We start from the raw sequence: 115,343 nt of genomic DNA on the forward strand, positions 1-115,343 counted from the left end.
GTATTGAATCGCTGATTTATCAGCGAACTATTTTTTATATAGCCGTTAATTAGGGAGGCCCCATGAACAGGAGGGGCTAATTGCGTTAAAAACAAGACTTTAGACGCGCTCTTCATTTTACCTTTCGGCTTTATTCGTATAGGCTAAGACGATACAAAGTGTCTTGCTGGCTCAGATTGTAAAAAATTAAGTAGTTGTTCGCTAAGGTTCGTCGTAGGCGGAATAAATACAGGATTTTATCAAGCAACTCTTAACTGCAGACTGCTTAATCGGGTTGTCAGGCGTATGAATGAGCAGCCATTACGGCATCATAAATTTTCAGGGTATTTTGTAAAATCTGTTTAGCATCATGCCGCTGCAGAGCAACCAAACGGGCCATATCCGCTATTGAACGGGCCAGCGCCGGATTATTCCATAAGGTCAGAACAGCATCGGCAATTGACTTAACATCGAGCGAGGTTAACAGGCCTGTACTGCCAGAGGTAATCAGCGAACTGACGCCACCGACGTCTGAGGCAACCACTGGCAAACCGGCAAGCTGAGCTTCGCAGATGCTGTTCGGACTATTGTCAATGTAGGAAGGATGAACCAGACAGAAGGCCTCTTCGTAAGTGGCTCTTAAGTCACTGCTGTTCAGTTGGCCCCGATGTTCCACTCGATCCAGGTTAATATTCGTTAAGCTATATGAGCGAATCAATGCGCTTAGCTGAATTTTATTCCCGGCACCGGTAATAATCAGCCGGAAATTACCCTGCTGGCTCAGCCGGTCAAACACCTGCAGCAGTTCACGAATACCTTTAATTGGGTTAAGGCCGCCCACGAACAGCAGGGCAGTAGCCTGATTGGGTCTGGGGTTTAACGGCTCGTAGAATTCATGACGAATCGGCTCCCAGTTCTGGTGAACAACAGCACCCGGGCATAACCGTAACGTATGTTCAGTATCCCAGTGCGTTCGGCAGATAAAGTGATTGATATGGGGGAGAAACTTCTTTTCGTAATAAGCCGCCACCCGCCAGGAGGCATGCCGATAGTCAATTTTCCGGGGAAGATAGTTGAGGTATTCTGTCACAATTCCCTGAACCGACAATACCGTCGGGAGTTTGGTATAAGCGCCCATAACCTGGTACTGCTGTTCAGAACCATGAATATGAAGCACATCAAAACCGTCTTCAACTTCTGCCAGATACGCCCGCATTCGCTTAATACGCTGACTGTAGCCCATCAGTAAGTCTACTTTATCGTCTGGCACTTTCAGATAGACAAACGTGACACCATTCAGCCTTATGGTTTCATCCTGGCTAATATCCGAATGGTAACTAACAACGGTCAGGCTAATATCCGGTAGGGAAGCCAGTTGGTTTGCCAGCATGGTCATCCAGGGTACCGGATGCCCCTGAAGAAATTTATAATGAGGATAAGCTCCTATCCAGAGAACGTTCATACTGTGAAATAAACAGACAACCTTGCCTTAAGATGAGTAACTCTACTATACTGACGTATCGAAATAGCTTCAGTTACAGTTTATTATTTAGTTTTTAGAACGATCACCCGCGAATGACACGTGTAACGTGGGCGTTTGCACACGAACCTTACCTGTAATTTCGGAGATTTAACCCGAATCATTTTCTTGATACATAAGAGGTAAGGTTACTTAAATAAACGACTTACCTAACTATCATACTAATCAAATATGTAATTAGAAAATGTTCTGCCAGAGTATCAATACATGATGCTCTATTCTTATAAATAATTGTAGCTAATAAACTACCCCTTAGTATATTTCATTAATCATCGAGAGAAAAAAGGGGGTACGATATGTGATTATTATTATATAAAATTAGATTATGTATTTAGTGGTATTAAGATTAAATTTTTTTAATATAAGATTAAACAATATTCAGTAATTGAGCTATATAAAAATAAGTCAACTTAATATAAATTAAAGGCAACATGCTGATTCTTTATATGTTATCATCAATATTTACGTTAATGATATTAAACTAATAACTCGTTTATTAAATGTTACTTACACTTTCATTATATATAGTTTATTTATATTTATATATTTTTGCAATCGTGACAGTTATTAGGCCTGTATTCTCCAGAGTGACGAGCTAATTCTGAAGCCCTACTTTTTTTAAGGTTGTTTCTAATTCCTGCAGTCGAATTTGTAGATTAGTAATGATCGTCTGTTCACCAATACCATAATTGTCTGTAGCTTTCAGATTGATATCAGAAGTCAGAGGAGCTGGCTTTTGGATTGGTGCAGCCCCAAAAAAGCTAAGCTGTTGTGTAAGTGCTCCCTGCTGCGCTTTAATTTTTATGCCCGCCAGGTCAACCGTAAGGTCTGAGGAGACCGGATCAATGAAAAAATTGATTGTCGAAACATACTGCGAGTTATCAACCAGATTCCAGCCGACTGGTGCGTAAAATCGATTGAGGTGCACCTGTGATCGGGTGCCTGTATTACTCTGAAGGGTATTATGTACTTTCACCAGGCCGTTACCATTTACTGGAGCGGCAGCGCCTGTCAGGTCAAATACGTTATTGGAAATGTCCCAGTCAAAGCCATAGATAATAATACCGCTGTCATATCTTAAGTCGCTCAGTTGAAACACATTGTTCCGGATCTGCGCTTTTCGGATGGGCGTTACCAGCGCGCAGACTGCGGCTCCGGTCAGACCAAAAAAACTGTTATCACTGATATCTGGGTAGGACGCATAATCAGTGAATACAGTAGGAGGAAATTCACCATGCTTACCAACTATTTCGACCCCCCGGATGAGTTTGGGAGCGAGCGTTCCATTAGCTCTACGGGCCTCTACGTAACCCAGATTTCCGGTGAACTTAACCGCGTTATTATACAATTGAGCCAGTGCCAGGGCTTCGCCCGAATCATCAAACGTATCGGACCCAATCTCTTCTGACGTTTTCTTTAGTGAAATGACCAACCGGTTGTTCGAAACGGTTCCCCGGTTCATGCCTAGTTCCAGAGGAATGCGTTCGATCGTAGCGACCAGGTTTCCCGAGACATCCGTAAAATCGCCGGTAACTGAAATGCCGAAGCCGTAATTGCGATTCGGATACAAGACAATGTTATCACTAATCTGACTTTTATTGTTGGCGCCGAAACTCATCATTTCGATTCCCATCCAGGTGCGGGCAATAAAATTGTCTTTTATCTGATAAGCAGACGCTTCCTGATCGGCCGGATTATTAAACTGCCAGGCAAAAATGCCATCTCCTGAACAATCGGTAATAAAATTTCCCTGAATGAGTAATTTTTTAGTGGTCTGGTTCAAGTGTATACCGTGGAAAAGCTCATCCGAATCTTTTTTGATGACCAGAGCGCCTGGTTGCCCAATCCGATGAATACGACAGTTAGTTATAGTGACTTCCTCGTTGAAATGGGTCTCCTTTGGGCCGCTGCCGCCCAGCATAATACCGTGTCCCCAGAAATCAATAATTTTCAGCCGATTGAGGGTGATAGCCGTAGCGTGATTCGGGAACGAATTCAGTCGAATTCCTGCCTCCAGTTCTTTGGCAATCCCGGTGATGCTAAAGTCTTCCAAAGTTAAATTGCTGCATCCAACCCCTTCAAATAGCGATTTTCCCGAAAAATCATTGCCGAACGTAAATATAGTCTTGTCCATACCCGCTCCCTTCAGGGTCAATCCACTGGCAAGCGTCGCGGTTGTTTTGAACAAAAACTGGCCGGCCGGTATAATAAGCGGGAGTTTGTAAAGCACCGCAGCCTGTTTCGCAGTCGTAAAGGCTGCGGTATTATCGGTCTTGCCATCGCCCTTAAGTCCGAACCAGCTGGCATCCATACCGCGTAAACCGGCCATCTGGCGTTTATAACGTTTGTTGGTAATCGTTACGATCGTCATTACACCGTCATGGGGAGTTGTCAGATCCGACGGGTCGTACGTAAAGATTCCTTGTTTGTTGCTATCCGTAATATAGACAGCTGGTAACGACGTAGCAGACAACCGCAGGCGCCCGGCCGAAAACAGGGTCATGGGCGGATTACTCACTTCAATAGTAGTGTCCGTCGACACTTTATTGCTAACCGTCTGTGTAACACGCCTGGAGGCAGCGGCTTTTTGCGGTTCTGAAGATTGTTGCCTGAAAAAGATATTCTCAGGCGTAAAGCGAGAGCCTGATTGTTCCGGCTTGTTATAGAAAAAAACCTGGATGCTCAAGTTGAGACTCTGCAGCTTTGTTTCCTGAAGAAGAAAAAGGCCAGGGAGATTTATGAGCAGGAAGGCAAAAACAGGCAGCGCTTTCATAGAGGGTCAGGCAAGTCGGATTATACCCAAATATAATCACCATACCTGACCAATTCATAGAGCGGTCAGTCTTCAGCTGCTTCTGAAAATCTTGAGAGCTTCTGGCTCGCTTGCTGCAATTTTCTTAAACAAGGATAGGGTGATAATCTGGCAGACCGGGTTATTTTGCCTGAAGCAAACGATTCTCAAGAGCCGCCTGTCGTTGTTTGAGTTGCTTCAGATCGCGCTGTTGCTGGCTGGTAATGGCTGATAACTGCTTATTCCGTTGGTTCAGCAGTTTATTGGCTTTTTCCAGCTGAATTAGGTAAAGCGTTATTTCTTCAATCTTTTTCAGAAGTAATGCATTCATTTGTGCTATGTCGATACCGTCTTGCACAACTTTTCCAGCCGTTGGTACGTCAGGCAGGTGCTTATGAGTTTTTACATATCGTTCAACTTCGCCCAGGGTCTTAAGTCGAAACCCTTCCTCAAAGACATAGTCCGACCAATCTGCCGTGCTTTTAATGGCTACTTTCAGCTTTTCGGTCATAATTCCATCCTGCACAAATAACCGATAGCCGGGGGGCGTTCTGGTTATGTTATTGCCAAGAATCAGGCCTTGTGAACGTATATTCCGAAGATAGTTGTTGGAAAGCATCCAGTACTGCGACACCGAATCGGGTTGCTTTGTTTTCTCCAGGCTTCCCAGTACAATATCGCCCGAGGCATTAACCGTCAGAAATCGGTCAGTTACTACAACGGGACTACTGGCAGCCGTAAGGTTGCTGACCCGTATGCCAGCGGTATTAGGCAGGCCGCCAAGGATATGCAGGCGGTTCTGTGGATTGCTCGATCCAATACCAACATTAACAGAACCGTTGCCCAGCACCATTGCGTTACTGGCACTAACAACGGCATGAGCGCCGATTGCGGTTGCATTCTCGATACCCACAAAGTTGGCATCGGCGTGATAGCCCAGGAACGTGTTCGTTGAGCCGGCTGCGTTTCCTCTGCCGGACTCAAAGCCAATGGCGGTATTGTTGGAGCCGTTTACACTTACGCCATTCCCGGCGTTATTGCCGATATAGACATTATTTTCTCCTGTCCTGGTTTGATTGCCCGCATTACGTCCCCGAAAAAAATTGCTAGAGGTGCCTGACTGCGATGATTCGCGGGGGTGGTCCGTCATCGATACTGGTGCGGTTTGGAAATCATTTGCCGACCGTTGCTTGCGAGACGCTGGCTTTTTACTGACTGCTTTGACGTTTGGGGAGGCAGGCTTACTTTTTTTCGGACCAGGCTGTTTAGTGCCTGATGGCTTATTGTTGTAAGATGTAGATGATAACTGGGAGGAAGGCTGTTTGGGTAAAGTTAACCCATCTGGTTGGGCTGTCAGCGCCTGAGCCAAAAGCAGCAGTGGCAGGATTAAGTAAATAAAGTAGTATTGTGAATAGCAATACATAATTGTTAAAGTATTAACCAGGTTTTGGCGGCATACCAGCTGGCAAATAGCTAAGCCCTTATAGGGATAAATATAATATCGGATTACATACGATATCTCTACTGCCTGAGAATAGTAGAATGAACTTTTGGTAAAGGGCTTTACCTATTCATTTCGGCGGGGCATTAGTTGCTCTGCCAGGGCCAGGGCTGCGGTTAAGTGATCAATCACCTGCTGTTTATAGGCGCTTTGAACATTAGCCACGGTAAAATCTTTCTTGTGTAGTTTAATAAACCAATGGCTTTCGGGCAAATACTGGATGATTGGGGGAGCCAGATGAACCGTTACAAATTTGTCAAGGCTGCTACTGGCAACGTGAGTTACAAAGGGAAGCCTCTGAACGGCCGCTATTTCGCGTAGAAGTTGGGGCGCTGCCATAAAAAGTTATACGTAGAGCACGCAATCTACCTGAAGAAATGAATCTGGATAATGGAAATAATTAAGCGGTTCCAGAGAAGAATAAAGGACTTATAATAAGTGAGTATGAAACCAGAGAGAACGTACCACGTATAATGGTAATCTAGTTATAAACAACCGGAGGGCTGGGAAGGCTCTGATTATTTTAGAAACTCATTCTAAACAGGGAGACCCCATCATGTTGCAAGCCTTTTGTTAGGTAGACAGCTTCGGTTAAAAAATTGACAATCAAACTTTTATAGGCTTCGAGAACATTCTGAACAGAGAAATCATTTTCAATGAAGTTGATTGCTCTCCGCTCTTCGGGTAAGTAATTACACAGTTCAGGTACCAGGCTAACAGCAACTAAGTTCTCTTTCTGATACCAACTGACGCTGTACACAAACGAGAGGTTTGTTACAGTATCAATTTCTTGTTCAAGCCGTAAATCATCCATGGCAAAACTGAGGCTAAAATTTCATATATCACAATTATTATGCCATACTGTAGGGTTTACAATATCGTGAATTGGTTTTGCATATACCAATAAATTGTTACGAAAATAAAATTAAATATACTTAGCGAAAGGATAAGGAAGCCATACGTTTAGATATAGACTATAAAAACTAAGTAACTATGTATTGGTAAAACGAAGTAGTGGAGGTAAACGTATAAAACTGTTGGAGCGCCGTTTAACCAGAGCTAAATAAAAAGGCTAACCTATAGATGGTTAGCCTTCATTTAATCTGTGTGCTCCCGAAGGGATTCGAACCCCTATCGATGGTACCGGAAACCATAATTCTATCCATTGAACTACGGGAGCCTTTCCGTTTGGGAGTGCAAATATAGTGGCTTTTGACGCTATACCGCAACCCCTTTTGAAAATTTAGCTTATAATAACCTCAGTGTTTCATAATCACCGACCAGCTGTAAGTACAGCAGATGCGCCATTATACCGTGAATATTGTGAACCAGACGGTGTGCTTCGGGTAGCGTGGCAACGTAAAGCTTAGTGTGCTCATTTTCGTCGTCAGCGCCCGTTTTGCGCCCGTTAAGTGTCTGAATCTCGGCTAGCGGCATCCGTCGTTCCAGATAGAAGAAGTGCAGCGCTTCGTCGCTTGTGGCTGTAGCTGAAAACAAAGGTCTGTCGAACAGCGGCTTTAATTCATCTGGCTTTACGTCTAACTGCGTTTCCTCATTTAACTCGCGGGCCGCTACGTCAATCGGCTGATCGTCGTCATCGTCGATCATACCGGCCGGATGTTCGTGCAGTTCTGAGCCGTCGCAGATGCGTCGCTGCCTGACTAGCAAGATGTGCCGGTCGTCTGTTTCGTCATCAATCAGGACAACCAGAACCGAAACCGCGTCGCCTTTGAGGAAACAGATCGGATTTAGTTTGGTGCCTTCGGGTGCCTCGGCGTCTATGTTCAGCAGGGCATACAAAACGCCACCATCCTTGTGCCGTCGCTGAACGTGCAGCTCTTCGATCTTATTGACCGTAATTCCGTTTTGGGTTAATGCTTTGCGCCAGGCTTTGTATTTGCCTGCGTCATCCAGTGATACCTGTTTTTTCATTAGGGTTGAGTCGCTTCGGCTGTTCAACTCATGGGCATACGGTAGAGTTTAGCAATCTGAGGCAATGCCGTGGGCCGAAGTGTTCGACTAAAGCAGCTTCATCGTTTCGTAATCACCAACGTGCTGCAGATACAGAAAATGAATCAGGAGTCCGTTTACGTTATTAACCAGCTTATGCGCTTCGGGCAGCGACGTTACGACCGTTGTGATGCGTTCAAACTCCGACTGGTTGCCCATGTCTTTGTGATGAAACGCCAGGATGTCGGTCCGGGGCAGTTCTCGTTCGATAAAGTAAAAATGCATGGCCTCGTCGCTGGTGCCGGTACTTGGAAACCACAGGCGGGGGTTCAGTTTAGTTAGCTCATTTGCCCGGGCATCCAAACCAATTTCTTCGCCCAGTTCACGGGCTGCTACCTCATCGGGGGCATCATCAGCATCGACCATGCCCGCCGGATGCTCGTACGTATGCGAGCCATCCGAAATACGGCGTTGGCGGACCAGCACTACAAACTTTTCCTTTGTGTCTTTGTCGATTAAGCATACCAGTACCGAAACCGCATGGCCTTTCAGAAAAAGGGCGGGTGGAATTTTGTCACCCTCAGGCGTATCGGCATCCACTTCGAGCATGGCAAACAGCACTTCGCCATTGTGCCGCCGACGGATATAAAAATCGGTGACCTTGTTGATTTTCAGTCCGTTCATTTCGGCCTGGGTTTTCCAGAAACGAAACTTTGGGGCATCTTCCAGAGATTCTTTGTACTTGCTCATGTTGGTAGTTAGAGTTATGAACGGCTACTTCTGCGACAGACCCTGCGCGTCGGGGCCAACGTAGCGCTCAAAAAACTCGTAAATACGCAGCAGCCGGTCGATGCGCTGGCGAACGTTGCCTGTTCGGCTCAATTCGTGCGTAGCGCCGGGCATCCGGACGTATTCAACCGGTCGGCCAAGAATCTTCAGACTTTTATAGAGCATTTCGCTTTGAATGATACCCGTTCGTAGGTCATTCTCGCCATGTTTGATGAGCAGTGGTGTCCGGATGTTCTGCACAAACGTATAGGGTGAGTTGGCATCCAGTACCTTAGCATCAGCCTCCCAGGGATAGGCAAAATAATTAGGAATAAGCCGCCAGGCATTGCCTTCGCCCAAGAAAGTCGTCAGATCATAAACGCCCCGTTGCGCAAAAGCTGCTTTGAATCGGTTATCATGGCCAACAATCCAGGCCGTCAGATAACCGGCATAGGAGCCGCCCGTGATGACCTGCCGGGCGGTATCAACCCAGGATTCTCTGGCAGCGTCGGTAGCTGCGGCCAGAACATCTTCGGCGGGGCCGGTACCCCAATCCTTGATGTTAGCCCGCTGGAAATTGAGACCGTAACCGCCCGATCCGCGCGGGTTGGCATAGACGACGCCGTAGCCCTGCGCACACATGTACTGAAACTCGTGCCACATGGAGGCTTCACCCGGTCCCCACATGGCCGTCGGGCCGCCGTGCATATTGAGCAGAAGAGGATATTTTTTGCCCGCTTCTACTACGGCTGGTTTCATGATCCAGTAGTCGACGGTCTGGCCGAGCGAGTTCGTATAGGTGCGCTTCTGGGGGAAACTAAGCTGCTTCTGCACTACCCAGTCGTTGTGATTGCTCAGTTTGGTCTGCGCCTTAGCGGTCGCATCGGCCAGATAAAGCTCGGAAGGATTCGCTACTTCGGTTTTAGCCAGAACCAGGCGATTACCTGCTACATCGAAATACGTAATGCCGCTTTCGAAATCGGTTAACTGCGTAACCTGCCGCGTAATTGGATCGAGCCGATAGAGAGGAGTACCGCCGTTCGCAGAAGCGGTAAAGTAGAGCGTATTACCCGAAACGGGTTTTTTCCCCTTAGTGGGTAACGCCGAAGTGGCCCAGGCCAGACTGCCGGCTGCCCGGTCGAACGTAACGAGTTCAACGCCGGATGCTTTAGCACCGGTTAACGTTGCTATGCCAAGCTGCGGAAAATTAACACCTACCGAGGGCGTTACCAGGAACGCCAGTTGTTTGCCATCGGGCGAGATTTCGGGCGACGAGTAGCTTTTTCCCGCTTCGGCCAGAACCGTCGTCCGTATACCTGAGCCATCAGCCGAGATGAACACAATCGCGTTGTCCTGCTCCCGATCGGGGTGGCGGAGCGAATCCCGGTCCGTAACGGCCAGTAAACCCTGTCCGTTTGGAAGCCAGTTGCCCCCTTGTACAGAAGCAAAGCCACGGGTGAGGGGTTTGGCTATAGCACCATCGCGCACTTCGATCAGAAACAAATGCGTAAAGGACAGGTCGGGCTCGGTTGTGGCTTCGCTCTGAAAGTTGAGCCGGTTGATGACCTTAGCTTTCTTGTCTTCTACGTCTTTAGTCAGATACGCCCTGATTTCTGCCAATGTGCCATCAGGGTTGGATTTCACCCGGGCATCCGCTTTTATAAAATTATTATTGGCAAAGCCTGGCTTTTCGAGCGACCATACCGGCGTCTTCCTGCCTGGGTTCAGGAGTGTATCGTTCAGCATTTCGGTCATGGAAACCGTAGCTGTAAACGCAATACGCTTGCCATCGGGCGACCATTGCGGGGCTGAAGCGCCATACGGGCTGTTCGTTAATTGGTAGGCCTCTCCGCCGTCCAGGGGCATCACGAAAATCTGACTCTTACCTTTTACCGACCTCGTAAAGGCCAGAGTCTGGCCATCGGGAGACCAGACGGCCTGCCGGGCCGACTCGCTGCCGTGGGTGAGCGCTTTGCTGTCGCCGGGTTTCAGGCTCGTGAGATAGATGTGGGTTTTATAGTCGTACTCGTCGGATTTCTGATCAGTATTTGGCTCGATGGTCGTCAGCATATAGACGGCTCGCTGCCCATCGGGCGACAGTTCAATGCCGCTAATCTGTTTGATACGCGTCAGGTCCGTTACCAGAACCTTCGATTTGGTCTGTGCACAGACAACCTGCGCCGTAACGGCAATCAGCAGAAAGACTCGTTTTAGCATAATTGATTAAGATAACAGGGGTAGATACCGCTCCCGAATGATGTTGACGTGATGAATAGGATGCCCAACCAGCACAAAGCCGAGCGCCAGGACGGAAATTGTCCGGTTGTAACAGGTGCCGCTGCGTAGCAGCATTTCCCGGTCAAAGCTTTTGAATAAGGCGATGCTCGACTGCCTGACAAGGGCGTACTCTGCGTATAGATCCGCGAGAGTTCGCCGGGTGGCCTGAGCGTTCGCACCCAGCAGTTCTTCGTCATAACCGGGCAGGGTGGTTTGGTCGTTGCGGGCGAAACGTAAGGCCCGGTAGGTCATGATTCGCTCATTATCAATGATGTGCTGTAGAATGTCCCTAACTGTCCACTTGCCGGGGGCGTAACGGAGATCGCCCAGAGCCTCCAGTGTTTCAGCGGGCATTAACTGGTCAAATGAAGCGGTCTGGTTGAGCGCATCAACGACATTCAGGTCTTCGGCCAGATTAATGTATCGGTCAAAGAACTCCGGCATTACAGGGATTTCCGACTTCTTCATAAGGGGGTTCATTCAACCTGTAATATTAACCACAGCGGTCCCAACAATCCAGTATCCGTATCGATTTATCCGAATTGTTAAAGCCTTTGCTGGCAGATGTCATTTTCTTCGACTCGTTGCGCGGGCCGGATTACCAGATACGGCGCCTGTCAGCTCGGTAACAAGCCGGTCGGCTTTGTAGATATAGCGCATGGCAGCAATTATCCCGGCCGTGTGAACCGAAATACTGCGGTTGGCTTCCGGTACGAAGATAAACTCGCCAGGCAGGCTTTCAATGTTACCATCGAAGATCAGCCCGACCGCTTCCCGATTCTGATTAATGATTGGACTTCCTGAATTGCCGCCGATAATGTCATTGGTTGAAATAAAGCACATGGGCTGTTTGAGCAGCGCCAACGGCGGGTTTTTCCAGCGAGCCGGTAGATTCCAGGGGGCCTTGTCGTTGAAGGAGTAGTTGCGGTCATACAAACCGGCAAAGGTTGTGAAGATAGGCGCTTTCGTGCCGTTATAATCGTAGCTTTTCACAATGCCGTCGTTGATACGTAACGAAAAGGTCGCATCGGGTGGAACGGCTGTGCCATACACCTGATAGAGCATTCGGCCCAACTGCCCGTGCAGCACTTCCTGCCGCTGACTTAGCTGCTGAGCCTGTTGGGCGGCCGCGCGGTAACGGGGCAAACCAATAAGCGCCAGAGTCAGCAGCGGGTCGCCTGATGAACTGATCGAGCCCGGCCTAGTTGCCAGATCGCTCACAAAAGCGGGATCGGTGAGTTTAGTGTTTTTAATAAGAAAGGCCGCTGCTTCCTGCGGAGTTCGGGTAGTCCCATTGGGGCCGCTCAGGGCCGCTTTTACATAGGGATCATTACTGCCAAGACCGGCCTGGGCTTCGGCTAAATGCGCAGCTAAAAAACTTTCCTCCAGCGTGCTATTGGCCAGATTAGGCGTTATCAGCAGCGACCGCGCCCGTTCGGCATCCTGCGGGCGCGAAACGGCAAGTTCGCTATACTGCATTAAAACATTGGCAAACGTCAGTAACTCGCCCACTGTGCGTTCGCCCGGAGCGAGGTAACTGGCATCCCGGAAGAGGTTGCGTAACTGGCCTATATTAGCCGCCAGTTCGTCCCAGGTCCGGAGTTGTTCGGCCGGTAACTTACTGGTAGCCGCACTGGCTCTAAACTGCCGCTCGAAGGCTGCCTTACGTGCCATCAGATACGGATCACGCAAGCCGGCCAACTGACCGTCGTAAGCTTTCAGGCTGTTTTCCAGACTAAGAATTTCGTTCAGAACGCTGTCATTCTTTGCCGTAGCATTATAGGCCCGTAACGCATCGGCCCGGTTGCGCAGTAACTGAATGGTGGTGGGTATCTGCAGATCACGGTCAAATTCGAGTTCAGCAACCGTTTTGAGCCGTTCGGTCTTGCCCGGATTGCCGATTACAAAAACCGGTTCGCCACTGCGTACCTCGCTGGTGTTGAATTTGAAATAATGGGTAGTTTGCAGGGGTTTCCCATTGTCGTACACCCGAAAAAACGAACAGTCCAGAGCGTAACGCGGATACGTAAAGTTATCGTAATCACCCCCGAAGAAACCCAGTTGCAGTTCGGGCATAAACACTAGCCGCACGTCGGTATACCGCTTAAACCCGTAGAGCGCATACCGACCGCCGTTATAGAACGTAATAGTTTGCAGCTCCAGCCCCTGCCAGCCGGTTTTGGCGCTGTAGTCCTGCTTTATGGCCGAAAACTCGGACTCACGGGCTTCGAGCTGATTTGCTTCTGATCCGGCCCGGTTCATGGCATCCTGTACCCGTTTCGTGATGTCCTCCAGCTTAATCAACTGATCCACGAATAGGCCGTCAACCTTACGTTCGTCGGCTAGTGTTCTGGCGAAAAAGCCGTTCGCATACAAATCCTCTCCTTTTCGGGCAACCGCCGTTCCGGATTCGCGGGCGCAGTGGTGGTTGGTCATGACCAACCCATTCGCCGACACAAAGGAGGCCGAACAGTAATCCGCAAAGCGTAACGACGCCAGCCGGGCCTCGTCAAACCACTTATCGTCGGGTGTAAACTGATAGGTCTTTTGAAAATAGGCTTTGGGTGGATTATCAAATGTCCACATCTTGCCCATATCAAACGGGCCGGCTTTTACCGTGTCGGGATTAAACGTCAGTGATAGCTGAGTTGACTGAGCCAGCATTGGTCCGGACAGGCTGGCAGCCAAAAGGCCCGTCAGAATTGCTGGACGAATAATCTTAATAGACATGCAGAAATATAACTAAACCGGAATAGAAGCGTGTTGCCAGAGGCAGATTGGTTGAAAACGGAGCGGCCCGCAATTGGCCTGTCAACAACCAATTGCGAGCCGCTGTAAACATAGTGAATCAGGCGACTTCGTTTTTGAGCATAATTTCATTCGCGACCTTATCATCTTTTCGGATGAAGGGCCGGATGATGAGTCGCGTACCACGCTGATAGGTAAACAACCGGTACATCCAGTTGCTAAAGACGATCAGCTTGCTCCGGAAGCCGACCAGATACCAGATGTGAACGAATAGCCATGCCATCCAGGCAATAAAGCCGCCCAGGTGAATGTTGCCCGGCAGATCAGCCACGGCCCGGCTTCGGCCAACAATGGCCAGCGAGCCTTTATCGAAATACTCGAACGGTTCGGTCGGCTCGTTTTTCAACATCCGGCGCAGGTTCTTAGCCAGGTGATTGCCCTGCTGGATGGCGGGCTGCGCCACGCCGGGGTGACCTTTGGGCCACTTCTCTGTTTTCATGAAGGCAATATCGCCAATGGCGAAGACGTCCGTCAGGCCCTGCACGCGGTTGATGGGGTCCACCAGAATCCGGCCCCGCTCAAGGGATTCGGCCGGGATACCGTCAATGAGGGCACCCGTTACGCCCGCGCCCCATACGAGCGTCTGCGTTTTGATCTGTTCCCCGCCTTTAAACGTCACTGTTTCGCCATCGTAGGAGTCAACCAGCGTATTGAGTTTAACAATAACCCCCAGGTCTTCCAGATACCGCTGGGCTTTCTGGCCGGCTTCGTCCGACATGGGTGGGAGGACCTTGCTCAAGCCTTCGACCACGTAAATGTTCATCTGGCTAAAATCGAGCCCAGGATAGTCGGCCGGGAGAACGTGCTTGCGCATCTCAGCCAGCGAACCGGCCATCTCAACGCCCGTCGGTCCGGCTCCCGCAATAACAAAGTTAAGCAGGCTCTGGCGCTCGGCGGGGTCGCGGGTAATGCTGGCCTGCTCAAAGCACTGCAGAAGCTGGCTCCGGATGTTTAAGGCCTCGGGTATGGTCTTGAGGGGGAACGCATATTTCTGAATCTGCTCATTGCCAAAAAAGTTGGATTTCGAGCCGCTGGCAATGACCAGATAATCGTAGCGCAGATCACCGATCAGCGTCGTGACAGTTTTGGTAGCCGGATCGATTTTGTTGACCCGCACCATCCGGAAATGAAAATCCTTGTGGTCATCGAACATTTTCCGGAACGGCTCGGCAATTGAATCGGCTTCCAGGCCAGCCGTGGCTACCTGATACAGTAGCGGCCAAAATCCGTTGTAGTTCTGCCGGTCGAACAGGACAACCTGTACGTCGGTATCGCGCAGACTCTTGGCCAGGTTCATGCCACCGAAGCCACCGCCGATAATGACAACGCGCGGCTTGGTTGTATCGGGTATATTCAGGGAAAGTTTGTCGTATTGCAGCATGTTGATCGGACGTTTGTGGCGTAGCGCTATCCTGTTTGTATTACCTTGTAATCAGCGCTTTTGTTTGGCAGGGCTGCCAAAAATGAGCAAGCCGTAGGGCCTGACGCATCTCTGTATACGAATCTTTCATTAAAGGATGTTAATGAATTAACGGATGGTTAATTCCGTTCCAACCCTTGCGGCAGTATTACGCTCTCCTTAAGCAACAGCAACGTAGCTCATGCGATTACTTCTATGTAGTTTTTTCTGTAACCTATTATTCGCGAGTAGTGTATGGGCGCAGGTTGCACCCAGCCGAACTGCCCGGCCGCGTACTGGTGAAGGCCAGGCTAATCAATCGGCTGCAACCGTGAGTGGATACGTACGCGAAACGGGCAGTCTGGAGGCTCTTATCGGTGTCAATGTGTATCTGCCCGGTACGTCAACGGGAACCACCACCAACACCTACGGATTTTATTCCATTACGTTACCCGCGCAGGATAGCCTGCGGCTGGCCTTTTCGTTCGTTGGCTACGAAACTGTTACGCAGACAGTGGCTTTACAGAGAAACGCGACGCTGGACATCTCACTAACGCCGGGTCGGGTACTGTCGGAAGTAGAGGTCAAAGCCGGTCGAACAGACGAGAAAGTGAGCGAAAGTCCGCAGATGAGCCAGATTGACGTTCCCGTGGCTCAAATTAAAAAAATTCCCGCTTTTCTGGGCGAAAAAGACGTACTGAAGGTGCTGCAGCTGATGCCGGGCGTGCAGAAAGGCTCGGAAGGGCAGACGGGTATTTACGTTCGGGGGGGCGGCCCCGATCAGAATCTGATCATTCTGGACGACGCCATTGTGTATAATGCTAACCATTTGTTCGGGTTCTTTTCAACTTTCAACGGCGATGCGCTCAAGAGCGTCGAGCTGACCAAAGGCGGTTTTCCGGCGCGATTTGGTGGGCGGCTGTCATCGGTGATTGAGCTGAATATGAAGGATGGTAACCGGGAAAAGCTGCACGGCGAGGGCGGTATCGGTCTCATCGCGTCGCGGCTGATGCTCGAAGGGCCGCTGGCCAAAAACAAGAAAGGGTCGTTTCTGGTATCGGGCCGCCGGACGTATCTGGACGTGATTGCGGCTCCGCTTATTCGCGCCAGTACGGATGGCGAAACAAATGCAGGCTATTATTTCTATGATCTGAACGCCAAGGCGAACTATGACTTCGGCCCTAAAAACAAGATATATTTAAGTGGATACTTCGGACGTGATCGCTTTTACGCCCGCGACGCCGGTGAGGGCACGGACGTAGGACTTAGCTGGGGTAACGCTACTGCCACCCTGCGTTGGAATCACCTCTTTAACCAGAAACTTTTCTCAAACCTGTCCTTAATCTTCAGCGACTACAAGTTTCAGATTTCCTCCGACGAGAAGAACAGCCAGGGGCAGGACAGTTTCTCACTGCGTTATAACTCCGGCATCCGCGATTTCTCGCTTAAGTTTGATCTGGATTTTTACCCCAGCCCACAACATTCCCTGCGGTTGGGCGTCCAGAGTCTCTACCACCGGTTTACGCCCAGCGCTGTTGTCCTGAAGAACGCGACTATCAATCAGTTTAACCTGCAGGTAGAAAACATCGACGTCGTTGAATCGGGTGTCTACGTTGAAGATACCTGGCGACCGTCCGAGCGCTGGCGCATTAATGGTGGGCTGCGGCTGAGTTATTTTCAGCAGAAAGCTATTGGGTATCTGCGGCCCGAGCCACGGCTATCGGCGGCTTTTACGCTCAGACCCGACCTGTCCGTAAAGGCTTCGTATGCGCTCATGAATCAGTACGTGCATCTGCTCTCGAATACCGGCATTGGTCTGCCCACCGATCTGTGGGTGCCGACTACCGACCGCATTCGACCTCAGCAGTCGCAGCAGATTGCCGTTGGGATTGCCAAAGATTTTCCGGATCAGGGACTGTCGCTGACGGTTGAGGGGTACTATAAAACCATGGCCAACATCATTAATTACAAAGAAGGCGCTAGTTTTCTACTCATTGGTGATCCAACCTCCGCGCAGGGTGTTCGCTGGGAAGATAACGTAACCTCGGGTCGGGGCTGGTCGTACGGGGTGGAGTTTCTGCTGCAGAAAAAAGTAGGTCGGTTTTCGGGCTGGACGGGCTATACCCTATCCTGGACGCAGTGGCAGCTCCCGGAACTCAACGGTGGCCGACCGTTTTATCCCCGCTACGATCGTCGGCACGACATCTCGGTCGTTGGTATTTATGAACTAAGCAAGCGGATTACGTTGTCGGCAACCTGGGTTTACGGCACCGGCCAGGCCCTGACGGTTCCGGTTGGCCGTTACGACGCTTATCAGCCGGGAAGTGGGTTCGTGTATGGTTCTAACAGTTCCCTCATTCAAAGCCTGTTTCAGAACAGTCGAACCGTGGAGGATTATGGTCTGCAAAAGAATAGTTTCCGGGCTGAGGCTTACTACCGATTCGATGTAGGAGTTCAATTCCATAAACAGAAGAAACGTCATGAGCGAACCTGGGAGTTCAGTCTGTACAATGCCTATAATCGCCGGAACCCGTTCTTCTACCAGCTTGAGTCGGTTAGCCAGGGAGCAAACTTACCGCAGCGAACCGGCTTGTTTCGTTACTCGGTCTTTCCTGTCGTTCCAGCGTTGAGCTATAACTTTAAATTCTGATGCGACACCTTCTGACAAACTGTTTTCCTGTACTCGTGCTGCTCAGTCTGCCTGCCTGGCTAGCTGGCTGCGACAGTCTACGTCAGGAAGTCGACCCGAGCCGGCTGAATCGGGAAGCGTCCAGGCTGGTTGTAACAAGTTTTCTGTCTCCGCAGGATACGGTGCTGGCGGTGAAAATTAGCCGTTCACAGCCCGTTCTGGGCGAAGAAGCCAGTTATGGAACCAGCGGGAATAGTGTGCCCGATGCTACGGTAACCCTGTCGGATGGAACCAAGGTTGTAGCCCTGACCTATAACGCCAGGCAGGCGTATTATCGCGCTGATATAGGTCAGTTACCGATTCGGGCCGGGCGGACGTATACGCTCCTTGTTCAAACGCCCGATGGCGAACGTGCAGAGAGTAGCTGCACCATACCCGGCCCGGTGGCCCTGATGAGTATCGTCTATGATTCACTAACCGAGAATCGGTTTGGCCAGCAGTCCAGGCGGTACTTTGCCCGCGGCCTCTGGGTGGATCCGGCTGGTCAGGCTAATTATTATCAGGTAACGGGCAAGTATGAATTTCTGGTTAAAGGGCCCAATCTGCTAATTCCCCGACAGATGGGTTTGCTTTCGTTTAACGATGAAGGAAACAGCTTAAAAACTGATCAGTCTGTAGATGGAAAGGAGATGGTATCTAACCGGGCTTTCATGCGGGGCGTGTATTACAGCAATACCGGGCAGGTTGCGAATAGTAACAATCAGTTTCAGATTACGAGCATCACCATGAACCTGCTTAGCACGGACCAGGCTTATTACCGGTATCAGGATGCCGTTAGCCGACAGGCAGAAGTATCGGGCAATCCGTTTGCCGAACCAGTTCCTGTCCCTAGTAATATCCGGGGTGGGTTAGGCTGTTTTGCTGGCTATAACCGGTCTACGCTTATTCTACAGTTGAAGTAATCCCTATAAATGAGCAGAGAGGAGCCTGACCAGGCTCCTCTCTGTACTCTGTACGTCCTTACAGGTTTTGTTAAACCGTCTGACTATTCATTATCTCAGTTTGTTTCCGAATGGATTCCATGTGAACGATCTTGTAGATCTCTTCCACCAGTTCGGGGTACAGACCCAGACGCTGACCCATTTCGGTGCGTGTCTTCAGGATCTCTTTCCAGCGATCAGGCTGGAATAGCGTTACGTTGTTGTCCCGCTTGTACTCCGCCAGCCGCTCCACGAGCGCCATGCGGGCCGCGAGCATTTCAACAATCTGCCGGTCAACGTTATCAATGTTGCGCCGAGTCTGGTCCATCACGCTCTGAAACTCCAGATTCTGCGATTCAACCTGCCGGATCTGCAGGTGATCGAGCATGTCGCCAAAGGCTGCGGGCGTCAGCTGCTGCGCGGCATCGCTCCAGGCCTTATCCGGATCAATGTGCGACTCAACGATCAAACCGTCGTAGTTCAGGTTCATCGCCATCTGCGCCAGTTCATTCAGGTACGCACGCTTGCCTGCCATGTGGCTGGGGTCGCCAATGATGGGTAATTGCGGGAAGATCGACTTGAGTTCGATCGCCATCTGCCACATCGGAACGTTCCGATACTTACTGGCTTCGCCTGTGGCAAAGCCCCGGTGAATAGCACCCAGCTTCTTGATACCGGCTCCGGCGATCCGCTCGAACGCACCTACCCACAGCGCCAGATCCGGGTTAACCGGATTCTTGACGAGTACGGGTACGTCAACACCCCGTAGGGCGTCGGCAATTTCCTGCACATTAAACGGGTTAACCGTCGTGCGGGCACCTACCCACAGGATGTCAACACCATATTTAAGAGCCAGTTCAATGTGTTCCGGGGTGGCAACTTCAACCGCAAATGGCAAACCCGTTTCGGCTTTGGCGCGCTGTAGCCACGGCAGGGCGGCTTCGCCCATACCCTCAAAACTACCCGGCCGGGTACGGGGCTTCCAAACCCCAGCCCGGATAACATGAACGGCCCCCAGAGCTTTCAGCTGGCGGGCGGTTTCGACTAACTGATCTTCGGTCTCGGCGCTGCACGGACCAGCGATGATCAGGGGCTTGCCGTTGGTCTCAATCCACGATCCAAGCGGCTCTACGGCTAATTCTACCTTCATAACAAACGCGTAATACGACTACTCTATGGGGAACTTTTCAATGCTATTTTTGGTATATTTGCAGAGGGAATCGGCTGTCTGTCAAGCTGGTTCCTTCATCTGTCTAACGACAGTTTTCAGTTTATCGAACAAGTCGCGCCGGTGAGTTTAACCGATTGACCGAAATTTCGTTATATATTTCGGTCGTGTTAACCGACACGCACCTAACGCTATGGAAGTAGCACCGTCAGAACGGAGCACTGATATGTCGAACCGAAGTAATGTAATGCCGGAGACCGTTGAACGGTTCGATGGCTCATTCCAGGCAGGACCGCGAACGGCCAATTCTAAGCCTGTCTCTTTCGAGGACACTTCGATTGCTTTTTCGGCCCAGTCGGATTTCAAACTCAGAAAAACTTACTGGTTGTTTGCGTTGATGAATCGGGGATGGCTGGTAAATTTAGGGACTTTTTTTATAAAGATTGCCCTACGCCTGCATCTTCCAATTAAATTCCTCATCAAAAACACGATTTTCGAGCAATTTTGCGGGGGCGAGAGCATCCGGGACTCCGAAAATACAATCCAGTTTCTGCATAACGCCCACGTCGGAACCATCCTTGATTATTCAGTTGAAGGCGAGGAGAACGAAAAAAGTTTCGATGAAACGACGCTTGAAATTCTTCGCACCATAGAGCGGGCCAGCGAATCAGCCGATATTCCTTTTTCTGTATTTAAAGTTACGGGTTTAGCTTCAACTGAACTGCTTGAAGCTGTGCAGGTTGGTGACTCGCTGAATAAAGAGCAGAAGGCGCAGTTTGACCGGGTGCTGAAGCGCGTTGATACGCTTTGTCGCCGGGCGCACGAACGGAATGTACGCATCTTTATTGATGCCGAAGAAAGCTGGATTCAGGATACAATCGATACACTGGCCTATGAAATGATGGACCGCTATAATCATGAACGGCCTGTCGTCTATAATACCTACCAGATGTATCGCTGGGAAAGTCTGGACCACCTCCGGCGCGACGTTGAGGAAGCGCGCGCAAAAGGCTATTATCTGGGTGCGAAGCTGGTGCGTGGGGCCTATCTGGAAAAAGAGCGCATCCGGTCGCATGAAGAAGAGTATCAGGACCCCATTCAGGCAACGAAAGAAGATACCGACCGCGATTTCAATGCGGCTATCGATTACTGTCTGGAGAGTCGGGACATTGTTTCGTTCTGTCTGGGCACTCACAACGAGTATAGCTGCCAGTACTGTATTCAGCGAATGGAACAGCTGGGAATTGACCCCGGCGATCCGCATATCTATTTTGCGCAATTGCTGGGTATGAGCGACAACATTTCGTATAACCTGGCTAATGCGGGTTATAATGTAGCTAAGTACGTGCCTTACGGCCCCGTTGAAGCGGTGATGCCGTATCTGTTCCGGCGGGCAGAAGAGAATAAGTCTATAGCCGGGCAGAGTAGCCGGGAGTTTAACCTGATTAGTAATGAGTTGAAACGCCGGAAAGGGTGTCACAAGTAACTACCCCGACTGAAGCGTTATCTGACTCTTTATAAGTGACTGAATGAACGGCCCAACCAGAAGCGGCTCGACGCTTCGATTGGGCCAACCTTTTTTATGATTCGTAAAAACCCTATTAAGTTTTTTCTGCTGGCGCTAATCCTGATTGCGCTCGATCAGGGCGTAAAACTGGCTGTGCATTTCTACATGGCTCCTGGCTTTGCCGGGCAAGTCAAACTAATTGGCGACTGGCTGAAGCTGCATTACGTACTAAACCCTGGTATGGCCTTCGGAATGCAGCTGGGTTACGAATATGGGAAGCTGTTACTAAGTGTCTTCCGGCTGTTTGCTATGGTGGGCATTGGCTACTATCTGGTGCATTTAGCTCACCGTGGCGCTCCCAACGGATTGTTATGGGCCATGTCTATGATTCTGGCCGGAGCCGTGGGTAACGTAATTGACAGTACGTTTTATGGCGTCTTCCTGAATAATGCGCCTTACGGCTCGCCAACGCCCTGGTTTCATGGGCAGGTGATCGACATGATCTTTGTAGACGTCTGGGAAGGGTTCATTCCAGATTGGATGCCGGTCTGGGGCGGGCAGTATTATTCAACGCCAATCTTTAACATCGCCGATTCATGCATCTTCATTGGCGTTTGTTTGATTCTGTTATTTCAGCGCCAATTCTTTGGTGGACATACTCTAGAGGATGGTTTGTTGCCTATTTCGGGCCCTGATGCTACACAGGCTGAGGTATTACCGATGTCGGAACTGGTTACTAACGAACAGCCCCGAAATCAGTCCAATGAGCCGACGGATTCGCTTTCAGCCGATGATGAGCCACAAACTAACTCCGAATCGGTCATAACAGAGGAACCCAAACGTAGCGAATAAAAGCTTATTGTTTCTAAACGCAACGAAGGCATGGCTACTTAGCCATGCCTTCGTTGCGTTTAGAAGGAAAACGGTTGTCTACTGGGTTTCTTCCAACGGAATAAAATCTTTAAAGGTTCGTTTAATCGCCTTATCCGTGGCTTCTTTCTTGCTCTGCCAATTCGCATCGAGTTCCAGCGCTACCAGTCCGCTCAAGCTCATTGCACTCCGGAAATCATCCAGTTTTTTGACGAATTCCTTACTGCGCCGGGTTGACTTTAAGGCAAATTCGCGGGCAAATACGTCGCCTTTATTCTGCAACTCGCTCTTCTTACCCATAACATAATTGTACCGATCCAGTAAATCCTTCATGGACTTACCGATGACCTCGGTTGCTTCGAGCGTACCTAAAGTGGCTACTGCTGTTCCGCCCACAGCCGTTACGTACTTGCTGTTATTCCCATTCAGTACCGGCGAAACGCCCGTTGCAGCGCCGAGCGAAGCATTCACGACCGACCGATTCCGTTTGCCACCTTTAGCCCGGCGGTAATCATGCTTTAACTGCTCTTCCTTTTCACTCAGCTGTTCCACCAGTCCCCAGGCCTGCACGAGCGCCTGGCGGTATTGAGTGTAGTAGTACCGATCTTTCTCTGCTTCGTTTACGGTATTGACCACTGTAAACGTAATCCGGCGTTCCTCGCGGTTCTGCGATTTGTCGAGCACGTAGAAGGTGATGTGTACGTCCAGCGAATCATAGGGATCTTTCACAAAGTCATAGCTCGGTTGCCAGATAAATTCGTATTGGTTTTCGGTATTCTTAACGAGAGCATTTTTAGGGACCTGCAGGTTATCGGATAAGAAGCCAAACGTCGAAACATCATCCTCGCCGTTGGGGTCGGAAAGGTAAAACTTCAGGTTCATTGTGGCGTTTTCGCGCACTTTATAATGCGTTTCTTTCGGGATGACAGCAATATCGGGTGGCAGGTCCATCTGCGTCACCTCAATCTTTAAACGGCCTTTAGTACGATTTTTAGCGGGCTGGTCTTCTACCCAGAATTCGATGTACTGCGGACTTTGTTTTAGACGGTTAAACTGATTCAGCGAGAGCGTCCAGGTGAGTTCGCCCTGTGAAGTCAATTTGCTGCCTTCGGGCATCTGATCCGAGATGGGAATTATGGCAATCGGATCGCCATCGTCATCACGAACTAGCTGGGGGTCCAGTTTGTACGTATTCTGCGAGCGATAGCGGACGTAAAAGGGACGCAGCTCGCCCACCGTTGGTGGGCGATTCACGTGGAGTACCTTAAATTCAATCGTCTGAGTAGTCGTCTGGCCATGACGGTTGCGCACTTCAAAACTCACCGGATAGAGTTTTGCCGTCTGAATCCGGTCGGCCAGATCGAAGCCGGGCGTCCAGCTGAAATGGCCCAGCGAGTCCAGTTGCATACCATCCTGCTTGTCTGAGCCGAAGGCATACGTCAGCGTGTCATTAGGAGAAGCCCCCACCACTTTTAAATCAAAACGAACGGTTCCTCCCTCCGGCACCACATTCCAGTCTGTATGGGTAGGAAATTGAAATTGGAGAGATTTTGATTCCTGCGCGTAGCTGTTAACAATCGAAACGATCATCAGTACCCACGCTATTTTACCGGCAGTTCGGTTCATAAGCAAATGCAAAGGGGGGTCTGTTTTGAAGAACGTAAAAGTAAGAGGAACATTTTGTCTGACTTCATTTTCAAGCTTATTCTAAAACTTTTCTTAGCTAAACGAGAGAAATAGTGGCTTAAAATTGGCTTTTTCTTAGAAAAAGCTTAACAAAAAAGTCGCCCCGGGAAGAGGAGCGACTTTAGTACTTGAGTACTTAATTTACTTTAGTTTTTTTTTGGGGCGGCTGCCGATCCGGAACCTGCGTTGGCAGGCTTATTCGCGGCCGGAGCATTGGTAGCCGACTTTGCCGGGTCAATACCCAGTTTCTTCAGCACCAGTTCGGTAATGTTATTCTCTTCGGGAGCATACAACAGAATGGGAATCGTGTTCGCGCCGGCATCCAGGTTGAAAATGTACGTGTACGCGTTTTCTTTCGCTACAGCGTCAATGTTCTTTTGAATTTTCTGCACGACTGGATTAACCAGCTGCTGGTACTTCGTCTGGAGCGACTGTTCTGCTGTCCGGCCGAACTCCTGAATCCGACCCTGCAGACCCTGCAGTTCCGTTTCACGGTCTTTCCGAATCACGTCCGACATCTGCGCTGCGCCTTTTTCATACGCTGCATACTTGTCTTCCAGCTCTTTCTGCATCCGCTTCAACTCGTTCTCCGACTGGGTCCGCTGAATGGTCAGTTGGTTCTGAATATCTTTAGCTTCGGGCGTTTGTGCCAGAATATAGTCAATATTCGTATAGCCCAACTTAACCGGGAGCGATGCAGTTGTCGTAGCCGGTGCTGCGGTTGGAGCTTGTGCCTGAGCGCTCAGACCACCCATCAGAAGGGCTGTTGCGAACGCCATGACGATTGTTTTGTTCATTTCGATTTACTTGTTTGTATTACTTCGGTTTTGTGGTTGTGCTATTGTCGGCGTTACCCATTACTGAATTCTGGGTAACACCATTAACGGCCGTGGGCTTATTGGCTTTCGAGGCCGTGGCCGTATCCAGTCCTAATTCCTCCATCACGTAGTCCGTATAATCGTGACGAGGGTTGGTGTAAAGCATAACAAAATCAGAAGCCTTATCGAACATAAAGTCCAGTTTTTTCTGACTTGACACTTTTTCGATGGCCCGGTTCACCAACTCCATCGGTGCTTTCATGAGTTCTTTCTTTTTCTGAAAAAGCAGGCCCTCATAGCCAAACACCTTGTTGTTATACTCCCGGGCTTCGCGTTCCTTCTCACTAAGCACCCGTTGCCGGTCGCGCTTCATGTCTTCAGTCAGCAGAATCTCTTCCGCCTGGTATGCCTTCTGTAGTTTCTCGATCTCGACGTATTTGTCCTGGATATCTTTTGACCATTTATCTGCAAACTTGTCAATCTCGCCTAAGGCTTTCTGGTACTCCGGCATCTTGCTGAATATGAACTCGGTGTCCACGTATCCGAACTTCTGCGCCTGCGCCGGAATTGTCAGCCAAACGGCGCACAAAAGTACGAAAAAAAGAGCCTTTTTCATTTTAGCCGGTTATTTTTTACGAGAACTGGTTGATTGTCAATCAGAGTCGTCGGCTGTTTAAACATAGACAACTCTTGTAACAAAAGGTTTAAGTGTTCCTGCAATACCTACCAGTGCTTATCATTTAACGCTGAGCAGGGCCGGAATCTTATCTGAACTGCTGGCCGATTGTGAAGTGGAACTGACCCGACGCTTTATCTTTTATCCCCGGAATTTTGTCGAAACCGTAACCATAGTCAATACCGATCAGACCAAAAGCCGGCATGAAGATACGGGCCCCGATACCAATCGACCGTTTCAGATCAAAGGGGTTGTACTGCTTATAGCTTCCCCAGTTATTACCGGCTTCGAGGAAGGCCAGCCCGAAGATCGTTGCGGACGGGTTGAGCGATATCGGATAGCGCAGTTCGGCTACAAATTTGTTGTAAACGACTCCGCCCTGGCTGCGGGCATTGCTCGTAGCCACCCGGTCATAATCGGCCGTGTAAACGCTCCGGTCATCATAGCCACGTAAACCAATGATGTCCTGGGCCAGTGCAAATTGACCCTGACCGGCCAGACCCGATCCTCCCAGCACGAACCGCTCAAACGGACCAATGTCGGTGCGTCGGTTGTAGCTGCCCAGGAAGCCCATGTGCGCACGGGTGCTCAAAACCAGTTTGCCGAAAATGGTCTGGAACCAGCTGGCGTCGAACATCCATTTGTGGTACTCAACCAGCTTATACTTTTCTTCCGGCTTTACGGACTCCGTAGTAGTACGGAAGGCCGAGTAAGGCGGTGTGAACGAACCACTCAGACTAAACGACGAACCCGAGCGAGGGAACTGCGGATTGTCAATGCTGTTCCGGGCAATCGTCGTATTGAACGTAAGGTTGTTCGAAATACCGTCCTTATAGCCGATATAAAACAAATCGAGGTTGTTCAGATCATAACGCTGGAACGAAATAGAATGGCTCAGGGTGAAGAAATCATCGGGCACTTTCAGCTGGCGGCCCAGCCCCACCGTAAACGCCGTGTTCAGATAGGAGCCCGTCGGCTTACGACCTTTCAGACTCTGGTAGATACTATACGGGTTAGCGGGATCGTAGAACGTCTGATATACCGTATGGCTGGCGCTAACCGACAGAGCGTTAGGCTTGCGGCCACCCAGCCACGGTTCAGTGAACGAGAGCGAATACACCTGATACTGACTGCCGTTGGCCTGGAAACGTAACTGCACGCGCTGACCATCGCCAGCCGGCAGCGGCCGCCACGCGCTAAAGTTCGGAATATTGCGGGCCGAGAAGTTATTGAACGTGAGACCAAGTGTACCGACAAAGCCGACGTAACCGCCCCAACCGCCCGATAATTCAATCTGGTCGGATGGTTTTTCCTCAACCGTATATTCAATATCAACCGTACCGTCGTTCTGCGGAACGGGGTTAATCCCGATTTTCTCCGGGTCAAAATACCCCAGCGTCGCCAGCTCGCGCTGGGTCCGGATCAGGTTCGTTTTAGAGAACTTCTGGCCCGGCAGGGTCCGGATAGAGCGCATCACCACGTGGTCGCTCGTCTTGGTGTTTCCGTTCAGGACAACCCGGTTAATGGTTGCCTGTTTACCCTCAAAAATGCGAATTTCCAGATCAATGGAATCACCATCAATGGCTTTCTCAACGGGCTGCGCGCTGTAGTACAGGTAGCCGTCGTCCATGTAGAGCGAACTTAGGTCCTGGCCGGGATTGCCGTTTAGTTTCTTCTCTAGATCTTCCGGGTTATAAACATCACCCTTAGCTACGCCAAGTACCTCGCGCAGCCGGTCGGCGGTGTACAGGTAGTTGCCGGCGAACTCTACGTTACGATAGTAGTACTTGCGTCCCTCGTTCAGCGTAATATTAAGATTGATTGTATTATCGCTGTTATGGATAACCGTATCGCTCTCAATGGCGGCATCCCGATAGCCCATTTTATTATAATAGGCAATAAGCTTCTGCTTGTCTTCCTCGTATTTTTTGGGAACAAACTTCGAAGGCGAGAATATACGGCCGAAGCGCTTTTCCTTCGTGCTCTTCATCTTCAGCCGAACGGCCGACTCATCTACTTCTGTGCGGCCGTCGAATGTAATCTTTGCAATCTTTACCTTCTGACCTTTGTCGACCAGAACGCGCATCGTGGCATTGTTGCGGGTGCTGTCGGGTATGGTTGTGATTTTAACCTTGGTGTTGAGGAAGCCTTTATCCACAAAAAACTTCCGCACGGCCATCTGCGTATTTTTCGTGATCGTATTGGTTACGATCTTACCCAGATTCAGCTTCACTTTATCCTTAAGCTGATCCTGTTCACCTTTCTTAACGCCTACGAATGTAACCCGGTAGAGCCGGGGGCGCTCCTGCACCCGAAACATCAGCGACACTTTATTATCGGCTGCGTTGGTCGCAAACAGTTCAACGTTGTCCAGCAGGCCGGATTCCATTAGTTTGCGGACTGATGAGCCGACAGCTTCGCCCGGAATACGGATTTTGTCGCCTACTTTCAGACCCGCCAGCGACACCAGCGAGTTCGGGTCCAGATAGCGGGTACCGGTTACGGTCAGAGCGCTGATTTCGTACTCTTTCGGGTTAGCGTAATTGAGCAGTTCGTCGGTGCTGGCTGGAGTCTCAGTGCCCCGGCCGACGCCCACTCGCACCTGCGCCCGAACCGTGGCCGGGTAGAGACTGATGAGCAGCAAAGCGGCTCCAATAATGACTTTTATACGGTGTTCCAAGTTTGTGGTACCTAATGTTGGCTAATTGTGTGGATTCTGTTGGCGGGCTTTTGGTTGGTATGCCAATCGTTTATTTCTGCTGGTGCCCCGTCCTGCCTGAATCCACTTATTTGATCAACTGCTCGCTGGTTTTACCAAATCGGCGTTCGCGTCGCTGATAGCTTAAAATAGCTTCGTACAGATGATTTTTGCGGAAGTCGGGCCAAAGCACATCGGGCATGTACAGTTCCGAATAGGCTAACTGCCAGAGCATAAAATTGCTGATACGCATCTCCCCACTAGTCCGGATCATTAATTCAGGATCGGGAATACCACTTGTGGACAGGTACTGACCAAAGAGGGTTTCGTTTACCTCGCCGGCTGTTAAACGGCCATCACGCACGTCGGTGGCAATCTGTCGGACAGCCTCCAGGATTTCCCATCGTCCGCTATAACTCAGGGCCAGAACGAGCGTCAGACCCGTATTTCCCGAGGTTTCGCGCATGGCTTCGGCCAGTTCACGCTGGCAGTCGTTGGGAAGACTTTCGGTATGGCCGATGGTCGTCAGCCGTACGTTATTGTCCATCAGCGTTTTGATTTCGCCCCGGATCGTATGCACCAGCAACGTCATCAACGCATCTACCTCCAGCTTTGGCCGGTTCCAGTTTTCGGTCGAGAACGCGTAGAGCGTCAGATACTTGACGCCCAGTTCGGCGCACCCTTCCGTGGCTTCGCGCACAGCCTTAATCGCATTGCGGTGGCCAAACACCCGGGCGGCTCCCTGCCGTTTGGCCCAACGACCGTTTCCGTCCATAATAACGGCTATGTGCTGCGGCAGATTGCTCGGGTCAATGTCTTCCTTCATCCCAATTGGGGAAATTTAACAGTATTTAACAAGACCGCGAAGATACGAAATTTTCATCAGAAGGTCAGTAAGTTAGTCGGGTCTGAAGTTGGTAAAGCTGAAACTTCGTTCATTAGTTCGGATAACGGAAGCCAGAATCGATCAGCAATCTGCCGGGCCGCTTAGTAACTCAGTAACTCTCTTATCTTTGTTCGAAGGAAACAGAAGCCGGTCCGGCCGGTTTTCTCCAGAGACCGTTACATCATCGTTTGTTGGGTATGACTAATTCTTTTTCGCTGTATATGAGCCGGCTGGCTTTGTTCGTGCTGGTGCTGACATTCTCGCTAAGCTGCCAGAAAAACGACGATACCATTGCTGAGCCAAAAACTATTACCGATCTGGTACTTGAAGACAGCCGGTTCAGTCTGCTGCGGGCGGCTGTTAACCATGCCGGCGTGGGCGACGTGCTGAAAGGGGCCAACCTGACGTTTTTTGCGCCGAACGATGCGGCATTCCAGGCATCGGGTCTGACAACCATGGCGGCCATCACCGCGTTGCCCAAAGAACAATTGAAAACGGCCTTACTATACCATATTCTTTACTCGCCTGTCTTTTCGGCTACTATTCCGTCGGGGTTGAACTCGGTCGAAACGGCCTCCAAAGGGGTCGCTTTTATCAATAAAACCAGTAATGACCTTGTCTACATCAACAATGCCCGCGTAACCGAAGCGGACATTCAGGCGGCCAATGGCGTTATTCACGTTATTAACCGGGTGCTGACGCCATCGGGCGGTAACCTGATGATGACGATTCAGAACAATCCGAACCTGACCTTTCTGGCGGCTGCGGTAAAGCGCATCAGTCTGGCTAACCCTGCCTTTCTGGCTGCGCTGAATAATTCAGCCTCAACCAACCCACTAACATTCTTTGCCCCGACCAACGACGCCTTCAGGGCGGCTGGATACAGTTCTGTATCGGCGGTTGAGGCAGCCGCTCCGCAAACGCTGATCCCGCTTTTGTCGTATCATGTTGTGTCGGGTATAAACCTGTCCTACCAGCTTCAGAATGGTTCGGTCAACACGCTGCTGAATGGAAATAGAATGACGGTAGCCGTCAATAACGGAGTCATCACTGTTAAAGGCAATCGAAATTCAACCCCCGCTACTGTACGAACACCGGACGTAATCACAACCAACGGCGTTATGCACATTATTGATCAGGTCCTGCAGCCGTAATGACAGGGCTCTGCCTTTCTCAGAGAAGTTTTAATCGTTGGTTATGCTCACCAAAATTCTAGTTGTTGTCGGACTACTGATTCTTTTGGTCTTGGTAGTTGGGTTAGTAGTGGGCTATACCATTTCGGCTCCGCACTATGAAGGGCCGATTTCAGATCACTTTGACGGCCGGGAGTTTTTGAATCTGGGCGGGGCAAAGGCCAAAGGTTTCCGGGAAGTGATTGGGTGGATAATGAATCGGGGCCAGACGCCCTGGGGAGCGTTTCATACTAATAAACCTGGTCCGCCACCACCAGCCCGCGTAAATGGGCGGGAAGTGCGCGTTACGTTTGTCAACCACTCTACGGTGCTGCTGCAATTCGACGGCCTGAACGTACTGACCGATCCGGTTTACTACGAACGCGTCAGTCCCGTGCAGTTTGCCGGACCCAGGCGAAACAGCCCACCCGGTATCCGCTTCGACGATCTGCCTAAAATTGACGTACTCCTGCTGAGTCATAACCACTGGGATCATCTGGACATTGAGACGGTTAAGCGGCTCTGCGCCCGCGATCAGCCGAAGGTTTTCTGCCCGCTGGGCGTAAAGGCCTTTCTGAAGCAGCACAATTGTCAGAACCTCGTCGAAATGGACTGGCGGCAGTCGGTGGCTTTCAATGCGCAGACAACGATTCACTGTGTTCCGGCGCAGCATTTTTCGGGGCGGGGTATGTTTGACCGAAATGCGACATTATGGGCTGGTTACGTAATTGACAGCCAGGTTGCCGGTAAGCTATATTTTGCCGGTGATTCGGGTTACGGCGCATTTTTCAGGGATATAGGACAGCAGTTTGGCCCGCTTCGATTAGCTCTTATCCCGATTGGGGCCTATAAACCGCCCTGGTTTATGTCGCCGATTCACTGCTCGCCAGCCGAAGCCGTGCAGATTCATAAGGATGTCCGGTCGGAACAAAGCGTTGCTATTCACTTCGGAACGTTTCCGCTGGCTGACGACGGCGAGATGGAACCCGTAAACGATCTGCAGCAAGCATTGGCCGAAAAAGACATACCAGCCGACCGCTTTCGGGCGTTGACACAAGGAGGAAGTCTGGTTATTGAGTGAAAAAAACGACAAGCTTCCCAACGCTTCGCCACGATATGGGGTCAGAAAGCGTATTAGGTAGTATCTGTTAATTTAATTCCATGCGTCTATTTCAATTATCTATTTGCAGCGCCTTGTTGATGGGCAGTCTGGAATCCTGCACCCAAAGCATTGATCCGTCCAGTACCTATTATGATCAGAATGATGCGGATATTCAGGCTTATGTTTCTCAGAACAACCTGCAGGGTACGTTACGCAGCACGGGTCTGTATTACGTCGTGACGACTCCGAATCCGACTGGCAAACAGGCCACAACGGGTGAAGAAATCGAATTCACCTATAAGTCGTACAATCTGAAGACAGGGCAGGTGGTGGACAGCTCCGCTGCAAACCGGCCGGTCTATTATCCGCTGGGTATTGGTTCAATCCTGCCCGGTCTGGAAGAAGGTCTGAGCCTCATGCGGGAGGGGGAGCGGTCCACCCTGCTGATTCCGTCTTATCTGGCTTATAGTGATAAGTCAAAAACAAATCTGCCAGCCTACTCGGTCATCCGGTTCGACGTCAGGTTCAACCGCTCCCGGTCGGAAGAGCAGCAGATTGAGGAATATATAGCGGTTCAGAAGTTTACAAACGTCGAAAAGACGGCCAGCGGCCTGCGATTTATCAAAACAAAAGATAACCCGACCGGGGCAACCCCAACGACTAGCCAAACGCTGACCATAAAGTATGCTGGCAAACAGCTGCGCTCAGTTACGCCATTTGATAGCACCGGATCAGGTACGTTCGACGCCGTTCTGGGGCAGAGCAAGTACGTAAAAGGCTTTGAAGAAGGGCTGGCCAAGCTGAAAGTAGGTGAAAAAGCAACGATCATTTTTCCTTCCTCACTGGGTTACGGCGCAACCGGCGTTGTTCAGAACAATACCTACGTCATTACGCCCTACGCTCCCTTACGGTTCGATCTGGAAGTTATCTCGGCCAAATAGTCCCGAACGTTTGTTTATTGTAATGCAATGGCCTGCCCTAAAAGCAGGCCATTGCATTATACCGGCAATACTCCTGAAACTAAACCAAACCTGGCCTAGGCAGTTAATGGGTTCGAGTGCTGAGTTTATATGAACAAACATTAACTAATCTGGCCTATGTCTAAAAATTACATGTTAAACCAATTTGTGCTAAGCGTTGTCCTGGGGTTATTGACGATCACCTGTGCATTCGCCCAGGTCGTTCAGGGTCGGGTAACCGATGCTTCGTCGTCGGCTGGGATACCCGGCGTAACGATTGTCGTGCTGAACACCAATCTGGGCACTACCACCGACGCCAGTGGATCGTATTCGCTGAGCCTGAGCCCCGGCAGCTATACCCTGCGGGTGAGCTTTGTCGGCTATCAGACGCAGAGTGTCCCGATAACCATAACGAGTAGCGGGACCGTAACGGCCGATGTGGCCCTGAGGGAGAGTCCTTCCAGCCTGAGCGAAGTTGTGGTCATTGGCTCCCGATCAACGCAGGCCCGAACCAGCACGGAAACCGTGGCACCGGTCGATGTCATCCAGTCGCGGGATCTGGTGGCAACGGGTCAGGTTGAGCCAACGCAGCAGCTAAACTTTGTAGCGCCTTCCTTCAATTCGTCGCGCCAGACCATCGCCGATGGAACGGACCATATCGATCCGGCCACCATCCGTGGGCTTGGACCCGATCAGGTATTGGTTTTGCTGAATGGCAAACGGCGGCATAATCAGGCGCTGATAAATATCAATGGTACGATCGGGCGTGGATCGGTCGGGACCGACCTGAACGCTATTCCATCAGCGGCAATTGAACGGATTGAAGTCCTGCGCGACGGTGCGTCTTCACAGTATGGTTCGGATGCCATTGCGGGCGTAATTAACCTGAGGCTTAAAGAACGGCCTGGTACTACGGTCAATGCACAGATTGGTCAGCAGTATGCAGGTGATGGCCAGCTTGCGCAGATAGGCATCAATCACGGCATCAAAATTGGCCAGAAAGGCGGTTTCCTGAGCCTGACCGGCGAGTTTCGGCACCGGGGTGCCACCAACCGAGTGGGAAACTACAATGGGCCGGTCTATGTAAACTGGAACGTAGGACGCGCATCTGGCGAAACCGATGCTGCTTACATTGCCCGACGGCAGGGGCTACACAATCAGGACCAGGCGCTGATCCGGCAGAATAATTTCAACCTGTCGAACAATATGCAGATTGGCAACTCTCGGGTCGATAACGCCGGGTTCTTCCTGAATACCCGCCTTCCCCTAAGTGCTAAGGCTGCTTTCTATGCTACGGGGGGCGTCAATTACCGCAATGGGAAAGCCGCTGGTTTTTATCGCTATCCATATCAGACAACGCAGGTTATCACAGCCCTGTACCCGAACGGATTCCTGCCAAATATCGAATCAACCATCAACGATCAATCGCTGCTGGCGGGCTTTAACGGCGAATCGAACGGCTATCGCTGGGATATCAGTAATGTCTATGGGGGTAACGCATTCCGTTTCGACGTAACGAATTCCAATAACGCGTCGCAGTATGCACAGGGGGCCAATGCACAAACTGAGTTTTACGCCGGTACACTTAGCTTTTATCAGAACACGGCCAACGCCAGTGTCGCTAAAGATTATGGCAGTTCACTGGGCTTGAAGTCGTTCAACGTAGCCGTTGGGGCCGAGTACCGGCTGGATTTTTACAAAATCAAGCCCGGCGAAGAAGCATCCTACCGAAACTATGACCCTGCCTCGGGCCGGGCGGGTGGCGCTCAGGTGTTTCCGGGTTATCAACCGGCCAATGCGGTGAATGCAAAGCGGAACGTTCTGGCCGGTTACGTTGACATCGAAACAGACCTGACCGACCAACTGCTGTTTAACACTGCTGCCCGTTACGAAAACTACAGCGATTTTGGGGGCAATTTTGCCGGTAAGCTGGCCGCCCGTTATAAATTCAGTGAAGCCTTTTCGCTGCGGGCCTCAGTCAGCAACGGGTTCCGGGCGCCGAGTCTGCACCAGCGGTATTTTAGCGCCATCAGCACCGTATTCGTGTCAACAGGTCAGGGACTGGAGCCGCGCCAGACCGGCACGTTCCGTAATGACAGTCCAATAGCGCAGGCATTCGGCGTTCCTTCCCTGACGGCCGAACGGTCAATGAACTACAGCGTTGGCGTTACGTCGCGGCCGTTGCCAAATCTGAGTATTACTATAGATGCGTATCAGATTGCTATCCGCGATCGGATTATCTATAGCGATCAGTTCTCGCGCGGCACAACCGGCGCGGGTCTGATCGTGGCTAATATTTTGAATGGCGCGGGTCAGACGGACGTAAACAGCGCCCAGTTTTTTGCCAACGCCGTCAATACCCAGACACGTGGTATTGATGTGGTTATTGCCACCAGTCCGCGCCTGAACCGGGGTTCCCTGGATTTGACTTTAGCCGCTAATTTCAACGAAACGCGGCTGACGGGCTCTATTAAACGCCCGGCTAACCTGCCGAATGATGCAACCTTCGGTAATTTCCTGTTTAACCGGCAGGATAGCGCCCGCCTGACGCTGGCGCAGCCCAAGAGCAAGGTTTCGCTGACGGGTAACTTCCGACTGAATAAGTTTGGTGCGGTGCTGCGGTTTACGCGCTTCGGAGAAGTGACCACTTATGATCCTGCTAACCCATTGCTGGATGAAGCCTTCAAACCGAAGATTGTAACGGACTTCAGCGTATCGTATCGCGTGTTTAAAAACCTGACGGCTACGCTGGGAGCGAACAATATTTTCGACGTGTATCCGGATAAGCTGAAGCAGGTATTTCAGCCAACGCCCGAACGGTTTGGGGCGGCCGTACTCGACAACTCATCATTCGGGCGGTTTATTTATAGCCGTAACGCGACGCAGTTTGGGTTTAACGGCGGCTATTACTTCCTGAATCTATCGGCTAGTTTTTAAAACGAGAGAACAAAAAAGCGGTAGTAAGCGAACCAGGCTTACTACCGCTTTTTTATGAACAATTACTAAGGCACTGCTGGATTACGCCATAGGCCGACAGGAGGTTTGGTTACATGGTGGGGTAGGTTTCCATCTCTTTACGGTCGAAGGAAAACAGGAACCAGCCGCCGAGCCGCATTGCCAGGTGGAAAAACAGAATTGGAAGGCCAACGCCCAGAATGAATCCCGTCAGGAGAATTACCGGGACGTTAGTAATACCCAGCGCATTAAAGCCGATGCGCGTCCCCGAAATGATAAAGACGTGTACCAGATAAATATATAGTGAGTGATACCCGATAAACCGCAGCACTGGCAGCGAATCACGTTTGCCCAGCAGATAGCAGACGAAGATAATCACAACCATGCCAACAAATGCGATGCCCATGTGCAGCATTGTGGGAATATCGTCTTTATGGGTAAACCAGTACCATTGACCAACCAGAAAAACAGGAATCAGCGCCAGCGTCCAGCCGCTTTTTAAGGCCTTCTCCAGAGCGTTTTTCTCCAAAATCAGTTGGGACATATTATAGCCGACGGCACTGAATACATAGAAATACATAAAATTGTGCAGCAGGCTGAATCCTTCCAGGTAATCGCTCAGAAACCGAAACGTTAATCCCAGAGCAATCTGCCAGATGCCCCGGATGCGAAACACCTGATAGGTCAATACGAAAGCCAGCGCTACGTTAAACAGCGCGGCCAGGTACCAGAACTGATCCGTTTTCTGCGGATCATAGAACAAATACAGAAAGTGCGACGCGTCTTTCTTGGAGTTTGTCTGGCCCGACAACAAAATCTGCGTACCAATCTGCAACGCCCCCCAGAGCAGGTATGGCCAGAGAATAGTTGAGAACCGATTATGTATAAAACCCGTTGGCCCCCGCTTCGTCAGACTCCGCGCCAGGAATAGCCCCGATACAAAGAAAAACAGGGGCATACGGAAATTATAGAGCGTTGCCGGAATGAGCAGGAGCGTAGCGTCTATACTGGCTCCCGCGCGGTTGACGCCCCCAACCAAATGCCCATAAACAACCATCAGGATGGCAATACCGCGGGCATAATCGATCCAGCGAAGCCGTTTTTTATTGGCGAAATAACCAGTATAAATACTGGTTAGCCAGCTAATCAAACCCGAATGTCGGTTCGGGAAAGGTAATGTTAAAGCCATAACGAAGAGAGTTTACCCTAAGGTACAGTGAGTAACCTATCGTGTCTATGGTTTGTGGGTTCAGGTCCTACTTATTCTTGAAATTTCCAAACATATAGGCCAACAATTTATTTTGGGGCCATTCGGATGGCTCCGTCAAGACGGATAACCTCGCCGTTCAGCATTGGATTCTCAAGAATTGACTTGGCCAGCAGAGCGTACTCATAGGGCCGGCCCAGCCGGGACGGAAAAGGAACTTGCTGGCCCAGCGACAAGCGGGCGTCTTCAGGCAGGCCCATCAGCAAGGGGGTCTCGAATAGGCCCGGTGCAATGGTCATTACGCGGATGCCGGAACGGGCCAGATCGCGGGCGATGGGCAGGGTCATACCCACGATTCCGCCTTTCGATGCCGAGTAGGCGGCCTGACCTATTTGTCCGTCGTAGGCCGCTACGGATGCCGTGTTGATAATGACGCCCCGTTCTCCTTCGGCGTTTGGTTCATTGGCTTCCATAGCCAGGGCCGCCAGCCGAATGACGTTGAACGTACCGATAAGATTAATCGAAATGACTTTTTGAAAAGCAGACAGCGAGTGGGCTCCGTAGACGCCGTCTACCTTACCGAGGGTTTTGCGGGCTTCGGCGATTCCGGCGCAATTGACGTTAATGTGCAGGCCCCCAAAGGTTTCAACGGCCATATTGACGGCTGCCTGCACATCCGTTTCGTCGGTTACGTTGGTTTTGATGAAGCGAACGGTATCGCCCAGCTCTTCCGCCAGAGCGTTACCGCGCTGATCATTCAGGTCTACAAGTACGACGTTCGCGCCCTGCGAAGCCAGTAGGCGGGCCGTTGCTTCGCCCAGTCCAGAAGCTCCTCCAGTAATCAGGGCGGTTGAGTTTTGTATATTCATGACGTAATGTTGATGAAGATTATCCTGTTTATCGGCCAATCCGTCGCCTATTTGACGGGCACAAACAGAACGGCATCTGCCACAACGACACCCGCTGCGCCCTCGTTGCTGAACTCAAGGTAAGGGGTCTTACCGGTGGTCAGCTGATGTTCACCGAGGTTAATCCAGTCGTTGGCCTGCGGTTGCTGATTCAGGGCCAGCGTTTTGACCGCACTGCCCGTATTGAGCCGGACAACGACCTGGCTGGCCTTGTCAGTTTGACGACCGTATTCGCCCGGATTGCCTCCCCCGCCCAAGCGGATGGGGTTATACACATACACAGCGTAGCGGCCCGGCCGGTTCTGAGGCAGGATAAACCGTACAGATTTCGGGCCGCTTATACCATCATCGACCAGCATCGATAAACCATACTTGCCTCCCTTGGTTTCGCGCAACCAGTTACCTACGATCCGTACCCGGGTTGTATCGTCGTTATCAATCAGGATTTCGGGCAACGAACCGTTCATGAGCGGGTTCTGCGCCAGTCGGGTCTGCAGTCTGGTAATGTTAATATCCTGCACGGCTTTGCCTTCGTCGATGGCCTGACAGGCGGCTACGGCCGCCGACTGCGCCAGCACCATAAATACCGGCTCCATCCGGATAGACCCATAAGCAATGTGGCTGGCCGACAGACAAACCGGCACGATCAGGTTCTGGATGCTTTCCCGTCTGGGCACCAGCGCCCGGTAGCTGACGGGATAAGGGGGAAACCCACCTACCTGCACGTCGCCCTCGTTCCGTACCATCGGTACGCCTTTGTTATCGTTGACAACCAGCCGTTGGCAATTGTGCGAATCCATGGTGTAGGCGGCCATTCCGACGCCGTCCCGCACGACGACCTTACTTTCGCAATTGGCCTGGGTCATGACGTATTCGCCCACCATGCGCCGGGCTTCCCGAATATAAAGTTGATGCGAGAAGTGATCGTTGTCCCGGTATTCATCTTTAGGATACCCCCATTGCAGCATCTCGTCGCGCAGGTGTTTCGGTATTCTGGGGTCGTGACCGATGAAGTAGAATAGTCCTTTGGTGTAAAGTTCATGTTCGCGGATGATCTCGGCACGCCGGGCATAATCGGCGTTGGGGTAATCGTAGTTGGCCCCGATCATGTCGGTTGAGAAGCCCCCGCAGTTGTTGATGTCGGTCTTACGGTTCGGCATCGAAACGAAGTGCATCAGATTCCAGGTCAGTTCCTTGGGCTCTTTCTTAGCAATCTGCCGCAGCAGCAGTTCATATTTTGTTGAGTCGTAGCCTTCGGGGCGGGTAATTGGAAGACGGTTGGCCGGGTCATCGGTGAGGCACATTCGATAATTATACGCCTGAATTGCGGGACTGCTCGTGCCATTGGCGGTGAGTCGGGCATCGCTGATCCCCCAGAGTAAACCGCTTTCTGGCTTGCCGGGCACCCGGTAGGGGTCTACGCCGTCGGGAAACTGATGTTTGTCCAGGAGTTGAACGCCATTCCAGGTTTCGCCATACTGGTTATTCGATTCACGCCCAACCGTAAAGGCCACCCCCGCTTTGGCCATGAGGTCGCCCTCGTACGTGCAGTCGATGAACTGTTTGGCCTGAATGATTTGAGTGGTAGCCCGACCGGCTGTTTGCGGAGTCGGGGACGAAGGCTCTATGGTAATGGCCGTAATCCGATTCTTCTGGGTTTCGACAGCGGCCAGCCGGTAATTCATCCGCACCGGTACACGGGCTTCGTTCAGGTATTGTTTGAATAAACTCTCGGCAACGTGAGGCTCGAATGTCCACTGTTCAAATTTACCGTAATGCTTGCCTATACGCCGGTAAAAATCCCGCGCCAAACCTGTAATGGCGAATTTATTACCAATATCCGTTGCGCCTAATCCTCCTGACGTTAGCCCACCGAGGTGCCGGCTAGGTTCAATCAGAACAACCGACTTCCCGGCTTTTTTTGCTGCATAGGCAGCCATCACACCTGCCGACGTACCGCCGTAGACGCATACGTCTACCACCGTCGGCGACTGCGCACGAATCAGGAAAGGAAGGAAAAGGAAGAGTAATAACTTGCCAGTATGACAGGCAGAAACGGTTGGGTTCATATCGGGTTTAAGGCCAATTTTACAAAATCGCCATTAGCTCTTTCCAGTGCCGGATGTCGTAGGTTGGCGGATCGTCCACACTGGCGGCTGCCGTGTTGTAGAATACGGTGTCCAGCCCGACGCTTTTAGCGCCCAGAATGTCAGCTTCGTAATTATCGCCAATCATCAGACTTTCGGATGCGTTGGTTCCGCTAACCTCCATGGCATACTGAAAAACCAGCGGGTCTGGCTTTTTGGCGTTGGCGTTTTCGCTCGTAATGACGTTCGTGAAAAAATGCGCAATCTCGGCACTATCCATCTTAATGGCCTGAATTTCAGCAAAGCCGTTCGTGATGATGTGCATCGTGTAGCGATCTTTTAAATATTCCAGCACCTCGCGGGCCGACTCCAGCAAATGCGGTTTACGGGGCAGTAGCCGCAGGTACTCTGTATTCAGATCGGTGCAAAGCGTGTGTTCCTGGACCCCCAGCGCCTGGAACACCAATGGAAACCGGTGTTCGCGGATGTAGGCATGGGTAATCAGGTTTTTGTCGTAATCGGCCCAGAGCTTTTTATTGATGGCAATGAAATGCCTGCTGAATTCAGCTGCGGAGGCAATCCCCACATCAACCAGGCGAAACGTTTCGAACAGTTCAGCGATGGACTCCGCCGAGTTTCGGTCAAAATCCCACAATGTATGGTCGAGGTCGAAAAAAAGGTGTTTATACTTCATCCGTTGATGAGCTATTCAGTTCTGTCATCCGCGAACTGTCAACCAGACAGCCAGCTCGCGGATGACTGAGCGTTAGAAATCCAGGCGGAGTCGTTCAACTGGCTGATTATTCACCAGATGACTATCCACTATTTCGTCGACGTCGGAGAGCTGTACGTTGCCATAATACGTGCCTTCCGGATAAACCACCAGCGTCGGGCCAAAGGCGCAGGCGTCGAGACAGCCGGTTCGCTGAGCCCGCATATCTTTCAATAAGCCCCGCTCGGCAAGGGCGGTCTTAAACGCGTCGACTAGTTCGTTGCCGTGTGCTTCACCGCAGGATTTCTTGGGCGCAACTTTCTGATTGTTGCAGATAAAAACGTGCTTTTTGTATTTCATGAGGTTGTTCAAATCAATTCCCAAAGGTACGTAACGAACCCGACGCGACCGTCATTTCTTCGCCACGACCATTGCCCGGCCGGGTACTGTCGTGTACCGGACAACCTTATACCGTTTCAGGCCCGCCGTTTGCTGCCAGTGCTGGATTTCGGCGATGGAATAGTTACCCGCTGTGCTGCTCAGACCATAGAAGAGGTCGGTACTGCCGCCCAGCAGTTCGGGTTTAGCGCCGATTTCAGGACGAATAAACTCATTGACAATAAAGACGCCCCCCGGCCGTAACGCCCTGGCGACTTTATTCGCGACCAGCTGATTCTGCTCCGGCGTAAAATGGTGCGCCAGACTCGATAATAGAATAATATCGAACTGAGCGTCGCCAAAATCGTCGGTCAGGGCGTTGCCGGACTGGTGCTGAACGCGCTCGCCCATACCCTGCTGAGCCAGCAACGGGGCCGCCTGCTCAATGGCGGGTGGCAGATCCAGAATAACAGACGTAAGAGCCGGTAGTTTCCGGCATAGCACCACCGAGTGTTGCCCATGTGAGCCGCCGATGTCCAGCATCCGGGTGGCCGATTTGGGGACGGGTGCCCGGCGGCCAAACTCCCGCGCTTCGTTGTTGCTGGCGGCCACCATCGCTTCCTGATAGTAGCGCCACTGCTCTGGGGATAGCGTGTCGTGGTATTGAACGCCTTTTCCCGTTTTCAGGTATTCGCCGAGGTGGCTCATCCAGTCCCAGACGACCCGGTTGTTAAAAATCATCATGCCGTACACCGACAAAGGATCATCTTTGAGCGCGAAGCGCCGGGCCATGCGTGTCAAAGTAAACCGGTCTTTTTTGAACGTAAAATACCCCATCGCCGTGAGCAGGCCCATGAGTTCGCCTAAGGCTTTACGATTCAGATTCAGTATGCTGACTAATTCGTCGAGTGTTTTAGGCCCGTCTTTGGCGGCTTCGAACACGCCTTTATCGGCGGCTTCGAGTACGGCCTTCGCCAGTACGGGCATGATCTGAACGTGGAGAATTGGAATAGCGACAAGATTAGCGCGAAGGGCAAACCACTCAAGCGGGTTTTCGGGCGAAACAACAAGCTGCATGAGAAAAGGGTACGTCTGTTCCTACAACTCCTGAAAAACCGTTCTGTCTAAAAAGCTTCGTTTTCTGCCGCTTGACAAACGAGCTGGTTTAGTTGGTCTTATTTGCTGCGCGACAACACCTGATAGCGTAAGGGCGTAACGCCGGTATGAAGTTTGAACTGCCGGTGAAAATGAGAAATGTTATTGAAGCCGCATTCCAGACCCACCTGCGCAACGCTCAGGTCGTTGTTGGCCAGTAGTTTGCGGGCGTTGCCAATACGAAGTTCGTTGACGTATTCCACAAACGACTTGCGGGTTTTTTTCTTGAAGTACCGGCAGAAAGCCGCCGATGACATACCCGCTACGGAAGCTATCTGCTCAATACGCATCTCTTCCCTGAAATGCGCCAGCACATACTCCAGTACCCGCTTCATGCGCTCGGTTTCGGCTTCGCTGGGAGCCAGTCGGTAGCCGTCGCTGGCCAGTAGGCTGGCCTCGTGATCAGCCGCCAGCCGGTTTAGAATAGTCAGCAGGTTTAAGAGTTGATCAAAGTCTGTTCGGTTTACTAGCATCTGCATCTGCGGAGCCACTTCCGCGCTTACTGCCGGGCTGAATCGCAGTCCGTAGCGGGCACGCTCGAGCAGGTGCAGCACCGGCTTGGCTTCGGGTAGGGTTAGGAGACCGTTCTGAATCAGGCTGGCCGGAAATTGCGCCACCACCGATTCGGACCGTTCTGGATTATCAGGCTGATAAAAGGTTTCGTCGCTGCGCCAGAAGTGGGGCAGGTCAGGGCCCAGCAAAACCAGGTCGCCCGCCAGAAACGGCTCGACATGATCGCCGACAAACCGCTGCCCGTAGCCACGGGCAATAAACGTCAGTTCATACTCCGGGTGGTAATGCCAGGGAGCATCGAAATAAGGCAGTTGAAAGCGCCGGACGAGCAGAGAGCTTTGCTCGGCGATGGTTACTTTTTCGAATAACGCTTTCAAAGCCTGGGAGTGGTTAAAGAGTTTCGATGGCTAAGGTTGTCAAATTTATGGATGATTTGGCAAATCGAATAGCACTTTGCCCGGATCAGCTGGCCTACATTTGCTCTATAATCCGACTGAACCAACAACCAATACGCTTTTACCTGCTATGGATACGTTAGTGAGCAATGCTGTTTTGCGCCGGGAGTTGGACGCGCCGTTTGAGGTGAGCGCCGAAGCCATTGAGTTTTACCAGAAGAACGGCTACGTAAAGCTGAAAAACGTTCTAAGTCCCGAAGTGCTTGCCTATTACGGCGATATCATTACGGAACTAGTCTTTCGGCTAAATACGCTCATTAAGCCGATGGAAGAGCGCACGACCTACGAACGGGCGTTCCTACAAATCATGAACCTCTGGCGCGAAGACGACCGGGCGAAAGAGTTTGTCTTCTCAAAACGGCTCGCTAAAATCGCCACCGATCTGATGGGCGTTCAGGGCGTTCGGCTTTACCACGATCAGGCGCTGTATAAAGAACCATCGGGCGGCATTACGCCCTGGCATGCCGACCAGTTCTACTGGCCGCTGGCTACGCCCAAAACCGTTACAGTCTGGATTCCGCTGCAGGAAACGCCGATGGAGATGGGGCCGCTCGCCTTTGCCGAGGGCAGCCAGCATGTCGAAATTGGCCGCAACCTGGAGATCAGCGACGAAAGCGAGCAGTTGCTTTCCGAAGCGCTGCAGCGCGAAAACTTTCCGCTCAACGATACGCCGTTTGAACTGGGTGAAGTCAGTTTTCATGCGGGCTGGACCTTCCACCGGGCAGGCCCGAACGTATCAAGCCAACCCCGGAAGGTGATGACCATGATCTACATGGACAAGGACCAGACCATTACAAAGCCCCGGAACCGCTACCAGCAGGACGACTGGCAGACCTGGCTTGATAGCTTCCCGGTTGGGAGCAGACCCGAAAGCGAGAAAAACCCGGTTCTGTTCAGTTACTAACGTCCGGGGATCATAAAAAAGGCGAGTCGAATGGCTCGCCTGTTTTATTAGTGCTACGTCCGTCGGGCCGTAGTTGCCGGTTTTTTCGTGCTTTTGGCCGGGGCTTCGGTAGATGGTTTCTTGGTCATCGTAACGGGGTCCCAGTTCACAACTTTGTGCTCGAAATAGCTTTCGTTGCAGGCCAGCACGGGAGCGGCTGCTCGGAAACCAAAAACTGGATCTTCGATAGTGCCCTGACTGCCTGCGCGAACGTTCTTGAAGAAGTCCCCGAAATGCTTGGCGTGGGCATCGTCGTCTTTGGGGGCTTCAAACCTGACTTCCTTAACAGGTTCGGCCGTGCGGGTTTCGGGCGGGTACTTCGCGTCGTATTGCCGCACGAACTCCTGCTGCACGGGTTCGGTAAAGGTGAAGAAGCTGTCGTAGTTGCCGTAGCCTGGTGCAATGGGCAGTTTCTTCTTGGTCAGAATCAGATTATTCTCCGAAAACTCGATTTGTCCTTCGTTGCCGATGATCCGGGTTACGTCGTTGATTTTACCCGCATTGGCGAAGTTCACCCGCAGCACCATCTGGAATGCTTCGTGCTGATCGGTTTTGGGGTAATCCATGATGCTGGTCATTACGTCGGGTACGTCGCGACCGTCTTTCCAGTAGGCGAGGTTGCCCGATGAGAAAATCCGGTTTGGTCCCAGCGAGTTCGTGACGTAATGAACGCCCGTGATGAGGTGAACAAACAGGTCGCCGGCTACGCCCGTGCCGTAGTCCCGATAATTCCGCCACCGGAAAAACCGCTTGGCATCAAACGGCCGCTTGGGTGCGTCGCCCAGAAACCGATCCCAGTCCAGCGTGGTCGGTGAGGCATCGGGTGGAATAGAGTAGTTCCAGGCCCCAATGGCGTTGAAACGGTCGTTGTTGGACTCGATATAGTTGATCTGACCGATTTCGCCCGCCTGCACCATCCGTTTGGCTTCCTGGAACGCTGCGCTGCTGATCCGCTGACTGCCAACCTGCATGGTCTTGCCCGACTTCTTCCAGGCGTCGATGACCGCTTTGCCTTCGTTGATGTGCTGCACCATGGGCTTCTCGCAGTACACGTTCTTGCCTGCCTTCAGGGCCGCAATGGTGATGTGATCGTGCCAGTGATCGGGCGTTACGACCAGAACGGCGTCGACATCGGGCCGGACCAGAATCTCGCGGTAATCTCGGGTAGTGAACAGGGCTTTGTCCTGACCAAAAGCTGTTTTGGCGTGTTCAAGCCGACCGTCGTATAAATCGGCGACGGCTACCAACTCTACGTCGGGGTTGCGCAGAGCCGCCCGGGTGTCGTAGTTGCCCTGGATACCCATGCCGATGGTCGCAATCCGGATCTTGTCGTTCGGACTGACTTTCATCAGGTTGGGGATGTAGTTAAAACCGAGTGGTTTTGCCAGACTCTGGGTAGCGGCCAGGGCCGAAGCCGCCGACAGACTTTTTATAAAGAAACGTCGGTTGGATTGCATCAGACGAAGGGGGTTTGATATCCAGTAGCAAAAGCATTCAGGTCAGTAGATTTACCCTTATCTGCTTTTTGTGAACGTAAAACCTATTCTTTGCGCCGGTTTACAGCTATCTATCTGGCCATCTGACTAAACAAACTACGAACATGGTTCCTTTATTCTTCGCCCGGTTTCGGTGGGTAGGCGTCCTGCTGGTATTTTTTACTGCTGCGTCGTTTATGCCTGATCCAGGCACTGGACTGGCAACAGTCCGGAAGTCCGCCCGACGGTATCTCTACGTTGCCGCACCGGGCATACGAAACTATCTGGAATATGGTGGGCATGGGATTCTGATCTATGATATTGATAATGGCCACCGCTTCGTCCGGCGAATCCCAACGGCTGGCCTCGATAAAGAAGGCAAGCCGCTGAACGTAAAAGGTGTCGGCGTAAGTTTAGCCACCCAGTGCATTTACGTTAGTACAATCAGCTCGCTTCAATGTGTCGATCTGGTTACGGGCAAAATGCGATGGGAAAAAGAGTATGAGGGCGGCTGCGACCGGATGGCTATCTCGCCCGATGGAAAAACCATCTACCTGCCTTCATTCGAAAAAGAGCACTGGCACGTTGTGGATGCAATGACGGGGAATGTGCTGAAAAAAATTATAACCAATTCCGGCGCGCACAACACGCTATACGGTTTGGATGGGTCACAGGTGTATCTGGCCGGACTACGCTCCCCCTATATGACGGTAGTCGATACCCGCACTGGTTCGACGCATCAGGTTGGTCCGTTTAGTGCCAGCATCCGCCCCTTTACGGTCAATGGTCGGCAAACGCTTCTGTTTGCGAATGTTAACGAACTGCTGGGGTTTGAAGTGGGTGATCTGACAACTGGCAAGATGCTGCACCGGGTGGAGGTCGCCGGATTTCAGCGAGGGCCGGTGAAGCGGCATGGCTGCCCTAGCCACGGCATTGGCTTAACGCCGGACGAAAAAGAAATCTGGCTAGCCGATGCGACTAACCAGCGCGTCCATGTATTCGACGCGACGGTTATGCCGCCTAAACAGCTCGGCAATGTGGCGATGCGCGATCAGCCCGGCTGGATAACCTTCAGTCTGGATGGCCGTTATGCTTACCCTTCCACCGGCGAAGTAGTTGACGTAAAAACAAAGAAAATTGTAGCAACTCTTCAGGATGAGCAGGGCCGACCCGTGCAAAGCGAGAAAGTAGTTGAAATTCACTTCGATGGCCATACCCCCATTCGGGCAGGTGACCAGTTTGGCGTAGGCCGGGTAACTAAAGAAATAAGGTAACAGACTTAGCCCTGACCGCCAACATTTAGCGATCAGGGCTAAAGCCAGTCTACTTCTTTTCAAACTGAATAGCTACCCACTGCCGGTCGGTGGGAACCTTGTGGGTGGCATTCCAGACATACATGGCCTGTTCGAGTGCTACGTTCAACTGCCGTTTGGTTTGTCGGCGGGCGACGTTCAGGCAGCGGTTGATGGTTTCTTCGTAAATCAGTTCACTCCGACTGGTGTAAAAACGAACGGTGCACTGGCGGCTTTTGGCCGGTGTTTCGATTACCCAGAAACCATCCCGGGGTGTTACGGTATCGTTTTTGGTCTGGGCCTGCGAAGCGAATGACACTAAGGCAAAAAGGGCCGCCGTAATGGCGAAACGGAGTTTAGGAATTGCGCTCATCGGATCTGGTGTTTTGTAGACTCGTATTAGTCGTTTACTGAGTCAAAACTAGAAACAGGCGCAATGACTCGCTGGCAAACCGCCCGGCCGCAATTAGTTGAGGTCATCCAGCAGGTATCTGACAATCAGTATTGTTTATGATGAAAAAACGCTGACCAGCCATGAACCGCGTCGGCGGTTATCGAGACATGGCCTGTTCTGGTCCTTATTCATTCAGCCATGTTGCCGTAGCAGGCCAGAAATTGCCCATCGGCCGACTGTATCAGAAAGACGTCGGCCGAATCTTATAGGGCTGGAAATAAGATAGTCAGTTATTCTGACAAGCTTAATTGGTTAATCGGTCTCAACGTAATTCAGGTCTTTATGGAAGGTTTCTTCCATAAAGCTTAACGCTGCCAGCGACAGGACAATCGTTAAAAGCCCGACCCCCAGGGCGCTATTGAGCACGCCAAAATAGCTTTTGCCCAGCACAAACAGCGATGTTAGTGGAATGACCGCGCCCCGCACAAAGTTGGGAACCGTTGTGGCCACCGTGGCCCGTAAGTTGGTGCCAAATAGTTCGGCCGCGATGGTTACGAACAGGGCCCAGTAGCCGTTCGCAAAACCCAGAAAAACGCAGACCAGATAGAATGTGTCAATATCCTGTAAGGGTACCAGCAGATAAACCAGCACAAAGGCCAGCGACAGGAAAATAAAGCCCTCAATAGCCTTTTTCCGGCTTTTCAGGCGCTGGCTCAGTAAACCACTGGCTACATCGCCGAATACCTGCCCCGTAAACGACAGCATAACGGCCTTGCCTGCTACCACCGGTGCTGAAAGCCCCATTGCCTGCCCAAACTCCGGCGAGAACGTAATGAGAATACCAACCACGAACCAGATGGGGAGCCCAACCAGAATGCACTGCAGGTATTTCAACAGACGGGTTTTACTGGAGAACAGCATCAGCAGGTCGCCACGCTTTACCTGCCGCTCTTTTACGGTTTGAAAAATGCGCGATTCAAACACATTGACCCGCAGAATAAGCAAGAGCAGGCCCAGCCCACCACCAACGAAATACGAATTACGCCAGTCGAACAGGTCGGCAACAAAATAGGCCATAATCGCGCCCAGAACGCCCATGGTGGCAACAATGGTGGTGCCATAGCCACGTATCTGCTTCGGGAGCACTTCGGTCACTAACGTAACTCCGGCACCTAACTCTCCGGCCAGGCCCACGCCTGCCACAAACCGAAGCAGGGCGTACTGGCTCAGGTTGGTTATGAGCCCATTACCGATGTTAGCCAGCGAATAAATCAGAATCGAGCCGAACAGCACGGACAGGCGGCCCCGCTTATCGCCCAGAACGCCCCAGAAAATGCCGCCCAGCAGCATACCGGCCATCTGCATGTTCAGCAGCATGATCCCGTCGGGAAGGAGTCGGTCCGGAACCGTGCCTAAGGCTTTCAGGCTGGGCACCCGCACGACGCTGAATAGAAACAGGTCGTACATGTCCACTAAATAACCCAGCGCGGCTACCAGCACCGGAAGCTGCAACAACTGTTGGGCAAGACTCTGTTGCTCCGTTTTGGGGTGGTCGACCATCGGTGCAGGAATAAGTTTTATAGGGTCTGGAAATAAAATGCATCTGACCGTACCGATTTTAGTACGGTCAGATGATACGTAAAACAGGCGCTTATACGTGCTGAGGAACGGTGTACGGTGCGCGGTATTTGCGGCTCAGCATGGCGTTGGCTTCCGAGTCGCCCAGGAACTCTTCTTTCTTGGGGTCAAACTTCAGCGTCCGGCCTAAGCGATACGCGATATTGCCGAGATGCGCAATACCCGACGACAGGTGCGCGGTTTCGACGGGTCCGTTAAGTTTCGACTTATCACGCGCCCGAACGGCTTCGATGAAGTTCAGGTAATGATCGCCACCCGCGTGTCCGGCTGGTCCCGGTGTGCGTTCTTTGCCCAGGAAGGTTTTGTAGTCGTTGTAACCGTTGACGACCATATAGCCTTTATCGCCATAGAAGATGTTGCCGATTTCTACGCCGTCTTCTTTGTTGGTCATCCAGGGGCGAACTTCAAACTGAATCACCTTACCTTCTTTCGGGTATTTGTAGAAGGATGTCAGCGTTTCGGGCGTTTCCTTGCAGTCACTCCATAGGAACTTGCCGCCCGCTGACGTAATCTCTTCCGGCAGTCCAACGTCCAGTCCCCACATGCAGAGGTCGGTTTCGTGGATGCCCTGGTTACCAATATCGCCGTTGCCGTAATCCCAGAACCAGTGCCAATTGTAATGCACGTAGTTTTTGCTGAACTGCTTAGCCTGGGCCGGTCCCTGCCAGATGTCCCAGTTCAGTCCTTCCGGCACAGGCGAAGGACCCTGATTGCCGATGTCAGGCCGCCATTTGTAAACAATTCCCCGCGCCATATACACCTTGCCAATCAGGCCGTCGCGCAGGTGCTTGATAGCTTCCTGGATAGCCGTTGAGCTGCGCAACTGCACGCCGTGCTGAACGATACGCTTGTATTTGTTGGCGGCCTCCACCATTTTCCGGCCTTCGCGGAGGTTGTGCGAACCGGGTTTTTCAACGTACACATCTTTGCCGGCCTGACACGCCCAGATGGCCGCCAGCGAATGCCAGTGGTTGGGCGTAGCGATACTGACGGCGTCGATATTCTTGTCGTCGTAAACCTGGCGCAGGTCTTCAATCTGCTGCACCTTTCGACCGTACTTGGTTTCAAACTCACTCGCCCGCTTCGCCAGAATATTCTTATCGACGTCGCACAGAGTAACGACTTCAACATTCGGGAGTTTTGAGAAACCGGCGATATGGTCGGTGCCGCGCCCGTTTACGCCGATAACGGCTACCCGAACCCGGTCGTTTGCGCCAAAGGCGTGCGCGGGAATGATGGTTGGCATACTCAGCACCGCCAGCGAGCCGGTAGCGGCCGTTTTAAGAAATTTCCTGCGGGAATCGGATTGGTTGTTCATAGACGGTCATGGGATTTAGGAACTAATGCATCGGAAAGAAAAGGAGATCTAAAAAACTACTTTACTCATAACCTCGGCAGAGTCAATCCACCGTCAATTAGAATGACCTGGCCTGTTGAGTAGGGGAAGTCGCCACGAGCCAGCGCGGCTACGGCCCGGCCTACGTCGTCGGGATAGCCCCAGCGTTTCTGGACGCAAAGGCCATCGTCAATCAGCTTATCGTATTTACTGGTTACGCCCGCCGTCATATCGGTTCGGATAATTCCCGGCCGAACTTCATAGACCGGTATGTCAAATTCACCCAGCCGGGCCGCAAACAACTGTGTGGTCATGCTCAGCCCTGCTTTTGCTACGCAGTACTCTCCCCGGTTAACCGACGCAACCGTTGCTGATATGGACGACACATTGACGATGCAACCCGTAAAATCCGATTGCTCCGATTTCTGCTCAATCATCCAGTTGGCAGCAGCCTGGGTTAGAAAATAAGCTCCCTGCAGGTTGGTAGTCAGGACGTACTGAAAGCTTTCTTCCGTCGCTTCCAGAATGTCCCGCCGTTCTTTCGGAGCTACCCCCGCGTTATTGACCAGGACGTTCAACCGCCCGAAATGCGACCGGATGTTATCCAGCATCGTGCGTCGGGTTTCCGTTGAGGCCACGTCGCCCTGACAGTAAAGCACCTCGGCGCCCACGGTTCGCAAACTGTCCAGCGCTTCGCGGGCCGCTTCCTCCGGTCGTACGCCGTTGATTGCTAAATCAAATCCAGCTCTGGCGAGGTGTTCGGCAATGCCGTAGCCAATGCCGCGGCTGCCACCCGTGATGAACGCTACTTTTTTCATTACGTTTCGCTGTCCTTGATTGTCATTTACTTCGTCGAGCCGTTTGTAGTCATGAATTGTATGGCGATGAATGACTACAAATGACTACCCATAGCCAGGCCGGTATGACTAATTTTTTAACGCTTTTAACTCCTCCGCCTGGGGCAGTTTTTTGTAATCTGGGTCCAACGGGTAACACCCTGAAATAAGGCCGTTACGCGGAGCCGTCGTGCAATCCGAAAATGTACGGCAGAGCTGGTTACGGGTTAGAGGCTGACCCGCCAGCATATCGGCGGGCATCGTTGGATACGACAGCACCATCCGGCCAAAGCCCACGCTATCGGCCATACCCATCCGCAGCACGTACTGCGCTACATTGGGCAGCCACTCCTGCAGGTACGAATAGCCCGAGCCGATGATAACCAGTTCGGGAAACGCCTTTTTTAATTCGTGCGTTACGTCGAGTTGCCGCTTCACGCCCAGCAGAGGGTCTTCGGGCGGGAGATACCCATCCGAGGGCGGAAACAGGGCGGGACGCATCAGGTGCGGATTGTAGTAGGGACTGCCACCCGTAATGCACACCAATTGAATCCCCAGTGACTGAACGAGGTCAAGAACTGCCTTTGTCTCGGTTAGGTCAACGCCTAATCCGTTGGCTTGACCACCGAAGGCAAACGGGTATTGATCGGCGGGTTCGGGAATGCCGACCTCGTCGGGGCCTTTTTTAAACGGCAGAAAATCGAAGGCGCTCAAACGAATACCCATTTCCAGCCCCGGCGCGGCCTGCCGGATACCTTCTACAATGCTGCGCAGGTAGCGCGTGCGGTTTTCGAAACTACCGCCGTATTTGCCGGGTCGGTTGACCGCGCTCAGGAACTCGTGGCCGAGGTAGCCATGACAATGTTTAATATCGACAAAATCGAACCCGGCTTTCTGGGCCAGCACAGCTGCTTCGACGTAATGCTCAATAATTTGATCAATCTCGTCGTCGGTCAACGTGGGGTAGTCCGCATCCATCCCGAAGCGTTTGTTCAGAAACGGGTGACTATACAGAATCTTCGACTCGAACGCTTTGTGGCTGTGAGGTTTGCAGAACCGCCCTGAATGGGTCAGCTGCAGACCAATCAGCAGGTCGTCGGTGCGGCCAAATTTCTCGGTATGCTGGTCGAGAATGAGTTGGCGCAGGGCCACAAAATCATCGAACGTGTTGGTGTTCAGAACCAGTTGGTTAGGGTTCGCCTTACCCGAATGGCAAACCGCCACAGCTTCGCAGCCGAACAGCAGCTTGGCTCCGCTCACGGCGAATTTTGTCCACCGATTGCGCGTAAAGGATGAAGGACGCCCATCAGTTGTCCCGTCCCAGCCCTCCATGGGCAGAATACAGAGGCTGTTTCCGATTGCCTTCCCTGATTTCAGTTGGATTGACCGGTTGAAGGGACTATCGGCTGGCGGCAGCAGTGTTTCGTCGAATGGTAAACTAATGGCATTGGTTTGCAGATAATTCTGCAAATCAAGAGCTGTTTTTAGCTGGGCTATTCGGGGGTATCGGGGCTTATTTTTAGCGCTCATGAGGGCAGGGGCAATCAGGCGTTCCGGTGGGTTGATATTCCGCTGAAAAAAGCATAATACGGCTCGCCCTTACTGATACGCTGGAGGTAAAGGGCTACTTCGCGGGCGTGGTAGTCGCCCCACATACTCGACTCGCCATACGGGATTTTGCTGCCTGTGGGTACGTAATCCCATCCGTTGGGTCGGTGGTAAATCGAATGAAGAATCAACCCCTGGTGGCTCGGGTCAGTGCTGAGGTAGGGCTCATCGAAGAGGGCGTGCAGCACCGTCAAACCCGCCTGCCAGTAACGCTGTCCGGCTTCGGCTTCGCCTTTTTCGGTCAGGTATCTGCCCAGCCGAAGCAGGCCCTGCGCACCGATGGCGGCTGCTGAGCTGTCGACGGGTTCATGTTCATTATACGGATCGGCCGGGCGGTCGAGGTAATCGCCCAGTTTGTGCAGGTTGGGCGCACCCGTGTCCCAATACGGAATCCCGTTAGTGGGGGTGTATTCAATGTAAAAATCGCAGGTGGCACGGGCGGCTTTCAGCAGGAAGGCTTCTATCCGTTCGCGGCCGCCGAGGGGCTCCAGCTCACGGTCATCGAGCGTTGCCAGGTATTCCAGTTCTTCTGGGAAACCGCACATCGCCCAGGCCAGTCCGCGCGTCCAGGTTGTAAAGCCCGAATACCCCTGCTGCGAATTGGGGCACCGAAAGTTACCGTCTTTTACATTAAAGACGCTTTCGTGGGCGGTACGTCCCCAAAGATCATACGTATCGCGGCCCTCACCGTAAAAGATGGAGTAGTCGGCGGTGGCTTTCATGTGCAGAATGGCCCGTTCCAGCAGGCTGATCCGTGCGTCGCCTTCGGCCTGAAATACGTGTCCTAAGCTATGGCTCAGCACCAGTGCCCGGCAGGAACGAATGGTGTCGACAAAAAGCGAGTGCGGCCCATTGAACGAATGGATAAAGCCCGCATCGGTGTTCTGGTTGTTTTTAATGGCTGTCCAGCGGCTGGCCTGAACGGCTCCGGAGATTTTAAGGGCAAGTTCGTAGAAGTTACGCTCCTGCTCATTGAAAGGAAGTTTCCCCTCCATCATCAGCCGTAGCAGGTTCCCGTAGGTGCTGACGTTGTTGAAGCCGTGGTCGTGAACGCCGATATGGCTGACGTGCGGAGCCATCACCTCGACGGTCTTTTTGCGGCCCATATCGAGAAAATACGGATCGCCGGTAGCGTCAAATTGGAGAATGGCCGAGCCGTACTGAAAGCCCTGCGTCCATTCGGTCCAGCCGCGGGTGGTATATTGGCCCTGCACCGTAAACACAGGCGATCCTTTGGCCGTGTCGTACTGCTGATCAATCAGGCGTATTTTCTGGGCGGAAAGCTCCCAGAAACGGCTAAGTTTAGTTGAGAAGTCGGTGGGCTGTAGATCGTTGTTAATCTGAATCATTCGTCGGTTTGGAAGGAATACCCCGACAAAAGGAAAGGCTATCCATAACTTACTACGTTATGGACCAGCGATTTTATACGAATAAGCATACAGCCGGTTGCCTTATATAGACTTAATTAGAGACTCACGAAATTTCTTACTTTTACTGCCATGCTGTCCATCAAACTCATAGCGGCTGAATTTAAGTGCGAACTGCAGCAATTATATGGCGATCAGCTGGCAGGGCTGGTTCTGTTTGGGTCCTATGCACGGGGAAATAATCAAGTAGAGTCAGATGTCGATTTTGCAGTGGTGCTCAGGGACCCGAATACTCGCTCTACAGATGAGATAGTCAGACTCGTGCCAATCAGCACAGCGTTAAGCCTGAAATACGGTGTTATCGTATCCATATTGCCCGTATCAGAGAAAAAGCTATCTGCCTCTATGCAAGGCGTTTATCAGGAAATCAGACGAGAGGGTATTCTAGTATGAGTCGGTTATACGAAGCGTCTCAGGCGCTTGAACGGGCTGAAGAAACGCTTCAGGAATCTGCTTATAATTTAGAGGGCGGCTTCCCCGTAGTTACCGTTAACCGTGCGTATTATGCTGTTTTTTACTGCTTAACAGCATTACTTCATACAGAGGGGGTTTATACAAAACGGCACTCTGGCGCACACGGAAAATTTCACGAACTCTTCGTACGAACGAACCGGTTTCCGGCCGAAGCCGCACAATGGGCGCAGTTTGTTTTTCAACTCCGACAGGCAGGGGATTATGATTTAGAAGCTGATATTACCGATGAACAGGCACAACTGGCTTTAGCGTATGCCCGGCAATTCTTCACGTTAGCCCAGCAATACATAAATAATTTACTTTCTTCTCAATCCGAATGAGCACTTTTTCCCGACGCCAGTTTTTACGCTCGTCTGCCGTTGTTACTGGTAGCGCCCTGATGCCGGCGTTTCCAGCGTTGAAAGTGGTACAAAAACCTCTGCGGTTGGGTGGCCCTATTTTTCTTAAAAGCGACGATCCGTCCGAATTAGCCCGTGAACATCGGCGGTTGCGTTACAGTGCCGCTTACGTTCCGAACGTTGATCTCAAGGATACCCCGAAGATTGAAGCTATTCGGAAGGCGTTTACCGATCAGAACGTTCTGATTGCCGAGGTTGGTGCCTGGGTCAATATGCTGGATCAGGATGCTGAGAAGCGTCGCAAAAACATGGCTTATGTGACCGATCGGCTGGCTCTGGCCGAAGCCGTTGGGGCCTTAACCTGCGTCAATATTGCGGGCTCTTACAATCCCAAAAACTGGGACGGGCCGGATGCGCGAAACCTGTCGAAAGACTTTTTCGACGCTACAGTCGAGAATTGTCGGAACATAATCGATGCTGTAAAGCCGAAGCGGGCGAAATTCGCGCTGGAAATGATGGGCTGGAGTTTGCCCGATGGAGCAGACTCATATCTGAAATTCATCAAAGCCATTGATCGTCCGGCTTTCGGCGCTCACGTCGACATTGCCAACATCATCAACACGCCCGAACGTTACTATACCAATACGGCGCTGATCAACGACACGTTTCGCAAGCTGGGCCGGTGGATTGTGTCGTGTCACGCGAAAGATATTTACGGCAAGGATGGCCACTTTGCCGAAACCATGCCGGGTCGGGGCGGCATGGACTACGTAACATACATTCGTAACGTAACGGCCTTACCGCGCGAGGTGCCCTTATTGCTGGAGCACCTGCGCACGGCCGAGGAATATGACGAAGCGCGGCAGTTTGTTATTAGTAAAGCAGCAGAAGCTCAGATTCCGCTGGCATAGGTGCGTTCTGAATGGCCGAATTTGTCAAATTCAGCATTACTGCTTCTGTAAGCAGGGGATCTTTACCTGGAAATTAAAGAGGCTTGTTCAGCAAATGCGGGCGCTCGGCGGCTACCTTCAGCATGAGCTCACCGAAGAGCGTATTCGCCCACGCGAACCACTTCCGGGTGAATTTAGCCGGGTCGTCCTGATCGAAGGACTCGTGCATGAAGCCCGTTCCGGCATGGGTTTTCTTTAAGAAACGTAATTGAGCGAGAATTTCCTGATCGTCGGTCGAGGTCAGCGCCCGCATGATGATGCTCATTGGCCAGATGCTGCTGATCAACGTGTGCGGACTGCCAATACCTTCGGCGGCTTTCCCCTGAAAGAAGTATGGATTGTCGGGGCTTAACACAAACCGACGGGTGTTTTTGTAAACCGGATCGCTGGCTGGACAAACCCCCAGATAAGGCAACGCCAGCAGATTCGGTACGTTGGCGTCGTCCTGAAGCAGCCGATTCCCATAGCCGTCAATTTCCATTGCGTACATTCTGCCGTATTTGGGATGATTGATAATGGCATGTGCTTTCAGGGCCGTTTCGACTTCGCTGGCCAATGCCCGGCACTCGCTGGCAAACTGAGCTAGATCCATTCCTGCATTACCAGTGGGGGCAATCCTGTCAATCATGGTGGCCAGCTGCCGGAACGACACAACCGTAAACCAGTTCGATGGAACGTAGAACGGAAAGACCGTTGCGTCATCGGAGGGGCGGAAGATGCTATGGATTAAGCCAATTGGGCGAGTCGGGTTGCCATATCCATTACCCGGTACGGTATCCGTCGACCAGGCGGTTTCGCGGCCAAATTGGTAAGGACCCCGAGTTGTTTTACGTTGTTGCTGGCGACAGGTTTGCAGCGCCAGTTGCATCGCCTGTAGCCAGTCGGCATCAAACGGGCTGGTGTCGCCGGTAGTCTGCCAGTAGTGGTATGCCAGCCGGATGGGATAACAGAGCGAATCCAACTCCCATTTACGCTCGTGGATTCCCGGCTTCATATCGGTAAAGTCTTTTTTCCACTCGCCTTCCTTCGTCGGTTCTGCATAGAACGCATTCGCATAAGGGTCCCGGAGAATACACTGGGTTTGCCGTCGAATTACGCCCGCAATCAGTTGACGCAGTGCCGGGTCCTGCTTCGTTAGCGGCAGGTAAGGCCACACCTGCGCCGTACTGTCGCGCAGCCACATGGCGTCAATATCACCCGTGATGACGAACGTGTCGGGCTGAGCGTTGCTGTTCCTGAACTGAACAGTCGTGTCGAGAGTATTGGGAAAGCAGTTTTCAAACAGCCAGGCCAATTCCGGATCGCGGATGGTTTTGTGCATCCGTTCAATAGTCTGTTCAACGGCCGAACTGGTAAAATTACGCTGTCCGGCCGTCGTTCGAACGACTGGGAAATCCGTAGGGGCGGTTGCCCAACCCGACTGGCGACTCAACAGCAGGCTAACACCCGCCCCGGCTGACCGGGCTATAAAATGACGACGATTCATGGAAAGTATGCCGATGGTTAGTTGATGGTTACAGATTGCAGTGCCATCAAATGCTCGTTGTATAAGATGATAACCAGATTAGTAGTTTCGTTGACTTGAGCCCGGAAGTACGTAAAAAAGCAGGCTTTTCGCAATCAGGAGTTCCAGGCGATTATCGTCTGAGATTTGGTTATACGTATGGATTAGGCGTTGAAGACCGTAATAAAATAAGCCCGGTTTGGCCTGCCATCCCCAAAGATGCCATTCCGCCAAACCGGGCTTACTCGTAAAAGTCTTACTTAATACGTAATCCGCTGCACTTTGCCATCCATCAGGCTATTGATGTAATACGTATTGGCAGTGTGACCCATCACAATGGAGGTCGGCATGTTCAGGTTTTGCAACAGCGTAGTCGACTGACCACCCACCGATTGTGTCAGCTTACCCGTACCCGGCGTGGGCCCCTGCTGGCCAAATTCGGCTACGGTCAGGACAAGAGGCCGTTTGTCGGCACCAAGGACAATGTCGACCAGGCTCGTAAACCCTTCCTGATAAACGGATACGTTGCCGTTAAGGTCCAGTTGATAAATTCTGGCTTTACCTACCGGGAATGGGAAGCCGAACAGGGTTGATACCAGAAACTTCTGTCCATCAAAGACAATCCCTGTCGGTACGGCCTGAATGCCCGGAGGACCTACCGGCGTAGGGTTCGCAATGCCGGGAATTGTTGCAAATACGCTGAGATTGCCCGTTTTGCTCCGGCGAATAATGGCGTTAGCCGCTGCGTCCGCAATAAACATATCGCCGTCGGGGCCAAACGTCAGGTTATAGAGGTTCGACTCGCCGGTATCCTCGGCAAAATTGTAATCGAGCACAAACTTGCCAATTGGTTCGCTGTCCAGCTGCCCGGCCGTGAGCGGCTGATCGCCCGGTTTAAACGAGGCCACATTGGCTTTATAAAGCTTATCGTCGACGCCATGCAGAATGTACAGGATGCCGTCTTTATAAGCCAGATGGTTGAGCCCGTCGGGTGTGCCTTCGGGACTGACGGCAACCGAGAAGCCCGTAATGACCGGATAGATTTTGCCATCGGGAGTAATAACCGATACTTTGCCAGCGGCCACTTCCGTAACCCAGAGCTGGCCTTTTGGGTCAATGGCCATGCCCAGCGGGGCTGCCAGTCCGGTCGCGAAATCCTGCGTCTGCAACTGGCTGGTAGAGGTAAGCTCCCGGTGGTCCTGGCAGCTAAAGGCGAATAGAATAACTATCAGCGAAAGAATGTTGAGTGCTTTGATACGCATACGTGTAATGGTTTGAAAGAGGTTTTATGAGTATGCCAATTCCTTTATGGGAATTGGCTCAGCAAGCTACTGAGCATAGATGCAGGATGGCCGACCGTTAGAGTTAACGGTTGTCGTATAGATTATACGGTCTGAATAGCCCTGTACGAACCTGTTGAAATCTCGGTTCGTGTAAGCTGGTCAATGCTTTTGCGGAATGCGTCTGAAGGAGTTAATGCCTAAGCAGTAAAAACAGGGATTGGGCTTCTTCTCGCTGTATGAACTTAACGTCTACTTCTCGTCAGCAGTCCAGCGTTAACCGACTGCTTTTCATGCTCCTGCTAATCGGCGCGTTCGGGCTGGCCTTTCTGGAAGGCCGCGGCCAGAGTAACTCCATGAAGACCGGTACGGTCGAGCGAATTAAAGTCCACGGTAATAGCCTGGAGGGGAACCTGGCCGGCGATTCACCCGATCGGGACGTATCCATTTACCTGCCGCCCAGCTACCAGACCGATAAGAAGCGACGATACCCTGTCATTTATTTTCTGCACGGGTTTACCGACAGCGATGACAAGTGGTACGGCCTGACCAAACACTGGATTAATCTGCCCAACGTAGTGGATAAGGCACTGGCCGATGGCAAATCGCAGGAGTTTATTATCGTGACGCCCAATGCCTATAACCGCTACTTTGGGAGCATGTATTCCAACTCGGTAACCATTGGTAACTGGGAAGACTTCGTAGCAACCGAGCTGGTGAATTACGTAGACAGCCACTACCGAACGCTCCCGCAGGCTGCCAGCCGGGGACTGGCGGGGCATTCGATGGGTGGTTACGGTACGATCCGCATTGGGCAGAAGCACCCGGAAATCTTTTCCAGTCTGTATCTGCTGAGTCCCTGTTGCATGATGACCAGTCTAAACGGGCCGTCTAATCCGGAAGCCATAGCGCGCATGGAAAACGTAAAGACGGTTGCCGATCTGGAAAAAGCGGATTTTGGGACAAAAGCTGCCTTTGCTTCAGCGGCTGCCTGGTCGCCTGACCCGACCAAAGCGCCGTTCTTTCTGGAACTGCCCGTGCAGGAGGGCAAACCGCAATCTATGGTGCTGGCTAAATGGACGGCCAATGCACCCTTGGCAACGCTCGATCAGCACATTGACCAGATCAAACAGTTACGTGCCCTGGCGTTCGATGCTGGCTCAAAAGACGTGAGTATAGCCACCAATAATAAAATTCTGGATAAATTCCTGACAACGTATAGCATCCCGCATACGTATGAAGAATACGACGGCGATCACATCAACCGGATCGGCGAGCGTATTGCGGAGAAGATGCTGCCGTTCTTCACGACAAATCTGTCCTTCGAGCGGAGCCGAACGGCTAAAAAACGCTGATTGATTAACCAGTACGGCCTACGGTCGTTTGTGTAGCTAAACCCATATCGGTTGTAGCGGGTTAATTCAGCAATGCTCATTTACCAGCTTCCGGTTGTTGATCATAATGAGTGCCGGTTCGAATTTAATCAGCAAGAAAATGCTAACCGTAAAACGAATCCATCAGGCCGAGTATTCACCCATCAGTGACCTGATTACATACCGGGCGCTGCCCACCCGTTCCATCGATTACGTTGACCCGTTTTTGTTTCTGAACCACCATGGTCCTCAGGTGTACCAGACCTGCAACAATGGGCTGCCGTTTGGGCCGCATCCGCACCGGGGTATGGAAACGGTAACGTTTATTCTGGACGGCGACATCGCGCATAAAGACAGCAGCGGCCACGATAGCGTAATTACAGCGGGTGGCGTACAATGGATGACAGCGGGCCGGGGCCTTATTCATGCCGAAGTGTCGTCGGATGACTTTAAAGAAACCGGCGGCAAACTGGAGATTCTGCAGCTCTGGCTAAACCTGCCCGCGCGGCTGAAAATGACCGAGCCTTTTTATAAGGGTCTTCAGAAAGAAGATATTCCCAGCCTGACTCTCGATGAAGGTAAGGTAACCGTCAACCTGATCTCCGGCTTCTGGGACGGGCATACATCCGCTTTTGCGTCGCAGACGGGCGTACATCTGAACACCATTTATTTCAAACCCGGAGGAAAGGTAACGGTAACGATTCCACAGGATCACACGGTTTTCTTTTACGTTATCAAAGGTAAAATCAACGCAAACGGTGTGGACGTAGAGTCCCTGAAGCTGGCCGAGTTCAACCATGAAGGCGGAGACCTGGCAATGTCGGCTCAAGAAGACAGCATCCTGCTGTTCGGTCACGCAAAACCGCTGAACGAACCCGTAGTGTCGCAGGGACCGTTTGTGATGAATACCCAGCAGGAAATTGCCGAAGCCTATGACGATTATCGGCGGGGGAAATTCGGGAGCTGGGGTCACTAAATCGTTACGTCAGCACCGTAAAATCAGAAAAGCCGCTTCAAATCGCTGAAGCGGCTTTTCTGATTAACGCGTATCTATTTTTATCCCGCCCAGTTTTCCCGGTCGAGACTCCGGTACTGAATGGCTTCGGCAAGGTGCTCAATTCGGATTTCCTCGGTTCCGGCCAGGTCGGCAATCGTGCGCGACACTTTCAGAATCCGGTCGTAAGCGCGGGCCGATAGCCCGAGTCGCTCCATCGCTGTTTTGAGTAAGGCCCGACCCGCGTCGCCGATCTGACAAACTTCCTTGACCAATTGCGAGGGCATCATTGCGTTGGAGTAAATTCCATTCTGCCCCTCAAATCGCGCCGTCTGTATATCCCGTGCCCGAATGACCCGCTCACGAATCGTCTCGCTGGGTTCGGCCGGGCGGTTGGCGGTCATCTGATCGAACGAAACAGGCGTTACTTCAACGTGCAGATCAATCCGGTCGAGCAGCGGCCCGCTGATTTTGGCGAGGTATTTCTGCACTACGCCCGGCCCGCAGACGCACTCTTTGTCGGGATGATTGTAATACCCGCAGGGGCAGGGATTCATGCTGGCAATCAGCATAAACGAAGCCGGAAACTCCACCGCCCATTTGGCCCGTGAAATACTCACCCTCCGGTCTTCGAGTGGCTGGCGCATCACTTCCAGCGCCGAGCGTTTAAACTCCGGTAATTCATCCAGAAACAAAACGCCGTTATGAGCCAGCGAGATTTCTCCCGGCTGCGGGAAGCTGCCCCCGCCAACCAGAGCCGCGTCGGAGATGGTATGGTGCGGAGCCCGGTAGGGCCGCGTCGCAATCAGATTGGCGCGGGAGCCAAGTTTGCCCGCTACGGAGTGAATTTTGGTCGTTTCGAGAGCTTCCTGTAAGGTCAGGGGCGGCAGGATACTCGGCAAGCGTTTGGCCAGCATGGTTTTACCCGCGCCCGGCGGACCAATCATAATGACGTTATGACCACCGGCAGCCGCAATCTCCATGGCTCGCTTGATGTTTTCCTGTCCCTGTACGTGCGAGAAATCGACTTCGTAGGCATTGATCTGGTTCAGGAACAGGTCGCGGGTGTCGGTCACCAGGGGGTCAATGTCTTTCTTCCCCTCAAAGAATTCAGCCGCGTCCTGCATCGTTTCGACGCCAATGATGTCCAGATTGTTAACAATGGCCGCTTCCTGGGCGTTTTCGGCGGGTAAAACGAAGCCTTTGTAACCCCGTTTTCGAGCTTCAATAGCAATGGGCAAAACGCCCTTAATGGGCCGCAGCCGTCCGTCCAGCGACAATTCGCCCATGATTACGTAATCTTCCAGATTGCGCTTCGGACTAATCTGTTCGGACGATTGGAGAATACACAGACCAATGGGCAGATCGTAGGCCGAACCTTCTTTTCGAATATCGGCGGGGGCGAGGTTGACGACAATCTTCTGGCGGGGCATTCGGTAGCCGAGGTGCTTGAGCGAGGCTTCGACCCGCTGTTCGCTTTCCTTCACGGCGCTGTCGGGCAGACCGACCATGAAGAAATGAAGTCCCTGTCCAACGGTTACTTCAATGGTAATAATCGTCGCGTTGACGCCGTAAACGGCCGCGCCGAAAGTTTTAGCTAACATTCTGAGTTACGGTAGATGGGTAAATAGTGGTAATCTCAAAACTACGGAACGGCCGGGCAACAAAAAAACGGCCAGAATCAAATCTTCTCCGCAATCCGCAGTTTGGCGCTTCGGGCACGGGGGTTCCGGGCAATCTCGTCGGGAGTGGCTTCAATGGGCTTGCGCGTTACGGACCGTAAGGGCTTGATTTCATTGCCAAACAAGTCTTTTTCAACCTCGCCCTGAAATTTACCTTTGTTGATAAAGTTTTTGACCAGCCGGTCTTCAAGGGAGTGATACGACATGACCACCAGCCGCCCGCCCGGTTTCAGGACGTCGGGAACCTGCTCCAGAAACTCTTCCAGCGCCTGCAATTCCTCGTTGACTTCGATACGTAACGCCTGAAATACCTGAGCGAAATACTTATTCTCTTTACCGCGGGGAGCGTAACGCTGCAGAGCGGCCTTCAAGTCATTAACGGTCTTCAGAGGCCGGTTGGACCGGGCCGAAATGATGGCGCCGGCAGCGGTGCGGGCATTCGTAATCTCGCCATACATCCCCAGTATCCGGTGCAGATCGGCCTCGCTGTATTCATTGACGACCTGCCGGGCTGTTTTGTCGGCCTGCTGGTTCATGCGCATATCCAGATCGGCATCGTAGCGGGTTGAAAAGCCGCGCGCGGGCGTATCAATCTGGTGCGACGAAATACCCAGATCGGCCAGAATACCGTCGACCTGCTCCGCTTTGTAGAGCCGCAGGTAGCGCTTCAGGTTGCGGAAGTTCGAGGCTACAAACGTTAGTCGTGGGTCGTTGATGGCCTGAGCGTTGGCGCGGGCGTCGGCATCCTGATCAAAACCGAAAAGCCGTCCGCCCTCCAGTTGATTCAGAATTGCGCGGCTATGACCGCCCCCACCAAATGTAATATCTACGTAGGTGCCTCCGGGCTGCAGATTCAGGCCATCAATGCAGGGCTGTAGTAAAACCGGCTCGTGATAATTTGTTGTCATTATTTGTCAGTCATAGTCATGAAACAGCCATTTGGTTATGAACGGAAATGGCCGTTTCATCCCGTAGTTATTATTGAACCAACCCTTCGGGGCCATGGTTACCACCATGTCTTTAAAAACATGATGAAACGGTTTTTTTCATTCGCAGCCATTACGCTGCTGTTTGCTCTCACGGCCTGCTCGGGCCAATCAGCTTCAACTAGTGTTCCGCCAGGTCAGTACCGGGCCGTATTGAAAACGCGTGGGGGCGATTTACCATTCGGGCTGGATATTCAACCTGCCGCAAACGATCCAAAAACCTATTCGGTCTTTGCCCTGAACGCCAATGAGCGCTTGCGTATGGACCCGGCAACCATGCAGGGTGACTCCATTCGCATTCCGATGGCTTTGTTCGAGTCAGAGCTGGTTGCAAAGATAGAAGGTAATACGCTGCGGGGCATCTGGCGTCGGCGTCGGGTAGCTGAACAAGTACAAACCTTACCCTTCGAGGCCACAAAAGGATATTCTTACCGATTTGTTCCCGAGGCAAAAACTACTACGTCGCTAACGGGCAAGTGGGCAACCGATTTCGGCAGCCGGACTGGACGTGTCGATACGGTCAATGCGGTCGGCGTGTTTGAGCAGAAAGACAACCGCGTGACCGGTACGTTCCTGACCCCTACCGGCGATTACCGGTATCTGGATGGCAATGTTGCCGGCGATAGTTTATTTCTGTCCTGCTTTGACGGGTCGCACCTGTATCTGTTCAAAGCCAGATACAATCAGGCCAATAAAACGCTCGTTGGCGGCCACTGGTCAGGCGTAACGGGTTACGATCCGTGGGTAGCCCGTTTCGATCCGAAGGCCGAACTGCCCGATCCCGCCAGTCTGACGTTCTTGAAACCCGGTGCAAAAACGCTCAATTTCTCGTTCCCGGAGCCCAATGGCAATCGGGTTTCGCTGACGGACCCTCGCTTTAAGGACAAGGTTACGGTGGTACAGCTTCTTGGCTCCTGGTGCCCGAACTGCATGGACGAAACCAATTTTCTGAGTCCCTGGTACAAACGTAACCGGCAGCGGGGCGTAGAGATTGTGGGACTGGCCTTCGAACGATCGGCCGATATGGCCGTGTCGGGTCCAAAGATCGAACGCATGAAGCAACGGTTCCAGATTGATTACCCGATTGTGCTGGCTGGCACGAATGATAAAGCGCAGGCCTCAAAAGCGTTGCCGGATCTGAACGCCGTTTTGGCCTTCCCGACCACGTTGATCATCGACAAAAAAGGGCAGGTACGGCACATACATACCGGCTTCAGCGGTCCCGGCACCGGTAAATTCTTTGACCAGTACGTAGAAGACTTCAACCGGTTAATTGATAAATTAGTGGCTGAATAAAATGGTATGCACGCATACTATTTCCAAAAAAATAGTAGATTTACACGTCTAAGTTGGACAGAGCGACATCTACTATGAAAAAAGAAAAAACCGTCGACTTTCATATAAAGTGGGGCTGGCATGCCATTTCGCGCATGTATAACGCTTATGCTGCCCGATTTGGCATTACGATGGCCATTGGGTATGTATTGCTCAATATTGATCTGGACGAAGGCACCCCCGCCACCAAGATTGGCCCGCTGCTGGGTATGGAGCCGCGTTCGCTGGTCCGGATGCTCAAAAGCCTGGAAGAACGGGGCCTGATTCGGCGGGAAGTTGACGGACAGGATAAACGGTTTGTCCGGATCTACCTCACCGACGAAGGCAAAGCCAAACGGGAAATGGCTCGAGAAGGCGTAATCCAGTTCAATAACATGATCCGGGAAAAGATTCCGCTCGATAAGCTGGTTGTTTTTTTTGACGTAATAAAAGACATCAACCGACTGGTTGAAGAGGAAAACGCCAAAATCAAGGCTGCCGAACACGAAGAATTGCCCTTAGACTAACCAATCCCAACCTATAAAATTGTCGCTTGCATCGGGAGGGAGGAAGTTGACGAAGACACATAGAACCGCTGTTGACTTCTTTCTTCCACCTGTTAGCGACCTGTTTTTATTTATGGAAGCAACCCTGGAAAAGCCTAAAACACAAACGAAAAATCGTCTTATTCGGCGCGTAGCCGTGTTAGGGTCCGGTATTATGGGGTCGCGGATTGCGGCTCATTTTGCCAACATTGGCGTAGACGTTCTCCTGCTCGACATCATTCCAAAAGAGCCGAATGGGGCCGAACTAGCCAAAGGTTTGACAACCGACAGCCCGGCCGTTCGGAACCGGATCGTCAGCGACGCGTTCCAGACGATGCTGAAAGCTAGCCCGGCCTCTTTATACAGCCCAAAATTCGCCCAACGGATCAAACTCGGCAACTTCGAGGACAACCTCAAAGATATTGCTGGCTATGACTGGGTCATTGAGGTTGTTGTGGAGCGGCTCGATATTAAACGGTCGATCTATGAGCGCGTAGAACAGTTCCGTAAACCCGGTACGCTGATTACGTCAAATACGTCCGGTATCCCGATGCAACTGCTCACCGAGGGGCGCTCGGAAGATTTTCGCCGGAATTTTGCCGGAACCCACTTCTTTAACCCACCCCGGTATCTGCGTCTGCTCGAAATCATTCCCGGTCCCGAAACCGATCCGGCCGTGGTGGATTTTCTGATGAACTACGGTGATCTGTACCTCGGCAAAACGACCGTTCTCTGCAAAGACACGCCCGGATTCATTGCCAACCGGCTCGGTATTCAGTCGCTGATCCAGACTATCCGGGTGGCCGAAGACATGGGCCTGACGGTGGAAGAAGTGGATAAGCTCACTGGTCCAGTTGTTGGGCGCCCCAAGTCCGGAACCTTTCGGCTCTCGGACGTCGTCGGTCTGGATACGACCGTCAATGTCGCGGGTAACCTCGCTAAGATGGAACACGACGAATCGCGGGCGTCGTTTGAGTTGCCGCAGTCGGTGCAGAAACTGATGGAGAATAAGTGGCTGGGCGACAAAACCGGGCAGGGGTACTACAAGAAGACGAAAGACGAAAAAGGGCAGACGCAAATTCTGGCGCTGGACCTGAAAACGTTTGACTATAAACCTTCGCAAAAGGTGCGGTTCACGACGCTGGATAGCACCAAGGCGATTGAGAATCTGAAAAAACGTTTCCCAGTCCTGCTGGCTGGTCAGGACAAAGCCGGTGAGTTTTACCGGCGGACGTTTGCCGATGGATTCCGTTACGCCACCAACCGCATACCCGAAATTTCCGACGAGCTGTACCGGATCGACGCTGCCATTACGGCCGGTTTCGGCTGGCAGTTAGGCCTGTTTGAAACCTGGGACGCAATCGGTGTTCGGAAGGGTGTCGAGATCATCCAGGCTCAGGGCCAGCAGCCCGCCCAGTGGGTTTACGACATGCTGGAGGCTGGTATTGATCAGTTTTATAAAGTTGAGCGCGGCCGACGCTACTACTACGATATTCCAACGAAAAGCTACAAAGCCATTCCGGGCGTCGAAGAGTTTATCATCCTGGAAAACCTGAGCAATAATATTGTCTGGAAAAATGCTGGTACAACGGTATACGATCTGGGCGACGGCATTCTGAACCTGGAGTTCCGGACCAAGATGAACACCTTCGGCACGGAGGTGAGCGAAGGCATTACCAAAGCCCTGAATCTGGCCGAAAAAGATTTTCGAGGGCTGGTAATCGGTAACGATTCGACGGAAGCGTTTTCGGCGGGAGCGAACCTCGCCACGCTGTTCATGTTCGCCGTTGAGCAGGAGTTCGACGAAATCAACCTGATGATCGCGCAATTCCAGTCCCGGATGATGCGCCTGCGGTATTCGTCGGTTCCGGTCGTCGTGGCTCCGCATACGCTTACGCTGGGCGGTGGCTGCGAGGCCGTTCTGCACGCCGACCGGGCCGTAGCGCACGCTGAAAGCTACATGGGACTGGTGGAGGTTGGCGTTGGACTGATTCCGGCCGGGGGTGGCACGAAAGAGATGGCCGCCCGTGCATCGGATTTGTACCAGACGGGTGACCCGGAGTTGAATATACTGCAAAACGTATTCATGAACATCGCTACAGCGAAGGTATCGACTTCAGCGCAGGAGGCCCGCGAGATGAACTATCTGCGTCCAACCGATCAGATCGTGCTGAACCGCAGCCGACTGATTGCCGAAGCTAAACAGGCCGCCATCGAACTGGCCGACAACGGGTACACGCAGCCGAAGCAGCGCACCGACATTAAAGTGCAGGGTAAAACTGGAATTGCCCTGTTCAAAGCCGGTCTGACGGCAATGCGCATGGGCCGCTACATCTCCGACCATGACATGAAAATTGCCGACAAGCTGGCTTACGTCATCTGTGGGGGAGACTTGAGCGCTCCGCAGCTGGTTTCGGAGCCGTACTTACTTGATCTGGAGCGCGAAGCCTTCCTATCGTTATCGGGCGAGAAGAAAACACTGGAACGAATCCAGAGTTTACTGGCGGGCGGAAAGCCAGTACGCAACTAATATGTGGTTTAAAATGAATCAGCCGGTCGATAGGGTATCGACCGGCTGATTCATTTTAAACTTTTTCGGCCCGTCGTTCGCGTCGAGCGTTAAGGTAACCGCGAACCACGGTAAAGGTAGTGATACCCAAAAAAAAGATGATGATCCAGTGGACGTAGTTGATGATCCACGGAAACCGTTCACCAAAATAGAAGCCGCCCCCAACCAGGGTCATTACCCAGATAAATCCGCCGATAATATTATACAGCATAAAGAAGCGGAAGTTCATGTGAATCAGGCCCGCCAGAATTGGGGCAAACGTGCGAACAATGGGCAGAAACCGGGCAACAATCAAAGCGCTGGTGCCATACTTGGCAAAGGCGATTCGGGTGTTTTCAATGTATTTCTTCTTGAAAAAGAGCGAGTCCGGCCGATTCTGTAACCGGCCACCGGCGTAGAAACCGGTCAGATAGCCGGTCAGTGATCCCAGAACGGCCGCGCTGAAGATGCACACCAGCAACAACCATAGCGGTACGTTGAGCAGCTTCGTTCCGGCAAATACGCCTGACAAGAACAAGAGGTAATCGCCCGGCAGGAAAAAACCGAAGAAAACTCCATTCTCAACGAAGATGATGAGCGTAATGAGAACCAGGCCGCCCGTGCGGATTATCTCCTCCGAGTCAAGCAGGTACTGAAAAAAGTTAATGATCTGCTCCATAATTCAAGAAGCAAAAGAATGAATGAGTAAAAGAGTGGCCTTTATCCATCCCTCCGCTCGTTCGCCCTTTCACGCATTCACTTTTTAAATATATTCCGCCAGTTCGAGCCACCGGTCCGACTTCTGGGCGATGCTTTGGTCAATTTGGTCGATCTCGCGTGCCCAGGCCGTCAGTTGTTCGTGATGTCCACCGGTATTGAGCAGACCTACTATTTCGGTCTTTCGTTGCTCCAGAGATTCAATTTCTTTTTCGAGGGTTTCGTACTCCCGTATCTCTTTGAACGACAGTTTCTTTTTAGCCGCGTTCCCTGCCGGGGAAACCCCCGACGCCGACGTTTGGTTCTTTGCCGCCGAAACGCTGCTGGCCGCCCTGGCCGACGCTGTCGTTACGCCCCGATCCGCGTTCCGTTTGGGCTGGCTGTCGCGCCATTCGCGGTAATCGGTATAGTTGCCGGGAAAGTCGCGGACTTTCCCTTCACCTTCCAGCACGAAAACGTGCTCCACCAGCCGATCCATAAAATAGCGATCGTGCGTAACAATCAGCACACAGCCCGGGAAGTTAAGCAAAAAATCTTCCAGCACATTCAGCGTTGTAATATCCAGATCGTTGGTCGGCTCGTCCAGAATCAGAAAGTTCGGATTCTGGACGAGAACGAGCAGCAGTTGAAGCCGCCGTTTTTCGCCCCCACTTAATTTCGACACGTAATCGTATTGTTTCGACCGGTCGAACAGGAACCGGCTCAGCAGCTGCGTGGCCGTAATCGTGTCGCCGTTGGCCAGCTTCATTACCTCAGCTACGTCCTGCACGACGTCAATCACGCGCTGGTTTTCGGGCATATCCAGCTCGGCCTGGGTGTAATACCCAAACTTAACCGTACCGCCCGTTGTAATCTTACCCGAGTCCGGCCGTAACTGACCGGTCAGCATGTTCATGAGCGTCGTCTTGCCCATGCCGTTCTTGCCAATCAGGCCCACGCGGTCGGGTCGCTTGAAGGTATACGTAAAGTGATCCAGCAGCACCTTATCGCCGAAACGTTTGCTCAGGTTCTCGACTTCGAGAATCTTGCTGCCCAGCCGTGCCATGCGCAGGTTGAGGTCCAGGTCGCCGTCGTTACGTTTGCCGCTGGTCTTTTCTTTTAGGTCTTCAAACGCATCAATCCGGTACTGCGCCTTTGTGCCGCGGGCTTTCGGTTGCCGACGCATCCATTCGAGTTCGCGCCGGAACGTGTTCCGGTCTTTGGCCAGCTCAGACGCGGCTGCCATCTCGCGTTCGTCTTTCTTTTCCAGAAAGTAAGCGTAATTGCCTTTATAGGTAAACAGCTGACCGTTGTCCAGCTCGGCAATCTGATTACAGACCCGGTCCAGAAAATAACGGTCGTGGGAGACCATAAGCAGCGTACCGTTGTTGGTGTTCAGAAAGTTTTCGAGGTATTCGATCGCTTCCAAATCGAGGTGGTTGGTGGGCTCATCCAGAATCAGCAAATCGGGGTTCTGAATCAGCACCCGCGCCAGCGCCACCCGTTTCCGCTGCCCACCCGACAGCGAGCTGACCGGCTGGTTGACGTCCTGAATGCCTAACTCACCGAGTATCTGCCGAATCTGGCTCTCATAATCCCAGGCTTCGAGTTTTTCCATATCAACCATGGCGCGTTCGAGGGCTGCGTGGTCGTCATGGGCGAGGGCATGCTCGTAGGCACGTACGGCGTCGAGCTGCGCACTTTCGCCCGCCAGCACGACCTCCATAACGGTCAGGGCGTCGTTCAGGTCGGGCTGTTGATCGAGGTAGCCGACCGTAATGTCTTTACGCAGGCTAACCAGGCCCGCATCCGGTGGCATGGCTCCGGCCAGAATAGAAAGCAATGTGGTTTTGCCGGAACCGTTGGCCCCGACAATGGCGACTTTATCGCCCCGGCTTAACCCGAATGTCAGGTCGCGGAACAGCGTACGGTCGCCGTATGATTTGGTAAGATTTTCGGCTGAGAGGTAATTCATAAAGTAGTTTCGGATCAAGAAGGCCTTGCATACCTAGTCGATTCGGCAAAGTTACAACAAAGGAAATCGTTCGTACTTTTACCTGTCAACGACTGAGAGGCCTTTATTTTTATAACCAACAATGCGTCTTAAACATCTCATTGGTGCCCTTGCTCTGATTACCGTAACGCAAAATCAGACGTGGGCGCAGACTACCGATTTCAAATCCTACACGCAGACCGTTCCAGGCAGTAACGAGACCTATGAGATGGTAGCCATCCCGGGCGGTACGTATCTGATGGGCAGTCCGGCTACCGAAAAAGGCCGGAAAGCCGACGAAGGACCGCAGCACAAAGTCGCCATCGAGCCGTTTTACATGGGTAAATATGAAGTGACCTGGGACCTGTACGATCTGTTTGCCTTCACAAACATGGAGAAGGAAATGGCTGCTAAATACCCACAGAACGACGCCAACCTCTCAAAAACCGATGCCACCACGCGGCCCAGTCCGCCTTATGTTGACATGTCATTCGGTATGGGACGTTCGGGGTATCCGGCTATTAACATGACCCAGTATGCCGCTATCAAGTTCTGCGCCTGGCTTTACGCTAAAACCGGGGTGTTCTTTCGGCTGCCCACCGAAGCCGAATGGGAATATGCCTGCCGGGCGAAAACCACGACGCCGTACTCGTTTGGTGCCGATGTGAAAAAATTAGGCGAATACGCCGTTTTCAACGGCAACAGCGGGGGGGGGTACAAACAAGTAGGCACCAAAAAGCCGAATCCGTTCGGCCTGTATGATATGCACGGGAACGTGCTCGAATGGACCAAGGACCAATACATTCCGGATTATTACGCATCCGTTGCCAAAGGTCTGGTGAACGAGCCGTATGCGCCAACAACTACGCTATACCCAAACACAACGCGGGGCGGCTCGTGGGACGATGATCCGACTGCTTTACGTTCGGCGGCCCGGACACCATCGGCCCCGGCCTGGAAAGTTCTTGACCCGCAAAGCCCTAAATCCGACTGGTGGCTGACTTCCGCTTCGTTCGTGGGTTTCCGCCTGGTACGTCCGGCCAAAACACCGGGCGAAGAGGAAATCAGGGCCTACTACGACATCAAACCAATCAAGGATTATTAATGAGTGACAGAGTGAATAAGTGAAAGAGCGAACAAACAATCTCTCATTCACTCTGTCACTCTTTATCTGATTTACTCGTTGAAAACCTTCCTCCTGCTTGGTGCAAACCTGGGTGATCGGGTCGCTACTCTGAACCGGGCGGTTGATCTGATTGCCGGGCGCGTTGGCGATGTTCTTCAACGCTCAAAGCTGTATGAAACCGCGCCCTGGGGTGTGACCGAGCAGCCTGCGTTTCTAAACCAGGTTCTGGCCGTTGAGACGGAGCTGACCCCGGAAGCGGTGTTGGCGCAAACGCAGGCCATTGAGCAGGAACTGGGTCGGGTACGTCACGAAAAATGGGGCGCGCGAGTCATTGACATCGATATTCTGTATTACGATCAGCTCATTCTGCGGACCGATCAGCTCAGCATTCCGCACCCGTATCTGCACCAGCGACGGTTTACGCTCGTTCCTTTGGCTGAGCTGGCGCCTGACTTTATCCACCCGGTCTTACAAAAGACGACCACCGAACTGCTGCTGAATTGTACCGATAAAAGTGAGGTAATGATTTTTAATTTCTAAACAACTTCGGTGCTCCGCTGAAAACGCAGTACCTTTGTGGTCAGTTTATTATCATTTTCTCAAAAAACATCACCGATATGTCTGCGACGCTCGACACAGTAAGTTTGTTAGCCGACCGCATCAACGCACTGGAGGAGTCTTCAACGCTGGCGATGACCAAAAAAGCCCGCGAACTGGCCGCCCAGGGCCACAAAGTAATCAGCCTGAGTGTTGGGGAGCCGGATTTCAAAACGCCCCAGCACATCTGCGAGGCTGCTAAAAAAGCCATTGACGATGGATTTCATGGTTATTCGCCGGTAGCGGGCTATCCCGACCTGCGCAAAGCCATTGCCGATAAATTCAAACGTGATAACAACATTGACTGGAAACCTGAAAACATCGTCGTGTCGACGGGGGCAAAGCACTCGCTGGCGAACGTAATTCAGGTACTCATCAACCCCGGCGACGAGGTGATTATCTTCTCGCCCTACTGGGTCAGCTATTCCGAAATGGTTAAGCTTGCCGAAGGAAAAGCAGTGGTTGTTGACGGTTCGTTTGAAAACAACTTCAAGGTAACGCCCGAGCAGTTCGAAGCCGCCATTACCGATCGGACCAAAATCGTGATGTATGCATCACCGAATAACCCGACCGGTTCGATTTATTCGGAAGCTGAACTGCGCGCCATCGCCGACGTCGTAGCCCGCCACGAAAATATTTACGTGCTGGCCGACGAGATCTATGAATACATCAACTTTACGCCCGAAGGTCATTTCAGCATGGGCTCCATTCCGGCGATTGCCGAGCGTGTGATTACGGTTAATGGCGTAGCGAAAGGGTATGCCATGACGGGCTGGCGCATTGGCTATATCGGTGCTGCCAAGTGGATTGCCGATGGCGTTGAGAAACTGCAGGGGCAGGTAACGTCCGGTACGAACTCGATTGCCCAGAAAGCAACGGTAGCTGCGTTAACGGGCCCGCTGGAACCCAGCCTGGAGATGACCAAAGCCTACCAGCGCCGACGTGACCTGGTTGTGAAACTGCTGAAAGAAGTGCCCGGCTTCCGCACGAACGTGCCGGAAGGGGCCTTCTATGCCTTCCCCGACATTAGCTATTATTACGGCAAGTCGGATGGAACGACCCGGATCGAAAACTCGGATGACTTCGCATCGTGGTTGCTGAATACGGCCTATGTTTCGACCGTAGCGGGATCGGGCTTTGGTGCACCCAACTGCCTGCGCATCTCGACGGCCGCATCGGACGAGTCGCTCGCCGAAGCGGTTCAGCGCATTAAAGACGCGGTGGCAACGCTGAAGTGAATTTCAAATAATTAAAATGAAAGGGGACGTGCTTGATAGCGACGTCCCCTTTCATTTTAGACGATCGGCCAGTTACTGTTTCTTACCACCGAACGGTACAACCAGCTTTACGCTTATGTTCCGGCCCATGTTAAATACCCCCAGACGGCCGGTAGCCTCATTGATGCCGAAGTATTTAAGCCGGTTCTGGTGGCTCTGATAGGCTACATCGAACAGGTTCTGCACGGTCAGATACAGTTGGAACAGGGTACGCCCGCTGCTGTTTAGCAGATCGCTGCCCGCGCCAAGGTTAACCAGTGTATAAGCCGGCGTCCGGGTTTCCGTGCCATAGGCCAGAAGCGCCTGATCCTGTCGCCAGTTGTGCTCGATTTCCAGCAGAGCGTACAGATTTCGCCAACGGTTGCCCGCTCCGTCTTTCGTAAACTTTACCTGACCGATAAGGCGGGGTGGAGGTAAAAAAGGCAGGTAACGCGCCGAGTCACTGGTAGCGGTCAGGTTACGGGACCGAACGAGTGAATAAGAGGAGGTCAGATGAAACCAGCGCGCCGAGCGAGGGTTAATAGTTACCTGCGCTTCGCCACCATACAGCACTGCGTTGCCCTGCACGTAACGATACGTCAGAATCGGGCGGGTGGGATCAACGATGGAATCGCGCCCGAAGCGGTCGAGCACTTTTTCGGAGTAGGTAAAGTTGCTGATTCGATTCTGGAACAGACTGGCCGTAATGGACACACCGGGCGATTCGTAGTTTACGCCCAGATCACTTTGCCAGGACGTTTCGGAACGTAAGTTCGGGCTGCCAATTTCATACCGGAACGTTCCGGCATGTTCGCCATTCGCCGATAGCTCAGGTGTTGACGGGGCGCGAAAACCACGTCCTAGGTTAGCTTTCACCGTCCACCGGCCCGATAAGGCATAGGTCGCGCCAATACTGCCGGTTGGATTAGAATACGTTTTGTTCAGTCCAGCAAACCGCAGTTTGTTGTTAATGCCTGGTGTCTCGCTGAAGTTGCCCTCGCTGTCGGCATAGAGTTGGTTGATCCGCATCTGGCGGATATCCATGCGCAGGCCCCCGTTAACCGTCAGCCGGTCGGTTTTTTTCTGGGCGAAGACAAACAGGCCGTTGTCCCACGAATGATAGCCGGGGTATAGGATTTGCAGGCCTTTGTTCTGATTGAACTGCCAGAGGCCGTTGCCGCCCACCGTAAAATCCCAGCCTTTTTGCCCCCCGAAGTAGTATTTAAGATCGTAGAAAACGTTCTGGAGATAAAAATACAGCGCTGGCTGACCGGGTGTAAGCGTGCTGGCAAACTCCTGCCGGCGGTTCTGGCTGTAGCTGAGAATGGCCGAGAGGTTGCCACTACCCAGTTTTGTGAACGTATTCCACGAGGTTTTGAAATTATTCAGGTTCTGATAATTGGCCGGATCAATAGTTCGGATGTGCAACATAGCCTCTGAAACGGGCTGCAGCGCTTCCGAATCGGCCGCAACCCGAACAAGTTGCAGGAAACGTCCCGACGGATCGCGTTCCCCCGTTACAATATTGATATCCTGGTGCCAGTTTGAGAAATAAATCTGCGAATAGCCCCACTTGCGGGTAATACCAATGGTCCCGTTAACATCAGATTCCCGATAGGCTGAGCCATAAACTCGCCCATCGTAGCGGTTGCGGTAGTTCCCCGCATTTTTGTGGCTGACGCGTACCCGCCCGAACAAACCGCTCCTGGTGGTTCCTTCCAGTACGCCCGACAGACCGATAAGCCCATTATTGCTCTGATAGTTTGTCAGCAACTGTCCCCGAAAAATGCCGGCTTCGGGCGGGCGGCTTGAGATTAGGCTCATGACGCCCCCCAGACCATCGGAACCGTAAAGCAGACTACCTGAACCTTTAATGATCTCGTAGCGGTCGATCGAGTATTCATCGATCTGCAGAGCATGTTCTTCACCCCACTGATTGTCCTCCTGCCGAACGCCGTCGTGAACCGTAATCACCCGGTTAAAGCCTAAACCCCGGATAACAGGCTTGGACAGGCCCACGCCCGTCGTGATCTGCGACATACCCGGCAGCTTACCAACGGCATCGACCAGGTTTGTTGAGCTGGTCTGTAGCCACTGGATTTTATTGTAGGTCATGATTGGTATAGGGCTGTCTTTTACGGTTGAGCCCGTTGTGAGGCCGGTAACAACCACTTCCTGAAGCTGGGCGGCTTCTGGCTCAATGGCAAAATCGACCGTAGTTTCGCCGGCGATAAACCGAACGTTACGTGTCTGGAGCTTATAACCTATATAACGCACCTCAACTTTATGCGAACCGGTTGGCACATCGGGTATCCGGTATTGGCCGAGCGTGTCGGTTTGTGCACCTTTCTGCAGGGCAGGCAGGTACACCGTAACCCCAATCAGTGGGTCGCGGTTAGTTTTATCCGTGATATGGCCCCGTAGAACCGCCTGCGCTGATACCAGGCCTGGAAACAGCAAAAAAATAAAGGAAAAATAGCGCATGAAATGCGGGATGAGCATTTAGAAAATAGACCAATGGTACGCGTTCACGAAACCAGTCCAGCCTTCACCCGGCACAGGGTATAAGGCGCTTGGAAATGGCAGTGGCTGTACAGAAAATGGAACTACGCTAAATGCACAGGTGGCCCCCGGTGCCGGTAGGCAAAATGCTGAAAGGAGAAAAAAGCAGGAAACGAAACTATAGGTCGGCTTGTCAGGAGCAGACTTATGGACACCAAGGCCGTCCAGATAGCTAATTCAGAGCCGTCGTAAAGCGCATTCGTAAAGGCATCGAGCCAGATTAACTCGTCGCTGCTGTGATTGTGGTTGGGGAACTGCGTACCCGGTGATGATTTGTACGGGTGCGCATGGCAAATAATTGTTCCGTCTGCTAAGCGGTGGGCATGTCGGAATACAACTCCGTTAACCAGCACGGCCAGGTACAGGCTAAAGAGAAAGCGGGCTATCCCAAACCGAAACCGCTGTAAGCGAAACACGTTGATAATGAGTAAGTAATAAATTTAGCCGTAAAAATACGAATCAGATGTGCTTTTAACCAGTTGGCAGGCGGCCAATTCCAGACAATCAGTTTAATGGTTGCAGTAACCGTTTGATTCAGGATAACCGCCTGAGTGACACCAATTATACGTGATGAATTGAACTGAACAAAAAAGTTTTTATTTCTTTTTATATACTGTCTTGTTTTTGTATTTAACCAAGGTTAATTTTGAATAAGAAAGGGAAGTTATTCGGTTCTTTCTATAACGGTTTGACTTAAAGAGAAATACCGTTAACTTAACTTCATAAACTACCGACCTAACTCATGAGAAATGTACGCCTTTATATGATCTTTCAATGGGCCTTCTTTTTGCCCATCATTTTGCCTTTATGTATCATATTTGGTGCCTTACGCGGAGCTGTTCAGATGATTGAGCGTGTAATGGAACAAATTATGGCTGATATACTCCCGCAGAACGAGACTCAAACCACGGTTGATTAAGTCCTGAGGGGTTCATAAACGCAACGAGCCGCGTTCTTCACCTGATTGAAGACATGGCTCGTTGCGTTTTAACAGACCTTACTCAAAGATGTGGTCCAGATTTTTGTCTTTGTAGTTCTCATTGTCCAGTTCCAGAAACTCCTCCCAGAACGGATCATTAGGCAAACCCGCCTTGCAGATAATCGGCTCTTTTTTGACCGGATGCACAAAATACAGCCGCCGGGCATGCAGGTAAATTTTTTTGTCGGGCACGGCGCGGTCGTAGCCATACTTAACATCGCCCCGGATTGGACAACCCATGTGTGCCAGTTGTGACCGGATCTGGTGCGGGCGACCTGTAATTGGGTTCACTTCGAGCAGGTAATGCTCGTTGATTTTACCCACCACGCGGTACGACAGTTCGGCTTTCTGGGAGTTAGGCGCTTCGTAATCAAAAACGGTCACCTGGTTTTTCTGTTCGTCTTTCACCAACCAGTTCACCAGCTTATCGGCGTCTTTGGGCGGTTTGTGCCGAACAACGGCCCAGTAGGTTTTCTGCACCTGCCGTTTCCGGAAAATCTCGTTCATACGCTCCAGCGCTTTAGACGTGCGGGCAAACACGACCAGGCCACTGACCGGGCGGTCGAGCCGGTGAACCAGTCCGAGAAACACTTCGCCGGGTTTGTTGTATTTCTCTTTAATATATCCCTTCAGAACGTCCAGCAGCGTAACGTCGCCCGTGCGGTCGCCCTGCACCAGAATACCTGGTTCTTTATTAACGATCAGCAGGTGGTTATCCTCGTAAACGACCTGAAATGGTTTTTTCTTCATAAGCGTAGAGCAGGCAGAAACGCCGTCTGTGATAAAGGCAAGCTGGTGGCTAAAAGCCTGACACTCTTATTAACTTAATACGCTTCCTTCTCGTTCGGGAAGTCGTTGGCTTTAATATCGTCTACGTAGCGCGTAATGGCCTCGGTCATAACCGTATGCAGATCAGCGTACCGACGCAGGAAGCGCGGCTTGAACTCGTTTGTGATGCCCAGCAGGTCATGAATAACCAGAATCTGCCCGTCAGTGTCGGGACCGGCACCAATACCGATGGTTGGAATACGAAGACTTTCGGTAACCTTCCTGGTAAGTGTTGCCGGAATTTTTTCGAGCACCAGACCGAAGCAACCAATGTCCTGAAGCATATGGGCATCGTCCGTCAGCTTCTGCGCTTCGGCCTCTTCTTTAGCCCGCACCGCGTAGGTACCAAACTTGTAGATAGACTGGGGGGTCAGGCCGAGGTGACCCATTACCGGAACCCCCGCGCTCAGAATACGTACGATGGATTCTCTGACTTCCAGACCACCCTCCAGTTTTACAGCGTGCGCCCCTGATTCTTTCATAATCCGGATCGCCGACCGGAGCGCTTCTGAGGAATTTCCCTGGTAGGACCCGAAAGGCAGATCGACCACCACTAGCGCCCGCTTAACCGCCCGCACTACCGAACTGGCGTGATAAATCATCTGGTCGAGAGTGATGGGCAGGGTGGTTTCGTGGCCCGCCATCACGTTTGACGCTGAATCGCCCACCAGAATGAGTTCAACACCGGCCGCATCTACTACCTGCGCCATTGAGTAGTCGTAGGCCGTCAGGGCAGATATTTTCTCGCCTTTGTTTTTCAGTTCCTGTATTGTGTGCGTGGTTACGCGCTTGATATCGGGATTATGGACGGACATCAGACCAGTTGTAAAGTGATAGGGCCGCAAAGTTAGGGAGTTACGCCGTATGAGTCGCTACCCGAACGCGATAAGCCTCCGCTAGTCTCCTCTTAGCCCTATTCAACCGTTCTGACCAGGCACCTGCTTATATTAACGGGGGAGCAGCCACGATTCAGGATTGAGTTTGGTAAACTCTTTCCAGATCTGAAACTGAATCTCTGATACACCGTTTTTATCCGTTGCGACAGTACCGATAGACTCGCGGGCTTTCACACGCTGCCCAATATGAACCGAAACACTACGAAGTTTCGCGTAGACCGTGAAGTAGTCGCCGTGCTGAATGGCAACAACGTTGTTCATGCCGGGCATGCTCGTTACGTCCTGCACGATACCATCGTAAACTGACCGAACACCCTCGCCCGCGTTGGTCTGGATATCTACACCCTGGTTTTCGACGTAAATACCTTTCAGGACAGCATGAGGCCGACGGCCGAAATGATCCGATATAAAGCCTTTCGTTACGGGCCAGGGCAAACGCGCCCGTGAAGCCGCAAACGACGAGGCTAAGGCCGTTTCTTCGTCGTTAAGGTTGTTATTCCGTCGTTCGTCAGACTTTCGGGGGGCCGGTTCCGGGTCGGCGGGTCGTTCGACTTTGGCGACATCGGCAGGGTCGGGTTTCTCGCCAACTTTTTCGGCGGCTGCTACGGCTTCCTCGGCTCGTTTACGTTCGGCGGCTTTACGGGCCGCTTCAAGTCGGGCAATTCGCTCAATGCGTTCCCGCTCGGCGCGTTCGCGCGCTTCCCGTTCTGCCCGTTCGCGGGCCTCGCGGGCAATAATGCGGGTAATCATGGACTCAAGCTGAGCCACCGCCCGCCGGCTTTCGGCCAGTTCGGTACGGAGTTCGACTTCTTTCTTGCCCAACTCTTTTACGACCTGATTCTTTTCATCCTTCAGCGTTTCGAGCTTCTGGCTTTCCTGGACTTTGGCGACCAGCGTACCGCGCTGTTGCTGGCGTTTTCGCTGGGTAGCGAGCTGCTTGCCCTGCAGCATCGTTTGAACATTGTTCATTTGCCGTACCTGACTCTGCCGGGCGTCGGAATACTGGCGTAGGTAGCGGTAACGGGCAACGAGCTGGTTAAAGTTATCGGCAGCAAACAGAAACCCTAAAGGGTTGACCTGCTGACGGCGTTTATCGGCCGCATAGATCATGGAGCCGTACTCAGCCTTGAGCTTGTTGAGGTCGTTGGTCAGTTTATTGCTGGCCTGCCGCAGCTCGGTAATTTCGGCTTCGGTTAATCGAAGGTCTTTGTTAAGCAAACTAATCTGCTGCGACTGAGCCTGTATCTGTTGGTTAAGTGCTTTCAACTGACCTAAGCTGGCCTGCTTTTCAGAAGCTGTCTGTTTGAGAACCGTTCGAATCTGGGTCATCTTCTCCAGGTTCTGCTTTTTTTCCTTTTCCAGCGTTTGCCGATTGCGCTGGGTTTGCTGAGCCTGAATTACCCCAGAGAAAAGTAACAGCCCAATCAGTACCAGACCACGACCAGGCCATCGAAACAAGCAATGAAAAGACCAAAACGGGGTATGCATACGTGCTGAAACCAATAGATTCATTTACGGCTGGCGCTGGTAGCTAGCCGGGATGTTAAACGGAAACCCTGGATTTTTTTCCACCAGTTCAACTTTGCTGTGCTTGATCTGCAGGAGGGTCTGATAGAACTGCCCGTCGGTTTTTGATTTGTAGTCGAGCGTTACCAGACTGGTGTACGGAAACAGAAAATTATTGAGCGAAGTAAAATCTTCGTAGTCTAACCGGAGTGTATTTTTAGTTGGCTGCTCGGTCAGCATCAGTTTTTTGAGTTTCCGATCCTGTTCGCCAATATAATTCTCGACTAGAACTTTGCCCTCACTTTGCCGTAGCAACAGGTAATCCCGTTCGTTTTTTATCTTCTGTGCAGGACGTCGCGGTAAGGGAAGATTGCCAACAATGAGGGCTTGCAGCAATTCAAAATTCATCTGAAAATTGAACTGGCGGCTCAGCGTCGGGAAGTCGTAAACAGAATACTGCTTATGAATTTTGTCAACGATAAGGATTGAATCGCGGCTAATTAGGCCACGAACCGCTTCGATTCCCAGCTTAGAGATCGATAACCAGATGAGGCTGTCTTTACGTACCCGGATGTTGATATTGGCATTATCAATATCCTGTTCAGGACCCTTAAATGAAATTTTTGACTTGGCGGTCAGGTAACGAAAATCAATTTCCGCCACGTTGGCCCGGGCTTCTTCAATGCCGGGGCGGCTGGGCCGTGATGCGATTGTAGAGTCAACGGGGCTGGCCGGAACCGGGCGGACAGCTACAGACGAGTCAACGCGAGTGGGTGCAGAAGGATTTGTTACAGAGCCGCTCGAACGGGATAGCTGTCGGCGTCGACAACCTTCCGAGTTCAGCAGCAAGCTCAGCAGAAAAGCAAATAACAGGTATTTATTCATAAATAAGGTCTGTGGTTCGTCGTTTGCAGTTAATTCTCGCCTAACTACGTACCGAAACGACAAACCGTTACAACTTACCGGTGGCAATCTTTTTGTCTATGTCGGGACCTGCGCCACCTTTTGCTTTAGCGCGTTTCCATTGCTCCAGCGCTTTGTCAGCCTGACCCAGTTGGAAAAGAACGTCGCCGTAGTGCTCGATGATTGTGCCGCTGGCACCCGCCGGATCGGCCAGCGCTTTCTCCAGATACTGCCGCGCTTTGGCATAATCTTTCGAGACGTACAGTACCCAGGCATACGTATCCAGATACGTTGCGTTGGTTGGGTGACGCTCGACGAGCTTCTGAGCCAGCTGAATGGCACGGGGCAGGTTTTCTTTCCGTAAGGACAGGAAATAACTGTAGTTGTTCAGCACGTGGTCGTTCAGTGGATCGACCTTCAGCACGGCTTCGTACGCTTCGTCGGATTTGGCGTATTCGCCCAGGCCGTTATAAGCGTCACCTAACTGCGCCTGAATGCCTTTCTTCAACTCGTTGTTGGCGGTAGCGGCCAGAAGTTTCTGACTTTCTTCGAGGGCATCAATGGCCTGCTGGTATTTTCGCTTATACAGGTTTGCCGAGCCGTTGGAGTACCAGAACAAACCCTGCGTGGGAAATACTTCGAGGGCTTTTTCGGAATGTACCAGCAAGCTATCGACCTGGTTCAGCTCGCCGTCTAACTGGAGCAGAGCGCCCCACACTTCATACACCGATCCGTCTAGACGGGCGGCTTTGGCATACGCATCGCGGGCTTCTGTTTTCTTTCCCTGCTGCATGAGCAGATCGGCAACCATCACCTGCGACTTTGGGTCGTTGGGATGGGCTTTGGCCAAGTCCTGCGCCAGTTTCAGCGCATCCTGCCGGGCGTTCGGGTTTTCGCCCGTCATGCCGACGTAACTCGACAGAATCCGAGCTTTCAGACCAGCTTCGAGGTTCGGATTGGCAAACACCTGGTTCAGCTCTTTGCTGACGCGGGCCATGTCCCCCTTCTTCCGGTAAATATCCGCCAGCAATACGTGCGCCTGGGGTAAATCGGCGTTTAGTTTCAGGGCGCGGTCAATCCAGGTGATTGCCTGGTCGGAGCGGTCGTTGGCAATGAGTAGTTCGGCGCCTTCGAGCAGGTAATCCGGATCGCCGGGTTCAGAAGCCACGAGCTTTTCGGCTTCCTCAATAGCCTTGTCAATTTTGTTCTGCTTCAGGTAGATCCGCTGCTTCTGCCGGGTGATTTCTTCGTTCATCCCCAATTCACGTTCGACCCGGTTATAGGCGTCCAGCGCCTTGTCGGGTTTGTCGTCAAACAGATAGATCGCGGCCAGTTCAACGCCATACTCGGCGTTCTCAGTACCTTTTTTCAGCAGCGACTCATACAGATCTTCGGCCTCGCCATAACGTTTCTGCTTTACGTAAATTTCGGCTAGCAGCAAGGCATAGAACTTGTTGGTATTATCAAGCGCGTAGGCTTTGGCTGCGAAAGGAATGGCTTCGGCCGTTTTGCCCGATTTCAGCAGGGCGTTGGCCGTCGAGTATTGAGCCGCAGCGTTACTCGGATTCTTTTGCAGGACTTTGCTAAACTGCGCAATGGCTTTCGTGGGCTCGTCGGTCATCAGGTAGCGCATCCCTTCGGCAAAAAGAGTCTCTTCCTCCATGCGAACCGTAGTGGTCGAGCCAGAGCTGGGTTTGTCCGTTGCCGGTTCGGCTTTATCACGCTTGCGCTGGGCCAGAACGGGGGTCGTAACAAGCCAGAGCGCCAGTCCCAGACTGCCTATCCATCCAATCAGTTGTTGGTTGCCGCAAAATCTATGTGAGGTGTTCATGCTGGTCGGCGTATCGAGGTGCGTACTTACCAAAACGTGGCTCAACTTGTTCTATTGCAACTTTGGCGCGAATAAGTCCTTATGACAAAGGTAGTTCAAAATGCTATACTGTCGGCAGCCGCGCGTCAACCTAACTTTTATCTGGTTTGCCGGTTTAATTAAAGGAACATACCCCGTTAACAATCACAAATTATGGATATTCTGTATACTGCCACCGTCAGCAATGTCGGTGGACGCGATGGCGACGTGAAGTCGCTGGATGGTGTTTTGGAGTTAGACGTAAAACGTCCTGTTGAGATGCATGGCGAAGGGGGCGCGGCCAACCCCGAGATGCTGTTTGCGGCTGCTTACAGCTCGTGTTACAACGGCGCACTGATGGCCGTTGCCGAACGCCGAAAAGTTATTTTACCCGAACATGCCGTTGAGGTAAGTATTTCTCTCAACAAGGAAGGCAACAACATGTTCCTGTCCGGTAAGATTACCGTAAAAGCCCCGAACATGGATAAAGACGAGCTTCAGCAACTAGCCGAAACGGCCCACGCCGTCTGTCCTTATTCCAAAGCGGTGAAGGGAAATATGGATATGAAAATTGAAGTGATGGTCTAAAGCAATCGTCCCAGACTGTTCAGTTGTAGAACAGTCTGGGACGATAAGCCATTAGCTTACGGCATCATAAACCTGTACCCGCTCCCAGAGGTGCTGACACTCGGCCACAAACTCCAGGTGGACCGGATGCACCTGATAGGCATCGTGAGCGGCTTTGTCGGCAAAGACGAACGTCAGCGAGAAATCGTACGAGTGGTCAATGACCGGCCGGCGGGTTTCGGCTGGCGTGCCAATATAGGCCGCCGAAATTTCTTTCACGCCCTTAAGGGATTCGAGACCGGCACGAAGGGCTTTGTGATTGTCCTGATTTTCAGGATGCTTAAGCCAGAAAAAAACGGTATGAACGAACATAGAACAGGGTTAGAAGTTTGCAGTCTGCAGCTCGAAGTTACTCTTTCCGTATCAATGGCTTCGGGCTATGGACTGCAAACTTCTAACTAAATTTCTCCAACTGCTTCACCAACACACCAAAATCTTTTGGGTAAGGCGCTATAAACGTCTGTTCTTCGCCGTTCAACAGGGTAAACGTTAGCGAATAGGCATGCAACGCAACGCGCTGAATCAGCGGAAGCTCTTTGGTGCCCTGCTTGAGATTGAATTTGCGCTTAACGTCTGACAGATATACGGGTTCTCCGCCATACGTTGGATCGTTGACGATTGGCGCTTTCAGGCACATTAGATGCACCCGAATCTGGTGCATCCGGCCCGTGATGGGCATACACTCTACCAGCGTTGTCGTACGAAACGCCTGCAGCGTATTGAAAATCGTTTCGGCCACTTTTCCTTTCTCCCGGTCAATCCGAACGGCGGTACCATCCTTAATGGGCGAGATAGGTAGGTAAACCGAAATGCCGTCGAAATCATGCACGCCGTTCGTAACGGCGTGATAGCGTTTCGTTACTTCCCGGTGCTCAAATTGCATGGCCAGATGCCGGTAAGCCTCCGGATTTTTGGCAATCGCCAGAATTCCCGAGGTTTCTTTGTCCAGGCGGTGACCAAGCTGCGCATCCGGATGATACGCTTTGGCCAGCCGAAGAATGCTTTGCCCGCCCCGATCGGTAGTCCGCTCATCGAGCGACGCTACGTAAGGCGGCTTGTTGATGAGTATGTAGTCATCGTTTTCAAACACGATGAGATCTTCAAAATTCAGTTTCATTCGTAAAGTCGTTGATTGTCAGTCGTAACTATTCATTGCAGATAAAGCCTGACGTAACAAATACCTCTTGCGTGACAATAGGAAGTAATACAAAAAGCCTCCTCCGATACGGAAGAGGCTCAGTGCGGAAATAGCCTGTAAAAAACTACAGCGACAGCGTGCCGCGCTCGTGGGCTTTACGCAGCGTTGCTTCCAGACCGTTTTTATTGATGGTCTTGATAGCAGAGGTAGCTACTCTGAGCGTAACCCATTCGCCGGTTGATTCAACGAAGAACCGCTTCTTTTGCAGGTTCGGGAAGAATTTACGCTTCGTTTTATTATTGGCGTGCGATACGTTATTACCCGTCCGCGTGCGTTTTCCTGTGATTTGACAAACTCTGGCCATTACCGTACTCGTTTTCCGTATGAGGGCGCAAAATTCGCTAATTTCTTCATAATCTGCAACTCTTTATCCCTTTTTTTTGAAACCATAGGGGCAATGGCGGCAGCCATTACGGCAGCAATAGCCGCGCTTCAGGTGATAACTGGCCGTAAATACAACAAAGCCTTCGGGCGTGTAGTAATAATCGTCGTCGGCTAAGCCTGGTATTTTCTTCTTGGGTGGGTGAGACGGCATTGCTTTTGGGCGTCTGTGGAAGAAACCGTATTTTTGAAAAAGCAACCGCCTGTTCAGGTGCTTGGTTGCAAAAATGGTCAACTTCATCGACGTTCTCATTTTTAACTGCTCTCACTACGACTATGGAAACGACAACGCGCCCCTCGGCCACCGATCAGGCCATGCAATTGGAATGGAATTATGGAGCACACAACTACCATCCGATTCCGGCCGTGCTGTCGCGGGGCGAAGGCATTTTTGTTTGGGATGTAGAGGGCAAACGCTACTTCGACTTCCTGTCGGCCTATAGTGCCGTGAGTCAGGGCCACTGCCACCCGCGCATTATCAACGTCATGATTCAGCAGGCGCAGCGGCTGACGCTTACCTCGCGGGCGTTCTACAACGACAAAACCGGTTTGTGCGAGAAGTTTTTGTGCGAGTACTTCGGCTACGACAAAGCGCTGCTGATGAACTCCGGAGCCGAAGGGGGCGAAACCGCGCTGAAGCTGACCCGTAAATGGGCGTATAAAGTGAAAGGGATTCCGCAGAATCAGGCCAAAACGGTTTATGCCGCTGGCAACTTCTGGGGGCGAACGCTGGCCGCCATCTCGTCGTCAACAGACCCGAGCAGCACCAACGACTTCGGCCCGTTGCTGCCGGGCTATATCATCATTCCCTACAATGACCTTAATGCGCTGGAAGATACATTCAGGAGCGATCCGAATATTGCGGGCTTTATGGTCGAGCCGATTCAGGGTGAAGCGGGCGTTGTCGTGCCGGATGAGGGCTACCTGCGGGGCGTGCGCGACCTGTGTACCCAATACAATGTATTATTCATCGCGGATGAAGTGCAGACCGGTATCGGCCGGACGGGCAAGCGGATTGCCTGCGATCATGAAGGCGTAAAGCCGGATTTGCTCGTATTAGGCAAGGCGCTTTCGGGCGGGACCATGCCGGTGTCGGCGGTAATGACTTCCAACGAGGTGATGCTGACCATAAAACCGGGTGAACACGGCAGCACCTACGGCGGCAACCCGCTGGCCTGCGTCGTAACGATGGAAGCGCTTCGGGTGGTTGAAGACGAAAAATTAGCCGAAAACGCCACCGCGATGGGCGAAATTTTCCGCGACCGCATGACGGCCCTGAGCCGTAAGACGGAACTCGTCAAATCGGTGCGTGGTAAGGGCCTGCTCAACGCAATCGTCATTGCTGAACGGCCCGATCTGGGTGGCGAAACAGCCTGGGAAATCTGTTTGAAGTTGAAAGACAACGGCCTGCTGACCAAGCCCACGCATGGCGATAAGATTCGCTTTGCGCCCCCGCTCGTCATCAATGAAGATCAGATGCACGAAGCCTGCGATATAATCGAGAAGACGATTCTGGAATTTTAGAAATCGTAAACATGCAATGGGGGGCGTAATCCTTACGGTGTTACGTCCCCCATTGCATGTGGTCTCTCTTTTTACCTTGTGCCCTCGGCATTATGAAGAACGGCCGAACTGGTTGGCTGCCCATTCTTAAACAGACCAACGATCCGATCGCCATCCGCGAAATAATAGGTGCCCTTGCCATTCGGCATATTTTTCTGGAACCAGCCAACGTACCGATCGCCATTTCGGAAATAATATACACCGTAGTCAGAGCGAAGATTATCGCGGAAGTTGCCTTTGTATTTCACCTTCCCATCGGCGTAATACTCAACACCCTCACCGTGTTTGTCGCCTTCCTCAAACTCACCGGCGTAGCGTTCGCGGGTTGGGTAAACAAATACGCCCGTCCCATCTTCGCAGTCGCCTGAAACGCAGCCAACCGTTGCCCGAACGGGGACTTTCGGCACAACAACCGGCCGGGCGGCTGCTACGGGAGCTGAACTGGTTGTAATGGGTCTGGGTGCCATAGCTACCGCGGGCTTGCCGGCAACCCGATTTTTAGGATACATCGCTTCAGCTTCCAGCCAGCCTTTCCGAATGGCGTCAATGCGGGCGGGTTTGGCCGGGTGCGTCGAGGTCGCGCGTTCGTTGCCAAGGGCCTTCACCGCAACCAGCGATTCGTCCAATGACGCTCCGAGCTGGTGCAGCACAAACCCCGAAAACTTATCGGCTTCGATTTCTTTCTGCGGCTGACCGCCCCGGCCGTCGATGGTATGGCCCTGCAGGTGATGGCCAATTTCGTGCGCCATGATACTAATGGCCGACCAGTCGGTTTCGGTTTCTTCTTCGATGCTCTGCATGAAAGCCGCATCGTAGACAATAAACCGCTGGCCCTTCAAAACCGTAGCGAAGCAGTTATCGGTGTTTGAGCACTCAATAACCTTGAAATTACGCATCAGACCTATCGGTCTCAGAATTCGGTCAACCACGCGCTCGGCGTGGCCGTTCGAAGTTGTCGTTGGCGAGCAGACCACTTCGGGGCTTGTGCTCCGGCCTGTGTAGCTGCAAATAAACGTTCCTGGAGACGGACGAGCTGACGTTGTAGTTTGGGCAAATGACGCGCCGACAAGGGCTACGTTTGCAAAGAGAATGGATAAAGATAAAGCCGCTTTCACTGGCATAACCGGGTGGGGTTAATCGTTCAACACGGCAGAATAACGAACAAAAGTCGGCGAGGATTGTGAGGGCATTAGGCTCAATTCATCAGGGGTCATTTAAACACCTGCTTGCTGACTTTTCCTTTTGCGCCTACGGCATAGCAGGTGCCTTTCGCGCAGGCAAGGGCATGAAAGCCTTCGGTGTCGAGCCGTTGCCAGGTCTGACCCTGATCGGCCGAAAGACTCGTGCCGGTGGGCCCGACAGTGAGGATGCGATCACCGGGAAGCAGGGCTACGGCTTCGCGTAGCCCGGGCGGGTCGGTGGGTGTAACGAGTGACCAGGTTATGCCGCCGTCGCGGGTAATGGCCGCGTTGGGGCCGGGCAGATTTTCCTGTTTATAGTTTCCGCCCACAATCATTCCTACTTTCTCGCTGAAGAACTGCATACCAAACAAGCCGGTTGCTTCGCCAGCGGCAAGCGGGGTCGTGCTGACCGCCCAGCTCTGCCCCCGGTCATCTGAGCGAAAAACGCGTCCGCTCATCGACCCGCCCGACGCAATCCAGACATTACGTTTGCCCTGCACAACCAGGCTGCTACCACTGGCTGCAAAAGCCGCTTCGTTGGGCATCATCATGGGGAGACTGGTAGGCGGAATGGTTTTCCAGGTTTGTCCGCCATCGTCGGTAGTGAGGATAAACCATTTGCCACCAACCGGGTCGCTGAAAACAATCCCGTGCTGCTTGTCCCAGAAATCCATGCCGTCGAAAAAGACGCCTGCCTGGTCGGTCTGGTAAACAAGCGACCAGGTTTGGCCACCGTTGGTTGTTTTGTAGAGACGCGCCTGGCCTTTTTCGGCAGGACCGGCGCTCATCAGAAAAGCGGTTTGGGCATCAACGGCGTAAACGTCGCGAAAATCGCAGGTCTGGGCGTCGGGTACGTTGCCGGTTTGCCAGGTTCTGCCGCCATCGGTTGTGCGAACGAAGGTGCCCTGTGTGCCCCCAATCCACACCACATCAGGACCGGCAATGCTTACTGCCCGGAAACTGGCGTCGGTCTGAACAGCCTGGGACTGCCACTGCGCCAAACAAGGAGAAATAAAAAACACGAAGGTTACCAGCGTAAGAATACGTTGTCTCATGAGTTAAAAAAGAGGGTCGGCTATGAACACTAGTAAAAATAGCGACCAACTAGTTAACCCCAAGCAATTCTCACTCGGTTCTATTCTTCGGTTGGGAGGCCGTCTGCTCGGTAGCTGCTTTAAGCCGCGTAATTTCCTGCTCCAGACTGTTGGATTTGAAGTAATAATAAAGCCCGAGCACCAGGAAAATTTTCGACAGCACGAAGACAGCAATGAAGGCTGGCCGCCAGTATTTATGAACCCGGATATGCGTATCGCTTACCTCAACATCTACGTAGTTGGGTTTAGGCGGCTCGGGTTCCCGGGCAAAGTGACTGTATGGGTTGGAGGCCTGCTTTTTGAGGCCAGTTTCGCCAAGGCGCTCCAGAATATTGGCTCTTACGCCTGGCGGGGGAGGGACGGCATTCCGCAGGAAAAACTGTTCCATTTCCGTTTCCAGTTCATTCAACTCGGCTAACACGTCTGCATCGGTAGCCAGTACACGCTCAACCTCCTCCTTCTCTTTGTCGGAGACGATACCCAGCAAGTAGGATTCGAGAATGCCGCTGGTTAAATACTGGTGAGTTTTCAAAACTGAAACTAATTAACGTTTACGGAAAGAACTGAGATGAGTCCGGATCGCTTTCAGCACGTCCGAACAGGGAATTTGTAGTCGTTCAGCAATGGCATCGGGGGTATACCCCTGCCGAAAAGCCAAATCAAAAACCAATTTTGGCAGATTATCGTTCGTGTCTGAATCCAAACCAAAAGGTGCTGGGGCGGGTGGTGTCATTGCCGATTTCGCTTCCAGCGCTTTTTCCCTGGCCATGCGAATGATGGTGGTCGTCGGGGTAGTCGGATAGCCCTCAACCAGCTTTAAAAAAGGAGTCGTAAATATATCGAGCAGTACCTGCTGAGCGATCTCGGGTTGAGGTATTATCTGTAAAATGACACCATAGGCAATTGAACTATATCGATCATAGAGACTTATTGAATCGGTCTGCAAAGCGGAGTCGTCCGGCCTAGCAGGTATTGATCTTAATGCACCCATGCCTGTAATTTACAGTGTTTGTATGCCACTAAAGTTGGGAGTTGAATTGCCGATAAATGCTTTTGCCGAAAAGGCACATTCTAACAGGTAAAGTAAAACTATAGCATTATTATATATTATTCAAGTAATCTTGAATCATTTATTCGTCATTAGCCCCAGATCAATACCTTAGATATGGTCTTATTTATGAAAACGGTGTCGGATACTATCTGTCATCAGTTCATAGATGTTCGCAAATTCAGGCTGGGTATTTAGCAGCAAAAGGTGGGCATCAATCGTTGTCAGATCACCCCGGCGGGCAGGGCCGGTCTGTACGTTTGCCGGATCAGAAGCGTCAAGACCTTTGCGGAATGTCTCGCGGATGAGTGGGCGGAGCAGCTCAAACTCCAGCCCATCGCCCACGGTAAGGTCATGGGCGATGGTGAGCAGGTGATTGGTGAAGTTGCAGGCAAAAACAGCCGCAAGGTGCAGCTTACAGCGCTCGGCTGAGGTAATCAGATAAACAATATCGCTGAGTTCCTGCCCCAGCGCAACCAGTTCGTCTTCGGTTGGTTTATCGGTGGCTTCAATGCAAAGCGGAATCTCCTCAAAGGTCATGAACGACTGGCCTTTCGTGAACGTTTGTAAGGGATAGAAAACCCCGGTCTGAACGGGTACATCGCTGTAAATTTCCATTTGGTGCGTCAGCGTCTCCAGCGACTGAGTCCCCGATGTATGGACAAGGATGGCGTTCTCTGGCAGAACCAGCCGGGAGCAGACGGTTTCGAGCGTGTCGTCGGGAATGGCCAGGATAAACAGCCGGGATGGGCTATCAGCAAAATTGAGTTCGGAATGGGTGCGGGCGTCGTACAGATTGCTGACCAGCTGCCGGGCCGACTGGAGTTGCCGGCTGAAGACCTCGTTAATGTGGTGGCCCGCATTTTCCAGGGCGGGGGCCAGGTGCCAGGCGAGGTTCCCCGCGCCGATAAACGAAATTTCCATTGACAGATGGAAGATAGGACGATTGCTACCTTTGCAGTTTAATGCTTAATCGCAAAGAACGCAAAGTTTGGGTGCAAAGCATGTTCTCCTTTTGTAAATTCAACTGTGTCCAGGTCAATCATTCTTGTTATCATCCCTGCCTTCAACGAAGAAAATTCGGTTGGCAATGTTGTGCGTGATATCCCGGTCGGGCTGGTCGACGAGGTGGTGGTCGTCAATAACAATTCAAACGATCAGACAGCAGTGCAGGCAGCCCTGGCCGGAGCTACTGTACTCAACGAACCGGTTCAGGGATATGGCCGGGCGTGTCTGCGGGGCATCGCCTACGCTCAGAATCGGCAACAAAAACCAGATGTGGTTGTTTTTCTGGATGCGGATTACTCGGATTATCCCGGCGAGATGACGGCGCTGGTTGCGCCAATTCTGGCTGGTGCGGTCGATCTGGTAATCGGGTCGCGGGCGCTGGGTAATCGGGAACGAGGCTCCATGACGCCCCAGCAGGTATTTGGCAACTGGCTGGCAACAACCCTGCTTCACTGGTTATACGGCGTCCGGTATACAGACCTAGGGCCATTCCGGGCCATTCGGTTTGAGCAGTTGCTGGAACTGGATATGCAGGATAAAACGTATGGCTGGACGGTTGAAATGCAGTTAAAAGCCGCTAAACAGGGCTTGCGGATTCTGGAAATACCCGTCAGCTACCGAAAGCGGATAGGCTTCTCGAAAATCTCGGGGACGGTGAAGGGAACGGTTCTGGCGGGATATAAGATTCTGGCGACAATCTTCAGGTATTGGTAATCAATTGAGTTAATAATCGTTTTGATAAAACATCGAGAGCTGCGTTCAGCATAGAAACGATCTTGTTTCAACACCATGGAAATTCTGGTTCTGGTCCTCTATGGACTGGCGCTGATGCTGTTATTTCTTTATAACTGTGGTCAGCTGAGCCTGATAATTATTTATCTGCGCTCCGAGCGAACACGTCGGGCGGCCGTGCTGTCGATGGACACTATCCAGCCCGATGCACTGCCGCCGGTAACTGTGCAACTGCCTGTCTACAACGAACTCTACGTTGTGGAACGACTGATTGACACAGTCGTACAATTACGTTACCCCAAAGACAAACTTCAGATTCAGGTTCTGGACGATTCGACCGACGAAACCGTGGCGATCCTTGCCGCGAAAGTAGCCGAGTACCAACAGCAGGGATTCGACATTGAACACGTCCGGCGACCCGAACGAAACGGATTTAAAGCGGGTGCTCTAGCCTACGGGCTTGAGATTGCTAAAGGGGAGTTCATTGCCATATTCGACGCCGATTTCGTGCCCGACCCGGATTTCCTGCTGAAAACTGTGCCGCATTTTAACGATCCGAAAGTGGCAATTGTGCAAACCCGCTGGGAGCATCTCAACGAGGATTTTTCACTGATGACCCAGTTACAGGCGTTTGGGTTGAATGCGCACTTCACCATCGAGCAGAGCGGGCGTTACGCGGCTGGTTTTCTGGCTAACTTCAACGGGACGGGGGGCGTCTGGCGTAAAACAGCCATCGCCGACGCGGGTGGCTGGCAAAGCGATACGCTGACCGAGGATCTGGATCTGAGCTACCGCGCTCAGTTGCGGGGCTGGAAATTTGTGTATCGTGAAGACGTTGGCTCGCCTGCTGAGCTGCCCGTAGCGATGAACGCCCTGAAATCGCAGCAGTATCGCTGGATGAAAGGCGCGGCCGAATGCGCCCGGAAGCTGTTCGTTAAAGTGCTTCGAACGCCGGGCGTATCGTTCTCCATGAAGCTGCACGCGTTTTTTCACCTGTTCAGCAGCGCTACGTTCATTCTGGTGCTGATTCTGGGCGTTATGAGTGTCCCCCTAATTTATATACGCAGCCGCCATCCGGAGTGGGAATGGGTATTTTACGTCATCAACCTGTTCCAATTCAACCTGTTCATTCTCCTGACCTTTTATGGGGTTCCCTTCTGGCTGCTCAACTCGGCGAACAAGGCGCGGCTGGCCTGGTATTTTCCCATGTATTCCTCGCTGATGATGGGTTTGTCGCTGCACAATACCATTGCTGTTATTGAAGGGTACATTGGCCGGAAAACGCCTTTTGTCCGAACGCCTAAGTTTAACGTAACAACCGCGAAGGATAGCTGGGCCGCAAACGTGTACGTAAGCCGTCAAATCAGCTGGCTGACGATGGTCGAAGGGCTGCTGGCGTTGTATTTTTTCGGAGGGCTGGCGCTGGCATTCTATATTCAGGACTTCCGGATGTTTTTTCTGCACATCATGCTAATGGTCGGCTTCGGGATGGTGTGCGTATATTCGCTGGTCCATGCCGGTCGGCGTCCGGCGTCGGTGGGCGCCTGACCGGCGGTTGCCCCGCGCCATCATCCATGACCGTAACTCTGCTTCGTATCCTCTGGCTGCTTGCGTCAGCCGCTGCCTATCTGACGCTGGGCTATGCTGTGCCCCGCGAGGAGTTTGGTTGGCTGATTCGTTTGCTCCTGGTCTTATTTTCAGGTTATGGCTGGTTTATCTGGAAGCGCAATCGGGCCGAAGAGACAGATTCATTCCTGTTTGGGGCCGCCATTCTATTTCGTTTCCTGCTGGTGATTGCCATACCGCGCCTTTCCGACGATGTGTACCGGTTTGTATGGGACGGACGTTTGCTGGCGCATGGTTTCAATCCGTATTTATATCTGCCCAGCCAGCTTATCCATACGCCGACGGCTGCTCAGGCAGGGCTGGATGATACGTTGTTTCGGCAGCTCAACTCTCCGGACTACTTCACGGTCTACCCTCCGCTAAACCAGGCGATGTTTGGGCTGGCGGCCTGGCTGTCAAACGGTAGTCTGTTCTGGAACGTAATCTGGCTTCGGCTACCGATTGTCCTGAGCGAAATCGGGACAATGTGGTTGCTGACGAAGTTATTATGTCGCCTGAATCGTAATCCGAATCTGGCGCTGCTGTACGGTCTGAACCCGCTCGTCATTCTGGAGTTGACCGGTAATCTGCACTTCGAGGCCGTTATGATTTTTCTGTCCCTGCTGGCTGCGTGGTGGCTTTTGCAAAAACGGATAGCTCTTTCGGCTGTCACGCTGGCTTTGGCTATTGCTACAAAGCTCTTGCCACTGATCCTTTTGCCGCTGGCGATTCGTCGGCTGGGCTGGAAAACCGGATTGACGTATGCCGCGCTAACGGGTGGGCTGACGGCGGCTCTGTTTCTGCCTTTCGCCAGTCTGGAACTGGTACAGAATGTGTTTTCAAGCCTTGATCTGTATTTTCAGAAGTTCGAATTCAATGCCAGTGTGTATTACGTACTGCGGACGATTGGCTACTGGATAAAAGGCTACAACACCATTGAACGGGTTGGCGTGTGGCTTTCTATAACGACGACGCTGAGCATCCTGTGGATTTCATTTCGCTGGCGTACCATTTCGATACCAATGCAGGTTTTGGCCATTCTGACCCTATATTTCGCCTTGGCGACAACGGTTCATCCGTGGTACGTTACCACGCTAGTGGGCGTGTCGATCTTTACGCGGTTTCGGTATCCATTGGTTTGGTCAGCTCTGATTCCGCTTTCCTATTTTACGTATCAAACCCCGGCCTATCAGGAGAATCTATGGCTGACGGCCGTAGAATATAGCCTGGTGGCTGTGGTTATGCTGCTCGAATTGCACCCCTTTCTTCTAGCCCGGAAGTTGGCAAAACCGCTTCGATAATTATTAGCTTCAAATACTAGGGAAGGGGAGGTGTACTTTCCATTTCTTACAAAATAAGCGTCCTTAAACGAGTCTGTTGACCTTCAAAATTCAATTGGGTGCACTTTCTTTCTATGTCTTGTCCAAAAATTAACTGGAGGTTTTTCTGAACCTATGTCAAGCGGATTGTACGTTTGGTCACAGGAATTATTTTAATAACTGCCAACGATAATTAGTAGCATACAGATTGTCTGTTCATAGTTTGGTTGTACTATTGAGCTGATCACTCCCGGATTTGCTTTGTATGGAATGAGTTATTTTGGACTGTCCATTGGGGACTTTATCCCCGATAGACCACAATCGGTGATTAACCTACTAAATATTCGTGAGGTCTTTTTTCGTTGCTGATTTTACGCTGTTCTTCAGCTGCCCGAAGTTCAACCCGCCTGATTTTGCCACTGATGGTTTTGGGTAACTCCGACACAAATTCAATTAAACGGGGGACTTTATAGAGAGCCAGGTTTTTTTTGCAATGGGCAAATAGTTTGTCGGCAATAGCACGACTCGCTGCTTCTCCGCCTACCAGCACAACAAACGCTTTTATTTCCTGGCCCCGGATGGGATGCGGACTACCCACTACGGCTGACTCCAGGACCTCATCCACTTCCAGCAATACGCTCTCTATTTCAAACGGGCCAACGCGGTAAGCCGACGATTTAATGACGTCATCGTCACGCCCCACAAACCAGTAGTAGCCTTCTTCGTCTTTGTAGGCTTTATCCCCGGTGTAATAAAGACCATGTTTGAACGCCCCTTTTTGCCGCTCCGTATCGCCCAGGTAGGTTTTGAAAATTCCCTGAAACCGATCCGGATTCAGTTGAACCGCTATCTGACCCGTTTCAAGCAGTGGTAGTTCGTGTCCCTCTTCATCGACAACCCAAATGTCGTATAGAAACGATGGCTTACCCATGGAGCCATACTTTACCGGGCTTCCGGGCAGATTGCTGATCATGCATGTGGTTTCAGTTTGTCCATAGCCGTCACGTATCTGGATGCCGGTCCCTTCTTTCCACGTCTTAATAATTTCGGCATTCAACGGCTCTCCAGCGCTGACGCACTCGCGCAGGTGGAACTGGTAGCCGTCCAGTTTTTCCTGAATGAGCAGGCGAAAAGCCGTTGGCGGGGCACAGAGTGTCGTAATGTGGTGATCCTGGATCAGGCGCAACTGGTCACTGCCCATAAACCGCCCTTTCGATTTATATGAGAAAATCGTTGCGCCGACGATTAGAGGAGCAAATACACTGCTCCAGGCAAACTTCGCCCAGCCGGGCTGGGCGATATTGTAATGTTTATCGCCTGCTCTCAGACCGATCCATACGGCGGTAGTTAAGTGGCCTAGCGGATAACTGGCATGCGTATGCACGGCTACTTTTGGCAGTCCGGTCGTCCCCGACGTAAAGAACCAGAATAAGTCTTCATCCTTTTTTGTGTTGGCGGCCTGTGCTGTTGTTTCTTCGGTAGCAATTGTCTCAAACGATACCCAACCCTTCCGTTGGCCATCCAGGAGTAACTTTATGGCAACCGGATGTTGGTATTCCAGCAAGGCCTGTTCCAGCTTCTCTGCATTTTCCAGGTCAGCAATAATGACCTTGGGAAACGCATTCTGGAATCGGTACACCACATCGTCGGTGCTCAGAATACTGGCCGCGGGAATGAGCACATACCCGCCCGTAATGGCCGCCAAATAGGTGATCCATACCCCTTCATCCAGGCCGCACATGATGAAGATTCGTTCACCCTGCTGAACGCCTTGTCTTCTCAAGAGATTCACCAACTGATTACTCTTGTCAAATCCTTGCCGGTAGGTTAATGTAACCGGCGAAGCATGGCCATCCGTGACCAATTCCAGCATCAGGCGTTCGGCATTTGCTTCCAGGATGATTGGCTCAAAAACGTCTCTTACCCAATTGAATTCGTCAGGAATCGGGAAAGAAAAAGTCTTGAGTTTATCGTATTGACGCGCTTCGATAATGGTTCGTAGTTCCACAAAGCGTTTCTGAAGATCAGTTTGCTTACTCATGACGTTTGGTTTAGGAAGAGGCCGCAGCCATTAAAACGCTTTATCCAGCCCCTGCTTAAGGGCTTGAAAATACCGCTCCTCGTTGAACGAATACAAATACGGCGCTTTGTTGGAAGCACCCGTATAAAGTTTATCTTTTCGATCCAGAATATTATAGGAAAGAATCTTCCGGTTGAAATTACTTCGCTCCAATCGGCGATCCAGTATCGTTTCATAAATCGCCTGTAAGCTTTTTAAAGGGAACTCTTTCGGCAGAAGGGTATAGCCAACGGGCTGGTAATTTAAGTGTCGGCGAAGACTGTCTAATGCCTTCTGAATAATTTCTCGGTGGTCAAAGATTAGTTCCGGTAATTGATTCAAGTCATACCAGCAGCAGGCAACCGAAAACTCGTCGGGTTTGGGCCTGACCCGTTCATATTGGACCAGCGCGTATAAGCCGATGGTCAGAAACCGCTGTTCCAGCCAGTGTCCCTTGGGAAGCTGGTGTCCTTCTTCTTCCAACATTGTTCGCGTCATCGTTGCCAGCGTTCGCGTCCGCTGGCTAAACACATGAAATTGCTGAAGAAACACGTCCGTTAACCCGGTGCGCCCTGTTAGAATTCGAGCAGCCGCCTGTTCAACCTCTTCCTCTTTAAAGATAAACCCCCCGGGTAGCGCCCATTGATGGAGCCCCTTTAATTGAATTAACAGGATTTTAAGTTGATGATCGTGAAAACTAAAGATGACGTTATCCAGTGACACGCCCGGGTGGAAAGCATCCGGCTGGCTTAAGTATTGGTCGATTACGGGGATGGTCGAACCCATTAAGATATAAAAAGGTGAGTCTATTTTATACGCAAAAATAGAACTTTTTTATTGGGTCAATTTGACTCGATAAGATTTATACTTATTATTGTATCAAGATGACTCAATAGGCGAAAATTTCACAACATAATAACTGAATTTTACTGAAAAATGAAAAAGCTATCGCTATTCTTCTGCGGACTGGTCTTTTTATTGATGACGCTCCAGGTTAATGCTCAGGCTAAAAAAGGGGCTGATTATTTCGAGGGCAAGTGGCGTGTCTCTATACCCGGAACGCCATTGGGGGATTTGGTTCGACTCATTGTTCTTGAAAAAAAGGATAACACGTTGTCAGGCCTCGTTCGTGATGATGCCACAGGGGCTGAACTGGCCCCTATCTCCAAAGTGGATGTTAATGACAATGAAGCAACTATTTATTACACCGCAAATGGGATTGATGCAAACCTGGTGCTGACCAAAAAGGATGAAGACCACACAACCGGTAGCCTGCTTGGCGAATACCCAGCCAAAGGAACCCGGGTGAAATAAATCAAATACGTCCTACTCCGTTTGGCAGATCCGCTTTTGCGTTTTTGTTTTTGACCGCTTATCGATGAATAGGATTATTATTCTTCTAATACTCCTTCCGGGGTTCGTACTGGCTCAGGCAGACCCGGCTTTACGGGATGGTTTTCTGAATCCGCCCAATGCTGCCCGGCCCCGGGTGTGGTGGCACTGGATGAACGGTAATGTCACCAAAGACGGCATTCGTAAAGACCTGTTGTGGATGCACCGCTCGGGCATTGGCGGTTTTCAGAACTTTGACGCCGGTCTGACCACACCTCAGGTTGTTGACAAGCGACTGACGTACATGACACCGGCTTGGAAAGATGCCTTTCTCCTAGCCACCCGGTTGGCTGACTCACTAAAGCTGGAAATGGCCATCGCTGGCTCGCCGGGCTGGAGTCAGAGTGGTGGCCCCTGGGTGGCGGCCAAAGACGGGATGAAAAAACTGGTCTGGCGGGAGATCATTGTACCCGGCGGGCAGGCGTTCAGTGGAGCCTTGCCCAAGCCGTATGCCGAGACCGGCCCCTTTCAGAACGTACCCGTAGCCGGGGAGTCCATTATATCCACGCAGAAAGAAGCCGCTCCCCCGGCGTATTACGAAGACATCACGGTGGTTGCCTACCGGTTGGCCGCCAATGACGTGGCCATCGCATCGCTTCAGCCAAAAATCACGTCCAGCGGGGGACGTTTTTCGCTGCAGCAATTAACCGACGGCGACATCGCCAACGCCAGCTTTTTGCCGTTTGATTCCACAAGTGGCCTAGGCTGGATTCAGTACGAGTTTCAAAAACCGCAGACGATCAAAGCGCTCACGGTTGTGGGGGGCGGCATCCGGGAGCCATTCAACCTTTGGCCGCCGGGCGATAACCGGAGTCTGGACGTGAGCGAGGATGGCGTTCATTTTCGCCCCGTAACCCCCATTCCGCAGGGTGGCGTAGCTCAGCTAACCATAACTATTCCGCCGACTACGGCCCGCTATTTCCGGGTTTCGTTCCGGAAAGCAGTGCCTACTTCCGAGTCGCTGCTGGTGGCCAAATTCATCCCGGCCAAACCAGCCACCGGCACTGACATAGCGGAGTTGGTGCTGCACCCGGTCACCCGCATTAATCACGCAGAAGAAAAAGCCGGTTTTGCCGCTACCTACGATCTGGAAAAATACCCCACGCCCTCGTCGGGCGATGCCGTATCCGAATTGGATGTCATTGATTTAACCAGTAAGCTGACCACCGACGGTAGGCTGAACTGGACACCGCCAGCCGGTGGGCATTGGAAAATCCTTCGCTTTGGCTATTCGCTAACGGGCAAGAAAAACCACCCGGCTTCTCCGGAGGCTACGGGGCTGGAAGTGGATAAGCTGGACGCGCGAGCTGTAAGGGCTTATTTTGAAACCTACCTCAACCAGTACAAGGACGCTACGGGTGGGCTGATGGGGGCAAAAGGCCTGCAGTACATGGTCACCGACAGCTACGAAGCCGGGCAGGAAACCTGGACCCCGAAAATGGCCGAAGAATTTCAAAAGCGCCGGGGATATAATCTGCGGCCGTGGATGCCCGTGCTGACGGGGCAGGTGGTAAAAAGCACCCAGGCCAGTGAACAATTTCTGTGGGACTGGCGCAAGACCATCTCGGAACTGATCGCCGAAAATTATTACGACCAGCTAACCCGGATTCTGGCCAGCTACGGCATGAAGCGCTATTCGGAATCGCACGAGAACGGGCGGCTGTATATTGTCGATGGCATGGACGCCAAACGAACCGCAGCGGTTCCCATGTCGGCCACCTGGGTGTTCACCGGCTTTGGTTCCACCTTCGAGATGGCGCAGGCCGACATTCGGGAATCGGCTTCGGTAGCCCACATTTATGGACAGAACCTGGTAGCTGCTGAATCGTTAACCGCTTTTGGGCTGGGGGGGTCGGCCTTCGCCTATTCCCCTGAGCGACTTAAACCCACGGTCGACTTAGAACTGGCGAGCGGGTTGAACCGGTTTGTGATTCATACCTCGGCGCACCAGCCCGTTGATGATAAAGTGCCTGGTCTGGGTCTTTTCATTTTTGGGCAGTGGTTTACCCGTCACGAAACCTGGGCCGGGCAGGCCAAAGCCTGGACGGATTACCTAGCCCGTAGCAGCTATATGCTCCAGCAGGGTAAGTTCGTGGCCGATGTGGTATATTACTATGGGGAGGACAACAACATCACGGGCCTGTTTGGTCGTAAACTGCCCGACGTACCGGCGGGGTACGGTTACGATTTCATCAACGCCGACGCTTTAGTGACGTTACTATCGGTAAAGGATGGTCGGCTCGTTACGCCCAGCGGCATGAGCTACCGCGTGCTGGCGCTGGACAGCAACGCCCGAACGATGTCCTTACCGGTACTGCGTAAGATTGCGGCCCTGGTCAAAGCGGGGGCCACGGTCACCGGGGCAAAGGCACTGAAGCCCGCGGGTTTGCAGGATGACACGCCGGAATTCACCCGTTTGGTCAACCAGATCTGGCATGCGGGTAACCGCAACGTTAGTACCGGCAAACGGTTAGAAGAAGTACTGTCGTCATTAAACATCCAACCGGATTTTTCGTACACTAAACCACAGGCCGACACCAAACTGCTGTACGTTCACCGTAAACTGATTGACGGCGATCTATACTGGGTCAACAGCCGTAACGACCGGGCTCAGCAGCTCGAAGTCACGTTTCGGGTAACGGGTAAAGTGCCTCAGATCTGGCATCCCGAAACCGGCCGGATAGAACCGGCTTCGTACAGCATGGCCAACGGCGCAACAAAAGTTACCCTTTCCTTATCGCCTAATGATGCCGTGTTTGTGATCTTCCGGGGGACGGCTACCCAACCGGCCGTTACGTTACCTGCCAGGACCGAGCAGGTGATTGGGTCAATGGAAGGCCCCTGGACAGTTGCTTTCCAGCCGGATCGGGGTGCCCCGGCCGGAGCTACGTTTGACAAGCTGGTTTCTTATACGGAAAAGGTCGACACGGGTATCCGGTATTTCTCCGGCGCAGCCACCTACACCCAAACCATCAACCTGCCAGCCAATGCAATCAATAAAGGGGCTTCCCTCTGGCTTGATCTGGGTGAGGTAAAAGAGCTGGCCGAAGTGAAAGTGAACGGTAAATCACTGGGAGTGGTGTGGAAAAAACCGTTCCGGGTGGAGGCTACTAACGCCTTGAGAGTCGGGGCCAACCAAATTGAAATTAAGGTGGTGAACCTGTGGGTAAACCGCCTGATTGGTGATGCCCAACCGGACGTCAAGCCAAAGAGCACCTACACGACCATGCCGTTTTATCAGGCCAGTTCCCCGCTATTACCATCCGGCTTGTTGGGACCGGTAAAGATCATAAGCCTGAATCCCTGACTCTGGTAATTCGTCTACTCCAACTTAATTCGTATGAAAACAATGCGACTAGTATCGACCGTGAGCTTCATGGCTGTTTTGACACTACTGACAAGTACTGTTTTTGCCCAAAATAGAAACCAATTGGCCCGTTACCTGTGGCACTGGTACGGAGACGTTGCTCCCCTGAAGCCAATCTATACGGAGGTGACACCGGTTTGTGGTTGTGAAACCCTGACGAACATTTCGTTAGCCAATGGCAAAGTGATGGCTGCTTCGGTTAATCAGGAGGAGGGCACCTGCAACGTCACCGCCATTGTGAATCATCCGCCGGCCAACGACAGCGTTAAGGTGTGGATTGCATTGCCGCTGAAAAACTGGAACGGGCGCTTTCAGGGAAATGGTGGCGGTGGTTTTTTAGGAGGGGCAGACTGGACCTTTGGAAACGCCATTTCACAGGGCTTTGCAGTGGGGGCCACTAACACTGGCCATGAGGGTGGAAGTGCCACCTTTGCATTGGACAGCAACCGTAGCCTCAACTGGCAACTGATCCAGGACAATGCCTATCTGGGCATCCATGACATGACGGTGGTGGGGAAAGAGCTGGTAAAAGCCTTTTATGGAAAGCCTGCAAAGTACGCCTATTTTGTTGGCGGCTCAATGGGCGGCCGGCAGGGCCTTAGCGAAGCACAGCGGTATCCGGAAGATTATGATGGCATCCTGTCTTTGTACCCGGCTGTCAACTTTACCCGTTCCGTCACCAGTGGGCTGTGGCCGCAGGTGGTGATGCACCAAGTGAACAACTACATTCCTGCCCAAAAGATAACGGCTATTAGTAAAGCCGTCATTGAAGCAGCGGACAGTCAGGACGGCGTTGTTGACAGCGTGATCCAGGACCCCATACACCTCAAGTTTGACCCTAAGGTGTTGGTGGGAAAAAACATGGGCGGTAGTATATTCACGGAGGCCGATGCAGAAGTGCTGAGAAGGATTTGGCAAGGTCCACGAACGGTGGACGGAAAATTTCTCTGGTATGGGTTTTTGCCGGGTGCCGACCTGAGTGCAACGGCTGGCACAACCGGCCAGCCACTTGTTGGAAAACCGGCTGAAACGTTTGATTATTGGGCCCGTTATTTTCTCCTGGCAAACCCAAACTGGCAGTCGTCAAAAATCACACAGGCGCAGTTTCAGTTGCTTTTTAATCAGGCGGTAGAACAATACAAAGAGGTGTATGCGACGGACAACCCTGACCTCACCGGCTTCCGAGATAAAGGCGGAAAACTCATGATACTTCAGGGATTAACCGATCAGCTTCTTCCTCCGCAGGCGGCCATTGATTATTACGGCAAGGTTCAGGCACGGATGGGTGGTGCAAAGAAAACGGCTGCGTTCACCCGTTTATTTCTTCTGCCGGGACTTGATCATGCACTTAATGGCGCTGCTCCAAAACCAATTAACCACTTTGTGTCCCTGGTGCGTTGGGTAGAAGAAGGAAAGGCACCCGAACAATTAAAAGGCGAACTGAGAGATGGATCAAACAAAGCCATCAGGTCCTGTATTTTTTATCCCTATCTGAGTGAGGCTACAAAATTTGTAGAACGTACGGGTGGGGCACAGGCCTCCCAGTAGTCTTGGTTGACCGTACCCAAGCAATCCATTACTTCAGACAAAATTACCCCGTGGTATATATACGGAAACCTTCCGTGTTATTTCTGTTAAACCAAATTAAAGCCACCTCCTGTTTTGGAAAAATTATCAACTATAAAAAGTAAACTTTTGGTGGTAATGATTTTGATGTGTGTGACGGGTGTAGTGGCAATTGCGCAACAGTCAAACTCAAATGAAGATTATTCGGCGTATATGCTGGAAGTGCGCAAGCTAAACCAAACGCTTGCCCATTTGCCACCTTCACCGTCTGCCCTGACCAACGAAGGACTTGCAAAAGCAAGAGCAGGCATGCTAGCCACTATTGACACCAACACCGTGCTAAAGCCCGCCGTTAAATACATTCAGGGACCGGCAGCCAAGCTCGCCTTATACGTATACAAACCGGATACGATACGTGCCGTTGTGTTAAGTATTCACGGTGGCGGCTGGAACGTGGGCTCACCACTCAACGATGCGCAATTGAACGATAGAATGGCACGGGCCTGTGGCGTGGCTGTGGTAAGTCCGGATTACCGGCTTGCGCCGGAAGCTCCGTTTCCCGCCTGCATCGAAGATTGCAAAGCTGCAGCAAGATGGCTCGTCATGAATGCGCAAATAGAATTTGGTACAGATAAAATAATTGTGTCGGGAAATTCAGCAGGCGGTCATCTCGCAGCCCTAACCACCCTTTTCATTCGGGATACATTGAAAGCTATCAACCGGGTAAAAGGGGTAAACCTTGTCTATGGTGTTTATGATTTGAGTAGAACACCATCAAACAGGCTCGCAAATGATACAGTTTTTCTACCCAAAAGAATTATGGACGACACCTGGAAACTGGTGTTTGGAACATGGACAACTGAGCAGCTGCAGCAGCCACGCTATTCGCCCCTGTACGCAAACCTGCATGGTTTACCGCCTGCCATGTTTACAATAGGGACGGCAGACCCGCTTGCTGATGACACCTATTTTATGGAAGCACGATGGCGGATGGCCGGTAACAAAACGTATCTCGCTGTGTATCCTGAATCACCCCATGGTGTCGATATTTTTCCCACGCAATTAGCAAAAGTTGCCAGAGAAAAGATGCACCAATGGATAAACGATTTACTTAAAAAATAGACCGCGTCAGCCATGATCGTACTTGTATGATTAAAGCTGTACGCGGTCAAAATCATCATCAAGTATGTATAAAGTACTGGTACCCATCGTTATTTTTATTAGGTGCACTGTACAGGCGCAAACGATTATTCCCCTTTACAAGGGAATAGCCCCCGGTTCGGAAAACTGGACCTGGACTGAAAAAGAGACCAGTCTGGGAAAGAGTCGAATCCTGAGGGATGTTTCCAAGCCCACGCTAACGGCTTTCATTCCGGCAAAGCCCAACGGTACTGCCGTCATTATTGCGCCCGGAGGAGGTTTTCATATCCTTTCGTACACGTCCGAAGGAACGGATGTTGCCAACTGGTTGAACCAGAAGGGAATCACCGCCTTTGTACTGAAATATCGGTTAGTGCATGAAGATCCAGCGTACCCAGAGAATGGTCTCATGGCTATATTACAAAAGCGAGATTTCAAGAAGCTCGATTCGGTCAATGCACCAGTGGTTCAGCTGGCTTTACAGGATGGGATAGCAGCCATGCGCTATGTGCGTCAACATGCTGAACCCTATCACATTGACCCCAATAAGATTGGTTTCATGGGTTTTTCCGCTGGTGCAACGTTGACCATGTCGGTTGTCTACAGCGCAACGGATGAAAGCCGTCCCAACTTTGTTGCTCCCATTTATCCCTACGAAAATGCGATTATTGGGAAAACGATTCCAGAGACAAGAGTCCCCATTTTCATTACGGCCGCCAGTGACGATAATCTGGGTCTTGCCTCACACAGTGTCCACATTTACCAAAAATGGCTGGAAGCTGGTCAATCGGCCGAGCTGCATATATACCAAAAAGGTGGGTACGGCTTCGGTATGAATAAGCAAAATATCCCCACAGATTCATGGATCAATCGGTTTTATGATTGGCTGCAGCTTAACTATCCGTAAAGACTTGGACTAACTCGACAGCCTGGATGAACATTTCTTTTGATGCCTTGTCCGGAAATTAGTCGGACGTTTTTCTGGACGGTGGCTGGGTAGGAGAGAAGGGCTGGAAACGGCCCTTTTCGCGTTCAATAAAACCGTTCAATTTAATCGTTCAGCGTTTTGAACCTTCTCATCCTTTAATTGGTCAGATTTTCTTGTAAAATAGCTTCTTTAAGTACCCTCAATCCTTGACCCACCTCTATATAGTAACTTTATTATAAAATAGTTAACATTGCGGTTTGATTTCTCGTGTCAAATAACTAAATAATTGGGTCGTGGCTGAATTGCGTTGAAATGGTATCTTTGTTGATGGTCTTAGAAGCGGTTATTTGCAAACATTGCGGTCAAACTCAACAAGTCAAACGCTATGGCTCTACTCGGGCTGGCACTCAACGCTACCGATGCTACGACTGCGGTCGAACATTTGTGCAGATTTATACCCACAAAGCCCGTGATCCATTGGTTAAAGAGCAAATTACCCAAATGGTGCTGAATGGATCGGGCGTGCGCGATACGGCTCGTGTCCTGGGTGTTAACCGCAATACAGTTAGCAACCAATTTAAAAAAAAGCAGTGAGGTTGTTTATGTCAATCCTGTTTATGTCAATAAAGGCTTGAAAATCACGCTTAAAGTTGACGAAATGTGGGCTTACGTACGTAATAAGAAGCAGCCGCGCTGGCTATGGTGGGTAGAGGATGCCGTGACCGGCGAGGTGGTTGCTTTTGTTTTTGGTCGTCGTACTCACCAAACCTTCCGTCACTTACTAGCTCTATTAGAGCAAGCTAGAATTCAGGTAATTAGGTGGATAACAGACTGCTGGTGGGCATACTTTGATTGTTTGGATCAAAGACTGCGTTTGGAAAGCAAAGCTTTATTGCAGAGTCTTGAACGAAAGCATCTTACTCTTCGGACCCGGCTAAAACGCCTGGCCCGCCGAACGATCTGCTTTTCCAAGTCAGTTACTATACATGATACGATAATCGGTCTATTCATCAACCAATTTTTCTTTGCCGATAAACGCAATTAAGCCACTACCCAATCATGTATAAATCAGCATAAAAGAGATGAGTAGTTCATTATAGAATACAATTGCATAAAGAGTGATTGGAACCACTTAGAACGAGTATTTAGCATATAGAGCGGTATAATTAGTAATAAAATGAATTGGTTCTTCTCCAATTAGTTTTTCTTAATAACCATAAGCGGATACATCTAAGAATGTGTTTTGGAATTATGTTTGGTCTATGTCTTGCAAACGCTGCAACATAAGCTGGATATTGGCTAAATAGAGCCAGCATACCGAAGAAGATGTGGTGTACTCATAGTCTTTCACAAGCCGACGGAAAAAATTAGTCCACGCGATGCTTCGTTCGACGACCCAGCGTTTGGCGATTGGAACGAAGCCACGAGCCGATTCGGGGCGGGAAGCTTTCTCGAACTCAAGGCTCCATCCAGCCAACGCTTCTTTGAATACGCCATTGTAAGCTTGGTCGCCACAGATTACTACTAATCGTTCACCGCATCGCCACAGCACATCGCCAATTAACTTGACTGCCGACGGGCCGTCGGCTTGGTTTGCCGCGTGTACCCCAACCACCCAAAGCCGCCCCTGCGCATCAACTACCCATTGCCGCTTGCGCCCATTAACGGCCTTGTGGACATCTAAGCCGCGGGCCTCACTGCCCATTGGGGCTAGCTTAACTGATTGTGAATCAATGCAAAGTAGCGAGGGTAACGCTGCTCGGCCTGCTCGGATTCGGTCGGCCTGATTTAAGGCGGCATTGAGCGTTTCAATGGTTCCATCCAGCTTCCAGCGATGGAAATAGTAGCAGATGGTCTGCCAAGGTAGGTGCTCGAAGGGCAGATTGCGCCATTGACAGCCCGTGCGGAGTTGCCAAAGCAGGGCGTTGACAATACAGCGAAGATCATGTTTGCGTTTGCGTTGAAGCGGTAAAAAAGGCGAAATTGCCGCCCACTGGGAGTCGGTTAGTGGTTTCCACGGAGTTGTCATTGTTTGTAAGCTTGGTCGCTACAAAGATGACCTGACTCTCAGCTTTCAACTATTCCAAAACACCCTCTAAACGGTTCGCAATGCCGGTTGTAAAATGCTTGTGCTGGAATAAGCTTATTAAGAAAGGGAGCTTTTAAGGTAAGATGGAAGAAATACTATATCCAAAATCAAGTAGTTGAACTTGTGGACAGTGAAAACATTAGTTTAAGATTGGTCAATGGTAAAATAGACATCAAATTAGCGGTTACTACTTCATCGTACGAAATCGTACATTTAAAGGGATAAAATAAACATTAAATATACGATTTAAGTCTTTGTAAATTAATGACTTATAGATACTTCTTGTGTAATCAAAAAATCGTTCAGGAAAACCCTGATTTTACTGTTCAAGGCATCTTGTAGCCACTTGTTAATCCTTTCGATAATAAAGTTGAGAGAGCTACAAGGCCAGCTTAATCCAGGCTGGGGCATGATCGCTAGTTTTCTCCCAGCCTCTTACCCATTGGTCAACACCACCATCAACAACCTGGTCAGCAAAGGGGGCATTCACTAATAAATGGTCGATGCGCAGTCCGTCATTACGTTGATAAGCCCGGCCGAAATAATCCCAATAGGTATAAAACCGTTCAGTGGGAGTCAGTTGACGAAGCGAATCGATCCAGCCCGACGCCAAGAGTTGCTCATAGGCCGCTCGGGATTCCGGGCGAAACAGTGCATCATGCAGCCACCGCTGGGGATTAGAAGCATCTAGTTCCGTTGGAATGACGTTGAAATCATCCGCTAAAATGACCGGCGTTTGGGTTGCCAGCAGACGAGCCGCATGTTGGGTAAGCCGGTCAAACCAGCGCAGTTTATAGTCAAATTTTGGCCCGGGCGCTGGATTGCCGTTGGGAAGGTATAGGCACCCAATCAATACGCCATCCACCAAAGCCTCCAGATAGCGGCTTTGCTCATCGGCATCATCACTGGGAAGTAAACGGCGAATTTCCTGAAACTCCGTGCATCGGGTCAGAATAGCCACTCCGTTCCAGCTTTTCTGGCCTTTCCAGATGGCCCGGTAACCGGCATCCTCAATGGCTCCGATGGGAAATCTGTCCTGAAGAGCTTTTAATTCCTGGAGACAGACGACGTCGGGCGCCGTTTCGGATAGCCAGCGCAGCACCGGCAATCGGGCGTTAATGCCATTGACATTATAGGTGGCTATTCGCATGTAACGTAATGGGCTCAATGGGGCCGTAAGGGAGTTTTTATTGGGTATTACATTTTACTCAAAGACCGGAAAATACCTGTTTTGTGACCACAGAGATTAACGTTTTTTGAGTAACCACTCACTCCTAAGTATAGAGTGAGTAATTCGGCCAAATTGATCTATCCAACTAAAACCGAAGATTCAGCTTTGCGTACCAGAAGGCGCCGTTGCTGCCCATCTGCACGGGGTCCCAGGCACCACCCGATTCGGTGAGGGTGGGATCATGGAGGTTAGGGTAGACGTTGAAGATGTTGGTACCACCCAACGTAAGCCGGACCTGGTTCGTCAGCCGGTAGCCAACCGATAGGTCGGTGGTGATGCGGGGGGTGTAGACATCCAGAAAGTTGAGCGTGGGATCGCCTTCATATACGTTGTAGTTCGCCAGCTCTACCTGTCCGAACCGGATGGCGCGGGCGACAATCGTCCACCGGTCAAGGCCGTAATCCAGCGTCAGGTTAATCTTGGATGGCGGAGCGGAGGCTTCCACAAACTTGCGTTCCCGCAGGTCAAAGTAGGTGTCTTCCTTACCCCGCAGCCGATCGTTGGTTTTTACCTCATCCACCGTCAGTCGGTTGAAATTGGCCGCCAGCGTGGTGTTGAGTCGGCCCCGACCCAGGGCGGCACTGTGCGCCAGAATCACATCCAGTCCCCGGGTGGTGGTTGATACGGCATTGGTGAAGAACTGGGCCTGCCCAACGCGCAGTGCCTGGAGATCGGCTCCAATATCGGGGTCATCATTTGTGAAGGCACCGGTCAGCACAACCCGGTCCTTTACGTTCACCAGGTAGCCATCTACCGTTACGGTAAAGTTAGACGCCAGCCGACCGGTGAAACCCACGCTGAGGTTCCGAGAGGTTTCCTGCTTCAGCGAAGGTATTCCCAGTTTCTGCGTAACGGCGCTATTGTTGCGGGCCAGCAGAACCTCTACCGGTTGGCCGTTTACAAAGTTGGTGAAGGTGGAGTTGAAGTAAATCTGGGCAAGCGAGGGCGCCCGGAAGCCAGTGCTGGCCGTAGCCCGAAGGGTGAATTTGTCACTCAGCCGAAGCCGGGTCGAGAGCTTGCCGTTCAGGGTGCTTCCGAAGTCGCTGTAGTTCTCAAAGCGCACGGCTGCCCCCAGCATAAAGGCATTCGTAATGTCGGCTTCGGTATCCACGTAAACCCCTAGGTTGGTTCGGCCTTTGTTAATTACGTCGCCCGGCTGATAACCCGGAAAGCCCTGTGAGCCGCCGGGTTTGGTTGGGTCATAGTTTCGGTATGAAGCTTCCTCTCCGGCAAAGATCAGGTAGCGCTCGGCCCGGAATTCACTGCCGAACGCAATGTTAAGGCCCTGTAAGGTATTTTTGAAGTTGCGGGTGAAGTGCAGACCCGTTACGTTCTGCTGCAACTGAAAGCCACCCGCATCGAACGACGTAGGAGAATTGGCGCCCAGCGAGGTGTTCAGGGTGTTGTTGACGGTATAGTGGAACCGGTTGCTCCCGAACACATTGCCTAAATCTACGTTCCAGCCTTTCCAGAGGCCGCGGATTCCGGCGGCAAAAGAGCCGTCGACAATATTGCTGGAAATGATGGGGTCGAAGCCGTTGGGGTAAATGGAGGGTATGTTCCGGTCGCTATCGGCAAAGCGGGTCCAGGCATAGGCGTCACCCCGGCGGAGGTTCAGCCCACCGAATGCGTAGATCTGTGCGTTGGCGCTTACAGGAATAGCGGAGTTGACGTAGAATGATGTATTCTGAATTTTAGGATCGCCGTATTGCCGCCGGGCAATATCCGTAGGTACGTTGGCCCGCTGGGTATGGTCGCGGAAGTTATAATCGGCGGTAAGGTTCACGAACCCCTCCCGACCGATGCGCCAGCCATAGTTGGCGTTTACATTCACATTGGCCCCGTCGAACTTCTTGTCGTCAAACCGGTATTTCGCCTGATACATGCCGTAGTTGACATTACCGGTGAATTCGTTGACGTTCGATTTCAACACAATGTTGATTACCCCCGCAATAGCGTCGGAGCCGTACTGGGCCGAAGCGCCATCGCGCAGAATTTCAATCCGCTCGATAGCGGCCGCCGAAATGGCGTTCAGGTCGGTGCCTGTATTGCCCCGGCCGCGGGTACCGAACAGATTCACCAGCGACGACTGATGCCGCCGTTTGCCGTTGATCAGCACCAGCGTCTGGTCAGGGCCGAGGCCGCGCAGGGTGGCGGGGTCAACGTGGTCGGCCCCGTCGGAACCGGTCTGGCGGTTGGAGTTAAACGAGGGCGCAGCAAACTGCAGGAGCTGGTTGAGGTCAAGCTGCCCGGTTTTACTCGTTACCTCCCGAATGTCGATGAGATCAATCGGAGAAGGGGAATCGGTGACGGAGCGGTTGAGGTTACGCGAACCAACTACATTCACCTGCGTGAGCGTATTGGCTTCTTCCAGGGTGGCATTGAGGGGCGTCTGCCCATTTACCGGTATTTCGGTTCGCTGAAAGCCGACGTACGAAAAAACCAGTACAGGACTGGCCGAGCGGGTGGTAATCTGATACTGGCCGGTGGCATTGGTAGTGGTGCCGTTGTTGGTATTCTTCTCAACAATGGTAGCCCCAACAAGGGCTTCGCCCTGCCGGTCGGTTACCCGGCCCGTAATGACTTGCTGACCATAGGCCATTACCGACAAAAAGAACACGGGGAGGAGTACGAATTTTTTCATAATTAACAGGTTGGAGTCGTATGAAAGTAGCCCAAAGAGCGTAACCCAAGTCGGGCCGATTACTGAATTCGTTTTAGACTCGACAATTCAGGTTGCCTTTTGTTCAACTGAACTTTATGTTTCAATGATTTTTTGGGTTGATGAAAAACTGAAATTTTAAACTGAATACCCTTTCAGCCAGGCTTTCAATACGTCGGGGTTCATAAGCGCCCGCACTTCTTTCTTTAGCTCCTTTACGCGCTTTTTCAACTGCCGCACATCGCTGTTAAGGCCAAATTCCAGACCACTTAAAGAGGCAGTTGTTACTGGTTTGCCAAGAGAGAGAGCCAGTTGATGTTGCAGGGCAGTGAATTCCGTCGTCAGTTCGTCGGCCTGCTGTTGGAGAATTTTGTTGTAATACTTCAACTGCTCGTCGGCCAGCTTTTCCAGATGCTGCTGATCAATGCGGTTGAATTCAAGCTGCAGCCGAAGCAGGGCCAGCAGGTCGCTTTTCTGATACGCTTCGGTAACGCGCTGCATGATGCCGGTTTTGCGAATCTTTTCCGCTTCGTCGGGCTCACGATCGGGATGAAAGGCTTTGACCAGATCCATGTAAAGGGTTCGGACAGCCTTCGTGATGTTTCGCTCTTCGATCTGTTTTCGGGCTTCGCGTTTCTGCTGTTTGGCTGATTTAGCCTTTTGAGGTTCTTCGGCATCTGGCGTGCCTTCATCCGTTTTCGGCTGAACTCTTTCTTCGGCAGGGGGCTCCTGATAACTTATCAATTGCTCCTGACCGGTCGTGCTGGGCGCATCGGCAGCATACTTATGCAGAATCGGCGTTAGCTCATCCAGACCGTAATCGTCCACGAGTTCAGAGGCCAGGTTTACAATCAGCTCCGCCAGCTTTCTTTTTTCTGGCCGCGACGTATCGGGTTGTTCATACGCCCGGTCGAACAGGCGCACGAGGTTAACACGAAGCTGGTTGTATTCACGCAGCAGCGGCTCATACTCCGTGTAAATGCGCTGCTGCAAGGTCGTTGCTACCGTACGAAAATGACGAATACGCTGCTCCAGTTCACCGATTTCGTTCGTTAACCGATTGAACGCCAGCTGCGCCCGGGAAAGTGGTGGCTTATCCCGTCCGGGCGAAGGAATATGCACAAGATGAGGGTTAGGCATAGGCATATAGCAAAGAGCCCTGCTGGCTGAACGTTACGGTTCAAACCAGCAGGGTCTAGAAATGTTGAGTGTCGTTACTGCTGCACGCCCACCAGATTAAGCATGAACGCGTACTCCAGCGCAATCTCTTTCAGCGCCTGAAATCGTCCGGAGGCTCCGCCATGACCCGCTTCCATGTTCGTGTGAAGCAGAAGCTGGTTGTTGTCGGTTTTCATCGTGCGGAGTTTGGCAACCCACTTGGCCGGTTCCCAGTACTGCACCTGTGAATCGTGCAGGCCGGTCGTGACGAGCAGGTTCGGATAGGCTTTCTTCTCAACATTGTCGTAAGGCGAGTAGGATAGCATGTAGTCGTAATACTGCTTTTGTTTCGGGTTCCCCCATTCTTCAAACTCGCCCGTGGTGAGCGGTATACTTTCGTCGAGCATCGTCGTTACTACATCCACGAACGGAACGGCGGCCACTACGCCCCGGTACAACTGCGGGGCCTGGTTGATAACGGCACCCATCAGGAGCCCGCCCGCGCTGCCGCCCATAGCAAACAGCTTGTCGGGAGAAGTGTATTTAGTCTTGATGAGGTGCTCCGACACGTCCACGAAGTCGTTGAAGGTGTTTTTCTTTTTAAGCATCTTGCCGTCTTCGTACCACCGACGCCCCATTTCCTGGCCGCCCCGGATGTGCGCAATCGCGTAAATAAAACCCCGGTCGAGCAGGCTCAGGCGCGTTGAGCTAAAGCCGGGGTCCGTCGAATAACCGTAGGAGCCATACGAATATTGCAGCAGCGGAGCCGACCCGTCTTTAGGCGTGCCTTTCCGATAAACAATTGATACTGGAATCTTCACGCCGTCGCGGGCGGTCGCGTAAATCCGCTCCGACACGTAATTGTTCTTGTCAAAGCCATCCAGAACCTCCTGCTCTTTTTTTAGCGTCTTGACCTTCGTGTCCATGTTATAGTCGTAGGTCGAGTTGGGCGTAGTCAGGGAAGCGTAATTAAACCGCAGGACGTTGGTATTGAACTCCGGGTTGAAGCCAATGGCCGCTACGTAGGCCGGTTCGCCGAAATCCAGATACTCGTCGGTTTTGGTTTTCTGATTAATGACCCGAATGCTGGTCAGTCCGGCTTTACGCTCACCCAGCACCAGGTGGTTGGTGAACACGTCCAGATTCGCCAGATAGACATCGGGACGATGAGGAATCACTTCTTTCCAGGCTGACCGGTCGGCGGTTTTGCCTTCGGGAACTTCCATGAGCCGGAAGTTTTCGGCCTGCCAGTTGGTGCGGACGTAAAACTTGTCTTTGTAGTGGACAATATCGTATTCGTGCCCTTTTTCGCGCGGCAGAAACACGGTAAACTGACCCGTCGGCTGACTGGCGTTCAGGAGCCGGTATTCCGTGGCCACGCCGTTATGGTCAACGCCGATAGTGATAAATTTTTTCGACTTCGTTCGGCCCAGCCCCATGTAGAACTGGTTGTCTTTCTCTTCATAAACCAGCACATCCTGTTTGGGATCAGTCCCCAATACGTGCCGATAAACTTGGTAGCCGAGGAGCGTCTGCGGGTCTTTTTTGATGTAGAACAGCGTCTTGTTATCGGCTGCCCACGCAAAGTTGCCCGCTTCGGTATTGGTGATAGTCTCTGGATAGACTTTCCCCGTTTTCAGGTTTTTGATGCGCAGCGTATAGAGCCGGCGGCTAACGGTGTCTTCGGCAAAAATGGCCAGTTCGTTATTGTCAGAGACTTCATAACCACCCAGATGGAAATAGTTGTGGCCCTTCGCCATTGCGTTTCCATCAAAAATGACTTCTTCGGTGCCCTGCAGCGAGCCTTTCTTACGGCAGTAAATAGGATATTCACCCCCCGTTACGTAGCGGCTATAGTAAAAATAGCCATTGTCCCGGTAGGGCACCGACTCATCCTGCTGCTTGATACGGCCTTTCATTTCTTCAAAGAGCTTATCCTGCAAGGTTTTAACGGGCGACAGCACCTGATCGAGATAGGCGTTCTCGGCCTTCAGATAGCTGATTACCTCTGGGTTTTCGCGGTCGTTGAGCCAGTAATAATTGTCGATCCGCTTATGCCCGTTGGTAATGAGTTCCTTCGGTTTTACAGCGGCTTTGGGGGGAGTAATGGACTGTGCTTGTGTCATGCTATAGAGCGTGAGCGTAGTAATTAAGAGAAAACACGTTCGTTTCATAGCGGTTCGCGGGAACGGTCGTTTTGAGAGATTGTCTGTAAAATTAAGGTTTTCTTTCGTGGCAGAGGTGCCGCGATTTTCTGAATAAAGTGGAGGAACGCCAAAACTAAACGACCTTTAGGCTTGTCAATCCTGTTTTGCCTGAATACTATGCCCGAACTTGTCGTTGCACGCTATACCGAAGACCTAAACTGGCTACGTAACCTCTCGGCCAACCGCGTCGGTCAATCCGCTTCGCTCCGCGTGACAATCTATGACAAAAGTCCGGATGCATCGGCTGGCCCGGATGCCGTTCGGCTGCCAAATGTTGGCCGGGAAGCGCATACGTATCTGCATCATATCGTGAGTCGCTATGATACGCTGGCCGAGTGGACGGTGTTCTGCCAGGGCAAACCGTTCGACCATGCCTTTGATTTCAAGAAATTTATCCGGGCGTTTGTCAGCCAGCCCGTTATACATGAAAATTTCGACCGGTTTGTCTCCGGCTTTTACTGGCTCGGGCACCTGATCGACACTGACGATAAGCAGGGGCAGCGCCTGTTTCAACCGTGGAGCAAAAACGAAGACGGCCGGGGCCTTGATCTGCGCGGCTTTCATCGGGCGCTGTTCGACACAGATGGGCCGGAATTCTATACATTTGTGCTGGGTGCGCAGTTTGCAGTGCATCGCAATGTGGTGCAAAGCCAACCGCTGGCCTTCTATGAACGGGCGCTGGCCGTTGCCATTACGTTTCCCGACGCAGCCCATTGTTTCGAGCGCAGCTGGGATCGCGTATTCGGCCTGACGGGGATTGATCCGGTCTGGCTGGCGGGCCGACAGACCGTCTATCTGAAGCCCATGAAGCACCAGAACGCTGTTGGCTAGGTCCCGGCAGAAGGCTAGCCGCACGCATAAAATAAGATCCGGAAACTCTTTTTTCTATCGTTTACTCGAATGCTTTATCCGGATAACGAGTCTCTTTAATCAAGTCTGAAAATAACCGGCCTTTTCTGTATCTTTAGCGAAGAATCGCAATTCTCTCTATGCACCGAACGTTTTACGTGCCTCGCTTCCGGCTCGTCCTGTTCAGTATCGGCACCGCCGGTTTTTTAGCTGCATCCAATCCCGACGCACTTTCGCTCGAAAAGGCTTTCTCCCGCATCAACAACGAGGTTAACCA

At 51.8% G+C, this 115,343-nt stretch carries 95 protein-coding genes and 1 tRNA gene (1 of these 96 cut by a window edge); 35 read left to right on the forward strand and 61 right to left on the reverse strand.

The window, feature by feature from the left end; genetic code table 11:
• Nucleotides 1-277: 277 nt before the first annotated feature.
• The 12 genes from HNV11_RS00795 to HNV11_RS00850 form a co-directional block, all read right to left on the reverse strand.
• Nucleotides 278-1,441 carry a glycosyltransferase family 4 protein gene (locus HNV11_RS00795; protein WP_171737843.1) on the reverse strand — a complete coding sequence of 388 codons (1,164 nt, stop codon included), beginning with the start codon at nt 1,439-1,441 and terminating at the stop codon, nt 278-280.
• Nucleotides 1,442-2,114: 673 nt separating this feature from the next.
• Nucleotides 2,115-4,061: a right-handed parallel beta-helix repeat-containing protein gene (locus HNV11_RS00800; RefSeq protein WP_171737844.1), complete on the reverse strand. Its 1,947-nt coding sequence runs from the start codon at nt 4,059-4,061 to the stop codon at nt 2,115-2,117.
• Between the two features lie 391 nt (nt 4,062-4,452).
• On the reverse strand, nt 4,453-5,460 hold the full coding sequence (locus HNV11_RS00805; RefSeq protein WP_171737845.1) for a bZIP transcription factor: 1,008 nt from the start codon (nt 5,458-5,460) through the stop codon (nt 4,453-4,455).
• A gap of 417 nt (nt 5,461-5,877) precedes the next feature.
• Nucleotides 5,878-6,150: a hypothetical protein gene (locus HNV11_RS00810; RefSeq protein WP_171737846.1), complete on the reverse strand. Its 273-nt coding sequence runs from the start codon at nt 6,148-6,150 to the stop codon at nt 5,878-5,880.
• A 184-nt stretch (nt 6,151-6,334) separates the two neighbouring features.
• Complete coding sequence (locus HNV11_RS00815; RefSeq protein WP_171737847.1) at nt 6,335-6,625, reverse strand: hypothetical protein; 291 nt, start codon at nt 6,623-6,625, stop codon at nt 6,335-6,337.
• 294 nt (nt 6,626-6,919) lie between these two features.
• A tRNA-Arg gene (locus tag HNV11_RS00820) sits at nt 6,920-6,991 on the reverse strand.
• A 68-nt stretch (nt 6,992-7,059) separates the two neighbouring features.
• Nucleotides 7,060-7,743, reverse strand: coding sequence for an NUDIX hydrolase (locus HNV11_RS00825; protein ID WP_171737848.1), 684 nt, complete (start codon nt 7,741-7,743; stop codon nt 7,060-7,062).
• 87 nt (nt 7,744-7,830) lie between these two features.
• Nucleotides 7,831-8,511: an NUDIX hydrolase gene (locus tag HNV11_RS00830; protein WP_171737849.1), complete on the reverse strand. Its 681-nt coding sequence runs from the start codon at nt 8,509-8,511 to the stop codon at nt 7,831-7,833.
• A gap of 24 nt (nt 8,512-8,535) precedes the next feature.
• On the reverse strand, nt 8,536-10,746 hold the full coding sequence (locus HNV11_RS00835) for a S9 family peptidase (protein ID WP_171737850.1): 2,211 nt from the start codon (nt 10,744-10,746) through the stop codon (nt 8,536-8,538).
• A gap of 6 nt (nt 10,747-10,752) precedes the next feature.
• Complete coding sequence (locus tag HNV11_RS00840) at nt 10,753-11,274, reverse strand: DinB family protein (protein ID WP_171737851.1); 522 nt, start codon at nt 11,272-11,274, stop codon at nt 10,753-10,755.
• Nucleotides 11,275-11,373: 99 nt separating this feature from the next.
• Nucleotides 11,374-13,536 (reverse strand): S46 family peptidase, encoded by a 2,163-nt coding sequence (locus tag HNV11_RS00845; RefSeq protein WP_394353871.1) that lies wholly within the window; start codon nt 13,534-13,536, stop codon nt 11,374-11,376.
• A gap of 118 nt (nt 13,537-13,654) precedes the next feature.
• Entirely contained in the window at nt 13,655-14,995 is a 1,341-nt protein-coding gene (locus tag HNV11_RS00850; protein ID WP_171737852.1) for an NAD(P)/FAD-dependent oxidoreductase, read from the reverse strand.
• Between the two features lie 220 nt (nt 14,996-15,215).
• On the opposite strand from HNV11_RS00850, the gene HNV11_RS00855 reads away from it, so the two are divergent.
• Nucleotides 15,216-17,663, forward strand: coding sequence for a TonB-dependent receptor (locus HNV11_RS00855; protein WP_171737853.1), 2,448 nt, complete (start codon nt 15,216-15,218; stop codon nt 17,661-17,663).
• Nucleotides 17,663-18,604 (forward strand): DUF4249 domain-containing protein, encoded by a 942-nt coding sequence (locus HNV11_RS00860; RefSeq protein ID WP_171737854.1) that lies wholly within the window; start codon nt 17,663-17,665, stop codon nt 18,602-18,604. Before HNV11_RS00855 ends, HNV11_RS00860 begins: the two co-directional genes overlap by 1 nt.
• Before the next feature lie 70 nt (nt 18,605-18,674).
• Here the strand turns inward: HNV11_RS00860 and HNV11_RS00865 are convergent, their stop codons facing one another.
• Nucleotides 18,675-19,772, reverse strand: coding sequence for a chorismate mutase (locus tag HNV11_RS00865; RefSeq protein WP_171737855.1), 1,098 nt, complete (start codon nt 19,770-19,772; stop codon nt 18,675-18,677).
• Nucleotides 19,773-20,037: 265 nt separating this feature from the next.
• Between HNV11_RS00865 and HNV11_RS00870 the strand changes: the two genes are divergently transcribed.
• Complete coding sequence (locus HNV11_RS00870; RefSeq protein WP_240163992.1) at nt 20,038-21,276, forward strand: proline dehydrogenase family protein; 1,239 nt, start codon at nt 20,038-20,040, stop codon at nt 21,274-21,276.
• Between the two features lie 96 nt (nt 21,277-21,372).
• Complete coding sequence (locus HNV11_RS00875; RefSeq protein WP_171737856.1) at nt 21,373-22,149, forward strand: lipoprotein signal peptidase; 777 nt, start codon at nt 21,373-21,375, stop codon at nt 22,147-22,149.
• A 78-nt stretch (nt 22,150-22,227) separates the two neighbouring features.
• On the opposite strand, the gene HNV11_RS00880 is transcribed toward HNV11_RS00875, so the two are convergent.
• The 5 genes from HNV11_RS00880 to HNV11_RS00900 all read right to left on the reverse strand — a co-directional run bounded on the left by HNV11_RS00880 (nt 22,228) and on the right by HNV11_RS00900 (nt 28,871).
• The gene (locus HNV11_RS00880; protein ID WP_171737857.1) at nt 22,228-23,793 is read right to left on the reverse strand and encodes a hypothetical protein; all 1,566 of its coding nucleotides are present in this window, start codon (nt 23,791-23,793) and stop codon (nt 22,228-22,230) included.
• A gap of 206 nt (nt 23,794-23,999) precedes the next feature.
• Nucleotides 24,000-24,650 carry an OmpH family outer membrane protein gene (locus HNV11_RS00885; RefSeq protein WP_171737858.1) on the reverse strand — a complete coding sequence of 217 codons (651 nt, stop codon included), beginning with the start codon at nt 24,648-24,650 and terminating at the stop codon, nt 24,000-24,002.
• A 19-nt stretch (nt 24,651-24,669) separates the two neighbouring features.
• Nucleotides 24,670-25,287, reverse strand: coding sequence for an OmpH family outer membrane protein (locus HNV11_RS00890; RefSeq protein WP_171737859.1), 618 nt, complete (start codon nt 25,285-25,287; stop codon nt 24,670-24,672).
• A gap of 148 nt (nt 25,288-25,435) precedes the next feature.
• On the reverse strand, nt 25,436-28,027 hold the full coding sequence (bamA, locus tag HNV11_RS00895) for an outer membrane protein assembly factor BamA (protein ID WP_171737860.1): 2,592 nt from the start codon (nt 28,025-28,027) through the stop codon (nt 25,436-25,438).
• Between the two features lie 106 nt (nt 28,028-28,133).
• Nucleotides 28,134-28,871: an isoprenyl transferase gene (locus tag HNV11_RS00900; RefSeq protein ID WP_171737861.1), complete on the reverse strand. Its 738-nt coding sequence runs from the start codon at nt 28,869-28,871 to the stop codon at nt 28,134-28,136.
• Nucleotides 28,872-29,128: 257 nt separating this feature from the next.
• Between HNV11_RS00900 and HNV11_RS00905 the strand changes: the two genes are divergently transcribed.
• From HNV11_RS00905 to HNV11_RS00920, 4 genes are all read left to right on the forward strand, one after another.
• Nucleotides 29,129-30,085, forward strand: a complete 957-nt coding sequence (locus HNV11_RS00905; protein ID WP_171737862.1) for a fasciclin domain-containing protein — start codon at nt 29,129-29,131, stop codon at nt 30,083-30,085.
• A gap of 43 nt (nt 30,086-30,128) precedes the next feature.
• The gene (locus HNV11_RS00910) at nt 30,129-31,184 is read left to right on the forward strand and encodes an MBL fold metallo-hydrolase (RefSeq protein WP_171737863.1); all 1,056 of its coding nucleotides are present in this window, start codon (nt 30,129-30,131) and stop codon (nt 31,182-31,184) included.
• Between the two features lie 80 nt (nt 31,185-31,264).
• Nucleotides 31,265-32,146 carry an FKBP-type peptidyl-prolyl cis-trans isomerase gene (locus HNV11_RS00915; protein WP_171737864.1) on the forward strand — a complete coding sequence of 294 codons (882 nt, stop codon included), beginning with the start codon at nt 31,265-31,267 and terminating at the stop codon, nt 32,144-32,146.
• Between the two features lie 156 nt (nt 32,147-32,302).
• Complete coding sequence (locus tag HNV11_RS00920) at nt 32,303-35,101, forward strand: TonB-dependent receptor (RefSeq protein WP_171737865.1); 2,799 nt, start codon at nt 32,303-32,305, stop codon at nt 35,099-35,101.
• A 109-nt stretch (nt 35,102-35,210) separates the two neighbouring features.
• On the opposite strand, the gene HNV11_RS00925 is transcribed toward HNV11_RS00920, so the two are convergent.
• The 7 genes from HNV11_RS00925 to HNV11_RS00955 form a co-directional block, all read right to left on the reverse strand.
• Entirely contained in the window at nt 35,211-36,308 is a 1,098-nt protein-coding gene (locus tag HNV11_RS00925) for an acyltransferase family protein (RefSeq protein ID WP_171737866.1), read from the reverse strand.
• Nucleotides 36,309-36,415: 107 nt separating this feature from the next.
• Nucleotides 36,416-37,195: a 3-hydroxyacyl-CoA dehydrogenase gene (locus tag HNV11_RS00930; protein ID WP_171737867.1), complete on the reverse strand. Its 780-nt coding sequence runs from the start codon at nt 37,193-37,195 to the stop codon at nt 36,416-36,418.
• Nucleotides 37,196-37,242: 47 nt separating this feature from the next.
• A complete protein-coding gene (locus HNV11_RS00935) occupies nt 37,243-39,303 on the reverse strand; it encodes an FAD-dependent oxidoreductase (protein ID WP_171737868.1) in 2,061 nt (686 codons plus the stop codon).
• A 19-nt stretch (nt 39,304-39,322) separates the two neighbouring features.
• A complete protein-coding gene (locus tag HNV11_RS00940; RefSeq protein WP_171737869.1) occupies nt 39,323-40,015 on the reverse strand; it encodes a YjjG family noncanonical pyrimidine nucleotidase in 693 nt (230 codons plus the stop codon).
• Between the two features lie 72 nt (nt 40,016-40,087).
• Complete coding sequence (locus HNV11_RS00945; protein WP_171737870.1) at nt 40,088-40,393, reverse strand: (2Fe-2S) ferredoxin domain-containing protein; 306 nt, start codon at nt 40,391-40,393, stop codon at nt 40,088-40,090.
• 51 nt (nt 40,394-40,444) lie between these two features.
• Nucleotides 40,445-41,488, reverse strand: a complete 1,044-nt coding sequence (locus HNV11_RS00950) for a class I SAM-dependent methyltransferase (protein ID WP_171737871.1) — start codon at nt 41,486-41,488, stop codon at nt 40,445-40,447.
• Nucleotides 41,489-41,586: 98 nt separating this feature from the next.
• Nucleotides 41,587-42,456 carry an AraC family transcriptional regulator gene (locus HNV11_RS00955; protein WP_171737872.1) on the reverse strand — a complete coding sequence of 290 codons (870 nt, stop codon included), beginning with the start codon at nt 42,454-42,456 and terminating at the stop codon, nt 41,587-41,589.
• Between the two features lie 148 nt (nt 42,457-42,604).
• On the opposite strand from HNV11_RS00955, the gene HNV11_RS00960 reads away from it, so the two are divergent.
• Nucleotides 42,605-43,438 carry a phytanoyl-CoA dioxygenase family protein gene (locus tag HNV11_RS00960; protein ID WP_171737873.1) on the forward strand — a complete coding sequence of 278 codons (834 nt, stop codon included), beginning with the start codon at nt 42,605-42,607 and terminating at the stop codon, nt 43,436-43,438.
• Between the two features lie 53 nt (nt 43,439-43,491).
• Here the strand turns inward: HNV11_RS00960 and HNV11_RS00965 are convergent, their stop codons facing one another.
• Nucleotides 43,492-44,934 (reverse strand): Gfo/Idh/MocA family protein, encoded by a 1,443-nt coding sequence (locus HNV11_RS00965; protein WP_171737874.1) that lies wholly within the window; start codon nt 44,932-44,934, stop codon nt 43,492-43,494.
• Between the two features lie 143 nt (nt 44,935-45,077).
• Here HNV11_RS00965 and HNV11_RS00970 point away from each other — a divergent pair, with 143 nt between their 5' ends.
• Nucleotides 45,078-46,226: a YncE family protein gene (locus HNV11_RS00970; RefSeq protein WP_317168040.1), complete on the forward strand. Its 1,149-nt coding sequence runs from the start codon at nt 45,078-45,080 to the stop codon at nt 46,224-46,226.
• Nucleotides 46,227-46,275: 49 nt separating this feature from the next.
• On the opposite strand, the gene HNV11_RS00975 is transcribed toward HNV11_RS00970, so the two are convergent.
• The 6 genes from HNV11_RS00975 to HNV11_RS01000 all read right to left on the reverse strand — a co-directional run bounded on the left by HNV11_RS00975 (nt 46,276) and on the right by HNV11_RS01000 (nt 53,405).
• Nucleotides 46,276-46,617 (reverse strand): hypothetical protein, encoded by a 342-nt coding sequence (locus tag HNV11_RS00975; RefSeq protein WP_171737875.1) that lies wholly within the window; start codon nt 46,615-46,617, stop codon nt 46,276-46,278.
• 333 nt (nt 46,618-46,950) lie between these two features.
• Nucleotides 46,951-48,198 carry an MFS transporter gene (locus HNV11_RS00980; protein WP_171737876.1) on the reverse strand — a complete coding sequence of 416 codons (1,248 nt, stop codon included), beginning with the start codon at nt 48,196-48,198 and terminating at the stop codon, nt 46,951-46,953.
• Nucleotides 48,199-48,289: 91 nt separating this feature from the next.
• Entirely contained in the window at nt 48,290-49,594 is a 1,305-nt protein-coding gene (locus HNV11_RS00985; protein ID WP_171737877.1) for a Gfo/Idh/MocA family protein, read from the reverse strand.
• A gap of 65 nt (nt 49,595-49,659) precedes the next feature.
• A complete protein-coding gene (locus tag HNV11_RS00990) occupies nt 49,660-50,430 on the reverse strand; it encodes a 3-ketoacyl-ACP reductase (RefSeq protein ID WP_171737878.1) in 771 nt (256 codons plus the stop codon).
• A gap of 108 nt (nt 50,431-50,538) precedes the next feature.
• Entirely contained in the window at nt 50,539-51,978 is a 1,440-nt protein-coding gene (locus HNV11_RS00995) for an oxidoreductase (RefSeq protein WP_171737879.1), read from the reverse strand.
• Between the two features lie 14 nt (nt 51,979-51,992).
• Nucleotides 51,993-53,405 carry a glycoside hydrolase family 88 protein gene (locus tag HNV11_RS01000; protein ID WP_171737880.1) on the reverse strand — a complete coding sequence of 471 codons (1,413 nt, stop codon included), beginning with the start codon at nt 53,403-53,405 and terminating at the stop codon, nt 51,993-51,995.
• 150 nt (nt 53,406-53,555) lie between these two features.
• Here HNV11_RS01000 and HNV11_RS01005 point away from each other — a divergent pair, with 150 nt between their 5' ends.
• From HNV11_RS01005 to HNV11_RS01015, 3 genes are read left to right on the forward strand one after another with little or no spacing between them, the layout of a single operon-like run.
• The gene (locus HNV11_RS01005) at nt 53,556-53,876 is read left to right on the forward strand and encodes a nucleotidyltransferase family protein (RefSeq protein WP_171737881.1); all 321 of its coding nucleotides are present in this window, start codon (nt 53,556-53,558) and stop codon (nt 53,874-53,876) included.
• A complete protein-coding gene (locus tag HNV11_RS01010) occupies nt 53,873-54,277 on the forward strand; it encodes a HEPN domain-containing protein (protein ID WP_171737882.1) in 405 nt (134 codons plus the stop codon). The genes HNV11_RS01005 and HNV11_RS01010 overlap by 4 nt, the downstream gene beginning before the upstream one ends.
• Nucleotides 54,274-55,206 (forward strand): sugar phosphate isomerase/epimerase family protein, encoded by a 933-nt coding sequence (locus HNV11_RS01015; RefSeq protein ID WP_171737883.1) that lies wholly within the window; start codon nt 54,274-54,276, stop codon nt 55,204-55,206. Before HNV11_RS01010 ends, HNV11_RS01015 begins: the two co-directional genes overlap by 4 nt.
• A gap of 73 nt (nt 55,207-55,279) precedes the next feature.
• Here HNV11_RS01015 and HNV11_RS01020 read toward each other — a convergent pair whose 3' ends face one another.
• Complete coding sequence (locus HNV11_RS01020; protein ID WP_171737884.1) at nt 55,280-56,731, reverse strand: glycoside hydrolase family 125 protein; 1,452 nt, start codon at nt 56,729-56,731, stop codon at nt 55,280-55,282.
• A 278-nt stretch (nt 56,732-57,009) separates the two neighbouring features.
• The gene (locus HNV11_RS01025) at nt 57,010-58,011 is read right to left on the reverse strand and encodes a ScyD/ScyE family protein (protein WP_171737885.1); all 1,002 of its coding nucleotides are present in this window, start codon (nt 58,009-58,011) and stop codon (nt 57,010-57,012) included.
• Between the two features lie 311 nt (nt 58,012-58,322).
• On the opposite strand from HNV11_RS01025, the gene HNV11_RS01030 reads away from it, so the two are divergent.
• Together HNV11_RS01030 and HNV11_RS01035 are read left to right on the forward strand one after the other, a co-directional pair.
• Nucleotides 58,323-59,384 (forward strand): alpha/beta hydrolase, encoded by a 1,062-nt coding sequence (locus HNV11_RS01030; protein ID WP_240163676.1) that lies wholly within the window; start codon nt 58,323-58,325, stop codon nt 59,382-59,384.
• 139 nt (nt 59,385-59,523) lie between these two features.
• On the forward strand, nt 59,524-60,378 hold the full coding sequence (locus HNV11_RS01035) for a pirin family protein (RefSeq protein WP_171737887.1): 855 nt from the start codon (nt 59,524-59,526) through the stop codon (nt 60,376-60,378).
• 80 nt (nt 60,379-60,458) lie between these two features.
• Here the strand turns inward: HNV11_RS01035 and HNV11_RS01040 are convergent, their stop codons facing one another.
• Both HNV11_RS01040 and rsmH read right to left on the reverse strand, forming a co-directional pair.
• The gene (locus HNV11_RS01040; protein WP_171737888.1) at nt 60,459-62,000 is read right to left on the reverse strand and encodes a YifB family Mg chelatase-like AAA ATPase; all 1,542 of its coding nucleotides are present in this window, start codon (nt 61,998-62,000) and stop codon (nt 60,459-60,461) included.
• A 77-nt stretch (nt 62,001-62,077) separates the two neighbouring features.
• Entirely contained in the window at nt 62,078-62,986 is a 909-nt protein-coding gene (gene rsmH, locus HNV11_RS01045; protein ID WP_171737889.1) for a 16S rRNA (cytosine(1402)-N(4))-methyltransferase RsmH, read from the reverse strand.
• Between the two features lie 123 nt (nt 62,987-63,109).
• On the opposite strand from rsmH, the gene HNV11_RS01050 reads away from it, so the two are divergent.
• From HNV11_RS01050 to HNV11_RS01060, 3 genes are all read left to right on the forward strand, one after another.
• Entirely contained in the window at nt 63,110-64,360 is a 1,251-nt protein-coding gene (locus tag HNV11_RS01050) for a peroxiredoxin family protein (RefSeq protein ID WP_171742018.1), read from the forward strand.
• A gap of 74 nt (nt 64,361-64,434) precedes the next feature.
• Nucleotides 64,435-64,905 carry a MarR family winged helix-turn-helix transcriptional regulator gene (locus HNV11_RS01055; protein ID WP_171737890.1) on the forward strand — a complete coding sequence of 157 codons (471 nt, stop codon included), beginning with the start codon at nt 64,435-64,437 and terminating at the stop codon, nt 64,903-64,905.
• Nucleotides 64,906-65,017: 112 nt separating this feature from the next.
• Nucleotides 65,018-67,453: a 3-hydroxyacyl-CoA dehydrogenase/enoyl-CoA hydratase family protein gene (locus tag HNV11_RS01060; protein WP_171737891.1), complete on the forward strand. Its 2,436-nt coding sequence runs from the start codon at nt 65,018-65,020 to the stop codon at nt 67,451-67,453.
• A 55-nt stretch (nt 67,454-67,508) separates the two neighbouring features.
• Here HNV11_RS01060 and HNV11_RS01065 read toward each other — a convergent pair whose 3' ends face one another.
• Both HNV11_RS01065 and HNV11_RS01070 read right to left on the reverse strand, forming a co-directional pair.
• The gene (locus HNV11_RS01065; RefSeq protein WP_171737892.1) at nt 67,509-68,150 is read right to left on the reverse strand and encodes a DedA family protein; all 642 of its coding nucleotides are present in this window, start codon (nt 68,148-68,150) and stop codon (nt 67,509-67,511) included.
• An 84-nt stretch (nt 68,151-68,234) separates the two neighbouring features.
• On the reverse strand, nt 68,235-70,142 hold the full coding sequence (locus HNV11_RS01070) for an ABC-F family ATP-binding cassette domain-containing protein (protein WP_171737893.1): 1,908 nt from the start codon (nt 70,140-70,142) through the stop codon (nt 68,235-68,237).
• 121 nt (nt 70,143-70,263) lie between these two features.
• Here HNV11_RS01070 and HNV11_RS01075 point away from each other — a divergent pair, with 121 nt between their 5' ends.
• From HNV11_RS01075 to HNV11_RS01085, 3 genes are all read left to right on the forward strand, one after another.
• Nucleotides 70,264-71,265, forward strand: a complete 1,002-nt coding sequence (locus tag HNV11_RS01075) for a formylglycine-generating enzyme family protein (RefSeq protein ID WP_171737894.1) — start codon at nt 70,264-70,266, stop codon at nt 71,263-71,265.
• A 78-nt stretch (nt 71,266-71,343) separates the two neighbouring features.
• Nucleotides 71,344-71,826: a 2-amino-4-hydroxy-6-hydroxymethyldihydropteridine diphosphokinase gene (folK, locus tag HNV11_RS01080; protein ID WP_171737895.1), complete on the forward strand. Its 483-nt coding sequence runs from the start codon at nt 71,344-71,346 to the stop codon at nt 71,824-71,826.
• A gap of 77 nt (nt 71,827-71,903) precedes the next feature.
• Complete coding sequence (locus tag HNV11_RS01085) at nt 71,904-73,121, forward strand: pyridoxal phosphate-dependent aminotransferase (protein ID WP_171737896.1); 1,218 nt, start codon at nt 71,904-71,906, stop codon at nt 73,119-73,121.
• A gap of 72 nt (nt 73,122-73,193) precedes the next feature.
• On the opposite strand, the gene HNV11_RS01090 is transcribed toward HNV11_RS01085, so the two are convergent.
• The 7 genes from HNV11_RS01090 to HNV11_RS01120 form a co-directional block, all read right to left on the reverse strand.
• Nucleotides 73,194-75,623 (reverse strand): TonB-dependent receptor, encoded by a 2,430-nt coding sequence (locus HNV11_RS01090; RefSeq protein ID WP_171737897.1) that lies wholly within the window; start codon nt 75,621-75,623, stop codon nt 73,194-73,196.
• 122 nt (nt 75,624-75,745) lie between these two features.
• Nucleotides 75,746-76,117, reverse strand: a complete 372-nt coding sequence (locus HNV11_RS01095; RefSeq protein ID WP_171737898.1) for a hypothetical protein — start codon at nt 76,115-76,117, stop codon at nt 75,746-75,748.
• A 581-nt stretch (nt 76,118-76,698) separates the two neighbouring features.
• Entirely contained in the window at nt 76,699-77,430 is a 732-nt protein-coding gene (locus tag HNV11_RS01100) for an RluA family pseudouridine synthase (RefSeq protein WP_171737899.1), read from the reverse strand.
• Nucleotides 77,431-77,504: 74 nt separating this feature from the next.
• On the reverse strand, nt 77,505-78,323 hold the full coding sequence (gene panB / locus HNV11_RS01105) for a 3-methyl-2-oxobutanoate hydroxymethyltransferase (protein ID WP_171737900.1): 819 nt from the start codon (nt 78,321-78,323) through the stop codon (nt 77,505-77,507).
• Between the two features lie 132 nt (nt 78,324-78,455).
• Nucleotides 78,456-79,892: a murein hydrolase activator EnvC family protein gene (locus HNV11_RS01110; protein ID WP_171737901.1), complete on the reverse strand. Its 1,437-nt coding sequence runs from the start codon at nt 79,890-79,892 to the stop codon at nt 78,456-78,458.
• Between the two features lie 24 nt (nt 79,893-79,916).
• Nucleotides 79,917-80,795, reverse strand: a complete 879-nt coding sequence (locus HNV11_RS01115) for a DUF4292 domain-containing protein (RefSeq protein ID WP_171737902.1) — start codon at nt 80,793-80,795, stop codon at nt 79,917-79,919.
• Nucleotides 80,796-80,862: 67 nt separating this feature from the next.
• Nucleotides 80,863-82,644, reverse strand: coding sequence for a tetratricopeptide repeat protein (locus HNV11_RS01120; protein ID WP_171737903.1), 1,782 nt, complete (start codon nt 82,642-82,644; stop codon nt 80,863-80,865).
• Nucleotides 82,645-82,836: 192 nt separating this feature from the next.
• Here HNV11_RS01120 and HNV11_RS01125 point away from each other — a divergent pair, with 192 nt between their 5' ends.
• On the forward strand, nt 82,837-83,250 hold the full coding sequence (locus HNV11_RS01125; RefSeq protein WP_171737904.1) for an Ohr family peroxiredoxin: 414 nt from the start codon (nt 82,837-82,839) through the stop codon (nt 83,248-83,250).
• Nucleotides 83,251-83,301: 51 nt separating this feature from the next.
• Here the strand turns inward: HNV11_RS01125 and HNV11_RS01130 are convergent, their stop codons facing one another.
• The 4 genes from HNV11_RS01130 to HNV11_RS01145 all read right to left on the reverse strand — a co-directional run bounded on the left by HNV11_RS01130 (nt 83,302) and on the right by HNV11_RS01145 (nt 85,022).
• The gene (locus tag HNV11_RS01130; protein ID WP_171737905.1) at nt 83,302-83,601 is read right to left on the reverse strand and encodes a Dabb family protein; all 300 of its coding nucleotides are present in this window, start codon (nt 83,599-83,601) and stop codon (nt 83,302-83,304) included.
• A gap of 82 nt (nt 83,602-83,683) precedes the next feature.
• Nucleotides 83,684-84,406, reverse strand: a complete 723-nt coding sequence (locus HNV11_RS01135; protein ID WP_171737906.1) for an RluA family pseudouridine synthase — start codon at nt 84,404-84,406, stop codon at nt 83,684-83,686.
• A 145-nt stretch (nt 84,407-84,551) separates the two neighbouring features.
• The gene (gene rpmB / locus HNV11_RS01140) at nt 84,552-84,791 is read right to left on the reverse strand and encodes a 50S ribosomal protein L28 (protein WP_171737907.1); all 240 of its coding nucleotides are present in this window, start codon (nt 84,789-84,791) and stop codon (nt 84,552-84,554) included.
• A gap of 63 nt (nt 84,792-84,854) precedes the next feature.
• Nucleotides 84,855-85,022: a DUF5522 domain-containing protein gene (locus HNV11_RS01145; protein WP_171737908.1), complete on the reverse strand. Its 168-nt coding sequence runs from the start codon at nt 85,020-85,022 to the stop codon at nt 84,855-84,857.
• Between the two features lie 122 nt (nt 85,023-85,144).
• Here HNV11_RS01145 and rocD point away from each other — a divergent pair, with 122 nt between their 5' ends.
• Entirely contained in the window at nt 85,145-86,392 is a 1,248-nt protein-coding gene (rocD, locus tag HNV11_RS01150) for an ornithine--oxo-acid transaminase (RefSeq protein WP_171737909.1), read from the forward strand.
• Nucleotides 86,393-86,463: 71 nt separating this feature from the next.
• On the opposite strand, the gene HNV11_RS01155 is transcribed toward rocD, so the two are convergent.
• The 5 genes from HNV11_RS01155 to HNV11_RS01175 form a co-directional block, all read right to left on the reverse strand.
• On the reverse strand, nt 86,464-87,552 hold the full coding sequence (locus HNV11_RS01155; RefSeq protein ID WP_171737910.1) for a M48 family metalloprotease: 1,089 nt from the start codon (nt 87,550-87,552) through the stop codon (nt 86,464-86,466).
• Between the two features lie 89 nt (nt 87,553-87,641).
• A complete protein-coding gene (locus tag HNV11_RS01160) occupies nt 87,642-88,667 on the reverse strand; it encodes a WD40/YVTN/BNR-like repeat-containing protein (RefSeq protein WP_171737911.1) in 1,026 nt (341 codons plus the stop codon).
• Nucleotides 88,668-88,737: 70 nt separating this feature from the next.
• Complete coding sequence (locus HNV11_RS01165) at nt 88,738-89,238, reverse strand: hypothetical protein (RefSeq protein WP_171737912.1); 501 nt, start codon at nt 89,236-89,238, stop codon at nt 88,738-88,740.
• Nucleotides 89,239-89,250: 12 nt separating this feature from the next.
• Nucleotides 89,251-89,697, reverse strand: coding sequence for a hypothetical protein (locus tag HNV11_RS01170; protein ID WP_171737913.1), 447 nt, complete (start codon nt 89,695-89,697; stop codon nt 89,251-89,253).
• A 180-nt stretch (nt 89,698-89,877) separates the two neighbouring features.
• A complete protein-coding gene (locus HNV11_RS01175) occupies nt 89,878-90,678 on the reverse strand; it encodes a Rossmann-like and DUF2520 domain-containing protein (RefSeq protein WP_171737914.1) in 801 nt (266 codons plus the stop codon).
• 105 nt (nt 90,679-90,783) lie between these two features.
• Here HNV11_RS01175 and HNV11_RS01180 point away from each other — a divergent pair, with 105 nt between their 5' ends.
• The 3 genes from HNV11_RS01180 (at nt 90,784) to mptB (ending at nt 94,400) form a co-directional block, all read left to right on the forward strand.
• On the forward strand, nt 90,784-91,476 hold the full coding sequence (locus tag HNV11_RS01180) for a glycosyltransferase family 2 protein (RefSeq protein WP_171737915.1): 693 nt from the start codon (nt 90,784-90,786) through the stop codon (nt 91,474-91,476).
• Nucleotides 91,477-91,551: 75 nt separating this feature from the next.
• The gene (locus HNV11_RS01185) at nt 91,552-93,042 is read left to right on the forward strand and encodes a cellulose synthase family protein (RefSeq protein WP_171737916.1); all 1,491 of its coding nucleotides are present in this window, start codon (nt 91,552-91,554) and stop codon (nt 93,040-93,042) included.
• Nucleotides 93,043-93,068: 26 nt separating this feature from the next.
• Nucleotides 93,069-94,400, forward strand: a complete 1,332-nt coding sequence (gene mptB / locus HNV11_RS01190) for a polyprenol phosphomannose-dependent alpha 1,6 mannosyltransferase MptB (protein ID WP_171737917.1) — start codon at nt 93,069-93,071, stop codon at nt 94,398-94,400.
• 346 nt (nt 94,401-94,746) lie between these two features.
• Here the strand turns inward: mptB and HNV11_RS01195 are convergent, their stop codons facing one another.
• Entirely contained in the window at nt 94,747-96,459 is a 1,713-nt protein-coding gene (locus HNV11_RS01195; RefSeq protein ID WP_171737918.1) for an acyl-CoA synthetase, read from the reverse strand.
• 30 nt (nt 96,460-96,489) lie between these two features.
• A complete protein-coding gene (locus HNV11_RS01200; RefSeq protein ID WP_171737919.1) occupies nt 96,490-97,263 on the reverse strand; it encodes an NUDIX hydrolase in 774 nt (257 codons plus the stop codon).
• Between the two features lie 150 nt (nt 97,264-97,413).
• Here HNV11_RS01200 and HNV11_RS01205 point away from each other — a divergent pair, with 150 nt between their 5' ends.
• From HNV11_RS01205 to HNV11_RS01230, 7 genes are all read left to right on the forward strand, one after another.
• The gene (locus HNV11_RS01205) at nt 97,414-97,791 is read left to right on the forward strand and encodes a hypothetical protein (protein ID WP_171737920.1); all 378 of its coding nucleotides are present in this window, start codon (nt 97,414-97,416) and stop codon (nt 97,789-97,791) included.
• Between the two features lie 64 nt (nt 97,792-97,855).
• A complete protein-coding gene (locus HNV11_RS01210) occupies nt 97,856-101,176 on the forward strand; it encodes a glycosyl hydrolase (RefSeq protein WP_171737921.1) in 3,321 nt (1,106 codons plus the stop codon).
• A 33-nt stretch (nt 101,177-101,209) separates the two neighbouring features.
• Nucleotides 101,210-102,784 carry a tannase/feruloyl esterase family alpha/beta hydrolase gene (locus tag HNV11_RS01215; RefSeq protein WP_171737922.1) on the forward strand — a complete coding sequence of 525 codons (1,575 nt, stop codon included), beginning with the start codon at nt 101,210-101,212 and terminating at the stop codon, nt 102,782-102,784.
• A gap of 114 nt (nt 102,785-102,898) precedes the next feature.
• Entirely contained in the window at nt 102,899-103,924 is a 1,026-nt protein-coding gene (locus HNV11_RS01220; RefSeq protein ID WP_171737923.1) for an alpha/beta hydrolase, read from the forward strand.
• Between the two features lie 64 nt (nt 103,925-103,988).
• Entirely contained in the window at nt 103,989-104,849 is an 861-nt protein-coding gene (locus tag HNV11_RS01225; RefSeq protein WP_171737924.1) for an alpha/beta hydrolase, read from the forward strand.
• 348 nt (nt 104,850-105,197) lie between these two features.
• Nucleotides 105,198-105,464 carry an IS1-like element transposase gene (locus tag HNV11_RS24180; protein ID WP_394353889.1) on the forward strand — a complete coding sequence of 89 codons (267 nt, stop codon included), beginning with the start codon at nt 105,198-105,200 and terminating at the stop codon, nt 105,462-105,464.
• Nucleotides 105,409-105,915: an IS1 family transposase gene (locus tag HNV11_RS01230; RefSeq protein WP_171737925.1), complete on the forward strand. Its 507-nt coding sequence runs from the start codon at nt 105,409-105,411 to the stop codon at nt 105,913-105,915. Before HNV11_RS24180 ends, HNV11_RS01230 begins: the two co-directional genes overlap by 56 nt.
• 204 nt (nt 105,916-106,119) lie before the next feature.
• Here HNV11_RS01230 and HNV11_RS01235 read toward each other — a convergent pair whose 3' ends face one another.
• From HNV11_RS01235 to HNV11_RS01255, 5 genes are all read right to left on the reverse strand, one after another.
• On the reverse strand, nt 106,120-106,899 hold the full coding sequence (locus HNV11_RS01235; RefSeq protein WP_171737926.1) for an IS5 family transposase: 780 nt from the start codon (nt 106,897-106,899) through the stop codon (nt 106,120-106,122).
• Between the two features lie 439 nt (nt 106,900-107,338).
• Nucleotides 107,339-108,109, reverse strand: a complete 771-nt coding sequence (xth, locus tag HNV11_RS01240) for an exodeoxyribonuclease III (RefSeq protein ID WP_171737927.1) — start codon at nt 108,107-108,109, stop codon at nt 107,339-107,341.
• A 166-nt stretch (nt 108,110-108,275) separates the two neighbouring features.
• Complete coding sequence (locus HNV11_RS01245; RefSeq protein ID WP_171737928.1) at nt 108,276-110,834, reverse strand: TonB-dependent receptor; 2,559 nt, start codon at nt 110,832-110,834, stop codon at nt 108,276-108,278.
• A gap of 156 nt (nt 110,835-110,990) precedes the next feature.
• The gene (locus HNV11_RS01250) at nt 110,991-111,992 is read right to left on the reverse strand and encodes a hypothetical protein (protein WP_240163680.1); all 1,002 of its coding nucleotides are present in this window, start codon (nt 111,990-111,992) and stop codon (nt 110,991-110,993) included.
• A 74-nt stretch (nt 111,993-112,066) separates the two neighbouring features.
• Nucleotides 112,067-114,184 carry a S9 family peptidase gene (locus HNV11_RS01255; protein ID WP_171737930.1) on the reverse strand — a complete coding sequence of 706 codons (2,118 nt, stop codon included), beginning with the start codon at nt 114,182-114,184 and terminating at the stop codon, nt 112,067-112,069.
• A 150-nt stretch (nt 114,185-114,334) separates the two neighbouring features.
• Here HNV11_RS01255 and HNV11_RS01260 point away from each other — a divergent pair, with 150 nt between their 5' ends.
• Nucleotides 114,335-115,048: a DUF3431 domain-containing protein gene (locus tag HNV11_RS01260; RefSeq protein WP_171737931.1), complete on the forward strand. Its 714-nt coding sequence runs from the start codon at nt 114,335-114,337 to the stop codon at nt 115,046-115,048.
• Between the two features lie 158 nt (nt 115,049-115,206).
• Nucleotides 115,207-115,343, forward strand: the 5' portion of a protein-coding gene (locus HNV11_RS01265) for a M20/M25/M40 family metallo-hydrolase (RefSeq protein WP_171737932.1). 1,357 nt of this gene lie beyond the right edge of the window; 137 of the gene's 1,494 nt are visible here — the first part of the coding sequence; the start codon lies at nt 115,207-115,209; the stop codon falls past the right edge of the window.

The organism is Spirosoma taeanense, assembly GCF_013127955.1.
Taxonomy (GTDB): domain Bacteria; phylum Bacteroidota; class Bacteroidia; order Cytophagales; family Spirosomataceae; genus Spirosoma; species Spirosoma taeanense.

What these genes read in the sequence shown, in the direction of transcription:
- HNV11_RS01260 (WP_171737931.1), top strand. Translation starts at nt 114,335, where the DNA reads ATGCCCGAACTTGTCGTTGCACGCTATACCGAAGACCTAAACTGGCTA.
- HNV11_RS00960 (WP_171737873.1), top strand. Translation starts at nt 42,605, where the DNA reads ATGGATACGTTAGTGAGCAATGCTGTTTTGCGCCGGGAGTTGGACGCG.
- HNV11_RS01060 (WP_171737891.1), top strand. Translation starts at nt 65,018, where the DNA reads ATGGAAGCAACCCTGGAAAAGCCTAAAACACAAACGAAAAATCGTCTT.
- HNV11_RS01005 (WP_171737881.1), top strand. Translation starts at nt 53,556, where the DNA reads ATGCTGTCCATCAAACTCATAGCGGCTGAATTTAAGTGCGAACTGCAG.
- HNV11_RS00825 (WP_171737848.1), bottom strand. Translation starts at nt 7,743, where the DNA reads ATGAAAAAACAGGTATCACTGGATGACGCAGGCAAATACAAAGCCTGG.
- mptB (WP_171737917.1), top strand. Translation starts at nt 93,069, where the DNA reads ATGACCGTAACTCTGCTTCGTATCCTCTGGCTGCTTGCGTCAGCCGCT.
- HNV11_RS01055 (WP_171737890.1), top strand. Translation starts at nt 64,435, where the DNA reads ATGAAAAAAGAAAAAACCGTCGACTTTCATATAAAGTGGGGCTGGCAT.
- HNV11_RS01200 (WP_171737919.1), bottom strand. Translation starts at nt 97,263, where the DNA reads ATGGGTTCGACCATCCCCGTAATCGACCAATACTTAAGCCAGCCGGAT.
- HNV11_RS00905 (WP_171737862.1), top strand. Translation starts at nt 29,129, where the DNA reads ATGACTAATTCTTTTTCGCTGTATATGAGCCGGCTGGCTTTGTTCGTG.
- HNV11_RS01100 (WP_171737899.1), bottom strand. Translation starts at nt 77,430, where the DNA reads ATGAAGAAAAAACCATTTCAGGTCGTTTACGAGGATAACCACCTGCTG.
- HNV11_RS01065 (WP_171737892.1), bottom strand. Translation starts at nt 68,150, where the DNA reads ATGGAGCAGATCATTAACTTTTTTCAGTACCTGCTTGACTCGGAGGAG.
- HNV11_RS00950 (WP_171737871.1), bottom strand. Translation starts at nt 41,488, where the DNA reads ATGCAGCTTGTTGTTTCGCCCGAAAACCCGCTTGAGTGGTTTGCCCTT.
- HNV11_RS01025 (WP_171737885.1), bottom strand. Translation starts at nt 58,011, where the DNA reads ATGCGTATCAAAGCACTCAACATTCTTTCGCTGATAGTTATTCTATTC.
- HNV11_RS01160 (WP_171737911.1), bottom strand. Translation starts at nt 88,667, where the DNA reads ATGAGACAACGTATTCTTACGCTGGTAACCTTCGTGTTTTTTATTTCT.
- HNV11_RS00940 (WP_171737869.1), bottom strand. Translation starts at nt 40,015, where the DNA reads ATGAAGTATAAACACCTTTTTTTCGACCTCGACCATACATTGTGGGAT.
- HNV11_RS00925 (WP_171737866.1), bottom strand. Translation starts at nt 36,308, where the DNA reads ATGGCTTTAACATTACCTTTCCCGAACCGACATTCGGGTTTGATTAGC.
- HNV11_RS01235 (WP_171737926.1), bottom strand. Translation starts at nt 106,899, where the DNA reads ATGACAACTCCGTGGAAACCACTAACCGACTCCCAGTGGGCGGCAATT.
- HNV11_RS00855 (WP_171737853.1), top strand. Translation starts at nt 15,216, where the DNA reads ATGCGATTACTTCTATGTAGTTTTTTCTGTAACCTATTATTCGCGAGT.
- HNV11_RS01175 (WP_171737914.1), bottom strand. Translation starts at nt 90,678, where the DNA reads ATGGAAATTTCGTTTATCGGCGCGGGGAACCTCGCCTGGCACCTGGCC.
- panB (WP_171737900.1), bottom strand. Translation starts at nt 78,323, where the DNA reads ATGTCCGTCCATAATCCCGATATCAAGCGCGTAACCACGCACACAATA.
- HNV11_RS00830 (WP_171737849.1), bottom strand. Translation starts at nt 8,511, where the DNA reads ATGAGCAAGTACAAAGAATCTCTGGAAGATGCCCCAAAGTTTCGTTTC.
- HNV11_RS01205 (WP_171737920.1), top strand. Translation starts at nt 97,414, where the DNA reads ATGAAAAAGCTATCGCTATTCTTCTGCGGACTGGTCTTTTTATTGATG.
- HNV11_RS00815 (WP_171737847.1), bottom strand. Translation starts at nt 6,625, where the DNA reads ATGGATGATTTACGGCTTGAACAAGAAATTGATACTGTAACAAACCTC.
- HNV11_RS00900 (WP_171737861.1), bottom strand. Translation starts at nt 28,871, where the DNA reads ATGAAGGAAGACATTGACCCGAGCAATCTGCCGCAGCACATAGCCGTT.
- xth (WP_171737927.1), bottom strand. Translation starts at nt 108,109, where the DNA reads ATGCGAATAGCCACCTATAATGTCAATGGCATTAACGCCCGATTGCCG.
- HNV11_RS01170 (WP_171737913.1), bottom strand. Translation starts at nt 89,697, where the DNA reads ATGGGTGCATTAAGATCAATACCTGCTAGGCCGGACGACTCCGCTTTG.
- HNV11_RS01115 (WP_171737902.1), bottom strand. Translation starts at nt 80,795, where the DNA reads ATGAATAAATACCTGTTATTTGCTTTTCTGCTGAGCTTGCTGCTGAAC.
- HNV11_RS01020 (WP_171737884.1), bottom strand. Translation starts at nt 56,731, where the DNA reads ATGAATCGTCGTCATTTTATAGCCCGGTCAGCCGGGGCGGGTGTTAGC.
- HNV11_RS01225 (WP_171737924.1), top strand. Translation starts at nt 103,989, where the DNA reads ATGTATAAAGTACTGGTACCCATCGTTATTTTTATTAGGTGCACTGTA.
- HNV11_RS01185 (WP_171737916.1), top strand. Translation starts at nt 91,552, where the DNA reads ATGGAAATTCTGGTTCTGGTCCTCTATGGACTGGCGCTGATGCTGTTA.
- HNV11_RS00920 (WP_171737865.1), top strand. Translation starts at nt 32,303, where the DNA reads ATGTCTAAAAATTACATGTTAAACCAATTTGTGCTAAGCGTTGTCCTG.
- HNV11_RS00990 (WP_171737878.1), bottom strand. Translation starts at nt 50,430, where the DNA reads ATGAAAAAAGTAGCGTTCATCACGGGTGGCAGCCGCGGCATTGGCTAC.
- rpmB (WP_171737907.1), bottom strand. Translation starts at nt 84,791, where the DNA reads ATGGCCAGAGTTTGTCAAATCACAGGAAAACGCACGCGGACGGGTAAT.
- HNV11_RS01040 (WP_171737888.1), bottom strand. Translation starts at nt 62,000, where the DNA reads ATGTTAGCTAAAACTTTCGGCGCGGCCGTTTACGGCGTCAACGCGACG.
- HNV11_RS01130 (WP_171737905.1), bottom strand. Translation starts at nt 83,601, where the DNA reads ATGTTCGTTCATACCGTTTTTTTCTGGCTTAAGCATCCTGAAAATCAG.
- HNV11_RS00970 (WP_317168040.1), top strand. Translation starts at nt 45,078, where the DNA reads ATGGTTCCTTTATTCTTCGCCCGGTTTCGGTGGGTAGGCGTCCTGCTG.
- HNV11_RS00865 (WP_171737855.1), bottom strand. Translation starts at nt 19,772, where the DNA reads ATGAAGGTAGAATTAGCCGTAGAGCCGCTTGGATCGTGGATTGAGACC.
- HNV11_RS00880 (WP_171737857.1), bottom strand. Translation starts at nt 23,793, where the DNA reads ATGAACCGAACTGCCGGTAAAATAGCGTGGGTACTGATGATCGTTTCG.
- HNV11_RS00875 (WP_171737856.1), top strand. Translation starts at nt 21,373, where the DNA reads ATGATTCGTAAAAACCCTATTAAGTTTTTTCTGCTGGCGCTAATCCTG.
- HNV11_RS01245 (WP_171737928.1), bottom strand. Translation starts at nt 110,834, where the DNA reads ATGAAAAAATTCGTACTCCTCCCCGTGTTCTTTTTGTCGGTAATGGCC.
- HNV11_RS00935 (WP_171737868.1), bottom strand. Translation starts at nt 39,303, where the DNA reads ATGAACCCAACCGTTTCTGCCTGTCATACTGGCAAGTTATTACTCTTC.
- HNV11_RS01215 (WP_171737922.1), top strand. Translation starts at nt 101,210, where the DNA reads ATGAAAACAATGCGACTAGTATCGACCGTGAGCTTCATGGCTGTTTTG.
- HNV11_RS01120 (WP_171737903.1), bottom strand. Translation starts at nt 82,644, where the DNA reads ATGAACACCTCACATAGATTTTGCGGCAACCAACAACTGATTGGATGG.
- HNV11_RS00975 (WP_171737875.1), bottom strand. Translation starts at nt 46,617, where the DNA reads ATGAGCGCAATTCCTAAACTCCGTTTCGCCATTACGGCGGCCCTTTTT.
- HNV11_RS00805 (WP_171737845.1), bottom strand. Translation starts at nt 5,460, where the DNA reads ATGACGGACCACCCCCGCGAATCATCGCAGTCAGGCACCTCTAGCAAT.
- HNV11_RS00915 (WP_171737864.1), top strand. Translation starts at nt 31,265, where the DNA reads ATGCGTCTATTTCAATTATCTATTTGCAGCGCCTTGTTGATGGGCAGT.
- HNV11_RS00890 (WP_171737859.1), bottom strand. Translation starts at nt 25,287, where the DNA reads ATGAAAAAGGCTCTTTTTTTCGTACTTTTGTGCGCCGTTTGGCTGACA.
- HNV11_RS01035 (WP_171737887.1), top strand. Translation starts at nt 59,524, where the DNA reads ATGCTAACCGTAAAACGAATCCATCAGGCCGAGTATTCACCCATCAGT.
- HNV11_RS01030 (WP_240163676.1), top strand. Translation starts at nt 58,323, where the DNA reads ATGCTCCTGCTAATCGGCGCGTTCGGGCTGGCCTTTCTGGAAGGCCGC.
- HNV11_RS00965 (WP_171737874.1), bottom strand. Translation starts at nt 44,934, where the DNA reads ATGCAATCCAACCGACGTTTCTTTATAAAAAGTCTGTCGGCGGCTTCG.
- HNV11_RS00840 (WP_171737851.1), bottom strand. Translation starts at nt 11,274, where the DNA reads ATGAAGAAGTCGGAAATCCCTGTAATGCCGGAGTTCTTTGACCGATAC.
- HNV11_RS01195 (WP_171737918.1), bottom strand. Translation starts at nt 96,459, where the DNA reads ATGAGTAAGCAAACTGATCTTCAGAAACGCTTTGTGGAACTACGAACC.
- HNV11_RS01050 (WP_171742018.1), top strand. Translation starts at nt 63,110, where the DNA reads ATGAAACGGTTTTTTTCATTCGCAGCCATTACGCTGCTGTTTGCTCTC.
- HNV11_RS01085 (WP_171737896.1), top strand. Translation starts at nt 71,904, where the DNA reads ATGTCTGCGACGCTCGACACAGTAAGTTTGTTAGCCGACCGCATCAAC.
- HNV11_RS01015 (WP_171737883.1), top strand. Translation starts at nt 54,274, where the DNA reads ATGAGCACTTTTTCCCGACGCCAGTTTTTACGCTCGTCTGCCGTTGTT.
- HNV11_RS00860 (WP_171737854.1), top strand. Translation starts at nt 17,663, where the DNA reads ATGCGACACCTTCTGACAAACTGTTTTCCTGTACTCGTGCTGCTCAGT.
- HNV11_RS24180 (WP_394353889.1), top strand. Translation starts at nt 105,198, where the DNA reads ATGGTCTTAGAAGCGGTTATTTGCAAACATTGCGGTCAAACTCAACAA.
- HNV11_RS00850 (WP_171737852.1), bottom strand. Translation starts at nt 14,995, where the DNA reads ATGCTGCAATACGACAAACTTTCCCTGAATATACCCGATACAACCAAG.
- HNV11_RS00870 (WP_240163992.1), top strand. Translation starts at nt 20,038, where the DNA reads ATGCCGGAGACCGTTGAACGGTTCGATGGCTCATTCCAGGCAGGACCG.
- HNV11_RS01070 (WP_171737893.1), bottom strand. Translation starts at nt 70,142, where the DNA reads ATGAATTACCTCTCAGCCGAAAATCTTACCAAATCATACGGCGACCGT.
- HNV11_RS00885 (WP_171737858.1), bottom strand. Translation starts at nt 24,650, where the DNA reads ATGAACAAAACAATCGTCATGGCGTTCGCAACAGCCCTTCTGATGGGT.
- HNV11_RS01135 (WP_171737906.1), bottom strand. Translation starts at nt 84,406, where the DNA reads ATGAAACTGAATTTTGAAGATCTCATCGTGTTTGAAAACGATGACTAC.
- rocD (WP_171737909.1), top strand. Translation starts at nt 85,145, where the DNA reads ATGGAAACGACAACGCGCCCCTCGGCCACCGATCAGGCCATGCAATTG.
- HNV11_RS00945 (WP_171737870.1), bottom strand. Translation starts at nt 40,393, where the DNA reads ATGAAATACAAAAAGCACGTTTTTATCTGCAACAATCAGAAAGTTGCG.
- HNV11_RS01125 (WP_171737904.1), top strand. Translation starts at nt 82,837, where the DNA reads ATGGATATTCTGTATACTGCCACCGTCAGCAATGTCGGTGGACGCGAT.
- HNV11_RS01250 (WP_240163680.1), bottom strand. Translation starts at nt 111,992, where the DNA reads ATGCCTAACCCTCATCTTGTGCATATTCCTTCGCCCGGACGGGATAAG.
- rsmH (WP_171737889.1), bottom strand. Translation starts at nt 62,986, where the DNA reads ATGACAACAAATTATCACGAGCCGGTTTTACTACAGCCCTGCATTGAT.
- HNV11_RS00795 (WP_171737843.1), bottom strand. Translation starts at nt 1,441, where the DNA reads ATGAACGTTCTCTGGATAGGAGCTTATCCTCATTATAAATTTCTTCAG.
- HNV11_RS01155 (WP_171737910.1), bottom strand. Translation starts at nt 87,552, where the DNA reads ATGCCAGTGAAAGCGGCTTTATCTTTATCCATTCTCTTTGCAAACGTA.
- HNV11_RS00980 (WP_171737876.1), bottom strand. Translation starts at nt 48,198, where the DNA reads ATGGTCGACCACCCCAAAACGGAGCAACAGAGTCTTGCCCAACAGTTG.
- HNV11_RS00930 (WP_171737867.1), bottom strand. Translation starts at nt 37,195, where the DNA reads ATGAATATACAAAACTCAACCGCCCTGATTACTGGAGGAGCTTCTGGA.
- HNV11_RS00995 (WP_171737879.1), bottom strand. Translation starts at nt 51,978, where the DNA reads ATGAGCGCTAAAAATAAGCCCCGATACCCCCGAATAGCCCAGCTAAAA.
- HNV11_RS00845 (WP_394353871.1), bottom strand. Translation starts at nt 13,536, where the DNA reads ATGTCTATTAAGATTATTCGTCCAGCAATTCTGACGGGCCTTTTGGCT.
- HNV11_RS00835 (WP_171737850.1), bottom strand. Translation starts at nt 10,746, where the DNA reads ATGCTAAAACGAGTCTTTCTGCTGATTGCCGTTACGGCGCAGGTTGTC.
- HNV11_RS00910 (WP_171737863.1), top strand. Translation starts at nt 30,129, where the DNA reads ATGCTCACCAAAATTCTAGTTGTTGTCGGACTACTGATTCTTTTGGTC.
- HNV11_RS01210 (WP_171737921.1), top strand. Translation starts at nt 97,856, where the DNA reads ATGAATAGGATTATTATTCTTCTAATACTCCTTCCGGGGTTCGTACTG.
- HNV11_RS01075 (WP_171737894.1), top strand. Translation starts at nt 70,264, where the DNA reads ATGCGTCTTAAACATCTCATTGGTGCCCTTGCTCTGATTACCGTAACG.
- HNV11_RS01110 (WP_171737901.1), bottom strand. Translation starts at nt 79,892, where the DNA reads ATGCATACCCCGTTTTGGTCTTTTCATTGCTTGTTTCGATGGCCTGGT.
- HNV11_RS01255 (WP_171737930.1), bottom strand. Translation starts at nt 114,184, where the DNA reads ATGAAACGAACGTGTTTTCTCTTAATTACTACGCTCACGCTCTATAGC.
- HNV11_RS00985 (WP_171737877.1), bottom strand. Translation starts at nt 49,594, where the DNA reads ATGAACAACCAATCCGATTCCCGCAGGAAATTTCTTAAAACGGCCGCT.
- HNV11_RS00810 (WP_171737846.1), bottom strand. Translation starts at nt 6,150, where the DNA reads ATGGCAGCGCCCCAACTTCTACGCGAAATAGCGGCCGTTCAGAGGCTT.
- HNV11_RS01145 (WP_171737908.1), bottom strand. Translation starts at nt 85,022, where the DNA reads ATGCCGTCTCACCCACCCAAGAAGAAAATACCAGGCTTAGCCGACGAC.
- HNV11_RS01000 (WP_171737880.1), bottom strand. Translation starts at nt 53,405, where the DNA reads ATGATTCAGATTAACAACGATCTACAGCCCACCGACTTCTCAACTAAA.
- HNV11_RS01010 (WP_171737882.1), top strand. Translation starts at nt 53,873, where the DNA reads ATGAGTCGGTTATACGAAGCGTCTCAGGCGCTTGAACGGGCTGAAGAA.
- HNV11_RS01090 (WP_171737897.1), bottom strand. Translation starts at nt 75,623, where the DNA reads ATGCGCTATTTTTCCTTTATTTTTTTGCTGTTTCCAGGCCTGGTATCA.